This window comes from Delftia sp. S65 (genome assembly GCF_016516495.1).
Taxonomy (GTDB): Bacteria; Pseudomonadota; Gammaproteobacteria; order Burkholderiales; family Burkholderiaceae_C; genus Comamonas; species Comamonas acidovorans.
In genome coordinates, this window is the sequence record NZ_JACVUR010000017.1 from 1 (window position 1) to 103,402 (window position 103,402).

The 103,402-nt window shown below is 65.8% G+C and carries 92 protein-coding genes and 1 pseudogene; 50 read left to right on the forward strand and 43 right to left on the reverse strand.

Annotation, left to right across the window (positions count from 1 at the left end):
• Positions 1–210 precede the first annotated feature (210 nt).
• The 4 genes from IAE24_RS15425 (at position 211) to IAE24_RS15440 (ending at position 2,627) form a co-directional block, all read left to right on the forward strand.
• Positions 211–1,311 carry an NAD(P)/FAD-dependent oxidoreductase gene (locus tag IAE24_RS15425; protein ID WP_199960912.1) on the forward strand — a complete coding sequence of 367 codons (1,101 nt, stop codon included), beginning with the start codon at positions 211–213 and terminating at the stop codon, positions 1,309–1,311.
• 202 nt (positions 1,312–1,513) lie between these two features.
• Positions 1,514–1,825, forward strand: coding sequence for a DUF883 domain-containing protein (locus IAE24_RS15430; protein WP_012205816.1), 312 nt, complete (start codon positions 1,514–1,516; stop codon positions 1,823–1,825).
• Between the two features lie 8 nt (positions 1,826–1,833).
• Positions 1,834–2,253, forward strand: coding sequence for a phage holin family protein (locus tag IAE24_RS15435; protein WP_012205815.1), 420 nt, complete (start codon positions 1,834–1,836; stop codon positions 2,251–2,253).
• A 2-nt stretch (positions 2,254–2,255) separates the two neighbouring features.
• Complete coding sequence (locus IAE24_RS15440) at positions 2,256–2,627, forward strand: hypothetical protein (RefSeq protein WP_013802215.1); 372 nt, start codon at positions 2,256–2,258, stop codon at positions 2,625–2,627.
• Between the two features lie 147 nt (positions 2,628–2,774).
• On the opposite strand, the gene IAE24_RS15445 is transcribed toward IAE24_RS15440, so the two are convergent.
• Complete coding sequence (locus IAE24_RS15445) at positions 2,775–3,821, reverse strand: quinone-dependent dihydroorotate dehydrogenase (RefSeq protein ID WP_013802216.1); 1,047 nt, start codon at positions 3,819–3,821, stop codon at positions 2,775–2,777.
• Positions 3,822–3,855: 34 nt separating this feature from the next.
• Between IAE24_RS15445 and rpiA the strand changes: the two genes are divergently transcribed.
• Positions 3,856–4,548 carry a ribose-5-phosphate isomerase RpiA gene (rpiA, locus tag IAE24_RS15450; protein WP_034394207.1) on the forward strand — a complete coding sequence of 231 codons (693 nt, stop codon included), beginning with the start codon at positions 3,856–3,858 and terminating at the stop codon, positions 4,546–4,548.
• A gap of 21 nt (positions 4,549–4,569) precedes the next feature.
• Here rpiA and IAE24_RS15455 read toward each other — a convergent pair whose 3' ends face one another.
• The 6 genes from IAE24_RS15455 to IAE24_RS15480 form a co-directional block, all read right to left on the reverse strand.
• Entirely contained in the window at positions 4,570–4,944 is a 375-nt protein-coding gene (locus tag IAE24_RS15455; RefSeq protein WP_232240371.1) for a hypothetical protein, read from the reverse strand.
• Between the two features lie 40 nt (positions 4,945–4,984).
• Complete coding sequence (locus tag IAE24_RS15460) at positions 4,985–5,689, reverse strand: glutaredoxin family protein (protein WP_199960911.1); 705 nt, start codon at positions 5,687–5,689, stop codon at positions 4,985–4,987.
• Between the two features lie 207 nt (positions 5,690–5,896).
• Complete coding sequence (locus IAE24_RS15465) at positions 5,897–7,945, reverse strand: M3 family metallopeptidase (protein ID WP_199960910.1); 2,049 nt, start codon at positions 7,943–7,945, stop codon at positions 5,897–5,899.
• Between the two features lie 75 nt (positions 7,946–8,020).
• On the reverse strand, positions 8,021–8,875 hold the full coding sequence (folD, locus tag IAE24_RS15470) for a bifunctional methylenetetrahydrofolate dehydrogenase/methenyltetrahydrofolate cyclohydrolase FolD (RefSeq protein WP_012205808.1): 855 nt from the start codon (positions 8,873–8,875) through the stop codon (positions 8,021–8,023).
• 84 nt (positions 8,876–8,959) lie between these two features.
• A complete protein-coding gene (locus IAE24_RS15475) occupies positions 8,960–9,610 on the reverse strand; it encodes a response regulator transcription factor (RefSeq protein WP_012205807.1) in 651 nt (216 codons plus the stop codon).
• Entirely contained in the window at positions 9,607–12,180 is a 2,574-nt protein-coding gene (locus tag IAE24_RS15480; protein WP_012205806.1) for a PAS domain-containing sensor histidine kinase, read from the reverse strand. The genes IAE24_RS15475 and IAE24_RS15480 overlap by 4 nt, the downstream gene beginning before the upstream one ends.
• 320 nt (positions 12,181–12,500) lie before the next feature.
• Here IAE24_RS15480 and aceE point away from each other — a divergent pair, with 320 nt between their 5' ends.
• Genes aceE through lpdA form a run of 3 tightly spaced genes read left to right on the forward strand, consistent with a single transcriptional unit; the run spans position 12,501 to position 18,786 of the window.
• Positions 12,501–15,218: a pyruvate dehydrogenase (acetyl-transferring), homodimeric type gene (gene aceE, locus IAE24_RS15485; protein WP_013802222.1), complete on the forward strand. Its 2,718-nt coding sequence runs from the start codon at positions 12,501–12,503 to the stop codon at positions 15,216–15,218.
• 19 nt (positions 15,219–15,237) lie between these two features.
• Complete coding sequence (gene aceF / locus IAE24_RS15490; RefSeq protein ID WP_199960909.1) at positions 15,238–16,926, forward strand: dihydrolipoyllysine-residue acetyltransferase; 1,689 nt, start codon at positions 15,238–15,240, stop codon at positions 16,924–16,926.
• Between the two features lie 15 nt (positions 16,927–16,941).
• Complete coding sequence (gene lpdA / locus IAE24_RS15495) at positions 16,942–18,786, forward strand: dihydrolipoyl dehydrogenase (protein ID WP_034394189.1); 1,845 nt, start codon at positions 16,942–16,944, stop codon at positions 18,784–18,786.
• Between the two features lie 129 nt (positions 18,787–18,915).
• Here the strand turns inward: lpdA and IAE24_RS15500 are convergent, their stop codons facing one another.
• Positions 18,916–19,845: a LysR family transcriptional regulator gene (locus IAE24_RS15500; protein WP_063325415.1), complete on the reverse strand. Its 930-nt coding sequence runs from the start codon at positions 19,843–19,845 to the stop codon at positions 18,916–18,918.
• 65 nt (positions 19,846–19,910) lie between these two features.
• Between IAE24_RS15500 and IAE24_RS15505 the strand changes: the two genes are divergently transcribed.
• The gene (locus IAE24_RS15505; protein ID WP_199960908.1) at positions 19,911–20,528 is read left to right on the forward strand and encodes a LysE family translocator; all 618 of its coding nucleotides are present in this window, start codon (positions 19,911–19,913) and stop codon (positions 20,526–20,528) included.
• A 188-nt stretch (positions 20,529–20,716) separates the two neighbouring features.
• Here IAE24_RS15505 and IAE24_RS15510 read toward each other — a convergent pair whose 3' ends face one another.
• On the reverse strand, positions 20,717–21,433 hold the full coding sequence (locus IAE24_RS15510) for a hypothetical protein (RefSeq protein WP_199960907.1): 717 nt from the start codon (positions 21,431–21,433) through the stop codon (positions 20,717–20,719).
• Between the two features lie 133 nt (positions 21,434–21,566).
• Here IAE24_RS15510 and IAE24_RS15515 point away from each other — a divergent pair, with 133 nt between their 5' ends.
• The gene (locus IAE24_RS15515) at positions 21,567–22,832 is read left to right on the forward strand and encodes an MFS transporter (protein ID WP_199960906.1); all 1,266 of its coding nucleotides are present in this window, start codon (positions 21,567–21,569) and stop codon (positions 22,830–22,832) included.
• A 1-nt stretch (position 22,833) separates the two neighbouring features.
• On the opposite strand, the gene IAE24_RS15520 is transcribed toward IAE24_RS15515, so the two are convergent.
• Positions 22,834–23,859, reverse strand: coding sequence for an FUSC family protein (locus IAE24_RS15520; RefSeq protein ID WP_013802229.1), 1,026 nt, complete (start codon positions 23,857–23,859; stop codon positions 22,834–22,836).
• Positions 23,860–24,046: 187 nt separating this feature from the next.
• Entirely contained in the window at positions 24,047–24,535 is a 489-nt protein-coding gene (locus IAE24_RS15525) for an EVE domain-containing protein (RefSeq protein ID WP_034394174.1), read from the reverse strand.
• Between the two features lie 129 nt (positions 24,536–24,664).
• Here IAE24_RS15525 and yghU point away from each other — a divergent pair, with 129 nt between their 5' ends.
• Complete coding sequence (yghU, locus tag IAE24_RS15530) at positions 24,665–25,504, forward strand: glutathione-dependent disulfide-bond oxidoreductase (protein ID WP_199960905.1); 840 nt, start codon at positions 24,665–24,667, stop codon at positions 25,502–25,504.
• Between the two features lie 7 nt (positions 25,505–25,511).
• On the opposite strand, the gene IAE24_RS15535 is transcribed toward yghU, so the two are convergent.
• The 3 genes from IAE24_RS15535 to IAE24_RS15545 all read right to left on the reverse strand — a co-directional run bounded on the left by IAE24_RS15535 (position 25,512) and on the right by IAE24_RS15545 (position 27,330).
• Entirely contained in the window at positions 25,512–26,198 is a 687-nt protein-coding gene (locus IAE24_RS15535) for a hypothetical protein (protein ID WP_199960904.1), read from the reverse strand.
• A 76-nt stretch (positions 26,199–26,274) separates the two neighbouring features.
• Entirely contained in the window at positions 26,275–26,532 is a 258-nt protein-coding gene (locus IAE24_RS15540; RefSeq protein WP_012205794.1) for a GlsB/YeaQ/YmgE family stress response membrane protein, read from the reverse strand.
• 162 nt (positions 26,533–26,694) lie between these two features.
• A complete protein-coding gene (locus IAE24_RS15545) occupies positions 26,695–27,330 on the reverse strand; it encodes a C40 family peptidase (protein WP_012205793.1) in 636 nt (211 codons plus the stop codon).
• A gap of 195 nt (positions 27,331–27,525) precedes the next feature.
• Between IAE24_RS15545 and IAE24_RS15550 the strand changes: the two genes are divergently transcribed.
• The 5 genes from IAE24_RS15550 (at position 27,526) to IAE24_RS15570 (ending at position 33,887) form a co-directional block, all read left to right on the forward strand.
• The gene (locus IAE24_RS15550; RefSeq protein WP_063325974.1) at positions 27,526–28,128 is read left to right on the forward strand and encodes an isochorismatase family protein; all 603 of its coding nucleotides are present in this window, start codon (positions 27,526–27,528) and stop codon (positions 28,126–28,128) included.
• A 189-nt stretch (positions 28,129–28,317) separates the two neighbouring features.
• Positions 28,318–28,989 carry an outer membrane protein gene (locus tag IAE24_RS15555; RefSeq protein ID WP_099733507.1) on the forward strand — a complete coding sequence of 224 codons (672 nt, stop codon included), beginning with the start codon at positions 28,318–28,320 and terminating at the stop codon, positions 28,987–28,989.
• Between the two features lie 115 nt (positions 28,990–29,104).
• Positions 29,105–30,991, forward strand: coding sequence for a propionate--CoA ligase (locus IAE24_RS15560; RefSeq protein WP_199960903.1), 1,887 nt, complete (start codon positions 29,105–29,107; stop codon positions 30,989–30,991).
• 166 nt (positions 30,992–31,157) lie between these two features.
• The gene (locus IAE24_RS15565; protein ID WP_065346582.1) at positions 31,158–32,546 is read left to right on the forward strand and encodes a phosphomannomutase/phosphoglucomutase; all 1,389 of its coding nucleotides are present in this window, start codon (positions 31,158–31,160) and stop codon (positions 32,544–32,546) included.
• A gap of 15 nt (positions 32,547–32,561) precedes the next feature.
• On the forward strand, positions 32,562–33,887 hold the full coding sequence (locus IAE24_RS15570) for a 3-deoxy-D-manno-octulosonic acid transferase (RefSeq protein WP_199960902.1): 1,326 nt from the start codon (positions 32,562–32,564) through the stop codon (positions 33,885–33,887).
• A gap of 37 nt (positions 33,888–33,924) precedes the next feature.
• On the opposite strand, the gene IAE24_RS15575 is transcribed toward IAE24_RS15570, so the two are convergent.
• The 8 genes from IAE24_RS15575 to IAE24_RS15610 all read right to left on the reverse strand — a co-directional run bounded on the left by IAE24_RS15575 (position 33,925) and on the right by IAE24_RS15610 (position 44,311).
• The gene (locus tag IAE24_RS15575) at positions 33,925–35,349 is read right to left on the reverse strand and encodes a sensor histidine kinase (RefSeq protein WP_199960901.1); all 1,425 of its coding nucleotides are present in this window, start codon (positions 35,347–35,349) and stop codon (positions 33,925–33,927) included.
• 2 nt (positions 35,350–35,351) lie between these two features.
• Positions 35,352–36,029: a response regulator gene (locus tag IAE24_RS15580; protein ID WP_199960899.1), complete on the reverse strand. Its 678-nt coding sequence runs from the start codon at positions 36,027–36,029 to the stop codon at positions 35,352–35,354.
• A 370-nt stretch (positions 36,030–36,399) separates the two neighbouring features.
• Complete coding sequence (locus IAE24_RS15585) at positions 36,400–37,875, reverse strand: TolC family outer membrane protein (protein ID WP_071956050.1); 1,476 nt, start codon at positions 37,873–37,875, stop codon at positions 36,400–36,402.
• A gap of 90 nt (positions 37,876–37,965) precedes the next feature.
• Positions 37,966–38,313, reverse strand: coding sequence for a rhodanese-like domain-containing protein (locus tag IAE24_RS15590; protein ID WP_012205782.1), 348 nt, complete (start codon positions 38,311–38,313; stop codon positions 37,966–37,968).
• Between the two features lie 77 nt (positions 38,314–38,390).
• Positions 38,391–39,101 (reverse strand): protein-L-isoaspartate O-methyltransferase family protein, encoded by a 711-nt coding sequence (locus IAE24_RS15595; protein ID WP_012205781.1) that lies wholly within the window; start codon positions 39,099–39,101, stop codon positions 38,391–38,393.
• A gap of 43 nt (positions 39,102–39,144) precedes the next feature.
• Positions 39,145–42,372: an efflux RND transporter permease subunit gene (locus tag IAE24_RS15600; protein ID WP_199960898.1), complete on the reverse strand. Its 3,228-nt coding sequence runs from the start codon at positions 42,370–42,372 to the stop codon at positions 39,145–39,147.
• Between the two features lie 2 nt (positions 42,373–42,374).
• Positions 42,375–43,616 carry an efflux RND transporter periplasmic adaptor subunit gene (locus tag IAE24_RS15605; protein ID WP_199960895.1) on the reverse strand — a complete coding sequence of 414 codons (1,242 nt, stop codon included), beginning with the start codon at positions 43,614–43,616 and terminating at the stop codon, positions 42,375–42,377.
• The gene (locus tag IAE24_RS15610) at positions 43,613–44,311 is read right to left on the reverse strand and encodes a TetR/AcrR family transcriptional regulator (protein WP_013802244.1); all 699 of its coding nucleotides are present in this window, start codon (positions 44,309–44,311) and stop codon (positions 43,613–43,615) included. Before IAE24_RS15610 ends, IAE24_RS15605 begins: the two co-directional genes overlap by 4 nt.
• A gap of 146 nt (positions 44,312–44,457) precedes the next feature.
• On the opposite strand from IAE24_RS15610, the gene msrA reads away from it, so the two are divergent.
• From msrA to IAE24_RS15635, 5 genes are all read left to right on the forward strand, one after another.
• Positions 44,458–44,994, forward strand: coding sequence for a peptide-methionine (S)-S-oxide reductase MsrA (gene msrA / locus IAE24_RS15615; RefSeq protein WP_034394147.1), 537 nt, complete (start codon positions 44,458–44,460; stop codon positions 44,992–44,994).
• Positions 44,995–45,149: 155 nt separating this feature from the next.
• Positions 45,150–45,605: a Fur family transcriptional regulator gene (locus IAE24_RS15620; RefSeq protein WP_199960919.1), complete on the forward strand. Its 456-nt coding sequence runs from the start codon at positions 45,150–45,152 to the stop codon at positions 45,603–45,605.
• Between the two features lie 51 nt (positions 45,606–45,656).
• The gene (locus IAE24_RS15625; protein WP_199960893.1) at positions 45,657–45,971 is read left to right on the forward strand and encodes a hypothetical protein; all 315 of its coding nucleotides are present in this window, start codon (positions 45,657–45,659) and stop codon (positions 45,969–45,971) included.
• A 122-nt stretch (positions 45,972–46,093) separates the two neighbouring features.
• Complete coding sequence (locus tag IAE24_RS15630) at positions 46,094–46,549, forward strand: hypothetical protein (protein WP_063325987.1); 456 nt, start codon at positions 46,094–46,096, stop codon at positions 46,547–46,549.
• A gap of 241 nt (positions 46,550–46,790) precedes the next feature.
• Positions 46,791–48,989 (forward strand): TonB-dependent receptor domain-containing protein, encoded by a 2,199-nt coding sequence (locus tag IAE24_RS15635; RefSeq protein ID WP_099751070.1) that lies wholly within the window; start codon positions 46,791–46,793, stop codon positions 48,987–48,989.
• Between the two features lie 46 nt (positions 48,990–49,035).
• On the opposite strand, the gene IAE24_RS15640 is transcribed toward IAE24_RS15635, so the two are convergent.
• Entirely contained in the window at positions 49,036–50,097 is a 1,062-nt protein-coding gene (locus tag IAE24_RS15640) for a tyrosine-type recombinase/integrase (protein WP_199960891.1), read from the reverse strand.
• Positions 50,098–50,379: 282 nt separating this feature from the next.
• Positions 50,380–51,249, reverse strand: coding sequence for a pirin family protein (locus tag IAE24_RS15645; RefSeq protein WP_199960889.1), 870 nt, complete (start codon positions 51,247–51,249; stop codon positions 50,380–50,382).
• Positions 51,250–51,427: 178 nt separating this feature from the next.
• On the opposite strand from IAE24_RS15645, the pseudogene IAE24_RS15650 reads away from it, so the two are divergent.
• Positions 51,428–51,559, forward strand: a pseudogene (locus IAE24_RS15650) (LysR family transcriptional regulator); the annotation flags it as partial.
• Between the two features lie 80 nt (positions 51,560–51,639).
• The gene (locus IAE24_RS15655; protein ID WP_063325991.1) at positions 51,640–52,593 is read left to right on the forward strand and encodes an AEC family transporter; all 954 of its coding nucleotides are present in this window, start codon (positions 51,640–51,642) and stop codon (positions 52,591–52,593) included.
• Positions 52,594–52,630: 37 nt separating this feature from the next.
• Here the strand turns inward: IAE24_RS15655 and pdxH are convergent, their stop codons facing one another.
• Entirely contained in the window at positions 52,631–53,278 is a 648-nt protein-coding gene (pdxH, locus tag IAE24_RS15660; protein WP_043796748.1) for a pyridoxamine 5'-phosphate oxidase, read from the reverse strand.
• Between the two features lie 52 nt (positions 53,279–53,330).
• Here pdxH and IAE24_RS15665 point away from each other — a divergent pair, with 52 nt between their 5' ends.
• A complete protein-coding gene (locus IAE24_RS15665; protein WP_063325992.1) occupies positions 53,331–53,903 on the forward strand; it encodes a nucleotidyltransferase family protein in 573 nt (190 codons plus the stop codon).
• Between the two features lie 2 nt (positions 53,904–53,905).
• On the opposite strand, the gene IAE24_RS15670 is transcribed toward IAE24_RS15665, so the two are convergent.
• Positions 53,906–54,472: a MarR family winged helix-turn-helix transcriptional regulator gene (locus tag IAE24_RS15670; RefSeq protein WP_013802266.1), complete on the reverse strand. Its 567-nt coding sequence runs from the start codon at positions 54,470–54,472 to the stop codon at positions 53,906–53,908.
• Between the two features lie 243 nt (positions 54,473–54,715).
• Between IAE24_RS15670 and IAE24_RS15675 the strand changes: the two genes are divergently transcribed.
• Genes IAE24_RS15675 through IAE24_RS15695 form a run of 5 tightly spaced genes read left to right on the forward strand, consistent with a single transcriptional unit; the run spans position 54,716 to position 60,153 of the window.
• Complete coding sequence (locus IAE24_RS15675; protein WP_016451723.1) at positions 54,716–55,699, forward strand: Bug family tripartite tricarboxylate transporter substrate binding protein; 984 nt, start codon at positions 54,716–54,718, stop codon at positions 55,697–55,699.
• A 1-nt stretch (position 55,700) separates the two neighbouring features.
• The gene (locus IAE24_RS15680) at positions 55,701–57,995 is read left to right on the forward strand and encodes a xanthine dehydrogenase family protein molybdopterin-binding subunit (RefSeq protein WP_199960888.1); all 2,295 of its coding nucleotides are present in this window, start codon (positions 55,701–55,703) and stop codon (positions 57,993–57,995) included.
• A complete protein-coding gene (locus IAE24_RS15685) occupies positions 57,988–58,884 on the forward strand; it encodes an FAD binding domain-containing protein (RefSeq protein ID WP_016447072.1) in 897 nt (298 codons plus the stop codon). The genes IAE24_RS15680 and IAE24_RS15685 overlap by 8 nt, the downstream gene beginning before the upstream one ends.
• Positions 58,881–59,387, forward strand: a complete 507-nt coding sequence (locus IAE24_RS15690) for a (2Fe-2S)-binding protein (protein WP_016447071.1) — start codon at positions 58,881–58,883, stop codon at positions 59,385–59,387. Before IAE24_RS15685 ends, IAE24_RS15690 begins: the two co-directional genes overlap by 4 nt.
• On the forward strand, positions 59,377–60,153 hold the full coding sequence (locus tag IAE24_RS15695) for a CoxG family protein (RefSeq protein ID WP_199960886.1): 777 nt from the start codon (positions 59,377–59,379) through the stop codon (positions 60,151–60,153). The genes IAE24_RS15690 and IAE24_RS15695 overlap by 11 nt, the downstream gene beginning before the upstream one ends.
• 21 nt (positions 60,154–60,174) lie before the next feature.
• Here IAE24_RS15695 and IAE24_RS15700 read toward each other — a convergent pair whose 3' ends face one another.
• Positions 60,175–60,813, reverse strand: a complete 639-nt coding sequence (locus tag IAE24_RS15700; protein ID WP_199960884.1) for a superoxide dismutase family protein — start codon at positions 60,811–60,813, stop codon at positions 60,175–60,177.
• Positions 60,814–60,948: 135 nt separating this feature from the next.
• Entirely contained in the window at positions 60,949–61,575 is a 627-nt protein-coding gene (locus tag IAE24_RS15705; RefSeq protein ID WP_013802273.1) for a gamma-glutamylcyclotransferase, read from the reverse strand.
• Positions 61,576–61,814: 239 nt separating this feature from the next.
• On the opposite strand from IAE24_RS15705, the gene IAE24_RS15710 reads away from it, so the two are divergent.
• A complete protein-coding gene (locus tag IAE24_RS15710) occupies positions 61,815–62,339 on the forward strand; it encodes an OmpA family protein (protein ID WP_013802274.1) in 525 nt (174 codons plus the stop codon).
• A gap of 87 nt (positions 62,340–62,426) precedes the next feature.
• Here the strand turns inward: IAE24_RS15710 and gloA are convergent, their stop codons facing one another.
• Positions 62,427–62,876 (reverse strand): lactoylglutathione lyase, encoded by a 450-nt coding sequence (gene gloA / locus IAE24_RS15715; RefSeq protein WP_043796127.1) that lies wholly within the window; start codon positions 62,874–62,876, stop codon positions 62,427–62,429.
• A gap of 333 nt (positions 62,877–63,209) precedes the next feature.
• Here gloA and IAE24_RS15720 point away from each other — a divergent pair, with 333 nt between their 5' ends.
• The 3 genes from IAE24_RS15720 to IAE24_RS15730 all read left to right on the forward strand — a co-directional run bounded on the left by IAE24_RS15720 (position 63,210) and on the right by IAE24_RS15730 (position 67,689).
• A complete protein-coding gene (locus IAE24_RS15720) occupies positions 63,210–63,866 on the forward strand; it encodes a response regulator transcription factor (protein ID WP_013802276.1) in 657 nt (218 codons plus the stop codon).
• Between the two features lie 114 nt (positions 63,867–63,980).
• Positions 63,981–66,929 (forward strand): response regulator, encoded by a 2,949-nt coding sequence (locus IAE24_RS15725; RefSeq protein ID WP_233626222.1) that lies wholly within the window; start codon positions 63,981–63,983, stop codon positions 66,927–66,929.
• Between the two features lie 64 nt (positions 66,930–66,993).
• Positions 66,994–67,689 (forward strand): response regulator, encoded by a 696-nt coding sequence (locus tag IAE24_RS15730; protein ID WP_081816131.1) that lies wholly within the window; start codon positions 66,994–66,996, stop codon positions 67,687–67,689.
• Between the two features lie 11 nt (positions 67,690–67,700).
• Here the strand turns inward: IAE24_RS15730 and IAE24_RS15735 are convergent, their stop codons facing one another.
• Positions 67,701–68,489: an Hpt domain-containing protein gene (locus IAE24_RS15735; RefSeq protein ID WP_233626221.1), complete on the reverse strand. Its 789-nt coding sequence runs from the start codon at positions 68,487–68,489 to the stop codon at positions 67,701–67,703.
• Between the two features lie 259 nt (positions 68,490–68,748).
• Positions 68,749–69,024: an H-NS histone family protein gene (locus tag IAE24_RS15740; protein WP_013802280.1), complete on the reverse strand. Its 276-nt coding sequence runs from the start codon at positions 69,022–69,024 to the stop codon at positions 68,749–68,751.
• A 504-nt stretch (positions 69,025–69,528) separates the two neighbouring features.
• Here IAE24_RS15740 and IAE24_RS15745 point away from each other — a divergent pair.
• The 5 genes from IAE24_RS15745 to IAE24_RS15765 all read left to right on the forward strand — a co-directional run bounded on the left by IAE24_RS15745 (position 69,529) and on the right by IAE24_RS15765 (position 75,876).
• Positions 69,529–69,816: a hypothetical protein gene (locus IAE24_RS15745; RefSeq protein WP_199960882.1), complete on the forward strand. Its 288-nt coding sequence runs from the start codon at positions 69,529–69,531 to the stop codon at positions 69,814–69,816.
• Between the two features lie 628 nt (positions 69,817–70,444).
• Positions 70,445–71,032: a (2Fe-2S)-binding protein gene (locus IAE24_RS15750; RefSeq protein ID WP_016447058.1), complete on the forward strand. Its 588-nt coding sequence runs from the start codon at positions 70,445–70,447 to the stop codon at positions 71,030–71,032.
• A complete protein-coding gene (locus IAE24_RS15755; protein ID WP_199960880.1) occupies positions 71,029–73,329 on the forward strand; it encodes a xanthine dehydrogenase family protein molybdopterin-binding subunit in 2,301 nt (766 codons plus the stop codon). The genes IAE24_RS15750 and IAE24_RS15755 overlap by 4 nt, the downstream gene beginning before the upstream one ends.
• A 17-nt stretch (positions 73,330–73,346) precedes the next feature.
• A complete protein-coding gene (locus IAE24_RS15760; RefSeq protein ID WP_199960879.1) occupies positions 73,347–74,678 on the forward strand; it encodes a c-type cytochrome in 1,332 nt (443 codons plus the stop codon).
• An 82-nt stretch (positions 74,679–74,760) separates the two neighbouring features.
• Positions 74,761–75,876 (forward strand): acyl-CoA dehydrogenase family protein, encoded by a 1,116-nt coding sequence (locus IAE24_RS15765; protein WP_199960878.1) that lies wholly within the window; start codon positions 74,761–74,763, stop codon positions 75,874–75,876.
• A gap of 4 nt (positions 75,877–75,880) precedes the next feature.
• Here IAE24_RS15765 and IAE24_RS15770 read toward each other — a convergent pair whose 3' ends face one another.
• A complete protein-coding gene (locus tag IAE24_RS15770; protein WP_199960876.1) occupies positions 75,881–76,495 on the reverse strand; it encodes a TetR/AcrR family transcriptional regulator in 615 nt (204 codons plus the stop codon).
• 142 nt (positions 76,496–76,637) lie between these two features.
• On the opposite strand from IAE24_RS15770, the gene IAE24_RS15775 reads away from it, so the two are divergent.
• The 3 genes from IAE24_RS15775 to IAE24_RS15785 are packed head-to-tail and all read left to right on the forward strand — an operon-like array spanning position 76,638 to position 79,612.
• The gene (locus IAE24_RS15775; RefSeq protein ID WP_199960874.1) at positions 76,638–77,693 is read left to right on the forward strand and encodes a sugar phosphate isomerase/epimerase family protein; all 1,056 of its coding nucleotides are present in this window, start codon (positions 76,638–76,640) and stop codon (positions 77,691–77,693) included.
• Between the two features lie 39 nt (positions 77,694–77,732).
• On the forward strand, positions 77,733–78,629 hold the full coding sequence (locus IAE24_RS15780; protein ID WP_012205750.1) for an alpha/beta fold hydrolase: 897 nt from the start codon (positions 77,733–77,735) through the stop codon (positions 78,627–78,629).
• Positions 78,630–78,631: 2 nt separating this feature from the next.
• Positions 78,632–79,612, forward strand: a complete 981-nt coding sequence (locus tag IAE24_RS15785; RefSeq protein WP_199960872.1) for an alpha/beta hydrolase — start codon at positions 78,632–78,634, stop codon at positions 79,610–79,612.
• A gap of 17 nt (positions 79,613–79,629) precedes the next feature.
• Here IAE24_RS15785 and IAE24_RS15790 read toward each other — a convergent pair whose 3' ends face one another.
• From IAE24_RS15790 to IAE24_RS15800, 3 genes are all read right to left on the reverse strand, one after another.
• Positions 79,630–79,839: a DUF4287 domain-containing protein gene (locus IAE24_RS15790; RefSeq protein ID WP_013802290.1), complete on the reverse strand. Its 210-nt coding sequence runs from the start codon at positions 79,837–79,839 to the stop codon at positions 79,630–79,632.
• Positions 79,840–79,910: 71 nt separating this feature from the next.
• On the reverse strand, positions 79,911–80,822 hold the full coding sequence (locus IAE24_RS15795) for a bestrophin family protein (protein ID WP_097202269.1): 912 nt from the start codon (positions 80,820–80,822) through the stop codon (positions 79,911–79,913).
• 151 nt (positions 80,823–80,973) lie between these two features.
• On the reverse strand, positions 80,974–81,876 hold the full coding sequence (locus IAE24_RS15800) for a nitroreductase (RefSeq protein ID WP_199960870.1): 903 nt from the start codon (positions 81,874–81,876) through the stop codon (positions 80,974–80,976).
• Positions 81,877–82,163: 287 nt separating this feature from the next.
• Between IAE24_RS15800 and IAE24_RS15805 the strand changes: the two genes are divergently transcribed.
• The 5 genes from IAE24_RS15805 to IAE24_RS15825 all read left to right on the forward strand — a co-directional run bounded on the left by IAE24_RS15805 (position 82,164) and on the right by IAE24_RS15825 (position 88,863).
• On the forward strand, positions 82,164–82,499 hold the full coding sequence (locus IAE24_RS15805; RefSeq protein ID WP_199960868.1) for a hypothetical protein: 336 nt from the start codon (positions 82,164–82,166) through the stop codon (positions 82,497–82,499).
• Between the two features lie 156 nt (positions 82,500–82,655).
• Positions 82,656–83,777: an efflux RND transporter periplasmic adaptor subunit gene (locus IAE24_RS15810; RefSeq protein ID WP_199960866.1), complete on the forward strand. Its 1,122-nt coding sequence runs from the start codon at positions 82,656–82,658 to the stop codon at positions 83,775–83,777.
• Positions 83,777–86,899, forward strand: a complete 3,123-nt coding sequence (locus tag IAE24_RS15815; RefSeq protein ID WP_199960864.1) for an efflux RND transporter permease subunit — start codon at positions 83,777–83,779, stop codon at positions 86,897–86,899. The genes IAE24_RS15810 and IAE24_RS15815 overlap by 1 nt, the downstream gene beginning before the upstream one ends.
• Positions 86,900–86,976: 77 nt before the next feature.
• The gene (locus IAE24_RS15820; RefSeq protein ID WP_199960862.1) at positions 86,977–88,236 is read left to right on the forward strand and encodes a TolC family protein; all 1,260 of its coding nucleotides are present in this window, start codon (positions 86,977–86,979) and stop codon (positions 88,234–88,236) included.
• A gap of 54 nt (positions 88,237–88,290) precedes the next feature.
• Positions 88,291–88,863 (forward strand): hypothetical protein, encoded by a 573-nt coding sequence (locus IAE24_RS15825; RefSeq protein WP_099751950.1) that lies wholly within the window; start codon positions 88,291–88,293, stop codon positions 88,861–88,863.
• Here the strand turns inward: IAE24_RS15825 and IAE24_RS15830 are convergent.
• Complete coding sequence (locus tag IAE24_RS15830; RefSeq protein WP_192366795.1) at positions 88,860–89,747, reverse strand: LysR family transcriptional regulator; 888 nt, start codon at positions 89,745–89,747, stop codon at positions 88,860–88,862. The genes IAE24_RS15825 and IAE24_RS15830 overlap by 4 nt on opposite strands.
• Before the next feature lie 75 nt (positions 89,748–89,822).
• Here IAE24_RS15830 and IAE24_RS15835 point away from each other — a divergent pair, with 75 nt between their 5' ends.
• A complete protein-coding gene (locus IAE24_RS15835) occupies positions 89,823–90,773 on the forward strand; it encodes a DMT family transporter (protein WP_199960860.1) in 951 nt (316 codons plus the stop codon).
• Between the two features lie 25 nt (positions 90,774–90,798).
• Here the strand turns inward: IAE24_RS15835 and IAE24_RS15840 are convergent, their stop codons facing one another.
• The 5 genes from IAE24_RS15840 to IAE24_RS15860 form a co-directional block, all read right to left on the reverse strand.
• Positions 90,799–92,394: a bifunctional aspartate transaminase/aspartate 4-decarboxylase gene (locus IAE24_RS15840; protein WP_012205739.1), complete on the reverse strand. Its 1,596-nt coding sequence runs from the start codon at positions 92,392–92,394 to the stop codon at positions 90,799–90,801.
• A gap of 54 nt (positions 92,395–92,448) precedes the next feature.
• On the reverse strand, positions 92,449–94,140 hold the full coding sequence (aspT, locus tag IAE24_RS15845) for an aspartate-alanine antiporter (RefSeq protein WP_199960858.1): 1,692 nt from the start codon (positions 94,138–94,140) through the stop codon (positions 92,449–92,451).
• A gap of 374 nt (positions 94,141–94,514) precedes the next feature.
• A complete protein-coding gene (araD, locus tag IAE24_RS15850) occupies positions 94,515–96,242 on the reverse strand; it encodes an L-arabinonate dehydratase (RefSeq protein WP_199960856.1) in 1,728 nt (575 codons plus the stop codon).
• Between the two features lie 14 nt (positions 96,243–96,256).
• Positions 96,257–97,096, reverse strand: coding sequence for an HpcH/HpaI aldolase family protein (locus tag IAE24_RS15855; protein WP_199960854.1), 840 nt, complete (start codon positions 97,094–97,096; stop codon positions 96,257–96,259).
• A gap of 20 nt (positions 97,097–97,116) precedes the next feature.
• Positions 97,117–98,139 carry a Bug family tripartite tricarboxylate transporter substrate binding protein gene (locus tag IAE24_RS15860; RefSeq protein ID WP_199960852.1) on the reverse strand — a complete coding sequence of 341 codons (1,023 nt, stop codon included), beginning with the start codon at positions 98,137–98,139 and terminating at the stop codon, positions 97,117–97,119.
• Positions 98,140–98,308: 169 nt separating this feature from the next.
• Between IAE24_RS15860 and IAE24_RS15865 the strand changes: the two genes are divergently transcribed.
• The gene (locus tag IAE24_RS15865) at positions 98,309–99,343 is read left to right on the forward strand and encodes a LacI family DNA-binding transcriptional regulator (protein WP_199960850.1); all 1,035 of its coding nucleotides are present in this window, start codon (positions 98,309–98,311) and stop codon (positions 99,341–99,343) included.
• A 317-nt stretch (positions 99,344–99,660) separates the two neighbouring features.
• Positions 99,661–101,103 carry an iron-containing redox enzyme family protein gene (locus tag IAE24_RS15870; protein ID WP_199960849.1) on the forward strand — a complete coding sequence of 481 codons (1,443 nt, stop codon included), beginning with the start codon at positions 99,661–99,663 and terminating at the stop codon, positions 101,101–101,103.
• 41 nt (positions 101,104–101,144) lie between these two features.
• On the opposite strand, the gene IAE24_RS15875 is transcribed toward IAE24_RS15870, so the two are convergent.
• On the reverse strand, positions 101,145–101,636 hold the full coding sequence (locus tag IAE24_RS15875; protein ID WP_199960847.1) for a hypothetical protein: 492 nt from the start codon (positions 101,634–101,636) through the stop codon (positions 101,145–101,147).
• Positions 101,637–101,647: 11 nt separating this feature from the next.
• Positions 101,648–102,589: a hypothetical protein gene (locus IAE24_RS15880; protein WP_199960916.1), complete on the reverse strand. Its 942-nt coding sequence runs from the start codon at positions 102,587–102,589 to the stop codon at positions 101,648–101,650.
• A gap of 449 nt (positions 102,590–103,038) precedes the next feature.
• Between IAE24_RS15880 and IAE24_RS15885 the strand changes: the two genes are divergently transcribed.
• Positions 103,039–103,179 (forward strand): hypothetical protein, encoded by a 141-nt coding sequence (locus IAE24_RS15885; RefSeq protein WP_016447034.1) that lies wholly within the window; start codon positions 103,039–103,041, stop codon positions 103,177–103,179.
• Positions 103,180–103,402: the final 223 nt, after the last annotated feature.

The window sequence follows — 103,402 nt, forward strand, 5'->3', positions numbered from 1 at the left end:
ACTGCCTTCACACGGCAGGGGTCACATGTTCGATCCATGTATCACCCACCAATCAAGCCCTCCTGAAATCTGTTCAGGAGGGCTTTTTCATTTCCGCTCGGTGCATGGTTTTCAGGCCCTGGAAAATCCAATGCGTCCAGATGATCTGTGGCGCATTCGTGTCTGACGCCGTCTGATAATCGGCTGCTGGACGGTGAAAGGGCAGACAAGATGAGCGAACAGGTCGATTGCGTGGTGGTGGGTGCGGGCGTGGTGGGGCTGGCGGTGGCCAGGGCGCTGGCGTTGCAGGGCAGGGAGGTCATGGTGCTGGAGGCGGCTGAAGCCATTGGCACGGGCACCAGCTCGCGCAACAGCGAGGTCATCCACGCCGGCATCTACTATCCCGAAGGTTCCTTGAAAGCCCGTTTGTGCGTAGAAGGCCGGCAGCGTCTCTACGCCTACTGCGGTGAACGCGGCATTGCCCATCAGCGCTGTGGCAAGCTCATCGTGGCAACGGATGAGGCGCAGCGCGGCCAGCTCCAGACCATTGCACGCAAGGCCGAAGCCAATGGCGTCCACGACCTGCGCTGGCTTGAAGGCGCCGAGGCACGTGCCATGGAGCCCGCGCTGCACTGTGCGGCGGCACTGCACTCCCCCAGCACCGGCATCATCGACAGCCACGCACTGATGCTGGCCTTGCAGGGCGATCTCGAGAACGCAGGCGGCATGGTGGTCTGCCATGCCGAGGTGCAGGGGGCAGCCATCCGTCCAGGCGGCGTGTGGCTGCGCACGGCCGATGGGACGGAACTGACGGCCCGCACCCTGGTCAATGCGGCAGGTCTTCATGCGCCATTGCTGGCGGCCCGTTTGCAGGGGTTTCCGCAGCAGTTTGTTCCGCAGGCCTTCTATGCCAAAGGCAACTATTTCACGCTGTCCGGGCGGGCACCGTTCTCGCGCCTGATCTATCCCGTGCCCGAGGCAGCGGGCCTGGGCGTGCATCTCACGCTGGACATGGGTGGCCAGGCCAAGTTCGGCCCCGATGTGCAGTGGGTCGAGAGCCCAGGCGATCTGCAGGTCGATCCCGTGCGCGCTGACGCCTTCTACGCAGAGATCCGCCGGTATTGGCCGGGTCTGGCCGATGGCGCGCTGGTGCCCGGCTACGCCGGCATCCGCCCCAAGATCAGCGGCCCCGGCGAGGCCGCCGCAGACTTCGTGATTCAGGGGCCTCAGACCCACGGCGTTGCGGGCGTGGTGCAACTGCTGGGCATCGAGTCACCGGGATTGACCAGCTGCCTGGCCATTGGCGCGCACGTGGCGCAATTGCTGGCCTGAGGATCTGCCGGTTCACGACACACGGCCACGGCAGGCCTTGTCTGACAAGGCTCAGGCCCCCTCGCTTCCCAGAAGCCCGGGAACAATTGGATAAGATGCTTGCATGTAACAAGGGCCTTGCCCATGTTGCGTGACAGGTATCGGGCGACATGATTGCCTGCTCCCCGCTGTATTTGTTTTCACCTCAATAGAAAGGCTCATCATGACGAAATCGATCACTGACACCGTCTCCACCGCACAAGCCGATCTTGAAAAACTGGTCGGCGACCTGCGTGGTCTGCTGTCCGCCAAGGAGCTGGATGCCGTGCCGGAAATCCATATGCTGCGCCAGCGTATCGATGATGGCATGTCCAATGTGCGTGAGTCCGCAGTGCGTGCGGCGCAGGAAGCGGCCCGCCAGGCCAAGGATGCCGCCTATGCTGCCGATCGCTACGCCCACGATGAGCCGTGGCGCGTCGCAGGCGCTGCCCTTGCCATGGGCGCCTTGCTGGGCTTCCTGCTGGGTCGTCGCTGATCAGCGGCATGCCTGACCAGAAAAGGATGCCTGTGAATTGGATTTCCCTTCTGGGTTTGGATGCCTGGGTGGCGCGCTGGCGCGCTTCCGTGATCGAGCTGGCCATTGCCGCAGAAGACCGCACGGACCTCGCGCGGCTTGAATGGGCCGAGCACAAGCGCAGCATGCAGACGGTGGTCGTGCTGCTGATTGCGCTTGCTGGACTCAGCGTCGTGGTCATGCTCACGCTGTCGGTGGCCTTGCTCGTGCAGTTCTGGGACACCGAGCACCGCGTGCTGGTGGGCTGGCTGGTGGGCGGTGGCTGGCTGGCGGTCTGGGCCATTGCCCTGTGGCAATTGCTTGCTGCCGTGCGCCGCCTGGCCCGCCCCTTCATCCTTACCCGCAACGAGCTGAGCCAGGACTGGCAGGCGCTGAAGAAGAGGCTGTAGCCATGGTCGATGCTTCCAACGCTTCCCCGTCCCGCAACGCTGTCACGCCACCCGCGCCCACGGGGCTCAACGCGGAGCTCTGGGTCACATCGACCGTTGAGCAGCAGCAGGTGATGCAACGCATTGCCCAGCAACGCGAGCGCCTCAAGGCGCGCTCTGCGGCCGTGGCCCAGGCCCGGGCATTGAGCCGCTCTGCCACCCATGTGCAGCCCGATGCACCGCTGGTGGAGCGTGCCATCACCTTTGCGCGCCTGCATCCCGTGGCCGTGGCCGTGGCGGCCGGTGCCGCACTGATGGTGGGCCCGCGCAAGCTGCTGCGATTCGGCACCACCGTCATGCCCTTGATCCTGCGCTGGCAGCAGCGCAGGGGTTGAGGGCCGAGAAGCCTGCTTCTCTCCCAAAGAAAACGCCCGGCATGCCGGGCGTTTTCGCGTTCTGCGTTCAGTGCGCTAGCACTGGCTATGTCTTGACTCAACTGCCTTGGGTCGAAACGCCAGGCAGCCACCTGTCTGGCGCGAGCCTCAACGCAGCTGGGCTATGGCGCGTGCGGTCTCGGGCACCAGGGCAGGGCCTCGGTAGATCAGGCCGCTGTAGATCTGGACCACGTCGGCGCCTGCGCGGATTTTGCTGACGGCATCTTCGCCGCTGAGAATGCCGCCCACGCCGATGATGGGGTAGCGGCTGCCCAGGGCGGAACGCAACTGGCGAATGACTTGGTTGCTGGCCTCCAACACCGGCGCACCGGACAGGCCGCCCGTTTCCTGCGCGTGGGGCAGGCCCTTGACGGCTTCCCGGCTGATCGTGGTGTTGGTGGCGATCACACCATCCATGCCATGGCGCTGCAGCGTGGCGGCGATGACGCCGACCTGCTCTTCATCCAGGTCGGGTGCAATCTTCACGAACACCGGCACCCGCTTGCCATGCTGCGTGGCCAGCTGCTCGCGGCGCTCGGCAATCGCACCCAGCAGGGCGTCCAGCGCTTCGTCGCTTTGCAGGGCGCGCAGGTTCTTGGTGTTGGGCGAGCTGATGTTCACCGTCACGTAGTCGGCATGCGGGTACACGCCGTCCAGCGCCTTGAGATAGTCGCTGGTGGCGTCTTCGATGGGAGTGGTGGCGTTCTTGCCGATGTTCAGCCCCAGCAGCATGGGTTTGCCCTGGGCGCGGGCCTGCGAGCGCTTGACGTTGCTCAGGAAGGCATCCAGGCCTTCGTTGTTGAAGCCCAGGCGGTTGATCAACGCATTGCGTTCGGGAATGCGGAACATGCGCGGCTTGGGGTTGCCCGGCTGCGGGCGGGGTGTCACGGTGCCCACCTCGACGAAGCCGAAGCCCATGGCGGCCAGCGCGTCGATGCAGCGTGCATTCTTGTCCAGACCCGCTGCCATGCCCACGCGGTTGGGGAACTTGAGGCCGGCAAGCTCGACGGGGTCACTCACCATGGGCTGTGCCCACGCCTGCTGCAGGAGCGTGTTCTGCCCCTTTGCCATCAGGTTCATCGTGAGATCGTGGGCGGATTCGGGGTCCATGCCGAAGAGAAAGGGACGGGTCAGGGCGTAGGGGATCAGAGACATGGGGATAATCAAAGGATTACCTGGATTTTCCCTCATGACGACATCTGCTGCCTCTTTTTCCCAAGATGAACTCAAAGCCCTGGTCGGGCAAGCCGCTCTGGCCTATGTGGTGCCCGGCGAAATCGTCGGCGTTGGCACCGGCTCCACGGTCAACAAGTTCATCGATGCACTGGCCACCATCAAGGACCAGATCCCGGGCGCCGTGTCCAGTTCCGTGGCCAGCACCGAGCGCCTGAAGGCGCTGGGCATCAAGGTGCTGGATGCCAACGAAGTCGCCAGCTTGTCGGTCTACATCGACGGAGCCGACGAGATCGACGGCCGCGGCTACATGGTCAAGGGCGGCGGCGCCGCACTGACGCGCGAGAAGATCGTCGCTGCGCTGGCCGAGCGCTTTGTCTGCATTGCCGATGCCTCCAAGCGCGTCGAGGTGCTCGGAGACTTTCCGCTGCCTGTGGAGGTGATTCCCATGGCGGCTGCCCAGATTGCGAACCGCTTCAAGGCCATGGGTGGCCGTGCCGAGATCCGCATGAAGGACGGCGCGCCCCTGGTGACGGACAACGGCCAGCACATTCTTGATGTGCGTGGCCTGAAGATCGCCGAGCCGCTGGCCTTCGAGTCCGAGGTCAACCAGTGGCCCGGCGTGGTGACCGTGGGAGTGTTTGCGCACCAGAAGGCATCGGTCTGCCTGCTGGGCACGCCCGAGGGCGTGCAGACGCTCAACTATTGAGCGAAGGCCCTCCGGCCTCGGCTAGCCGAGGCTCTCGAACGCCACGGCGCCTGTGATCCACGCGAGCAGGGCCAATGCACCCAGGCACAGCGCGCGCAACGAAGCTTGCGCGCGCTGTTTTTTGTGGCGCTGCATGAGCAGGGCGATGGCCGCCAGCCCGGTGTAGACGGCAAGGAACGCAGCCGTCGCCATGTAGTAGGCCAGACGGTTGAGGCCATTGCCCAAGCCTCCGTCATGCATGAACCACAGCGTGATCAGGCAAGGCACCAGCGCCAGGCTGGCCAGCCTGAAAGGCTCGCGCCATGAAGGCCTTGCAACCAGGGTCCACGCGATGAGCGCGGGCAGGCCGACAAGCGTGGCAAGCCTTGCCATGGTCCAGACCACATCGGACAGCATGGAATCCACTGTCGGGCTCCTGATTGCGGCAGGCGCTTGCCTAGAAGCTCAGGCCTGCGGGGTTGTCGTTGGTGCGTGCACCAGGCGTTGGGGCGGGCATGGGGGGGCGCCGGCTGCCCGGGTCCTCGGCAGCGGTGGGTGCTGCTGCGGGCGCCGATGCCGTCGCCGATGCAGAGGGCGTAGGCGTGGTCAATGGCTGTGCCGATGGCCGCTTGTACTGGGCCGGCAGTTGCGAGGTCGCAGGATAGCCTGCGGCATCCAGGTATTGGGTCCATTCGCTGGACGAGAAGCCGCTCAGGAACTGCTTGCCAACGGTGGCGAACGGCAGGCTGTTCTGGCCGCTGAGCTTTTGCAGGGCAGCGGCGTCCGCCTCGGTCTGCACCAGGCGTTCGGCATAGGGAATGCCTCTGGATTGGAGCAACTGGCGCGCGCTGTCGCAGGGCGCGCAGTCGGACGAGGTGTACAGCGTCACCGGAAAGCGGCCTGCGATCTGGCGCAGCGCATAGGGCAGGGAGGCATTGCTGTCAGCGGCACCCGCGACTGACGGGGCGGCAGCGGCGGCAGGCGCTGCCTGCTGCTGGGCGCTTTGGGCCGGGCGGTCCGAGAAGGTGACTTTTCCATCGGGCCCGACGATACGGTAGACCTGTTGTGCGCTGGCCGGCAGCGCGGCAGCGAGGCAGACGAGGGCGAGGCATGGCATCAGGTGGCGCAGGGCGCCGCGGCCAAGGCTGGGAGAAGACTGCATGGACGATCTCGGTTTCGGAAGAAGGGTTTCGTGCCGGGGGCCACCACTCGTCGGATGGATGCCCGCACAGGAGTGCCTGCAAGCATAGCGTGCCATTCATCCTGGGCCATCTTCTGGAGCCACAGGATGTGGCTGCGCGCATCCGATGGGGTGGCCGGGCCAGGAAAAAGCGCCCCGTCGGGGCGCTGCAGACCTGGGGTCGGGCTCTCAGGCCTGGGCCATGCCCTGGTGGCGCAACAGCGCATCCAGCTGGGGTTCGCGGCCACGGAAGGCCTTGAACGACTCCATGGCCGGGCGTGCCCCTCCGGCCTCCAGAATCGCCTCACGGTAGCGGCGGCCTGTTTCGGGATTGGGGGTTCCATCGGCCAGCATGGTTTCCTCGAAGGCCGCATAGGCATCTGCCGAGAGGACTTCAGCCCACTTGTAGCTGTAGTAGCCGGCTGCATAGCCGCCTGCAAAGATGTGGCTGAAGGTGTGGGCCGAGCGGCTGTAAGGGGTCGACGGCAGCACGGCCACCTCGGCCCGCACGCGGGCCAGCAGCGGCATGATGTCTGCCTTCGGATCGTGCTCGGTATGCAGCAGCATGTCGAACAGCGAGAACTCGATCTGGCGCAGCGTCTGCATGCCCGACTGGAAGTTCTTGGCCGCGATCATCTTGTCGTACAGGGCGCGCGGCAGCGGCTCGCCGCTGTCCACGTGGGCGGTCATGTGCTTGAGCACTTCCCATTCCCAGCAGAAGTTCTCCATGAACTGGCTTGGCAGCTCCACGGCATCCCATTCCACGCCCGCGATGCCCGAGACGTCGCGCTCGTTGACCTGGGTCAGCATGTGGTGCAGGCCGTGGCCGGTTTCATGGAACAGCGTGATCACGTCATCGTGCGTGAGCAGGGCCGGTTTTCCATCGACGCCGGTGGCAAAGTTGCAGACCAGATGAGCGACCGGCGTCTGCAGCCTGTGGTTGTCAGGGCGCAGCCAGCGGGTACGAACATCGTCCATCCAGGCGCCGCCACGCTTGCCCGATCGCGCCGGCTGGTCCAGGTAGAACTGGCCGACCAGCTCAGGGCCTTGCGGCGTGCTGCGCTCGATGCGGTAGAACTCGACGGCGGGATTCCAGACCGGCGCCGCGTCGCGGCGGATGGCCACGTCGAACAGCGTCTCGACGATCTTGAACAGGCCGGCCAGCACCTTGGGCGCAGGGAAGTACTGCTTGACCTCCTGCTCGCTGAAGGCATAGCGCGCCTCCTTGAGCTTTTCGGAGACATAGGCCCAGTCCCAGGGCTGGGGATCGGCCAGGCCCAGTTCATCGAGTGCGAAGGCGCGCAGGTCGGCGACATCCTTCTCGGCATAGGGGCGGGCCCGGTGCGCGAGATCGCGCAGAAAGTCGATCACCTGCTGTGGCGAATGCGCCATCTTGGGAACCAGCGAAATCTCGCCGAAATTGCGGTAACCCAGCAACTGCGCCTCTTCCTTGCGCAGGGCCAGGATCTCCGAGATGTTGGCCGTGTTGTCGAAGCGGATGGCATCGCCCTCGGCCTGGTCGGAGGCGCGTGTCACATAGGCGCGGTAGAGCTTCTCGCGCAGCGCACTGCTGGCCGCGAACTGCATCACGGGCAGATAGCAGGGCATCTTCAGCGTGAGCTTGAAGCCTTGCTTGCCTTCGGCCTCGGCGGCGGAGCGGGCTGCCTGGCGCACATCCTGCGGCACGCCGTCAAGCTCTTCGGCCGTGGCGTAGTAGGCGAATGCATCGGTGGCGTCGAGCGCGTTCTCGCTGAACTTCTGCGTCAGTTCGGCCGAGCGTTCCTGGATCTTGGCAAAGCGCAGCTTTTCCTCGCCCCGCAGCTCTGCGCCGGAGAGCACGAAGTTGCGCATGGCATGGTCCCAGGCCGCACGCTGCTCGACATTGAGCGTGGCGGGGTCAATGGCCTTGTACTTGGCATACAGGCGCTCGTCTGCACCCAGGCGCGTCCAGAATTCGGTGACCTTGGGCAGGGACTCGTTGTAGGCGGCGCGCAGCTCGGGTGTATCGGCCACGCTGTTGAGGTGGCTGACGGCGCCCCAGGCCGTTCCCAGCTTCTCGGTGGCGACATCGAGCACGGCCGAGATCGAATCCCAGCGCGCCGGAAAGTCGGGTGCCGTGACGGTCTCCAGGGCCTCTGCGGCCCCGGTCAGCAGGATATCGATGGCCGGGCCGACATCGGCAGGGCGTATGCGATCGAACAGGGGCAGGTCGGAGGATTCGAGGAGGGGATTGCTCATGCGTGTCAGATGCCGTCGGGTGCATTGAAATCAAGCGGCTCCCCAGGGAGCCGCCCGATGCTTGTCAGCTCCTGGTCAGCCGGCGGCGCGCTCGGCCGCCTCCATGGTGTTGACCAGCAGCATGGTAATCGTCATGGGGCCGACACCGCCGGGTACGGGCGTGATGAAGCCGGCCACTTCCTTGACGCCGTCAAAGTCCACGTCGCCGCAGAGCTTGCCTTCGTCGTTGCGATTCATGCCCACGTCGATGACCACGGCGCCGGGCTTGCACATGTCGGCCGTCAGCACGTTGCGCTTGCCGACGGCGGCGACCACGATGTCGGCCTGGCGCGTCATGGCGGCGAGATCGGCCGTGCCGCTGTGGCAGATGGTGACGGTGGCATTGGCGGCCAGCAGCATCATGGCCATGGGCTTGCCGACGATGTTGGAGCGGCCGATGACCACGGCGTGCTTGCCGCGCAGGTCCTTCATGCCGATGGATTCCAGCATCTTCATGCAGCCGTAGGGGGTGCAGGCCTTGAAGCCGACTTCGCCCACCATCAGCGCGCCTGCACTGGCCACGTGAAAGCCATCCACGTCCTTGAGCGGCGAAATGGTCTCGATGACCTTGTGGTCGTCGATGTGTGCGGGCAGCGGCAGTTGGACCAGGATGCCGTGGATGCTGGGGTCGTTGTTCAGCGCCTCGACGCGGGCCAGCAGTTCGGCCTCGGTCATCGAGGCATCGTACTTCTCCAGCACCGAATGAAAGCCCGCGTCCTCGCAGGCCTTGACCTTGTTGCGCACATAGACCTGGGAGGCAGGGTTGTCGCCGACCAGGACCACGGCCAGGCCGGGCGTGGTTCCGCGGGCCTTCAGGGCGGTGGCGCGCTGGGCGACTTCGGCACGCAGTTGGCGGGAGAGGGCGTTGCCGTCGATGAGTTGGGCTGTCATTGCAGTGAATACCAATAAAAATGCTGCTAGGGCTTGTTGATCAAGCGCTAGCAGCTCTTTGAAAAAAAGCGGTGGTGTCTTGGCTTATCCGGCGACGGCTGCCTTGGCCGCTGCAGCGGTCTGGCCCTGGCCCAGGGCGATCTTGAGCAGATCGGCCACGGTGTTGGCGTTGAGCTTTTCCATGATGTTGGCGCGGTGCGCCTCCACCGTCTTGATGCTGATGCCAAGATCGTCGGCGATCTGCTTGTTCAGCCGGCCGGCTACGATGCGCTCCAGCACCTGGGCTTCACGGCTGGTCAGCTTGGCCAGCAGCGCGTCGCGGCTGGCGGCCTGCTGGTGGCCGGCAAAGGCTTCGCGGGCATGGTCCAGCATGCGCTCGACCAGGTTCAGCAGTTCCTCTTCGTTGAACGGCTTCTGGATGAAGTCCAGTGCGCCCTTCTTCATGGTGTTCACCGCCATGGGCACGTCGCCGTGGCCGGTGATGAAGACGATGGGCAGGGGGGACTTGCGTTCGATCAGGCGGTCCTGCAGTTCCAGGCCCGTCATGCCGCCCATGCGGATGTCGACGATGAGGCAGGCGATCTCGCGTGGGTCGTAGCGCGAGAGGAAGGTCTCGGCCGAGTCGAAGCAGCGCACACGATAGTCCTTGCCCTCCAACAACCATTGCAACGAATCACGAACCGCTTCGTCGTCATCAACTACGTACACAGTGCCTTTTTTCGGGATCAAGCTCATGCAATCGTCCTTGTTGTGGGTTCAATGGTCGCTGCCGGCGTTGTCGCGTCGCCCGGCGGGGCCAGCGGCAGCCAGAATGAAAACCGGCAGCCGACAACCTCGGAACCATTGTAGAGGTTCTCGGCACGCATCCGGCCCTGGTGGGACTCGACAATGCTGCGGCATAGATTCAGCCCCATGCCCATGCCTTCGCTCTTGGTGGTGAAGAAGGCCTCGAAGAGGCGTTCCAGCACCTCGGGCGGCAGGCCCTTGCCGGTGTCCTGCACGTTGAATTCGATGACGCGCTGGTCCTCGATGGTGCGCGGCACCACGCGCAGTTCCACGTTGCGCTGGTGGCTGGGGCGGCCCGACTGCTCGATGGATTCGGCGCCGTTCTTCATGAGGTTGACCAGCACCTGCTCGATGAGGATGGTGTCGGCCATGATGGCCGGCATGCGCTCGGCCACGTGGTAGGTCAGCTGCACATTGCGGCGGCGCAGCTCGATCCCGGCCAGCTCCACGGCCTCGCTGACCATGTCGGTGACCTGGGCCAGGGTGCGGTTGGGCTCGCTGCGCTTGACGAAGGAGCGTATGCGCAAAATGATCTGCCCCGCGCGCTGCGCCTGGTGGGCGGTTTTCTCCAGCGCGAACTTCATCTGCTCTTCGGTCAGCGTGCCCTTTTCGAGCCGGGTGAGCATGCCGCTGCAGTAGTTGCTGATGGCGGTCAGCGGCTGGTTGAGCTCATGGGCGACGCTGGAGGCCATCTCGCCCATGGTGATCAGGCGGCTGACGGACTGGGCGTGCTCGGCCTGGCGATCGGCCTGCTCCTCAGCCAGGCGGCGCGGCGTGATGTCGGTGGCGATCACCATCTGGGCCAGGCGGCCGTCCACCCAACTCAGGTAACGCGATCGCACTTCCAGCCACTTGCCCAGTTCTGGCAGGTAGATCTCGGCGTTTTCGCTGCGTGCGCTGGTCAGCGAGTCGGTGGGCAGGCCCATGAGGCCGTCCTCGTCGTCCATGCCTTGCGGCTGCGAGCGCACGGGCAGCACGCCGGCCTGGGCGACGAGCTGCAGGTGGCCATCGGTCTGCGAGCCAAACCATTGCCGGTACAGCTTGTTGGCGAACAGCAGTTCGGCGCTGCCCAGCGGGGCGACGGACACCGAGGCGTCCAGCGCCTCCAGCACGATGGTGAAGCGCTCATAGGAGGCGGACAGTTGCTCGCGGATGCGGTTGGGCTCGGTGATGTCGGTCATGGACGACATCCAGCCCGTGTGCTGGCCATGGGCGTCGATCAGCGGCGAGACATACAGGCGCGCATCGAACTGCGTGCCGTTCTTGCGCTGCACGCGCACCTGGAAGCCGCCGACGATGGTCTTTCCCGAAAGCTCTTCGCGCAGCTTGGAGTGCAGGTTGTCGTAGTCGTTGTCGGGCCAGTAGGAGTAGGGCGGCATCTGGCCGACCAGCTCTGATTCGCTCCAGCCCGTCATCTGGCAGAAGGCGGCATTCACATAGGTGATGCGGCCTTGCAGGTCCAGCGCGCGCATGCCGGTGAGCACGGAGTTTTCCATGGCGCGGCGGAAGTTGGTCTCTGCGACCAGGGCCTCCTGGGCGCGCTGGCGGCGGCGCGTGTGGCGCCAGGTGGCCAGCAGCAGCCATGCCGTCATCGCACTGAGCGTGCCCACCAGCCAGAACAGGCCGCTGCCGACCACGCCCAGCGAGGTGCGATAGGCCTGAGCACGCAGCACCAGGCTGTTGCCGACGGGGGCGACGGGTGCCTCGTCCTCGTTGGCAACGGTGCGCCAGCGCAGCAGTTCGGTGGCGGTCTGCTTGCGCGGTGTCAGCGGCGTGCCAGCCAGCACCTGGCCCCGGCTGTCGAGCATGGTCATGGCGTAGCGGGCCATGATTTCGGTGGGCGTTCCATAGCGCAGCAGGCTGTCGATGGAGTACTCGCCCAGCAGCTCGCCGATGTAGCGGCCGTCCTGTGCCAGCGGCACATGCAGTTGCAGCAGCGGCGCGGCTTCCCCCTTGTGGGCCAGTCCCTGCACGTAGATGGGTTGCTGCATCTCGCGCGCGAGCTGGTAGGCCTCCAGCGCGTCTCCGGCGCGCAGCACTTCACGCGGAATGCGCAGCTGCTCGCTGCTCACGGTGGGGGCGGACTGGCTGGCCAGGATGCGCCGCTGTGCATCGATCCAGGTGATGGACTGCAGTTCCGGGTACTGGCTGATGAGTGCTTCGGCGCGGCTGGCGAAGTCGGACTCGCCCAGGTCGTGGTTGCCGATGTCGCGCGCCATGCGCATCAGTTGCTCCTGGCGCTCCAGCAGGCGCAGGCGCACGCGTTGCTGGGCATATTCCACGTCGCGGTGCAGCGCTTCCTTCTCGCGGTCTATCTCCTCCATGCGCAGGTACCAGAAGGAGGCCACGATGGCCGCCATGAACATCAGTACGGCCGCGAGGGGGGCGAGCGCCGCGAAGCGGTCCTGACGCGTGGGGGAAAGACTGCGCCACCAGCTGCGCCACCAGCGCACTGGCGCGGCCACGCCTGCCATGGGGGCAGGGCTGTGCGTGCCGTGCTCGGAAGGGGAGGATTGCATGCGCCCAGTGTAGGGGAGAGTCTGACTGTTTTTAAGGAGTATTGGAGTCGCCGCCGAGGCGCTTCGGCGACGTTCTTTGGGGTCTTCACTGTATGTGCGTTTGCAGCAAAATTTCAAATTATGAAATCAAAAAGCACCATTTGAAATTCGAAAAAAGTATGCGACACTCGCCGAGCATTGAGGCAGTGAATCGGTATTTTCAAGTTCGCCAGACAGGGTCTGTGCCGCGCAAGGCGTGGTGAACTACCCGCCTGCGTTGGCGCGCTGCGCCGCTCACTGGTTCGACCCCAAGACGCTACCTTCTGCAAGGAGACATTCCCATGACAGCTCAGACTGACCCGCAAGGCAATGCAGGCGTTCCCGCCGGCCTGGACCAACAAGAATCGCGCGAATGGATGGACGCCCTGTCGGCCGTCATCGACCGTGAAGGCGCCGAATACGCGCACAAGCTGATCGAGGACCTGCTCGAACACGCACGCCAGAACAGCGTGGACATGCCTTTCTCGGCCAACACCGGCTATGTGAACACCATCGAGACCTCGCAGGAAGCCCGCTGTCCCGGCAACCTGGAAATCGAAGGTCGTCTGCGCGCCTACATGCGCTGGAATGCCATGGCCATGGTGGTCAAGGCCAACCGCCTGCACCCGCCCGAAGGCGGTGACCTGGGCGGCCACATCGGCTCCTTCGCTTCGCTGGCCAACATGTTCGCGGCCGGCTTCAACCATTTCTGGCACGCCGAAAACGAGAACCACGGCGGCGACTGCCTGTACATCCAGGGCCACGTATCTCCCGGCATCTATGCCCGCGCCTACCTGGAAGGCCGCATCTCCGAAGAGCAGCTGCTGAACTTCCGCCAGGAAGTGGACGGCAAGGGCCTGTCCAGCTACCCGCACCCCAAGCTGATGCCCGAGTTCTGGCAGTTCCCCACGGTGTCCATGGGCCTGGGCCCGCTGATGGCCATCTACCAGGCACGCTTCCTCAAGTACCTGCATGCCCGTGGCATTGCCGACACCGAAAGCCGCAAGGTCTGGGTGTTCTGCGGCGACGGCGAAATGGACGAGGTCGAGTCGCTGGGCGCAATCTCGCTGGCCGCCCGCGAAAAGCTGGACAACCTGATCTTCGTGATCAACTGCAACCTGCAGCGCCTGGACGGCCCGGTGCGCGGCAACGGCAAGATCATCCAGGAACTCGAGGGCGAGTTCCGCGGCTCCGGCTGGAACGTCATCAAGCTGCTGTGGGGCAAGGGCTGGGACGAGCTGCTGGCCAAGGACAAGGACGGCGTGCTCAAGAAGATCATGGCCGAGTGCAACGACGGCGACTACCAGTCGTTCAAGGCCAATGACGGCGCCTACGTGCGCAAGAACTTCTTCGGCCGCGATCCGCGCGCGCTGAAGATGGTCGAGCACATGAGCGACGACGAGATCTGGAACCTGCGCCGCGGCGGCCACGATTCGCAGAAGGTCTACGCTGCCTTCCACGCTGCCAATTCGCACAAGGGCCAGCCCACCGTGCTGCTGGTCAAGACCGTCAAGGGCTTCGGCATGGGCAAGATCGGTGAAGGCAAGAACACCGTTCACCAGACCAAGAAGCTGGGCGACGAGGACATCAAGGCCTTCCGCGACCGTTTCAACATTCCCATTCCCGACAGCCAGATCGCCGACCTGCCTTTCTACAAGCCGGCCGACGACACCCCGGAAATGCGCTACCTGCACGAGCGCCGCAAGGCCCTGGGCGGCTACCTGCCGCACCGCCGCGTGAAGGCCAGCGAGCAATTCACGGCGCCTGCGCTGGATACCTTCAAGGCCATCCTTGAAGCCACGCCCGAAGGCCGTGAGATCTCGACCACCCAGGCCTATGTGCGCTTCCTCACGCAGCTGCTGCGCGACAAGGAAATCGGCCCGCGCGTCGTGCCCATCCTGGTGGACGAGGCACGTACCTTCGGCATGGAAGGCCTGTTCCGCCAGATCGGCATCTACAACCCCGCTGGACAGCAGTACACCCCGGTCGACAAGGACCAGGTGATGTACTACCGCGAGGACAAGGCCGGCCAGATCCTGCAGGAAGGCATCAACGAAGCCGGCGGCATGAGCAGCTGGATCGCGGCAGCCACGAGCTACAGCACGAGCAACCGGATCATGATCCCGTTCTACGTGTACTACTCGATGTTCGGCTTCCAGCGCATCGGTGACCTGGCCTGGGCGGCCGGCGACATGCAGGCGCGCGGTTTCCTGCTGGGCGGCACTTCGGGCCGCACCACGCTGAACGGCGAAGGCCTGCAGCACGAAGACGGCCACAGCCACATCCTGGCCAACACCATTCCCAACTGCGTGAGCTACGACCCGACCTTCGCCCACGAAGTCGCCGTGATCATGCAGGACGGCCTGCGCCGCATGGTGCAGAACCAGGAAAACGTCTTCTACTACATCACGCTGCTCAACGAGAACTACGCCATGCCCGGCCTCACGCCCGGCACCGAGCAGCAGATCATCAAGGGCATGTACCTGTGCAAGCCCGGCCAGAAGGTGCCGGAAAGCGGCCTGCGCGTGCAACTGCTGGGTTCGGGCACCATCCTGCGTGAATCCTTCTTCGCCCAGGAACTGCTGCTGGCCGACTGGGGCATTGCCGCCGACGTGTGGAGCTGCCCGAGCTTCAACGAGCTCACCCGCGACGGCCAGGACGCCGACCGCTGGAACCTGCTGCATCCGCTGGACACCCAGAAGGTGCCCTTCGTCACGCAGCAGCTGCAGTCGCACAATGGCCCGGTGATCGCATCCACCGACTACATGAAGGCCTACGCCGAGCAGATCCGCCCCTACATGCCCAAGGGCCGCACCTACAAGGTGCTGGGCACCGACGGCTTCGGCCGCTCGGACTTCCGCCGCAAGCTGCGCGAGCACTTCGAAGTGGATCGCCACTACATCGTGGTTGCCGCACTGCGCGCGCTGGCCGAAGAAGGCAAGATCAACGCCACCACCGTGGCCGAAGCGATCGCCAAGTACGGCATCAAGGCCGACAAGATCAACCCGCTGCACGCTTGAGTAAGAACGGGAGACACATATGGCATTGGTAGAAATTCAAGTCCCCGATATCGGTGATTTCGACGAAGTTGCTGTGATCGAAGTGCTGGTCAAGGCCGGCGATCAGATCAAGGCCGAGCAATCGCTGATCACCGTGGAGTCCGACAAGGCCTCCATGGAGATCCCCTCCAGCCACGCTGGCGTGCTCAAGGAGCTGCGCGTCAACATGGGCGACAAGGTCAAGCAGGGCAGCATCATTGCCGTGGTCGAGTCGGCGGAAGCCGCTGCCCCGGCACCTGCAGCCGCCGCACCGGCCCCCGCCGCTGCAGCCCCGGCCCCGGTGGCTGCGCCTGTACCGGCCGCTGCTCCCGCTGCCGCGCCTGCGGCCTCGGGCGCCGCCACGCAGATCGACATCAAGATTCCCGACATTGGCGACTTCAAGGACGTGGCCGTGATCGAGATGCTGGTCAAGGTCGGCGACACCGTGACGGCCGAGCAATCGCTGTTCACCGTCGAGTCCGACAAGGCCTCGATGGAAATCCCGTCGCCAGCGGCCGGCACCATCACGGCGCTGGCGCTCAAGATCGGTGACACGGTCAACGTGGGCGACGTGGTCGGCCAGATGAGCGTGCAGGGCGCTGCCGCGCCTGCAGCCCAGGCTGCGGCCCCGGCACCTGCTGCAGCAGCCCCTGCCCCGGCCGCTGCTGCCCCGGCCGCTGCAGCTCCGGTGGCTGCCGCTGCAGCATCGGCTCCCGCCGCTGCACCTGCGCATAATCCCACCGTGGCGCCCACGGGCAAGCTGCCCCATGCATCGCCCTCGGTACGCAAGTTCGCCCGCGAGCTGGGTGTGCCGCTGGACGAGGTCAAGGGCTCGGGCAACAAGGGCCGCATCACGGCCGACGACATCCAGGCTTTCACCAAGTCCGTCATGGCGGGTGCCGTGCAGACCAAGGCCCAGGCCGCGACCGCTCCCAAGGGTGGCTCCGGCGGCGCAGGTCTGGACCTGCTGCCCTGGCCCAAGGTGGACTTCGCCAAGTTCGGCCCGGTCGAGCGCAAGGACCTGTCGCGCATCAAGAAGATCAGCGGCGCCAACCTGTCGCGCAACTGGGTCATGATCCCGCACGTCACCAACAATGACGAGGCCGACATCACCGACCTGGAAGCCTTCCGTGTCTCCACCAACAAGGAGAACGAGAAGAGCGGCGTCAAGGTGACCATGCTGGCCTTCGTGATCAAGGCGGTGGTCGCGGCCCTCAAGAAGTTCCCCGAGTTCAATGCCTCGCTGGACGGCGACACCCTGGTCTACAAGCAGTACTTCCACGTCGGCTTTGCGGCCGACACGCCCAACGGCCTGGTGGTCCCCGTGCTGCGCGATGCCGACAAGAAGGGCATCCTGCAGATCAGCCAGGAAATGGGCGAGCTGGCCAAGAAGGCCCGCGACGGCAAGCTCGGCGCCGCCGACATGCAGGGCGGCTGCTTCTCGATTTCGTCGCTGGGCGGCATCGGTGGCACGAACTTCACGCCCATCATCAACGCCCCTGAAGTGGCCATCCTCGGCCTGTCCAAGGGCCAGATGAAGCCGGTGTGGGATGGCAAGCAATTCGTGCCGCGCCTGACGCTGCCGCTGTCGCTGTCCTATGACCACCGTGTCATCGACGGTGCCTCGGCCGCGCGCTTCAATGCCTTCCTGGGCCAAGTGCTGGCGGACTACCGCCGCATCCTGCTGTAAACGGAGGCCCGACACATGGCAATCATCGACATCAAGGTGCCCGACATCGGCGACTTCGCCGAAGTGGGCGTGATCGAACTGCTGGTCCAGCCCGGTGACACCGTGGCCAAGGACCAGTCCCTGATCACCGTGGAGTCCGACAAGGCCTCCATGGAGATCCCCTCCAGCCATGCCGGCGTGGTCAAGGAACTCAAGGTCAAGATCGGCGACAAGATCGCCGAAGGCGGCCTGATCCTGACGCTGGAGGCCGCTGGCGAAGCGGCCGCCGCACCCCAGGCGGCAGCACCGGCCCCTGCAGCGGCGGCTCCGGCGCCCGCCGCTGCAGCGCCCGCAGCATCGGCTCCCGCTCCGGCCGCAGCCAGCTACGCTGGTGGCGCGGCCGATTACGACTGCGACGTGGTCGTGCTCGGCGGCGGTCCTGGCGGCTACTCGGCAGCCTTCCGTGCGGCCGATCTGGGCCTGAATGTGGTCATCGTCGAGCGCTACAAGAGCCTGGGCGGCGTCTGCCTGAACGTGGGCTGCATCCCGTCCAAGGCGCTGCTGCACGTGGCCGCCGTGGTGGACGAGGTCAAGCACCTGGAGGTGGCCGGCGTCAAGTTCGGCGCGCCCGAGGTCAACATCGACCAGCTGCGCGGACACAAGGACAAGGTCATCGGCAAGCTGACCGGCGGCCTGGGCCAGATGGCCAAGATGCGCAAGGTCACCGTGGTGCGCGGCTACGGCAACTTCGTCGGCGCCAACCACCTTGAGGTGGAAGAGACCACGGGCGACGGCCAGGAAAAGACCGGCAGCAAGAAGATCGTGCAGTTCAAGCGCGCCATCATTGCTGCCGGCAGCCAGGCCGTGCACCTGCCCTTCATGCCCAAGGACCCGCGCGTGGTGGACTCCACCGGCGCGCTGGACCTGGCCAGCGTGCCCAAACGCATGCTGATCCTGGGCGGCGGCATCATCGGCCTGGAAATGGGCACCGTCTACTCCACGCTGGGCGCACGCCTGGACGTGGTGGAGATGATGGACGGCCTCATGCAGGGCGCCGACCGTGACCTGGTCAAGGTCTGGCAGAAGATGAACGCGCCGCGCTTCGACAACATCATGGTCAACACCAAGACCGTGGGTGCCGAAGCCACGCCCGAAGGCATCAAGGTCAGCTTTGCGCCTGCCAAGGACGGCATCACCGTGCCCGAGCCCCAGGTCTACGACCTGGTGCTGCAGGCCGTGGGCCGCACGCCCAACGGCAAGAAGATCGCTGCCGAGAAGGCCGGCGTGGCCGTCACGGACCGCGGCTTCATCGAAGTCGATATCCAGATGCGCACCAATGTGCCCCACATCTTCGCCATCGGCGACGTGGTGGGCCAGCCCATGCTGGCGCACAAGGCTGTGCACGAGGCCCATGTGGCCGCCGAAGTCATCGCCGGTGAACTGCAGGGCAACAAGGAGCTGGCTGCCAGCGCCTTCAACGCCCGCGTGATCCCCAGCGTGGCCTACACCGACCCGGAAGTGGCGTGGGTGGGTCTGACCGAGGACCAAGCCAAGGCCCAGGGCATCAAGGTCAAGAAGGGTGTGTTCCCCTGGACGGCTTCGGGCCGCGCCATTGCCAATGGCCGCGACGAAGGCGTCACCAAGCTGCTGTTCGATGACAGCCCCGAGGCGCACGGCCATGGCCGCATCCTGGGTGGCGGCATCGTCGGCACGCATGCGGGCGACATGATCGGCGAGATTGCGCTGGCCATCGAAATGGGTGCCGACGCCGTGGACATCGGCAAGACCATCCATCCCCACCCCACGCTGGGCGAAAGCCTGGGCATGGCGGCCGAGGTGGCGCACGGCTCCTGCACGGACCTGCCGCCGCAGCGCAAGTAAGCGCAAGGCCTGGCGTTCAGGCCTGGCAAGAACAGAAAGGCAGCTTCGGCTGCCTTTCTGCTTTGGGAGACGCAGATACGGACACAGGCATCAGCCCAGACACAGGCAAGGAAAAGTGGGCAGACCTGTTCAGGCCTGGGCGCGCAGCCACTGCAGCAATTGGTCGTGCACGCCATCTGGCGTGGGCGGAGCGGGGGACAGCAGGCAGTAGCGCGAACCGTCCTCGACAAAGCCCATGGGCGCTGCCAGCACGCCGTTGGCGATGTCGTCGCGCACCAGTTGCCAGGGTCCGATGGCCAGTCCCATGCCTGCCACGGCGGCCTGCAGGCTGAAATAGAAATGGTCGAACTGCAGCTGGGATCCCGACGGCGGCGGCTGGCCGCTGTGCTCTGCCCAGGTGGACCAGGCCCCCGGGCGGGTGCGGCTTTGCAGCAAGGGCGCCTCCGGACGCAGCCCGGTGGCATGCCCCTCGTCGGAGCGCGTGCACCACTGCGCCAGCCGCTCGGGCCGGCAGACCGGGCCTATGCGCTCGGCAAACAGGGTCTCCGCATGACAGCCCGCTGGCGGAGAGAAGTCATCGCGCCGTATGGCCAGATCGATGCCGTCCGCGAAAGAGAAAGGCCCGCCGCCCGCCATCAGGTGCAGCTGCAACTCCGGGTGTTGTTCCTGGAACTGGGGCCAGCGAGGGATCAGCCAGCGCATGAGCAAGGTGGGCTCGCAGGACAGCACCCAGCGGCGCGCCTGCTGCGCGCGCGAGCGCAACTCCTGCGTGGCCTGGCGCATGCGCTCCAGGCCTTCGTGCACGGCCTGGGCCAGGTGGCGGCCCGCCTCGGTCAGGAAGACGCGGCGACTGCGGCGGTCAAACAGGGTCACGCCCAGATCGTCCTCCAGCAGGCGCACGGCCCGGCTGATGGCGCCATGGGTCAGGTGCAACTCTTCTGCCGCCTTGCTGAAGTTCTCCCGCCGGGCGGCCGCTTCGAAGCAGCGCAAGGCCTGCAGCGACGGCAGTCGCTTGCTCGGGGTATGTGAGTTGAGTTCACCAACTGTGTCAGAAAACATCGTTATGTATTTTCATGGAAGGCCAATACTATCCGGCGCGTTGCATTGAATCGAATGGATAACCGATGACCGAATGGATAGCTGTAGTCACCATTACCCTGCTGGCCGTCATCAGCCCAGGGGCGGATTTCGCCATGGTCACACGCAACAGCCTGCTGCGCTCGCGCCGCGCGGGCCTGCTCACGGCGCTGGGCATTGGCATGGGAGTGCTGGTCCATGTCGGCTATACCTTGCTCGGGGTCGGACTGCTCATGCAGCAGTCCACCTGGTTGTTCGACGTGGTCAAGCTGCTGGGTGCAGCCTATCTGATCTATCTGGGCGTGACCATGCTGCGCAGCCGCCCGGAGGGCGATTTGCCCAGCCAGCCCGTGGCCGCGCTCTCCGACATGGCGGCACTGCGCACGGGCTTTCTGACGAATGCGCTCAATCCCAAGACCACGGTGTTCGTGGTCAGCCTGTTCCTGCAGATCGTGGGACAGGACACGCCGCTGGCCACGCAGCTGGCATATGGCGGATTCATCTCGCTGGCCCATGTGGCGTGGTTCTGCATCGTGGCGCTGTGCTTTTCCGCCCAGCGGGTGCGTGCGCGGTTGCTGGCCGTGCGGCATTGGATAGACAGGGCCTTTGGCGGCATGTTGGTGGGGTTTGGTTTGCTGCTGGCAACGGCCAAGCTGCGGCTGTGATGTGGTGATGGTCTGACAGAAATTGGTGGGGGAGGACGGGCAAGCAGGCGGCTGCTGCCCGGCATGCGAGGCCTGCGGGGTGCCATCTGGTACCTCGCAGGCTTGGCTGTTTCTGGCGAGTGTCAGGTTCGCCCGGCAAGCGGGCCGGCGTCCCAGTGGCTTGCGGTTCGACCCGGCACGGCAGGTGTTCATGGTGGGGGCGTGCCATCGTCTCCATGGTGAACGCCGACGCCAAGGCCTGCTCCCATGCCCAGGCCGCCCATGCCTGCGGCGCCCATTCCTGCGCCGGCACCGCCGCCACCACTGCCACCACCGCCCTTGCTCGAAGCGCCGGATTCCGCGCCACCTTTGCGCGCCCCGCCCGCCGTGCCGCCGGGACGCGTGGGGCCCTGGTTGGGAACGCGCAGGCTGTCAGGGATCGGCTCCAGATCCAGCGCTTCGCGGATGAAGGCGCGCAGCGAAGTGACGAGTGCCGCAGTCTCGACAGGCTGGCCTGCCACCATGTCCTGGGCCGCCTGGGCGGCCATGCGCACCTGGTCTTGCGTCCCGAGCAAGATGACATCGGACAGCGCGGCTTCCACCGCATCGCGAATGCGCCGTTGGCGCTCGCTGCCAAAAGCCGGTGGTGCATCGGCATCGGCATCGTCGGCGGCGGGCCTGCGCAGATCGCGCAGGTGCAGGGGATTCACATGCAGCGTGCCCGTGAAGGAGCCGCCCAGCGTCTTGTAGGCGGCGATAAGCGACTTCAGGCGTTCATTGATCTGGCGGTTCTCACGCTCGCGCCGCTTTTGCACGGTCTGCATGAACAGCAGGCGAATGCCCATCATCAGGCAGGTGACCAGCAGCAGGCCCAACACCGTGGACAGCAGCGAAGACCAGGAGCTGAAATCTAGTGATGAGCGCATGCGCAAGGCCTCGGGAGTTGATTCAGGCCTTCAGTGTGCCTCCATACAGACAGGTCGGCGGGTAAGAAGAGTGCTGTTTGCAGGCGCCGCTTGGCCTATGCTTTCGATACTTCACACATCAGCTACAGGGCGCATGGCATGCGCCCCCGGGAGACAGCATCCAGTGAAAACAACGAAGCAGGGGGTACATCCCTCATGGATCGTCGTGGCGGCCGGCGTCAGCGCGGCTCTGCATGTAGGCAAGCTGCCGCCGGCTGTGCCGGTGCTGCAGCAGCAATTGGGCCTGTCCCTGCTGCAGGCCGGCTTTCTGCTTTCCACCGTGCAGGTGGCCGGCATGGTGCTGGGCCTGGTGGTGGGTCTGGGTGCAGACCGCTGGGGGCTGCGGCGCAGCATGCTGGCAGGCCTGCTGCTGATGGCGGGTGCCAGCGCCCTGGGCGCCACCGCTACGGGGTTTGCAGCGCTGCTGGCCTTGCGTGCCGTGGAGGGACTGGGCTTTTTGCTGGTGGCCATGCCGGGGCCGGGTCTGATCCGGCGCTGCGTGGCGCCACGCGATCTGAGCGCGCGCATGGGCTGGTGGGGCACCTATATGCCGTTGGGCAGTGCCATCGGCTTGCTGCTGGGGCCGTGGGTGATGGCCTGGGCATCTTGGCCCGCATGGTGGTTGCTGTTGGGGCTGATCTCGGCATTCGCATGGGTCGCCGTCTGGTGTGGCGTGCCGGCAGACAGGCCGGTGCCCCTTGGCGCGTCGGTGGCGGGCGGTGGCTGGCGTCCGCGCCTGGCGTTGACCCTGCGCAGCCCCGGACCCTGGTGCGTGGCTGTGGCCTTTGCCGTGTATTCAGGGCAGTGGATGGCCGTCATCGGCTTTCTCCCCACGGTCTATGCCGAGGCTGGCCTGGGCGCCGCATTGTCGGGGACGCTGACGGCCGTGGTGGCGCTGGCCAACATGGTGGGCAATGTGGCCTCTGGCCGTTTGCTCCAAAGCGGCTGGAGCGCCACGCGCGCCTTGCGCCTGGGCTTTGGCTGCATGGCGGCGTGTGCGCTGCTGGCCTATCTGCAATGGCAGGGGCAACCGCTGGCGCCGTTGTGGCTGCGCTTTGTGGCGGTGGTGTTGTTTTCGGCGGCGGGCGGGCTGATCCCGGGCACGCTGTTTTCCATGGCGGTGCGGCTGGCCCCCGATGAGTCCACGGTATCGACCACGGTGGGTTTCATGCAGCAATGGTCCAGCGTGGGGCAGTTTGCAGGCCCGCCTCTGGTGGCGGCCGTGGCCGTGCAGGCGGGCGGATGGCAGTGGACCTGGGTGGTGACGGCGGCCATGTGCGCTATCGGCTGGTGGCTGGCCGGCGCGATCGGGCGCATCAGCGGTGCAGGTGCAGCGCCGCGCGGGCGCGCTGCAGTCTGAATCACGCGTCGCGCGAGCCTATCAACGCCTTCAGGGCCTCTTCCATCTGCTGCGCATGGTCCAGCGCGGGCAGCCAGGCCTGGGGCACCGGCTGGGCGGGTGCCTGGGGAGCGGAGGCGGCCAGTTCGGCCAGGGCGTCATCGGGCTGCAGGGCCACCACGTTGCCGTTGGCGGACAGCTGGCGGCAGGCATCGACCAGCCATTCGCAGTGCAGCACGATGGCGCGCGGCATGAGGCCACTGTCATGCGACATGCCGCGCACCAGGCTTTCGCCCAGCAGCAGTGCGCTGGCATACAGGCGCACGGCGTGGCGGTCATAGCGCCCGGTGATGGTCTGCAGCCCCGCGCCACCCAGGCGGCCGCGCAGGGACCAGCGGCTTGCGCTTTGCGCCTCCACCATGGCTGCGCGCAGTGCGCTCAGCGCATCGCTGCTGCGCGTGAGCTGGCCCAGCGCGACGGTGGCATCGGGCGTGTCGTGGGTGGCGGTGGCGCGCAGGGTGGCTTCCAGCCCCTCGGCCAGCTGGCCCAGCAAGGCGCTTGCCGAGCGCGACACGGCGCGCAGCGGATTGGCCGTGAAGATCACCTGGCTGAACATCAGGCCGACACCGGCGCCCACCAGTACGTCAACCAGCCGCGTCTCGCCCGCGGCGCTCGGCCCCATGCTCAGCACCAGCACGACGGAGACGCCCGCCTGTATCGGGACGACCGGCGGCTGCCCGAGCATGGCGGCCAGAGACAGGGCGACCAGCGAGGCCAGACTAAGCCGCAGCAGCGGAATGGTGTCGGGCAGCAGCCAGGCCAGTTCGCCGACGATGATGCCGATGGCGCAGCCCAGCACCAGACCCCAGGTCTGCTTGAGGTGGCTGGGCAGGCCGGGCGCCAGGCAGACCAGGGCGGTGACGGCGGCAAAGACGGGTTTGGGGTGGCCGAGCAGGTAGTGGGACAGCTCCCAGGCCAGCATCGCACCCAGGGAGGCGGCGATGGCGTCGCGAAGCGCCAGACGCAGGCGACCGGGCGCAGCGGCCATGCCGCTCTTGGGAGTTCCAGGGGGTGTTTTTGCTTTTGCTTTTCGCCAACGCACGAAGATTCTCCCTCCAGCATGCGAAATCCAGGTTCGCAAATGCCCAAAAGCATAGCGGCCGGTGCAGGTCCGGCGTGCAGGAGAGAAGCTTCTTGCTTGTAAGAAAGCAGCCCGCAGCGGGCGGTTCGGCAGCTCAGGCGGGTTGGAGCAGGCCTTCGATGAAGGCCCATTCCTCGGGCGTGACCGGCGTGATCGAAAGGCGGTTGCCCTTTTGCAGTACACGCATGCCGGCAAGCTCGGGATGCTCGCGCAGCTCGGCGATCTGCAGCGTGCGTGTCTTGCGCAGCGCCTGCACGTCCAGCGTGAGCCAGCGTGGCTTGTCGGGCGAGGACTTGGGGTCGTAGTAGGGACTGCGCGGGTCGAACTGCGAGGCATCGACGCGCAGGTTGCCTGCAATGCGGGCGATGCCGTAGATGCCGGGCTCGGCGCAACTGGAGTGCCAATACAGCACCCCATCGCCCACCTGCATGGCATCGCGCATGAAGTTGCGCGCCTGGTAGTTGCGCACACCGTCCCAGGCGATGGTGGCCTGCGGTGCGGCCAGCGCGTGGTCTATGGAGAATTCGTCTGGCTCGTTCTTCATGAGCCAGAACTGGCGGGCGGAGGTGGGGGCGGCAGTCATGCCGCGATTGTGGCAAATCCCCGGGCGCCGTGGCGGCGTTCCGCGCACGCCGGCAAGAGCGCGCCGGTGACGGGACAATCACTTTCAGCCGGGCACCTCTCCCCAGCCCGCGAACCACAGGAATCCTGCATGACCGACAGCTCCACCTATGTCCCGCCCGCCGTATGGCAGCCAGCGCCTTCGGGCGGCACCTTTGCCAACATCAACCGCCCGGTCGCCGGTCCCACCCATGACAAGGCATTGCCGGTGGGGCAGCAGCCTCTGCAGCTGTATTCGCTGGCTACGCCCAACGGCGTGAAGGTCACCATCATGCTGGAGGAGCTGCTGGCGCTGGGCCATGCCGGCGCGGAGTACGACGCGTGGCTGATCCGCATCAGCGAAGGCGACCAGTTCTCCAGCGGCTTTGTCGAAGTCAATCCCAACTCCAAGATCCCGGCGCTGTTGGACCGCAGCGTCGAGCCGCCGGTGCGCGTGTTCGAGTCAGGCTCCATCCTGCTGTACCTGGCCGAGAAGTTTGGTGCGCTGCTGCCTGCCGAGCCCGCTGCGCGCACCGAGACGCTGAACTGGCTGTTCTGGCAGATGGGGTCGGCACCTTACCTTGGCGGCGGTTTCGGGCATTTCTATGCCTATGCGCCCGAGAAGTTCGAGTACCCCATCAACCGCTTCACCATGGAGACCAAGCGCCAGCTCGATGTGCTCGATCGCCAGCTGGCCCTGCACCCGTTCATTGCAGGGGCGAACTACAGCATTGCCGATATCGCCATCTGGCCCTGGTATGGGGCCCTGGTGCTCAACGAGGTGTATGGCGCGGCCGAGTTCCTCTCAGCCCATGAATACACGCATGTCATGCGCTGGGCCAGGGAGATTGCCCAAAGGCCGGCCGTGCTGCGGGGCCGCCGCGTGAATCGTACCTGGGGAGATGAAGCCACCCAGGTGCCCGAGCGCCACCAGGCGTCGGACCTGGGCTGATAGCCGTCTACTGGGAGCGGCCCCAGGGGCCGCGATCGGGCTGGCGCCAGAAGCGCGGGCGCTTGCCGGAAGGCTCGGGGGCGGGCTCGGCCTCGCGCCCGTCCTTGTCGGTCCTGTCGGCCTTGTCGGTCTTTTTTGCCTTTTCCAATTGCTGATCTGTCTGCTCGACCTTGCGCGCCGTGCGATCCAGCCGCGAGGGAATGTCGAGTTCTGCATGCTCGACCACACGAATGCAGTCCTGGATATGCCGCTCGCCCAGGTAGCGCAGCGTGGCATAGCCCAGCGCTGCTGCTGCGGCCTGGCCTGCCAGCGGCACATACTTGGCGGCCTGCGTGGCCGTCATGCGCATGCCGGCCGCGCGCGCCAGGCGCACCACCATGTCGCGCGTGATCAGCTTGCCGATCAGCACCGAGCCCACCATGGCCACGGCCTTTTGCACCTGCTCGCGCTTGCCGGGTTCCAGCTTGTCCAACTGTTCAGGTGTGAGGCCGAATTCGCGGTTGATGCGTGGCAGCAGCCGCGCCAGCAGTGCCGCATCCACCAGCCAGTCCAGGCCCGGAATGGGCAGGCTGCTGGCTGCTGCGCCGACCAGTGCACGCCGGTGCAGCAACTTGCGCGCGCTCTCGGCCGCTTGCGCCACATCGTGGCGCGGTGGTGGAGGGGGAGGGGTTTTGTCCGATGTGCGAAAGATCATGCGTGCCAGTGAAGACGGGGCAGATGTCGATCAAGAGAATGCGCCAGCCGGCGGATGCGGCTGGCGCGCAGGGTGGTCAGCGTGCGCTCTTGCTGCGCACCAGACTGTAGATGAAGAGGATGACGATGGCACCCACGATGGAGGCGATCCAGCCGGCGGGTTGCCCGGCCTCGTACCAGCCCATGGCGACACCGACGTAGCTGGCAAGAAACGATCCTGCCACGCCGAGCAGGATGGTCATGATCCAGCCAAGGCTGTCATCGCCGGGTTTGAGTGCCCGCGCCAGCAAGCCAACGACCAGGCCAACGATGAGGGTACCAATCAAGGACATCATGCTTTTCTCCGAACTGAAGCTTCCATGCCGCGACTCTAGGGCCCGGCACCGGGTGGCCCTGTCGGACAGCATCTCAACCTGGGACGAAGCCAGAGCAGGGCCCTGAAAAACAAAACGCCTGCATGTGCAGGCGTTTGTGGATTGGCGCAAAAGACGCTGCGATCACTGCAGCTGGCTTGCCTGCATTTGCAGGGCCAGAGCGGCCTTGCTGGCGTCAAGGCCCAGGCCGTCGGCGTCCTGCACGCGGCGGGCGCCATCGAAGCGGCGGGCCCAGTACGCGCTTTGCATGCTTTCCACGCGAACCTGCGCACCGGTGCGCGGTGCATGGATGAAGTTGCCGTCGCCGACATAGATGCCGACATGGCTGAAGGTGCGGCGCATGGTGTTGAAGAACACCAGATCACCGGGCTTGAGTTCGTTCTTGTCGATTTTTTCCGTGGCCTGCGCCTGCTGGTCAGCGCGGCGCGGCAGGACCTTGCCCAGGGTTTCGGAGTAGATGGCGCGGACGAAACCGCTGCAGTCGAAGCCGGTCTCGGCACTGTTGCCGCCGCGGCGGTAGGGAACGCCGATGAAGCCCATGGCGGTCACGACCAGATCGGAGGTCTTTTCGGCGACGCTTTGTCGTGCTTCCTTGACGAAGTCGGAAGTGCGTTCCGCCATGTGGTGGCGGGCTTCGCGCAGCTGCGAGATGAGGCTGCGGTTGACCAGCAGCTGGTTCATATCGTCGTCACGCATTTCGGGCGGAGCCGCGTGTGCCGTGACGCTGACAAACAGGAGTGCAATAAGCCATCGGGACATGGGGCGCGAGATTACCACGCAAAAACGTAGGACAAATTCGATAAGACCCCCGAAAGCCTGGGTTTTTGAGTTACCTCAGGAATCCGGGCTGCGCGGCAGGGAGCGCACGCAAGCTGCGACAATGGAAAGCTTTCCCTTTTGTCCTCTATAAGAAGGGCGGCCCGCGCCGCCCCATATTCCCAAGAAAGATCCGCCATGCTGCTTGAAGCCACCGACTCCCAGCTCGTACTCGTCGATTACCAGGAGCGCCTGATGCCGGCCATCTTCGAGGGACCGGCAGTTCTGGCCAATGCCGTGAAGCTGGCGCGCCTGGCGCAGCTGGTGGACGTGCCGGTCTTCGGTACCGAGCAGAACCCCTCGCGCCTGGGCGCCAACGACGCCGAACTGCGCGCGCTGTGCGACCGGACCCTGTCCAAGATGCATTTCAGCGCCGTGGCCGAGGGCCTGGGCGAGTGGCTGCGTCCTCCTGCACGGCCCCAGGGCGGCAATGCACGCAGCCTGCCCAAGCACCTGCAAAAGCCCCAGCAGCAGGCGCCCGAGCGCAGCATGGTGGTGATTGCCGGCTGTGAAGCCCATGTCTGCCTGCTGCAGACGGCGCTGGAGCTGCTGGAAGATGAGTTCGATGTCTGGGTCGTCACCGACGCCTGCAGCTCGCGCACCGAGCGCAACCGCGATGCCGCCTTCGACCGCCTGGCCGGAGCAGGTGCCGAGCTGGTTACCACGGAGATGGTGGCCTTCGAGTGGCTGCGCAGCTGCGAGCATCCGGCCTTCAAGGAGCTGCTTGCCCTGGTCAAGTAAGGCACGGGTTCCTGGGTCCGCCGTCTTGGGGCGCTCTTTGGAGCGCCTTTTTTCATGGTGACCTGTCTGTTCTCGGGAGGCGGGCCGTCGCTGCACCGCGTAGTTCTACGGAGCTGCGTGCGTAGCCGGCCGAATAGGCGCGGGCAGGGCGTTTTTCTACAGTGGCGGCATTCCCCCAAGAGAGACTGTATGAAGCACGTTCTGACCTTCACCGCCCTGATCCTGACCGCCTCGGGCAGCGCTTTGGCTGCCGACCATTTCTATGGCGCCGTCCGCATCAACTCCGCCAACTACAAGGCCCACGATATGGACTCCAGCGCCCGCCCCGGCTTGGGGCAGTTCGTGCCTGGCGACGACAGTCGCCGCGCTACAGGCGGCTCTCTGGCCCTGGGTTATCAGCTCCCGTCGGACTGGCGCCTGGAAGCCGAGTACACCCTGCCCAGGAGCAACGAATTCACCAGCGGCTCCACGCGCTTTCCCACGAGTTTCAATCACCACAGCATCCGTTCTCAGCGCCTGATGATCAATGCGTACAAGGATTTCCCCCTGAACGCGCAGTTCTCCGTGTACGGCACGGCGGGCCTGGGCCTGGCCCACCTGCAGTCCAGCGGCTGGCAAGGCAATCCGAATCGCCAGTACTTCAGCGATTCCCAGAACAATCTGGCCTATGCGCTGGGCTTTGGCGTCAGCTACTCGCCGATTCAAAAGGTCAGCATCGACCTGGGCTATCGCTATGTGGGCATGGGCAAGACCCACAGCGGCGCCAACAACTTCACCAATGTCCGTGGCCTGCAGGATGAGCAGATGCGCGCTAAGCTGAGTTCCAGCGAGATCTCGGTCGGCCTGCGCTACAGCTTCTGAGTTTGAAGGGGCCTGTCTGCCCGCGCAGCGCGGAGTTGTCAGCTTTTGGCAAGCGCATTATGAATAATTATGAATTCAGAAGCCGCCAATCCATGACAACGACAGGAGACAGACAATGGCCCCGCGTTTCGACGATTTCCACCGCCGCTCCATCGAGGAGCGCGATGCCTTTTGGGCCGAGCAGGCCCGCCGCATCGACTGGCATGTGCCGCCCCAGCGCATCTGCGACTACGACAATCCGCCGTTTGCACGGTGGTTTGTCGGGGGGCAGACCAATCTCTGCCACAACGCCGTGGACCGGCACCTGGCCGAGCGCGCCGACCAGAACGCGCTGATCGCCATCTCCACCGAGACCGGCACGGAAAAGGTCTACACCTACCGCGAACTGCATGCCGAGGTGCAGCGCATGGCCGCCGTGCTGCAGTCGCTGGGTGTGCAAAAGGGCGACCGCGTCCAGATCTACATGCCCATGATTGCCGAGGCGGCCTTTGCCATGCTGGCCTGCGCGCGGCTGGGTGCCATCCATTCGGTGGTGTTCGGCGGCTTTGCCTCGGCGGCGCTGGCCTCGCGCATCGACGATGCCGAGCCCAAGGTCATCATCAGTGCCGACGCGGGCTCGCGCGGCGGGCGCGTCGTGGCCTACAAGCCCTTGCTGGACGAGGCCCTGCAACTGGCCAGCCACAAGCCAGCGGCCGTGCTCATCGTGGACCGTGGCCTGGCGCCTGCGCCCATGCGCGCCGGCCGTGACCACGACTGGGCCAGCCTGCGTGCGCTGCACGCCGACGCCCAGGTCGCCTGCACCTGGGTGGAGTCCACCGACCCCAGCTACACGCTCTACACCAGCGGCACCACGGGGCGCCCCAAGGGCGTGCAGCGCGATACGGGCGGCTACACGGTGGCGTTGGCCGCCAGCATGCCGCTGATCTTCGGGGCCGAGGCAGGGCAGACTTTTTTCTGCACCAGCGACATCGGCTGGGTCGTGGGCCACAGCTACATCATCTATGCGCCGCTGATCGCAGGCATGGCCACCGTGCTCTACGAGGGCCTGCCCATACGCCCCGACGCGGGCATCTGGTGGAGCATCGTGGAGAAGTACCGGGTCACCCACATGTTCTCGGCGCCCACGGCCATCCGTGTGCTCAAGAAGCACGATGCCGAGTACCTGCACCGCCACGATATCTCCAGCCTCAAGGCGCTGTGGCTGGCCGGCGAACCGCTGGACGAGCCCACGGCGCAGTGGATCAGCCAGGCCCTGGGCAAGCCCATCATCGACAACTACTGGCAGACCGAGACCGGCTGGCCCATCCTCACGCTGTGCAACGGCGTGGAGCAGCAGACCACGCGCTTCGGCAGTCCCGGCAAGGCCGTCTATGGCTATGACGTGAAACTGATCGACGAGGCCACGGGCGAGGAACTGCTCGGTGCCGGGCAAAAGGGCGTGCTGGCCATCGAGGGACCGCTGCCGCCGGGCTGCATGCAGACCGTCTGGCGTGACGATCAGCGCTTCGTCAACACCTACTGGAAGAGCATTCCGGGCCGCATGGTCTACAGCACCTTCGATTGGGGCATTCGCGACGAGGATGGCTACTTCTTCATCCTGGGCCGCACGGACGACGTGATCAACGTGGCCGGCCACCGCCTTGGCACGCGCGAGATCGAGGAATGCATTTCCGCCCACCCCCAGGTGGCCGAAGTCGCCGTGGTCGGCGTGGCCGATACGCTCAAGGGCCAGGTGGCGCTGGCCTTTGCCGTGCCCCGGACGGCGCTGGAGGGCGAGGCCGAGCGCGCGGCGCTGCAGGCCGATGTGATGAAGCTGGTCGATGCGCGGCTGGGCGCCGTGGCCCGGCCCTCGCGCGTGGTCTTCGTCAGTGCGCTGCCCAAGACGCGCAGCGGCAAGCTGCTGCGCCGTGCCATGCAGGCCGTGGCTGAGGGGCGCGACCCGGGCGACCTCAGCACCATGGAAGACCCGGCGGCGCTGGCCCAGGTGCAGCAGCAGCTGTGAGGCAGGGCGCGCGCCGCAACCGCTTGCGGCCGGGGTGATGTGCGCCGGCGCCCCTGCCTGCCGCGCCTACAAGCCTGCCGCGCCTACAATTGCGGCTTGGGCCGCAGCCGGGCCAGGTTCCGGGCTGCGGCGCCCTGTTTTCAACCGACGAGAAAGCGTTTTCGACGTGCAGGTCGCATCTTCCATCTTCAAAGCCTATGACATCCGCGGCATCGTGCCGTCCACGCTCAACGAGGAGGTCGCGCTTGGCGTGGGCCGCGCCTTCGGCATGGCAGCCCTGGCGGCCGGCGAGACCGTGGTGGCCGTGGGACGCGATGGCCGCCTGTCGGGACCTTCGCTGTCCGCGGCGCTGATAGCCGGCCTGACCGAGGTCGGCATCGAGGTGATCGACATCGGCCTGGCCACCACGCCCATGCTGTACTACGCGGCCAGCACACTGGCGCGCTCGGGCATCCAGGTCACGGGCAGCCACAACCCCAAGGACTACAACGGTTTCAAGATGGTGCTGGCCGGCCGCGCCATCTACGGCGAGGAAATCCAGGCCCTGCGCCGCCGTGTCGAGAGCGACGACTGGACCCTGACGGGCACCGGCAGCGTGCGCCGCGCCGATGTGCAGGCCGACTACCAGGCGCGCATCGTGGGTGACGTGAAGCTGGCGCGCCCCATCAAGATCGTGGTGGACTGCGGCAACGGCGTGGCCGGTGCCTCGGCGCCCGGCATCTTCCGCGCCCTGGGCTGCGAGGTGATCGAGCTGTTCTCCGAAGTGGACGGTGAATTCCCCAACCACCATCCCGACCCCAGCAAGCCCGAGAACCTGCGCGACGTGATCGAGGCGCTGCGCACCTCGGACGCCGAACTGGGCCTGGCCTTCGACGGTGACGGCGACCGCCTGGGCATCGTCACCAAGGACGGCCAGAACATCTTCCCCGACCGCCAGATGATGCTGTTCGCCAAGGACGTGCTCTCGCGCGTGCCGGGCGGCAGCATCGTCTACGACGTGAAATGCACGCAGCGCCTGGCGCCCGCCATCCGCGAGGCCGGGGGCGAGCCCGTGATGTTCAAGACCGGGCACTCCCTGGTCAAGGCCCGCATGAAGGAACTGGACGCGCCGCTGGGCGGCGAGATGAGCGGCCACATCTTCTTCAAGGAGCGCTGGTATGGCTTCGATGACGGCACCTACGCGGGCTGCCGCCTGCTGGAGATCGTCAGCCGCGAGGCCGACCCCAGCGCCTTGCTCAACGCGCTGCCCACCAGCTTTTCCACCCCTGAACTGAATGTGGCCTGCGCCGAGGGCGAGCCCCATCGCCTGGCCGCCGAATTGCAGGCCCTGGCCGCCGAGACCTTTGCCGCACCGGCCCAGGTCAGCACCATCGACGGCCTGCGCGTGGACTGGGCCGACGGCTTCGGCCTGATCCGCGCCAGCAACACCACGCCCGTGCTGGTGCTGCGCTTCGAGGGCCAGACCCAGGAGGCGCTGTCGCGTATCGAGGCGCAGATGCTGGCGCTGCTGGAGCGCGTCAAGCCCGGCGCGCAGGTTGGCGGCGCCGCGCACTGATTTGCGCGCCAGGCGATGACTTCACGCTCTCCCACGTCCTGGGCGCGCGCGCTGTACAGCGCCGTGACCTGGGCGGCGCAGCCGCTGCTGCGCCGCAAGCTGCTGCGCCGCGCCGAGGCGGAGCCCGTCTATGCCGAGCACATTCCCGAGCGCTTTGGCCGCTACCAGCCAGCCACGCTGGGGCAGGACGGACGCGGCCGGTGGATCTGGATTCACGCCGTATCGCTGGGTGAGACGCGCGCTGCCGCCATCTTGCTGACCGCGCTGCGCGAGCGCCTGCCCGGTATGCGCCTGCTGCTGACCCATGGCACGGCCACAGGCCGCACCGAAGGCCGCCGGCTGCTGCAGCCCGGGGACCTGCAGGTCTGGCAGCCCTGGGATACCCCAGCGGCCGTGCGCCGCTTCGTGCAGCAATTCCGGCCCGCGGTCGGCGTGCTCATGGAGACCGAAGTGTGGCCCAACCTGGTCACCATCTGCCGCGAAGAAGGCGTGCCGCTGGCGCTGGCCAATGCGCGGCTCAGCGACAAATCACTGGGCCAGGCGCTGCGCGTGGCGCCGCTGGCACGGCCCACCTATGCTGCTCTGGCCGCCGCCTGGGCGCAGACCGAGGACGATGCGCAGCGCCTGCGCCTGCTGGGTGCGCCCGTGCGCGGCGTGCTCGGCAACCTGAAATTCGATGCGCGTCCGGACGCTGCGCTGCTGGAGCGCGCCGGGCAATGGAAGTCCGGCCTGTCCCGCCCTGTGGTGCTGCTGGCCAGCAGCCGCGAGGGCGAGGAGGCCATGCTGCTGTCCGCCCTGCGCACGCTGGGGCCGGCAGGCCGGGCCGTGCAATGGCTGGTCGTGCCGCGCCATCCGCAGCGCTTTGACGAAGTGGCGGCGCTGCTGGCTGGCGGCGGCCTGCATGTCTCGCGCCGCAGCCAGTGGGTGGGTGGCCCGCCCTGCGGGGCTGCGGCGGATGACATCGACATCTGGCTGGGTGATTCGCTGGGCGAGATGGCCCTGTACTACGGCCTGGCCGACGCCACGCTCATGGGCGGCAGCTTTGCGCCGTTGGGCGGCCAGAACCTCATCGAGGCCCTGGCCTGCGACTGCCCCGTGGTGCTGGGGCCGCATACCTTCAACTTCAGCGAAGCCTCGGACCTGGCCTGCGAAGCCGGCGCCGCGCTGCGGGCGCCCGACATGGAGCACGGGCTGCGCCTGGCCGTGGACCTGGCCGGGGACCGCCAGTCCCACGCCCATGCCGTGGCCCAGGCGCGCGGCTTCCTGGACCAGCACCGCGGGGCCGCACAGGCCATGGCGCAGGCGGTGGCCGGGCTGTTGCAGTCCCAACCGTTGCGCTGAGCCCTAGGTTTTCAGCTGGCGGTATCCGCAGGCCGGATCAGCCGGTGTCCTGCAGCACCGGCAGGCTCACACTCGCCAGCAGCCCTCCATCCTCCGCATTGAGCAGCTCGATGCTGCCGCCGTGCCGCTCGGTCACGGTCCTGGCGATGGCCAGGCCCAGGCCGCTGCCGCTCTGGCTCTGGTCGGGTACGCGGAAGAAGCGGTCGAAGACACGCTGGCGCCAGGCCTCGGCGATGCCCGGGCCACGGTCGCGCACCTGGAGCACGGCCTGGTCGCCCTGGCGCTGCAGGCGCACGCTGATGGTGGCGTGCGCGGGGCTGTATTTGATGGCGTTGTCCACGAGGTTGTCGATCAGCGAGACCAGGCCTTCGCGTTCGCCCATCACGCTCAGTGGCTCGCTGGCTTCCAGGGCCAGTTCCACCGGGCGGCGGCAGGCCAGGGCGTCGAGTGCGGCGAGCCGGTCTTCCAGCAGCAGGTCCAGGCGCAGCGGCTGCATGGCCATGCCGGGCGCTTCGGTCTCGCTGCGCATGAGTTGCAGCAGCTGGGCCACCATGCGGCTGGCGCGCTGGTTGCTGCGCAGCAGGCTGTCCATGAGTTCCTGCTGGCGCGGTTCGCTGCCAAGGCGCAGCAGGGCCTCGACGTTGACGTGCATGGCTGCCAGCGGCGTGCGCAGTTCGTGGGCTGCATCGGCGATGAGGTTGCGCTCGCGCTCGCTGCTGGAGCGCACGCGGGCCAGCAGGGCGTTGATGTCCTGCACCAGCGGCCGCAGCTCGGCGTGTGGCGGCGCATAGGTGAGCGCGCTGAGGTCGTCGGGGCCGCGCGTGGCCAGCTCGTCGCCCACGCGGCGCAGCGGGCGCAGCGCCGCGCGTACCGACCACCAAGCAGGAAAGGCCAGGAAGGGCAGGCTGATCAGCAGCGGCAGCAGGTAATAGCTGCGGGTGTTGAGGGTGATCAGCAGTTCCTTGAAGGACGGCAGCATCAGCGTGACTTCGGTCTGGCCCGAGGCCGAGCGCAGCGTGCTCATGCGCCAGGTCTGCCCTTCGAAATCTATGTCCTCGACCGTGTCCAGCACGCGGTTGCGCAGCGTGGGCGCCGGCGTGGGCGAGCGGTACAGGAGCTGGCCGCGCTGCCAGACCAGCAGCGTGGGCGTGAAGCGGATGTCGTCGTCTCCGTCGCCGTACTCATGGCGCAGGGCCGTGTCCAGCGCGGCCAGGCTGTGCTGCTGGCGGTCCGGAAGGTCGGCCAGGTCCTCGGCCACTGCCATGACAAGTTCGTAGACAGGCTTGCTGACCAGCAATTCATTGTGGAAGTGGGCCATGTAGATGGCTGCCACCAGCAACGCGGTCCAGATCGCGGTGAGCACGCCCATCTGGGCCAGCAGCATCCGCCGGCCAAGGGTGGGCCGCAGCCAGCGGCGCCATCTCGGGCTGGCCTGTTGCCCCTGCAGGGTGTGCGATGTCATGGTCAGGACAGGGATGCCATCGGCTGCGAGTCGATGACATAGCCAATGCCGCGCACCGTGCGTATGAAGCCCGGCCCGATCTTGCGGCGCAGGTTGGAGACATGGACCTCCAGCGCATTGCTGCCGTTGGCGCTGCCGCCCGGGATGACTTCCTCCTCGATGCCGCTGCGCGTGACCACGCGGTCCATGCGCCGCAGCAGCAGGGCCAGCAGGTCGAATTCGCAGCGGGACAGCTCGACGTTCTGGCCTGCAACGCTGACACGGCGCGTGGGCTCGTGCAGCGACAGGCCGCGCAGATGCAGCGTTCCGTCGCCCTGCCCATAGCTGCGGCGTGCCAGGGCGCGCACGCGTGACACCAGTTCGGCCAGGGCAAAGGGCTTGACCAGATAGTCATCGGCGCCGCTGTCCAGGCCGTGCAGCCGGTCGTGCAGGCTGTCGCGTGCGCTCAGGATCAGCACGGGCAGGCGGCGCCATTCGCGGCGCAGGCGCGTGAGCAGGCTGATGCCGTCGCCATCGGGCAGGCCCAGGTCCAGCAACACCATCTCGAAGCTTTGCTGCTCCAGCGTGCGCAGCGCATCGGACAGGCGGCGCACCCAGACCACGTCCATGGCGTGATCGCCCAATGCGATGCGCACGCCATTGCCCAGATCCAGATCGTCCTCCACCAGCAGCAGTCTCATCGTGTGTTTCCTGTGCCGCTCCCACGCCGCGGACCGGCGCCTGCGGGAGGGCTGCCGCGAGTATCGGTCAAGGCGGGGACGATGCGCTTCAGCATCCCTTCAGGAAAGCCGGGGCAGGTCTTCAGGCTGGTTTGCCACAGTGGCCCGCTCGACAACTCCCACGAAGGCAAGGCACGCATGCCAAGACTCTCCCGCTGTTCCTTGCTGAGCCGTCTGGCGGTGCTGTGCGCGCTGGCTGCCTGGATGCTGGTCGTGGCGGGTTTGCGTGCCTCGGCTTTGCCAGAGCACAGGGCTGCGGCGCCGGGCGCGCGGCCTGCGGCGGCCGGGCATCAGCCCGGGGCACTGCCGGCCGTGCGGGCACTTCAGGGATTCAAGGGGCTGGCGCGCGGAGCGACAGCGCATCGATGGCGCGCAGGTCGTCGTCGCTGAGCGTGCCGGCCGCCTGGCGCAGCTTGAGCTGGCCCAGCAGCACCTGGTAGCGCGCCAGGGCCAGGTCGCGCTGGGTCTGGTAGAGCTGGCTTTGCGCGTTGAGCACGTCGATGTTGATGCGCACGCCGACCTCGTAGCCGAGCTTGTTGGCGTCCAGCGCGCTCTGGCTGGACGCCAGCGCGGCCTCCAGCGCCTTGACCTGGGCCTGGCCCGACTGCACGCCGAAGAAGGCCGTGCGCGTGCTCTGCTCCACGTTGCGCTGAGCGTCGTCCAGCTGTGCCCGCGCCTTGTCTTCCAGCGCCAGGGTCTCCTTGATGCGGTTTTGCACGGCAAAGCCGGCGAACAGGGGCAGGTTCATGACCACGCCCACGCTGGCGGCATTGGTGCGGTAGCTGGTGCCGATCTGCGGTGTGACCGAGCCATTGGGATAGCGGTTGACCACGTAGCCGGCCTGCAGGTCCACGGTGGGCTTGTGGCCGGCCTCGGCTTTCTTCGTTTCCAGCTGGGCGATGTCCAGCGCCAGGCGGGCCTGGCGCAGCTGGGGCTGGCCTTGCAGTGCGGTGTCCACCCAGGCCTGGGCGTCGGAGGGCATCAGGGCCGGCAACTGCAGCGGCTGGGCCAGGGGGCGGGGCACGGTGCCCACGGCGCCAACGATCTGGTCCAGCACCAGGCGCTTGACGCGCAGATCGTTCTCGGCGGCGATTTCCTGCGCGCCGGCCAGGTCGAACCGGGCCTGGGCTTCGCGCGAATCGGTGATGGTGGCCGTGCCGACCTCGAAGTTGCGCTTGGCGAATTCCAGCTGCTGTGCAATGGCGGCCTTCTGTGCCTTGACCACGGCCAGGCTGTCCTGGGCGCCGAGGACATCGAAGTAGGCCTGGGCCACGCGCACCAGCAGGTTCTGCTCGCCGCTGTCCAACTGGGCGCGCGCCACGTCCACGCCGCGCTGGCCCTGGTCGTAGGCGATCTTGTTGGCCGGGCGGTACAGCGGCTGCTGGGCGCTGAGCTGCAGGTTCTGCTGGGGCGAGCGAAAGCTCCCCGGCAGCACGCTGACTTCCACATGCGAGGTGTTGGCACCGGCCTGCAGACCCACGCTGGGCAACAGGCCCGAGCGTGCCTGCTCGGCGCGGCTGGCGGCGGCCTGGGCGTCGGCCTGCTGGGCCTGCCACTGGGCGTCGTAGCCGCGGGCCTTGGCCACCAGTTCGGACAGGTTCTGGCCCGTGGCCGCAGACGCTGTCAGAGAGGGCAGGGCAGACTGCGGGGCCGCAGGGGCGGGCGCAAGGACGGCTGGGGCAGGAGCCTGTGCCAGGGCCGAGCCCATGCCGGCCGCGCACAGCAGCAAGGCCATGTGGCGCAGGGGCCAGGCGTATGGGCGGGTCAGGGCGGAAGCGACAGGGGCAAGGGGCCGAAGCAGGGGCATAGAGGTCCTCGAATCAAAACACAGTCGTCACGAAGCACCGGGGACGGCGGGTGTGCCGCCGTGTCCCGGGTTTCTTTTGCGTGTTGCCGCTCAGTAGCGCGGCACGCCTGGGTCGCGCTCGCGCGACCAGGCATCGATGCCTCCGCTGATATTGGCCACGGTCTCGAAGCCGTTGTTCATCAGGAAGGCAGCGACATGCATGCTGCGTGCGCCGTGATGGCACAGGCAGGCTGTGGGGTGATCCGGATCGAGTTCCTGCAGGCGCGAGGGAATCTCGCCCATGGGGATGCAGCGCAGCTCGAAGCCCTCGGGGCGTACGCTGGCCTGGGCCACTTCCCAGGGCTCGCGCACGTCCAGCACCAGGGGCAGGGCATCGGAGCCGCTGGAGTGCTGGTTCAGCCAATCGTTGAGTTGCGCGGGAGGCACTTGGGGAAGCATCGGAAAGATCCTTGCGGAATGGAGTGGAGTTGCCGCAGCGGCCGAAATCCTCTGGACCCCGGCCGCCGTGGCGGATTTCAGAACGTGAAGCGCGAAGGCTCTTCGAAGTTGGCCAGGCGTGCGGTCACCACGTCCCAGGGCTGGCTGGTTTCGAACTGGTGGCCGTTCTTTTGCACCAGCGTGAAACGCATCATGGGCAGTTGGCCGACGATGGCTGCCAGGCGGCCGCCGTCGTTGAGCTGGGCCAGCAGGGCCTGCGGCACCTGGGCGACCGAGCCGCTGAGCACGATGGCGTCGAATTGGCCCAGAGCGGCCGCAGCCGTGGCGCCATCGGCCAGCTTGACCTCGGCATTGGTGATGCCGGCGCCCAGCAGGTTCTCGCGGGCCATCTCGGCCAGCTCGGGGACGATTTCCAGTGTCACGACTTCCTTGGCCTGGGCGGCCAGCAGGGCGGCCATGTAGCCCGAGCCGGCGCCGATTTCCAGCACGCGGTCGGTGGGCTTGATCTTCAGGTCCTGCAGCATGCGGGACTCGATGCGCGGGGCCAGCATGCACCAGCCCTTGGCGGCGGCTTCCTCGGCCGGGGCGACCAGGGGGATTTCCAGGTCCATGAAGGCCAGGCCGGCATGCTCGGGCGGCACGAAATTCTCGCGGTGCACCTTGCCCAGCAGCGCCAGCACTTCTTCATCAAGCACGTTCCAGGGGCGGATCTGTTGCTCGATCATGTTGTAGCGCGCGTGCGCTTGGGCGCTGTGGTGTTCGGGCAGGCTGTTCAGGGGCAGGCTCATGGGGTATCTCCGGAGAAAGACTTGTCAGGACAAACCTTTGATTCTACGAGTCTCGCGGCGGGGTGGGGGCGCTGGCGGCGCCTTGGCCGGGTGCCGCGTCGTGCCGGTTGCCGTTCCACAGGCGCCGCAGCCACTGGGAGAAGTCGTCAAGGTAGCAATAGACCACGGGCACGACCACCAGGGTCAGCAGCGACGAGGTGACCACGCCGCCGATCACCGACTGGCCCATGGGCGCGCGCTGCTCGGAGCCTTCGCTGAGTGCGAAGGCCAGCGGCACCATGCCGAAGATCATGGCCAGCGTGGTCATCAGAATGGGGCGCAGCCGCACGCGTGCTGCCAGCAGCAGGGCCTGCTCGCGCGGCAAGCCGTCGCGGATCTGGCCGGTGTCCGGGTCGCTGTGCGGCCCGCGCGCGCGGATGGCGAAGTCCACCAGCAAGATGGCGTTCTTGGTGACCAGTCCCATGAGCATGACCACGCCGATGATGGAGAACATGGACAGGGCCGAGCCGAACATCATCAGCGCCAGCACCACGCCGATCAGCGTCAGCGGCAGCGAGGTCATCAGCGCCAGCGGCTGCAGGAAGCTCTTGAACTGGCTGGCCAGGATCATGTAGATGAAGATGATGGCCAGCGCCAGGGCGGACACCGCATAGCCGAACGATTCGTTCATGCTCTTGGTGGCGCCGCTGAACTGCGTGCGGTAGCCGGGCGGCAGGGCGATGTCGGCCAGGGCATCGCGGATGTCGGCCGAGACCTCGCCGCTGGAGCGCAGGTAGACGTTGCCGCTGAAGGCGACCTCGCGCGTCATGTCGCGGCGGTTGATCTGGCTGGGGCCGGTGGCGGGCGTGACGGTGGCCACCTGGTTCAGCCGCACGATGCGCATGCCGCCGTCGCCCGAGGTGGACGGCAGGGCGAAGGGCAGGCGCTCCAGGTCCTGGGGCGTGCTGCGCGACTCGGGCGCCAGGCGCACCTTGACGTCATAGGTCTGGTCGTCGCTGGCGCGCCAGTTGCCCACGGTCTGGCCGGCCACCCAGGTGCGCAGAGCCGTTGCCATGGAGCCTACCGACAGGCCCAGGTCGGCGGCCGCATCGCGCCGCACGGTGATGTCGATCACGGGCTTGTCGGGCTTGAGGCTGCTGTCCAGGTCCACCAGTCCGGGAATGCCGCGCAGGCGTTCCATCACCACGCGGTTCAGGCGCTCCAGCTCGCCCAGGTCCGGGCCCTGCAGCGAGAATTCGACCTGTTTTTGCCCGCCCACGGGCTCGCGCTGGCCCACATGGGTGACGGTGATGCCGGGCACGCTTTGCAACTGCTCGCGCAGCACGCCCGAGAGTTCATCGCCGCTGCGCTGGCGCAGGTGGCGGTCCAGCAGGCGGATGTAGATGCTGGCGTATATCTTGCCCTGGGCCGTGCCGGTGTTGATGGTGGCCAGCGTGTAGCGGACCTCGGGCAGGGCGCGGATGATGGCATCGACCTGGCGGGCCTTGGCCTCCGTGGCCTCGATGGACGAGCCCACGGGCGTGTTGAAGCTCACCGTGGTTTCCGAGAAATCGGCCTTGGACACGAATTCCGTGCCCAGCAGCGGCACCAGGAAGATGCTGGCCACGAAGATGGCCAGCGCCGCCGCCAGCGTGGTGATCTTGTGGCGCAGCGCCCAGCCCAGCACGTCCTGGTAGAAGTGGGACAGCGAGTCGGTAGCGCGTTCGAACCAGGCCGTGACCCGGCCCAGCGTGCGGTCGTAGAGGCTGCGGCCGCGCTTGTCGCCATGGGCGTGGATGGTCGGGTCATGCCAGACGCTGGAGAGCATGGGGTCCAGCGTGAAGCTCACGAACATGGAGATCATCACGGCCGCCACGATGGTGATGCCGAATTCGTGGAAGAACTTGCCGATGATGCCGCCCATGAAGCCGATGGGCAGGAACACCGCCACGATGGACAGCGTGGTGGCCAGCACGGCCAGGCCGATCTCCTGCGTGCCGTCGAGCGCGGCCGCATGCGCGTCCTTGCCCATCTGCACGTGGCGCACGATGTTCTCGCGCACCACGATGGCGTCGTCGATCAGCAGGCCCACGCACAGCGACAGCGCCATCAGCGTGATCATGTTGATCGAGAAGCCGAACCAGTACATGAACAAAAAGGTGCCGATCAGCGCAATGGGCAGCGTCAGCCCCGTGATCACCGTGGAGCGCCAGGAGTTCAGGAACAGGAAGACGATGAGCACCGTCAGTGCCGCGCCCTCGATCAGCGTCTGGCGCACGTTGTTGACGGCCACGCGGATGGGGCGGGCGCTGTCGGCGATCGGCTCCAGCCGCACGCCGGCCGGCACTTCGGCGGCGATCTCGCGCAGCGTGGCGTTCAGGCCGTCCACGACTTCGATGGTGTTCTCGTCCTGGGCCTTCTGCACGGACAGCAGCAGGGTACGGCTGCTGTTGTACAGGGCCACGGTCTCCAGTTCGCCCGCGCCGTCCTGCACGCGCGCCAGCTGGCCCAGCCGCACGGGCGCGCCGCCGCGCTGGGCGACGATGATGCGCTCGAAGTCCTGGGGGCGCTTCATGCGTGCGTCGATCTGCACCACGCGCTCCTGCTCGCGCGAGCGGATGGCGCCCAGCGGCAGGTCCTGGTTCTCGCTGCGCACGGCGTTCACGATCTGGTCGGGCGTGATGGCATAGGCTTCCAGCGCCTCGGGCTGCAGGTAGATGTTGATCTCTCGCGGGGTGGCGCCCACCAGGTTGACGGCGCCCACGCCGCGCACGTTCTCCAGCCGTTTCTTGAGGACCTGGTCGGCCCAACTGGTCAGCGCGACGGCATCGGGCGCCTTGGCGCCGCCATCGGCCTGGGGCAGCACGGCCACGGACCAGATGGGCGAGCTGGCCGGATCGAAGCGCAGCACGCGCGGCTCCTTGACCTCGTCGCGCAGGGTGGGACGCACCGAGGCCACCTTCTCGCGCACGTCTTCGGCAGCGCGGCGGCCATCGACATGCAGCTGGAATTCGATGATGACGACGCTGGTGCTCTCATAGCTGCGCGAGGTCAGCGCGTTGATGCCGGCAATGGAGTTGACGCCTTCCTCGATCTTCTTGGTGACCTCGGACTCCACGATCTCGGGCGAGGCGCCCGGATAGTCCACGGTGACCACGACCACGGGGAAGTCCACATTCGGGAACTGGTCCACCTTGAGCCGCTGATAGGAAAACACACCCAGCACCATGAGGGCCAGCATGAGCATGGTGGCGAACACAGGGTTGGCCAGGCTGACGCGCGTGAACCACATGGTCAGCGGGCTCCGGGGGCTGGCGCAGCCTGGGGTTGCTGCAACGGTTGCAACGGTTGCAGCTGCACGGCCGTGCCTGCGCGCAGGCCGCCCACACTGCCGGCCAGCACCCGGTCACCGGCCTGCAGGCCGGTGGATACGGCGATCCAGGTGGCGCCATCCTGCGCGCTCTGGCTGCCCAGCGTGACAGGGCGGTGCTGCACGCGCAGCAGGGTCTTGTCCGCTTCGGACTCGCCCGCAGGCTGCAGCAACTGGACATAGGGCTGGGGCTGGTCGGTGCGAACGGCGGTCAAGGGCACGGCCAGCTGTTCGGTCTGCCCCGTGACGATGCTGCCCTGCAGGTACAGGCCCGGGCGCACGATGGGGATGGATCTGCCGGCGGCGCCTGCGTTGACCGGTGCAGCCTGCACACGCAGATAGACGGCCACGCTGCGCGAACCTGCCTGGGCGCTGGGGTTGATGCGCACCACGCGCGCGGGCACGGCGGCCACATCGTCGCCCGCACCCTGGACCTGCAACTGGGCCTGCTGGCCGACCTGCACGCGCACCGAGTCGGCGGGCGCCAGCTGGGCCACGACTTCGAGGTCGGACGGATCGACGATCTCCAGCACCCGCGTTTCCACGCCTACGCGTTCGCCGTCCTGCACCAGGCGCTGCGCGACCTGCCCGTCCATGGGACTGCGCAGCACGCTGTCGGTCACGCTCTTGCGGGCCACATCGGCGGCGGCCTGGGCAGCGGCTAGGTTGGCGCGTGCGGCGTCGAGGTTGGATTGGGAGGTGGCCAGCGCCGTGGTCGAAATGAAGCCTTGCGTGACCAGGGCCTGGTTGTTGTCGTGCTGGCGCTGAGATAGCTGCAGCTGCGCCTGGGCCGCATCGGCCTGCTGGCGGGTCTGGCGCCAGCGGGCCTCGACCTCGGTGGCGTCCACGCGGGCCAGTTCCTGGCCCTTGCGCACGCTGTCGCCCTCGCGCACCTGCAGGCCGCGCAGCTCGCCGGCCACATAGGCCTTGACCACGGCGCTGCGCACGGCCTGCACCACGCCGCTGACGGGCACGGTCAATTGCAGCTGGCGCGGCTGCAGCTGCACCACTTCCTGCGGACCCACGCGCACCGGCATCTCGCGCGGCTGGGTGGCTGCGGCGATGGCGCTTTGCTTGCTGTGCCGGGTGGATGCGGCGCGCCATACGCTGGCGCCGATGGCGATCAATAAGGCCAGGCCGATCAGCCAGCCGGTGCGACGCTTCATGGTGTGGGCGGGGAGGAGGGTGGTGTGGTGGCTGCAAGGGGCTGGCACATGCCATGCAGCAGGTAGTCGATCTGGGATTCCAGAAACTGCTCGGGATCGAAGTCGCCATGGGGCAGGCAGCCGCCCAGCGAATGCTTCCAGATCATCAGAAACATCATCGGGGCGACCACGCAGTGCACGGACAGGTCCAGATCCATGGGCCGGAACTCGCCGCGCTCGACGCCGCGCTGCAGGATGCGCCGGATCAGCTCATGGCCTGGAAGAACCACTTCCTGGTGGTAGAACTGAGACAGCTCGGGAAAATTGCCCGCCTCGCTGAGCATGAGCTTGGTGATGCCCGACGCCTTGGTGCTGCCGATGCGTTCCCACCAGGACTTGAAGCAGTAGCGCAGCAGATCGGTTGAAGGCGCGCAGTAGTTGTCGAGCTCTTCGCTCCACTCGCCGAAGCGGCCCGCGATGCTGTGGCGCACCACGGCCTTGAAAAGCTCCTGCTTGCTCGCGAAATAGAGGAACAGCGTGCCCTTGGAGACCCCGGCGCGGGCGGCGACTTCTTCGACGCGGGTGGCGGCGTAGCCCTTTTCCACGAAGAGGTCGAGTGCCGCTTCCAGCAACTCGCCGGGACGCTCCTGCTTGCGGCGGCTGCGCTTTCCGGAAGGCTCGGCGGGGGCGGGTGAAGAGGCGGGGGAGTCGGTCACGGAAAATTAATGACTGATGGGTTAGTTATCGTAACCGCAGAACCGTTCGTCGTCACCTGGCTTGTGCATGGGCTAACCTGTAGGAGCGACGGCCCGCATGCATTGCGTGTGGTCATTTTTTCGATTTCTTCACAGAAAAGGCGCATATGGCGACTGAAACCATTTATCTGGGCGGCGGCTGTTTCTGGTGCACCGAAGCCGTTTTCGACCGCGTGCGCGGCGTGAGCGACGTGCAAAGCGGCTACGCCAATGGCGATCTGGACGATCCCAGCTACGAAGACATCTGCACCGGCGAGACCGGCCATTCCGAGGTCATCCGCGTGCAGTTCGATCCTGCCGTGATCCCGCTGCGTGACCTGCTCACCGTGTTCTTCGGCACGCACGATCCGACCACGCTCAACCGCCAGGGCAATGATGTGGGCACGCAGTACCGCAGCGGCATCTACACCACGAATGAGCAACAGGCCGAAGTGGCGCGCACGCTGATCTCCGAACTCACCCAGGCCGGCGCCTACGACGCGCCCATCGTCACCGAGGTGCAGCCCCTGGCCAGCTACTGGCCGGCAGAGGACTATCACCAGGACTACTTCCTCAACCATCCCAACCAGGGCTACTGCGCCTTTGTCGTGGGGCCCAAGGTGCAGAAGTTCCGGGGCGCCTTTGCGCGCTGGGTCAAGCCGTGAGCTAGTGGGGGCGCGTGATGTAAGCGGTTGTGATTCGCAGGCATAATGCAACCCGGTTGCGATAATGCCGCCTGGCTGCCTGCCGTGTTCAGCGGCCTGACCTTTGATCACCGATGTCCTTGCCGATCCCCACTTCCCTGCCCATACCTGCCGGCATGCGTTCGACGCGTGCCACGCGGGCCGTGCTGGCGATGTGGGAGTCGCGGGCCGACGCACTCCTGAGCGAAGCCGATGTGGAAGCGGCCCTGCACGCCCAGGGCGTGCAGGTCAACCGCGTCACTGTCTACCGGCTGCTGGACCGTCTGGCGGCAGCCGGTGTGTTGCGCCGCAGCGTGGATGCTGCCCGCGTGGCCCGCTACGGCCGGTCCGTGCCGGGCGCGGGCAGGCAGGCCGATGCCGCTGCGCATTTCGAATGCGCGGACTGCCACAGCGCTTTTCGGCTGGGCGGCGAGGGCGGTGGGGGCGGCGAGCCGCTGCAGGCCGCTTTGCTGCAACTGCGCCAGGCGCTGGCCGCCAGCGGCCTGCAGGGCCGGGCCATCGATGTGGCGGTGACAGGGCTGTGCCAGGACTGCAGCAGTGCAGGGCCATCCCGAAATGCCCCGTCCGCCTGAGGCGATCGCCCTAGCCCCTTTCTTCTCTTGCATAGCTCTTCAGGATTTCGCATGACCCTTGCACCATTGCGCTCCGTTTCCTTGATCCTGGCCGCCGTCTTCCTGGCCGCAGCAGCCCAGGCACATGACCACGACCACGACCACGCGAAAGCCCAGTCGGACGCCAAGACACAGGGCGCCTCGGCGCCGCTCGATGCCCATGCCCGGGCCGACATGGAACGCCATCGCGCCATGGCCAAGGCCCACGAAGCCGCCGCGCAGTGCCTGGCCGCCGGCCGCGACCATGAACAATGCCAAAAGCAACTGCAGGCCGATTGCAAGGGCCTGGCGCTGGGCAAGTTCTGCGGCATGCGTCATGCGCATTGAGTGCGGTCCTGCCCGCCGTGTGGCGCCGTGAGCAATCGCCAGTCTTTGTGACGGGATGGTGAAACCTGCCCCGCAAATTGGCGCATACACTCTGCGCTGCCCATCCAGCCCCTGATCCCTCCATGCCCTTGCAACCCCCGGAACGTCACTTGCCAGCGCAGGCCTCAAGGCTTGCGTTGCGCGGCGCCGTGCCGGGTCGGGCCTGGCTGGTGGCCTGGCTGCTGGTCTGGTCCATTGCCCTGGCGCCGCTGCTGGGCCAGATGCACCGCGTGGTACACGCGGGTGGTCTGGCCGCAGCCACGCTCCATGGCCCGGTGGAGGTGGTTGCCACTTCCTGCAATGCACCTGTCGATTGGGTCCATGCGCTGTTCTCGGGCCACGGCCCGGCGGATTGCCAACTGCTGGACCAGTTGCACGAAGGCATGGCGGGGCCGCCATCCGCCGTGGTGCTGCCGCCTTTCTGGGGCGAGCAGGCCGAACCCGTCCAGCCGGTCGTCGTGCGCGATGGCCGCATGCTGGCGGCCTTCTTCGATGCGCGGGGTCCCCCGCATCCCATCACTGTCTACCTGGCGGCTTGAATCTCCGGGACTGGCGCTGCATGCGCCTGCCCTGCACAGCCGTTTGGCCGCGCCTTGCTGCATTGATCGCAACAAGGCGCCGCGCCCAGGTCCGGCAGTTCCTTGAATGCATATCCGATCGGATGGCCGCATGCGCCTGCAGGGCGCGCCGTGGCCGTCCGCTTCCGACGCCATTTTTTTGCAGCGCCCGGATTTCCACGCCCCGCAGGGCCGTGGCCGGCCGCTGCCGGGAAGACCAGTGATGAGAGTGACAACAAAGCAATACCACCAGGACGCCAAGGCGCAGGGGGAGAGGACGAAACTGCGCCCGCTGCTGCAGCAACTGCTGCTGGCAGGCGTGCTGGGCCCGGCGACGGGCGGCCTGGCCATGGCGGCAGAGCCTGCCGACCCCGTGCCCGCATCAGGACCTGCAGCCGCAGCTGCTGCCGATGCGGGCGCGCCGCGCAGTGATGCCCCCGTGCTCAATGAGGTGACGGTCAAGGCCAGCGGCCTGGGCCTGACCTCGGCCGACATGTCCACGCCGGCCACGGTGCTGGAAGGCGACGTGCTCACGCTGCGCCAGGCGGCCACGCTGGGCGAGACGCTGGACGGCGAGCCCGGCATCCATGCCAGCCATTTCGGCGCAGGCGCAAGTCGGCCCATCATCCGCGGCATGGACGGCCCGCGCGTGCAAATCCTCAGCGATGGCTCCGAGCTGCACGATGCGTCCACCATCAGCCCTGACCATGCCGTGGCCAGCGAGCCCATGCTCGCCACGCAGATCGAAGTGCTGCGCGGCCCCTCGGCGCTGATCTACGGCGGCGGTGGCGCCATGGGCGGTGTGGTCAACATCCTGGACGACAAGATTCCCACGTCCATTCCCAAGAACGGCATCACGGGCTCGGCCCAGCTGCGCGGCAGCACCGGCGCGGGCGAGACGGCGGGCGCTTTCTCGCTGACGGGCGGCGCCGGCCAGCTGGCCATCCACGCCGAGGGCATGGCGCGCGATGCCGGCGACTACCGCGTGGGCAGCGGCTGGGCGCCCAACGGCCAGTCCCAGGGGCGCGTGGGCGGCAGCTTCAACCGCACGGACACGGGCAGCCTGGGCCTGTCCTGGATCGGCACGCAAGGCTACCTGGGCCTGGCCTACACGCGCCAGACTGCGCGCTATGGCCTGCCAGGCCACAACCACAGCTTCGAGGGCTGCCACACCCATGGCGACCATCTGCACTGCGGCGGCCATGACCACGGCGACGAGGACGGACATGACCATGGCGGCGACGAACACGATCACGACCATGGCAGCGTGCCGGTGGTCGATCTCAACAGCGAGCGCTGGGATCTGCGCGGCGAATGGCGCAATCCGACGGCTGGCATCGCGGCGCTGCGCGTGCGCGGTGGCTGGACCGACTATCGCCATGACGAGATCGAAGGTGGCCAGGTCTCGACCACGTTCAAGAACCGCGCCCATGACCTGCGCGTGGAGGCAGAGCTGGAGCCCATCGCCGGCTGGCGCGGCGTCATCGGCCTGCAGACCGTGCAGCGCAAATTCAGCGCCGAGGGGGAGGAGGCCTATGTGCAGCCCACCGAAACCCGCCGCAACAGCATCTACCTGCTGGAGGAATACCGCTGGCAGGACTGGCGCTGGCAGGCTGCGCTGCGCCACGAGCGCCAGACCGTGGACGCCCAGCAAAGCGGCATCTCGCGTAGCCACAGCGGCACATCGTTCTCGCTGGGCTCGGTGTGGAAGTTCACCCCGGGCTATAGCCTCTCGGCTTCGCTGACGCAGGGCAACCGCCTGCCCACGGCCGAGGAGCTGTACGCCAACGGCCTGCACATGGCGACTTCCACCTATGAGCGCGGCAATGCCGACCTCAAGCGCGAACGCTCGCAGGCGCTGGACATCGGTCTGCGCAAGACGGCAGGCGACACCACGTTCAGCGTCAATGCCTTCCACCATCGCGTCAAGGGCTATATCTACGGCGCCACGCTGGATGAGCACGACGGCCTGCAACTGCTGCAGTACACCCAGGCCGATGCACGCTTCACCGGCGTGGAGGGCCAGGTGCGCCAGAAGCTGTCGCGCCAGTGGGGCGTGACCCTGTTCGGTGACGCCGTGCGTGCGCGGCTGGAAGACGGCTCCGCCTTGCCGCGCATCCCCGCTGCGCGCGTGGGCCTGCGCGTGGACACCTTCTACAAGGGCTGGGATGCCCAGGCCGAATGGGTGCAGGTGCTGCGCCAGAACCGCGTCACCGCCTATGAGACCGAGACGGACGGCTACGGCATGCTCAACGTCTCTGCCAGCTACACGCTGCGCACCTCGGGTGGCATGCCCTGGCAGTTCTTCATCAAGGGCAACAACCTGACCAACCGCCTGGCCTTCGCCCACACCTCGTTCATCAAGAACGCTGCGCCGCTGATGGGGCGCAACATCACGGTGGGCGTGAAGGTGTCGTTCTAAGAACGCACTCCAGGGCGAACTGCCCGCTGCGCACCAGCGCCGTCTGCTACAGGTAATGCTGCAGATGGCGCAGGGCGCGCGCGCTGTCAACGCCTATCCACTGCACGACTTCGGTCTCGGCACGGCCCGCGCGCAGCCACTGCACGATGGCCGTGTTGCGCAGCACCTGCGGGCCGACGCGGTGCAGCGGCGCCTGCTGCGCCGAGGCAGGCTGCGCGGCATGGGCGCGCTGTATCAGTTGCGACGCCACATGGAACAGCACGCGCACCGACAGCGGCTGCCCCTCACGCGAATAAAAGACCGTGGCATCGGGTTGAACGGCCTCCGGCCCGCGCTGGCCGGCGCTGAAGCCTTTCCAGTCCTGCAGCGCCTTCACCACCGTTTCCGATAGATCCAGCGTGCGCTGCTGCGCGGCGCGTGCGCCATCGATATGCAATTGACAGGGGAGGCCATCGCCTGGTCCGGCGCATTGCACATCGCGCCAGCACAGGCCGCGCACCTCCTCGGGCGCCAGCGCCAGTTCGTACAGCAGCAGCAAGATGGCGCGGTCGCGCGCCGACTGAAAGCCGTCGGCCATCGGTATGTGGCGGGGCAGGGCATTCCACAGTGGCGCGGGAAGGCAATGGCCCTGGCCGTCTTCGGCAGGTGGGCGTTCCTGCGGCGCCAGCCCTGTGGCGGGATTGGCGCTGACCCAGCCGTGGTCCAGCGCATGGTCGTAAATGCGTTCCAGCAATCGCCAGTAGCGCCTGCGCGTGACCTCGCTGATGCGGCGGCCGGGCTGGTGGCCCGACAACTGGCCTTCGCGCGGGCGCAGGAAATTCTGGACATCAACGGCGGTGGCCTGTTGCCAGGCGCGGGCCTTCGCCTTGACTTTGCCTTTCGGCGGGGCCGAGGAGGGGGGACCTTCTTTGGCTGACATGCCGGCATCGCCCAGGCTGCGCAGCCAGGCACGCCATACCTTTTCGTAGCCGCTGTCGGGTGCCGTGTCCAGGGCATCCCAGCCCTTGGCACCCTCGGTTTCCAGCCAATGCCGGAACAGGGCCAGCCCGTCGGGGACAGTGGACGGCGGCTTGCCGGCAGCGGGTGCCTGAGAGGGTGATGAAGTCATGGGCGTTGAGAACAAAACGAGTCAACCAATGGAGTTGTTCAATGTAACTTACATGAAATCAAGTGGCAACCTTGTTATCGACTGATGAACACCAGTGGCGACAAGTCGCCAGAAAAAGGGCCTTTCGGCCTGGATTCGAGTCCTTGGCATGTCTCTAGAGTGTGTTGTGCACTTTCAAGCACCCGCGCCGGCTTTGCGCGCTGGTGATCGCAAGCGCTGGTCCAGGGGAAGCAAGGGGAGGGCAGAAGGCGGCCCCTGTCTTCAGGACAGGGACCGCAGCGGTCAAGCCGCCATGCGCCCGAATCGGCCGGCATTGAAGTCGGCAATGGCCTCGCGGATCTCGGCCTCGCTGTTCATCACGAACGGGCCGTGGCCCACCACGGGCTCTGCAATGGGCTCGCCCTCCAGCCACAGCACGGTGGCGTCGTTGTTGACCTCCAGGCGCACCAGATTAGCCTCGCGATCGAAGTGCACCAACTGCCCTTCGCGAACAACCTCGCCGTCGTTGACCAGCACCGTACCATGCAGCACGACCAGGGCCAGCGTATGTCCTGGCTTGGCGCGCAGCTCGGTGGTGCTGCCGGCTTTCAGGCGCAGATCCCAGACATTGATGGGCGTGAAGGTGCGCGCCGGCCCCTGGCTGTTGCCAAAGGCTCCGGCAATCACCCGCACCCGGCCCGAGCCGCCTGGCAGTTCCACAGACGGGATCTGTCCATCCACCAGGGTCTGGTAGCCAGGCGCAGCCGACTTGTCCCTGGCGGGCAGGTTCACCCACAGCTGCACCATCTCCAGCCGCCCGCCGCGTTCGGTGAACGCATGGGAATGGAATTCCTCATGCAGGATGCCCGCGCCAGCCGTCATCCACTGCACGTCGCCAGGGCCGATCAGCCCGCCAGCGCCGGTCGAGTCCCGGTGCTCGACTTCGCCCTCATAGACGATGGTCACGGTCTCGAAGCCGCGGTGCGGATGCACGCCCACGCCGCGAGGCTGGGATGCCGGCTCGAAGCTGGCGGGGCCTGCGTGGTCCAGCAGCAGAAAGGGACTCAGAGCCGCACCATGGTTGCCATAGCTGAACAGCGAGCGCACGGGAAAGCCGTCGCCCACCCAATGGGCACGGGGAGCGCTGTAGACGCCGAGCATCTTCTTGAGCATTTGCTTCTCCTTGGGAATCGTGGCTGCCGCAGCGTTAGCGCCAGCCACTTTTTGCACATGGGAGAATCTTAGGATTTGAACGATGAATGCGGTAGATAGCAAAATTTGCCTTCATCGTCCTGAATAAAGAACAATGACCATGCTGCGTGTGCTGGCCGAAAGGGCGCAGTGCCTGGTCGTCCTGCCCGACTGGGAGCCGCGCCGCGAGCTGATCCATGCGGTGTACGCATCCTGGCGCGGGCAATTGCCCGCCGTGCGGTTGCTCATCGACCATCTGACCCAGGCCTTCGAGGCCCTGGAAGAAGCCTGAATGAGGCAGGGCCTGGCCTGCGGCGCATAATCTGCGCGCGCCGCCAACCTGCGCAGGCGCAGCTTCCCGATCCCGCTTCAGTGAACTCTCCCGTCTTTGCTTCCCTCATCCCCGTCATTCTTTGCATTGGCGCAGGTTTTCTCGCCGCCCGTCTGGGCTGGGTGCGGGCCGCCGCCATCAAGGATTTGTCCAACCTCGTTTTCCTGGTGCTCACGCCGGCGCTGCTGTTCCGCACCATGGGCGCGGTGCGCGTGCAGGAGCTGGACTTTCAGCCCGTGGCGCTGTATTTCCTGGCGACTGCGCTGATCTTCGGGGTGTCCATGGTCCTGGGCGGTTTTTCCACGCGTTCGGCCGCGCGGGGGCTGGCCAACATGTTCAGCAACACCGTCATGATCGGCGTGCCGTTGGTGGGGCTGGTCTACGGGGAGGACGGATTGGTCACGCTGTTCACCCTCGTTTCGCTGCACGCGCTGATTCTGCTCACGGCGGCCACCATCGTGTTCGAGCTGGCCGAGGCTCGCGAGCACCAGCGGTCGGGCCAGAGCGCGCCGCGCCCCATGTGGCGCACGGTGCTGCAGGCGGTGCGCAACGGCATCGTTCATCCTGTGCCGCTGCCCATACTCGCCGGCCTGCTGTTCGCACAGACCGGTCTGGCTCTTCCTGGCGTGGTGGATCGCTCACTGCAGGTCTTGGGCCAGGCACTGGGCCCCATGGCGCTGCTGCTGGTGGGTGTGACCCTGGCCTATACCAAGGTGGGCCAGAACCTGCGCGAGGCCGTGGGCATCGCGCTGGTCAAGAACCTGGTGCATCCGCTGCTGCTGCTTGCGCTGGCCTGGGCCTTCGGTCTGGGCGGCCTGCCAGTGGCCGTGATGTTCACGGCGGCTGCACTGCCCGTGGGGGCCAACGTGTTCCTGTTCACGCAGCGCTATGGCGTGATGCAGGAGGAGGTATCCGCCAGCATTGCGGTGTCCACGGCGCTGGCCTTGCTTACCGTGCCGCTGATGCTGTGGCTGGCCCAGCGTCTGCTGGGCTGACGGGTTTCAGCAGGAGCAGCGCCGGCAATCCGGGGGATCAGGGCGCCAGGCGCTGGCGCAGCCAGGTTCCAGATTCCAGCTGGTAGCACAGGCGGTCATGCAGGCGGCTCTTGCGGCCTTGCCAGAATTCCCAGCGCTCGGGCACCAGCCTGAATCCGCCCCAGTGCGGCGGGCGCGGCGGGTTCAGCAGGAATTGCGCGCCGTACTTGGCCGCATTGGCCACCAGCACGCTGCGGCCGCTGATGACCTGGCTTTGCGGACTGGCCCAGGCACCGATGCGCGAGTCCAGCGGGCGGCTGTTGAAGTAGGCATCGCTTTCGGCATCGCTGACCTTTTCCACGCGGCCCTCGATGCGCACCACGCGCTCAAGCTCCACCCAGTGGAACTGCAGCGCTGCAAACGGATTGCCCGCCAGTTGCTGGCCCTTGCGGCTGTCGTAGTTCGTGTACCAGACCAGGCCGCGCTCGTCGTAGCCCTTGATGAGCACGATGCGCGTGCTGGGCCGCAGGTCGCCGCCCACGGTGGCCAGCGTCATGGCATTGGGCTCGGGCACCTGGGCGCTCAGGGCTTCCTGCAGCCATTGGTCAAACTGTTGCAGCGGATCGGCCAGGGAGGCCGATTCGCTCAGTTCCGCGCGCTCGTAGCTTTTGCGCAGATCGGCGATCGAGGTGGAAATGCTGCTCATGGCCTGCATTGTGCCTGCGCCCGACCTGCCATTTGCTGCGCTAGAGTTGCGCATGCTCAGAGACTTCAAAGGCCGCCCCTGCGTGATCATCCTCGCCTCGGGCCGTGGCGAGCGTTTCCGCGCGTCGGGCGGCACCATGCACAAGCTCGCCGCGCCGCTGGGCGGCAGCACCGTGCTGGAACACACACTGGCCGCCGTCCGCGCCAGCGGCCTGCCCTGGCATCTGGAAGATGCGGGCCACCCCGGAATGGGCGATTCGCTGTCTGCTGCCGTGCGTGCCACAGCCGATGCGCCAGGCTGGCTGGTCTTGCCGGCCGACCTGCCGCTGGTGAGTCCACAGACCTTGCTGAAAGTGGCCGATGCATTGCATGCGGGGGCCCGAGCCGCCCAGCCTGTCCATCAAGGCGAGCGTGGACATCCCGTGGGTTTCGGCGCCGCATGCGGCGCGGCGCTCATGGCGTTGAGCGGAGAGAAGGGCGGGGCGCCTGTGCTGAAGGCGCTGCGCGAAGCCGGACATGTGGTTCAGGTCGATGTGGACGATGCTGGTGTGCTCACCGACATCGATACGCTGGACGATCTGGCGCGCGCTGAGGTGTTGCTGCAGAACCGGCCTGAAGTGGGCTGAATTCAGGCTTCGCCGTCTGCCGTAGCGGGGCCGCCTTCGGTCGCTGGGTCGGCTTGGCTGCCTTGGCAATAACCGCGCAGTTTGAGCAAGGCCCGATACATCACCTCCCGTTCCTCCTGCGTCAGCGCCAGCAGAGCAGCGGCCTGGTGTTGTCGGGCCACGGGCATTACCTCGTCATGCAACTGCCGGCCCGCAGGCGTGATGGAGCACAGGATCTTCTTGCGTGGAGTGGAGCCTTGCGCCAGCAGGGCCACCAGGCCGCGTTCCTCGAGCAGCCGCAGCGCCCGGCTCACCAGGGCCTTGTCCGAAGTGGATTGCACCACCAGCGCGCTGAACGGCAACTCGCCTGCATGCGCGACAAGGGCCAACAGCCGCCACTCCGAAACCGTCAAGCCCGCCGTATCGGCATAGGGCACGGTGATGGTGCGCCGCAGCGCATTGCCCACCTGGCTCATCAGCGTGGTCAGAAAGGCATCGACGGTCAGGCTGCTGCCTGCCTCGTCAAGGTGGGTCCAGGGATTGCCTGCGGGCGTGCTGGGCACAGGGAGAGGAGAAGGTGGGATGGACATGTTCCCATTAATTGTTTCACAGGCTGCCTGATGTTTGTCTTGTGGAATTTCTTTAGAGAACTCAATAGAGGTCAATCGGTGTTTTCAGTAAGTTGATTCATCAACTTACTGGAGAAAATCGTCATTGATTCTTTTGAGGATCAATGTTTCATGGATGAATCGTATAAATTCATCCCATAGCCAGCCCCAGCTGCCATGCCCGTATCTGACCGATGCATGTCCGCGCTTTCAAAGGAGCCAGTGATGACCCCCCATCGTCGGCAAGGCCTGACCATTGCAGCATTGGCTTTTGCCACCGCTGTCTGTGGTCCGGCATTTGCACAGGACTACCCCGCCAGGCCGATCACCGTGGTGGTCGCCTATCCCGCAGGTGGTGACACGGACGCCATGGCGCGCCTGTTCGCCGAAAAGCTCACGGTGCGTCTGCGCCAGCCCGTGGTGGTGGACAACCGGCCCGGGGCGGGCGGCACCGTGGGCAACAACCTGGTTGCGCGGGCCGTGCCCGATGGCTACACGCTGCTGTTCACGCCCAACCCCTTCACCATCGCCCCCATGGTGATGAGGCTCCCTCCTGCCGCGACCTATGACCCCTTGAAAGGTTTCACCCCCGTGGTGCAGACCGCCAGCCAGGCCGTGCTGCTCGTGGCCCATCCCTCCACGGGATTCAAAAGCGTGGCCGACATGGTGGCTGCGGCCAAGGCCGGCAAGACGCTCAGCTACGCCAGTCCCGGCGCAGGCTCGCCCATGCACATAGGTGCCGAGTGGCTGAACCGCGCTGCCGGAGTGAGCATTCAGCATGTGCCCTATCGCGGCGTGGCACCGGCCGTCAACGATGTGGCAGCGGGCCATGTAGGACTGGCCTACGTCACGCTGGGGCCGGTGGCCCAGTACATCCAGGCGGGCAAGCTGCGCGCGCTGGCCGTGACCGACCCGAAGCGTTCGCCCCTGCTGCCCGATGTGCCTTCGCTGGCGGAACTGGGCTACAGGGACATCGCCGCGGGTGCCTGGAATGGCTTCTTCGCGCCCAAGGGCACGCCGGCCGCCGTGGTGCAGACCTTGAACACCCATCTCAACGAGATCCTCAGGATGCCGGAGGTGGCGGCAAAGATGGCCACCTTCGGTGCCGTGCCCGTGGGCGGGTCGCCGCAGGTGCTGGCCGATGTCAACGCTGCCGACTACGAGCGCCTGGGCAAGGTGATCCGCGAACTCGGCATCACCGCTGAATGACATGAATACCTCGAATTCCACGCTGGGCCGCGAGACGGCCCAGGTCACGGCGCTGTCCAAGGTACTAGGTCGTGCCCAGTACGCGGGCGACCTCAAGCTGCCGGGCATGCTGCATGCCAAGCTGTTGCGCAGCCCCTATCCGCATGCGCGCATCGTGCGCATCGACATTGCTGCAGCGCGTGCGCTGCCCGGTGTGAAAGCCGTGCTGACCGGGGCAGATGCACCGCGCACGCCCTGGGGCGTGAGCCACAAGGAGCGGCGCATCCTGGCCGACGGCCTGGTGCGCTTTGCGGGGGAAGAGGTGGCAGCCGTGGCTGCCGCCACAGAAGAGATCGCCCGCGATGCGCTGGACCTGATCGAGGTCGAGTACGAAGAACTGCCCGCCATCCTGTCGCCCGAGGAAGCCCTGGATGAAGAAGCGCCCGGCGTTCATCCGGGCCGGGGCAACATCGCCCACGAGATCCGCTTCGAGCGCGGCGATACCGATGCCGGATTCGCCGCAGCTGATCTGGTTCACGAAGCCATGTACACCACGCATGCGCAGTACCCGGGCTACCTGGAACCCATGGCAACCCTGGCCTCCATCGACGCCGATGGCCGCCTGTTGGTACAGACCTCCACGCAGTCGGTTTTCCTGGCGCGTGCCCGGCTGGCGGCGGCGCTGGAGCTGCCGGTGTCCGCCATCCGCGTGGTGCAGGCCACCACGGGCGGCGGCTTTGGCGGCAAGATCGTCGAGGACGACAACCAGCTCGTGGCGGGCCTGCTGGCCCTGCACACCGGGCGGCCCGTGCGCCTGGTCAACAACCGGCTGGAGGACTTCCTGGCCTGCTGCTCCAGTGTCCCCGAGCGCATCACGCTCAAGCTGGGCATGGCGCGTGATGGCCGCATCCTCGCCAAGCAGGTGCACATCGTCGCCGAGTGCGGTGCCTATGCGGGTCTGTCGGCCGAGGTCATGCACGTCAGTGCCATGCGCAGCGACAACATGCACAGGCAGGGCAACGTCCGATCGCACGCCACCCTGGTCTATACCAACAACCCGCCGCACGGCGCGTTCCGCGGCTTTGGCGGTACGCAGATGCTGTTCGCGCTCAACAGCCACATCCACATCATGGCCGAGCAGCTGGGGCTGGATCCGGCCGAAGTCCACAAGCTCAATGCAGTGCAAGCCGGCGACGTGACAGTGCATGGCTGGAAGATCGGCAGCGCCGGCCTCAAGGAGTGCATAGACCAGGCCACCGATGCCATCGACTGGCGCGGCAAGCGCGCCCGCCCCCGCCAGGCCCTTGGCGCCCGCCGCAGGGGCGTGGGCATGGCCGCGGCCATGCATGTCAGCGGCAACCGCACCATGGGCAACTGGGACGGCTCCACCGTGGTGGTGCGCATCCATGAGGATGGCCAGGTGCTTGTGCTCAGCGGCGAGTGCGACATGGGCCAGGGCGCGGCCACCATGCTCAGCCAGATCGTCGCCCATGAACTCACGCTGCCGTTGTCGCAGGTCCGCGTGGCCGCACCCGACACGGACAGCACGCCCTTCGCCATAGGCTCGCTGGCCTCGCGCGTGACCATGGCTGCAGGCAATGCCGCCATAGGTGCCGCGCAGGCGGCCCGCAGCAAGCTGCTGGCCCTGGCCGCCGTCGTGCTGGAGGCGCAGGTCGACGACCTGGAGCTGGCCGATGGTCAGGTGCGCGTGCGCGGCACCGACCGTGCGGCAGGCATGGCCGAGCTCGCACGCCAGCACATCTGGCGCCATGGCGGCGAGGGCATACAGGTCAGCCACACCTGGGATGCCCAGACGCAGATGCACGACGCCCAGCTGCACGGCAACATCGCGCCGGCCTATTCCTTCGCGGCCCAGGCAGTGGAGGTCGAGGTCGATACGGAAACCGGCCAGGTCCGGGTGCTTGACAGCTATGTGGCCGACGACTGCGGCAAGGCGCTGAACCCCGTCGCCATCCATGGGCAGACCAACGGGGCCACCGTCCAGGCCATGGGCTGGGCCCTTTACGAGCAACTGCACCTGGAAGGCGGGCGCCTGGCCAACGGCAACTTCGCCGACTACACCATGCCAACGGCCGACGCCGTGCCCTTGCTGCGCGGCGGCTTTGTCGAGTCCAACGACCCCAACGGCCCCTATGGCGCCAAAGGGGCCAGCGAAACCGCCATCCTGCCGGGAGCGCCTGCCATCGCCAACGCCGTGTACGACGCCATCGGCGTGCGCATATGCGATCTGCCGATCACGCCCGAAAAAATCCTGGCGGCGCTGCGCGCACGCGCCGAGGAGGGCCGTCATGCATGACTTCGACTTCCTGGAGCCCACCTCGGTGGCGGAGGCCAGCCGGTTGCTGGCCGAACTGGGCGAGGACTGCCGCGTGATCGCCGGCGGCACGGCCTTGATGCTGGGCATGCGCCAGCGCATGCTCGCGCCCACGCACCTGGTCTCGCTGGCTGGCATCGATGCGTTGCGCGGCCTGGACTTCGACCCGGTGCGTGGCCTGCGTATTGGCGCCCTGGTGCGCCATGCCGAACTGGCGGCCTCGCCGCTGGTGTCGCATCACTATCCTGTCCTGGCCGGCATGGCGCAGCGCATGGCCAACCCGCAGGTGCGCAATCAGGGCACGGTGGGCGGCAATCTCTGCTATGCCGACCCCTCCACCGACCCGCCCGGCTGCCTGATGGCATTGGGCGCCCAGATCGTGCTGGCCAGCGCAAGAGGCGAGCGCCTGTTGGACATCGAGGACTTCCTGGTCGACTACTACGCCACGGCGCTGGAAGGCGACGAGATCGTCAGCGAGATCCGCGTGCCGCCCATGGGGCAAGGAGACGACCGGCGCAGCGGTGTGTACACGCGCTTTCTGCGCACAGCGGCCGAACACCGGCCGCTGGCCAGCGTGGCCCTGGTGGCGCACACCGCCGGGGGCATCTGCCGCGACGCGCGTCTCGTCGTGGGCGCCTCTACGCCCATACCCGTGCGCCAGCGGCGCGCCGAGGGCTTTCTTGAAGGCCGTGCCCTCACCTGGGCCTTGGCGGCCGAGGCGGGTGACATCGTCGCGGCCGACATCACACCGGTTTCGGACCTGCGCGGCTCGGCGGATTTCCGCCGAGAAATGGTGCGCGTCAACGTGCGGCGCACCGTGGCCGAACTGTTTGGCCTGGACCTGGCACTGGAACAAGGAGAGCTGGCATGAGCCGACATCGCATCGAATGCACCGTCAACGGCGAGCCCTGCAGCGTGGACGTGCCTGCGCGCCGGCTGCTGTCGGATTTTCTGCGTGATGACCTGCACCTGACGGGCACCAAGCGCGGCTGCGAGACGGGCGTGTGCGGCGCCTGCTCGGTGCTGCTGGATGGCGAAGTGGTGAAGTCCTGCCTGCTGCTGGCCGTGCAGGTCCAGGGCCGCGCGCTCACCACCATCGAAGGCCTGGCCGACCGTATTGCTGGGGGTGCGGGCGCAGACCCGTCACAACGGCTGCACCCGCTGCAGCAAAGCTTCATGCAATGCGGCGGCCTGCAGTGCGGCTACTGCACACCGGGCTTCATCATGGCCGCCTGCGATCTGCTGGGGCGTAACCCCCTTCCCGGCGCGGACGAAGTTCGCCATGGCCTCAACGGCAACCTGTGCCGTTGCACGGGCTACACCCAGATCGTGGAATCGGTCCTTGTGGCCGCGGAGAAAATGCATGGAAATTGAGAAAACCCTGACTGTTTCGGCCTCGCGAGAGCGGGTATGGGCCTTGTTGCTCGATCCCCAGGTCATGGGAGGTGCCGTGCCGGGCATGCAGTCCATCGAAGTGGTCAGTCCCACCGAATACGTGGCGGTGATGCACCAGAAGATCTCCTTCATCAGCGCCAGATTCAAGCTGCGCACACGTATCGTCGAGCAACGCGCTCCCGAGTATCTGCGCGTGGAAGGAACGGGAGAAGACACCTCGGTGGCCAGCTCGCTCAAGCAGCGCAGTGAAATCTTCCTGAGCGCCACGCCGGATGGAGGCACCGAACTGCGCATCAAGATCGACGTGGACCTGCTGGGCCGTCTGGGCGCCTTCGGCCTGAGCGTAATGAAGACCAAGGCCGACCGAATATGGGAGGAGTTCGGTAACAATCTGGCCGCGCGGCTCGAAGGCGGGGGAGGGGAGCCCGCTGCGGGCGAGGCGACCATGCAGGCGCCTGCACCTGTCGCGCCCGCGCCGGCCTCCGAGCCAGCCAGGGAAACGGTGGTGCAAGCCCGGAATTCGCCAGCACCAGCGCCAGCTTCGGAGCTCTCCTCCACGGCCCAAGACCTGCGGGGCCGTGGCTGGTGGGGGCGGCTAATCGGCAGCTTGAGCGGTGAGGGCAGCGCGGGCGCTGCCGACACCATTCATGTCGAGCTGCGCCGTGGCGACACCACGGTCAGCATCCAATGGCCGGGCGCGCGCGCCGAGCAGTGCGCGGCGTGGCTGCGCGACTGCCTGCGCTGAACGCAGACCCGGCCGAGCACATCATCCGCGCGTGATCACCGCACAGGCCAGGCGCGCCCCCGAATTGCCGGTGGGCTGCGTGGTGTAGTCGTCCGGGTCCTTGTGCACGATCAGGCCACGACCCACCACGCTGTTGGGGCCCTGGTCCAATGCCAGGCCGCGCGATACGAAGTCGATGCTTGCCATGCCTTGCGCATCGGATCGCAGGCTGGGCAGGTCGCCCGTGTGATGGGCCGCGGAATCGAAGCGGCCATGGGCCTGGCCGGTTGGGTTGAAGTGGCCGCCCGCGCTCAGGCCGTCAGGGCTGGAGCAATCGCCTTTTTCATGGACGTGAAAGCCGTGCTCGCTGTTCGGTGCCAGCCCCTGGACGGAGCCTTGCACGCGCACGCTGCCATCGGCCTGTGCGGTGAACTGCAGGCTGCCGCTGACCTTGCTGCCTTGCGTGGGCTGCAGCTGGGCCATGGCCACATTGCGGGAGGCGGGCGCTGTCGTGACGGCTGCCGGGGTCGAGGCGGAGGCTGCGGCAGGAGGCTTGGGCTGGCTGCCACAGGCGCCCAGGGCCAGCACCATGCCGGCAGCCATCAACAGCTTCACGGCGGTGGACGGGGTGGAGGGCTGCGAAGTGGCGGCGTGGCTGGATTGGGAAGCGTTCAAAGGCATGGCGGCAATCTCCTGTTTGGAATGGGAACTGAAAAAGTCACGGGGGCGCATGGCGCGCAGCCGCCATCATGCAGCGTGCGATACGGCGGCCCTGTCGGAGAGCACAGCGTTCTGTGGCCGTGCGCGGCGATGGCGTCAAACGGAGCCTTGCCGCGCGCCTGCGTCGGGCTGGCCCGCGTAGCTGAGCAGGCGCTGGAGCGCGCGGTCCCGGATGCCCAGGCGCTTGAGCTCATCGAAGGTTGCGCGCGCATAGTCATGCGTGCTGCCGTAGATGCCCTTGGCCTCGCTGAAGATGCGGCGATAGTCTTCGGGCGCCAGCTCGCCCGTGTGATTGGGGCTTTGCCGGGACAGCGTGAACGCCAGCGCCTGCACCGTGCCCTGGCCGGTGCGGCAGGGCAGCCAGCGGGGGTCATAGACGGCATTGGCCATCTCGCGCTGCCACAGCTTTCTCATGACGTCATGGCCGTGGTGCCGGGGAATGCGGAACACCATGCCCTGGCAGCTGCCGCCGGACAGCATGCCAAAGACCAAGCCAGGGTTCTGGGGGGTGCCGCGGTTGATGGTGCTCCACATCTTCAGCGCCCGGTGCCAGCCAAAGACACGCGCCGTGCGGCGTTCGCAGAAATCGAAATCCGGCCGCCAGATCAGCGAGCCGTAGCCAAAGATCCAGAGGTCATCGCTCCCGCCCCATCGGTGCAGCGCTTCGTCCAGCATGGGCTGTGACTCTCGGCGGGCGAATGAAAATTCTGGCAGGGCGGACATGGGCGCGACAGCATGAAAGAACAATGACGTTTTAACGCCTGGACGCCCAAACGGTGCACAAGCGCGTGCTTTGCCCTTGCAGGGCTGGTCTTCTGTCTCCGCCGCACCACAGTTTTTGCCGGCCGTCACTGCGGGGTTTGGGCGTGGCACGGGGCCCTCGACGGTGGCCCTCTACAATCCACCGGTTTTTCGCAGTCTTTCTGGTTTTCATCCAACAGCTCATTCACGGAGAGTGCTTCATGTCCTTCAGTCATTCCGACGACGACAGCCAACAACGTTTTGCCCTGGGTTTCCTGTTCGCGCTGATTGCGCTCGTCGTCTCCACGGTCGTTGGCGTCGTCGTCTACCAGCGCGGCATTGCGCATGGCCCGGCGAAGATGGCAGGCGGCGCTTCCCCTGTGGCAGCAATGGTGCCCGTGGTCTTGGAGGAAGATGTGGCCCGCGTCGTTGTCGAAAACGGCGTGGTCAAGTTCTACTTCGCATCGGCCAAGGCCGAGCTGGCCGTGGGCGCCAATGAAGCGCTGGCCGACGTGGTCGCCGGTGTGAAGGGCGGCAAGCGCGCCGTGATCTCGGGCTACCACGACGCCACGGGCAGCGCAGAACTCAACGCCGAACTGGCCAAGAAGCGCGCCCTGGCAGTCCAGGCTGCCCTGTCCGCTCTGGGCGTGGCTGAGGAAAAGGTCGAACTCAAGAAGCCCGAGCAGCTGCAGGCTGACGGCAGCAACGCCGAAGCCCGCCGCGTGGAAGTGATCCTGGTGGACTGAGCCTCAGTCTTGCCGCTGTAAACGGCCAAAAAGAAAAGGCCCGGAGCGTCAATCGCTCCGGGCCTTTTCTTTTGACGGCTGCGTGGATCAGGAATTGCGCAGCGGGTCGAACTTCGCGTCACCGTCAGGCTGGGTCCCGGCATGGGCTCGCGAATTCTCTTGTATGAGTTCGATCTTGTAGCCGTCCGGATCCGTCACAAAGGCAATCACCGTGGTGCCGCCCTTGACGGGGCCTGCCTCGCGCGTCACGTTGCCGCCGGACGCCTTAATCTTCTCGCAGGCGGCATACGCGTCCGGCACGCCAATGGCGATGTGGCCATAGGCCGAGCCCATGTCATAGGCCTCGGTGCCCCAGTTGTAGGTCAGCTCGATCTCGGCTTGGGCCGGGTTGCCGCCCTCGAAGCCCAGGAAGGCCAGGGAGTATTTGTACTCCGGGTTCTCGGAGGTTCGCAGCAGCTGCATGCCAAGAACCTGTGTGTAGAAATCGATGGAGCGCTGGAAGTTGCCAACGCGCAGCATGGTGTGGAGGATTCGCATCCCTCGATTGTGCCGGGATTCCGCCATCTCTTCAGCCGCCCGCCAAGCGCCGCAGTGATCTCATCGCGCACAGGTCTGGCGCCTTCCCGCAGATCGGGCGCTTCAGCTCCCGGCGGCATCTGGCCCGAATCCATTCAACCATTGGTTCAACTGTCTGTTGAATTCTAGGAGTGGGACCTAGGACTGGTACCCGATTTTTCGGCAATAAATCTTGCAAATCAGACAAATCTTAGATTTTTGGATTGAAAAATCAGACAAATCCAATTAAATCCTAGTAGCCGGCTGCCTAGAATAGGAATGTTCTTCGTGCGAATTATTTTAATTTTTTGAGTCATGAAAAATTTCGTCTTGCGGATATTAATTGCCGATGACCATCCGGCAGTTCTGGCAGGCATAGAAAGTGTTTTGGAGGATAAGCATGAAATAGAGATTGTAGGTCGAGCGAAAAACTCCACGGAAATCATAAGTTTTCTGAAGAAAAACGAATGTGATGTTCTGGTAACTGATTACTCCATGCCCGGTGGAACCTACGGTGATGGTCTGGTGATGCTGAATGTCATTCGTAAAAGATTTCCAAGTGTCAAGATCGTCATGCTGACAATGATCGAGAATATTGGAATCATCAAATCTCTTACCAACCAAGGAATCTACAGAATTGTCCATAAAACGGATTCTTTGGGAAGTCTGCTGCCCGCCATCTACGCTGCATACACGGATGGTCAATTCATATCTCCCAGTGCAAGCAAGCTGCTGGGAGGAGAGTGGCTGGGCGCGGTGCGGACATCGATAGAACTCTCAAAACGGGAAGAAGAGGTTCTGCTTCTTTTCATCTCTGGCATGACGGTGTCCGAGATAGCAAAAAAGCTCTATCGCAGTATCAAGACGGTCAGCACGCACAAGGTGGCTGTCATGAACAAGCTGGGTATACGCAAGGACATTGATCTCATTCGCTATGGAATTGAGATGGGTTGGATTGACGTAAGAAAATAGATGCAGAAATGCAGCGTCATTGCCGCAGACGATCCGACCAAGCTCCATGCCATCCGCAGCTTTCTTGCAAAGATTTCTTTTATTACATGAGGAGATCCACAGCCTGATCGATGGTTGTATCTTGATGCCCAGATGGAAATATATAAAAAAGAGGCTGGAGAAAAGGAAGAGCTCCACCTTCTGACCAAATACAACAAGACACTGCTTTTTGGCGGTGGCCTGGTTTTCTCTCTTCTTATCATTGTTTTGGCAATGCTTGCGGCCCTGTTCGAGCTCAATGACTTCATGGAGGAAAGAAGAGCAGTATTCCAGAGCAAGAGAACCCGGGTTCTGGTGGAAATAGAAACAAAGCAAGTCATTATGATGCGAGGAATCATTGCATCAGAGTTGCTTTGGGGGCAGACGCACACATCTCATCCCGGCGTCTTTGCCGGGGCAGATGCTGTGATGGCAGGGGTGAGCCCTGTAGTATTGCTTGAGAATAAGATCAACAAGAATGTACACAAGCACTACAGAGATATGTTGGGAGAGCTGGCATATTTGGCAAATTCCAGCTTTCTTCAAAATGGAAGAGCAATATCTGCCTATGTCTTCAGTCCGGACAGATCGTTCATAGGCGTCCTTGTGCCGCAGGTGCCAAACGAGCATGAGCGAAAAGACATGCTCTTGAAACTCAGGGAACAGATTTCGACTTTGCCTGAGGATAACGGCACCATCATTCCGTCCGTCCAGCTGCGTCATCCCATATGGCTGCCTCCGAGTAAAAGCATTCTGACCGGGGAGATGTCATTTCAGATTGTTGTCTCGGCTTTCCAAGATGGAAAGCCATTTCTCACGGTGGTGAGCGACATGCCGACTCAATATATTGAGAGCCTTATGCAGCAAGGTGAAGGCAGGAACTCCTTGTTTATTATTGATTCTCAAGGCAACGTTGCGCTGGGTGGGGGGGAGATCGGCGATGCAATAGGGGATTTTTTTGATATCGAGGCGTCGAAATTTCACGGAGGTCTGATAAGTAGATATATTTTGAGCAAGTATGGTGCAGTCTATAGAAATGGACATTTTTATTACTATTCGAGGATATCAAATACGAACATGATACTTCTCCAGGTGTTTTCCTGGAAAGATGCTGTGTATTTGAATGGGAAGTCTCTTGTATATTTGCTGTTTTCATTGATATTCATCATTTTTTTCTGGTGTTTTCTGATATATTTTTATGATAGGGTTTTTATTCCAATATATGGGAAAGCCAAGAATGTGTTCGACACGGAACATCTGAGTCGCACCATCATTGCCATGGCGCCTTATGGACTTGGTCTTCTTGATTTCAAGGAAAAGAAGATGCTGTTGGAAAACAGCATGATGTACAAGTACAAAGAAAGCATGGTGTTGGATGGTAAGTCTGCTGGTGAGCGGTTGATTGAATATTTTCTCAGATTCTACGGTGAGAAATATCTGAGTGGAAAAAAGACTGAATATTTGCCGGTAGTCAGCGAAGTCGTGATCTCTTACAACGGAACGGTTGCAGAGCTTTCAGTGATCATGGTGAAGGCCAAATATCAGGGGCGGCATGTCCTGCTGTGTGGATTTGCCGATATCACTGCGCACAAGCAGGTGCAAAGAAATCTGGAAGATGCCAAAAAGGCGGCAGAAGAGGCAAACCAGGAAAAATCTTCTTTTCTTGCTGCCATGAGCCACGAGATACGCACGCCACTGAATGCAATATTGGGCAACCTGGAAATACTGGGAAGAAGCTCCATGTCAGAAGAGCAGCAAACCAGGCTCACCACCATATCATCTTCATCCCATTCTCTTTTGACGCTGCTGAATGATGTTCTCGACTTCTCGAAGATCGAGTCTGGTCAGATGAGTGTGGAATTGGCCAGCTTTGATCTCAAGTCTGTGATCCGGCAGGTGGCTGCCATTTACAAACCGCTGGCTGCGGAACTAGGTATAGGATTTTCCCTGATCATTGACCATTCGCTGAGGGATGGATATATAGGAGATGGCGAGAGAATAAAGCAAATCCTCAACAATCTTCTCAGCAACTCCTTGAAATTCACCAAGGCTGGCAAGATTGACGTATTTGCATCAGACAGGGCCGGTGAGCTCAAGATCAAAGTGTCAGATACCGGGATAGGCATTCATCCCTCACAGCACCCCTTCATCTTTGACGCATTCAAGCAGGCAGGCTCGGATATAGCGGCGGAATTTGGTGGTACAGGGCTGGGCCTGACGCTGTGTCAGCGTATGGCACATCTCATGGGCGGGGAAATCCGGTTCTTCAGCGTGCCGGGAAAGGGCAGCATTTTCGAATTGACCTTGCCCGCATGCCACGTCCAGCCTGTTCCTGCTTCCTTGGGTTGGGACGATGGCGATGTCATGCTTGCAGACGATGAAAGCGCAGGTTATTGCGCAAGGATTCTCATCGTCGATGATCACCCGGTCAACAGGCTGCTGCTTCTGGATCAGCTGAAAATCCTCGGCTTCGAGGCGGAATCTGCAGAAGGCGGGGAATCCGCATTGCGAATGATGTCTCAGAATATGTATGACCTGGTTCTTACGGACCTGCAAATGCCTGGAATGAGCGGTTATGCGCTTGCTCAGCGCATCAAGCAGAATTATCCGGGAGTTCCTGTGGGAGCAATAACGGCACATGCAGGCAAGCAGGAAAAATTCAAATGTGCAAAATTTGGCATCGCAGATATTCTTGTCAAGCCGGCCTCCTTGAAAAACCTCAAGGAATTCATTGGAAAAAATATAGGAAAGTCTGGCAAGGGTGTCGCTGAAGCTGCGGAAGTTCCGGGCAGCAGATTGCCTTATCGTGATGTATTGATTTCAGCCACAGAAAGCTCACTGGCTGCGTTGAGAAAGCATTTGCTGCAAGGTGATCTGATGGCTGTGCACCGTGAAATTCATGCCATGAAAGGGTCATTTGCGGTGGCTGGGCTGAAGGATAGAGTGGAAGATATGGACCGATTGTCATCTCTTGTCAATATGCGGCACCTCCATGCAGTGGATGATGCCCTGAATGACCTGCTGGAGAACCTGAAAGATATCTGATGAGCCATGGTGCAATGATGCTGCACTGAAACGATTGTGTTTATTCCGTTGATGGTGCCAAATCATGTTTTCCAATATGAATCATAGAAAAGATTTGAATATATCCGTACTGCTGGCTGATGATCATCCTGGAATCATCTCAGGCATCCGGCATGAACTGTCTTCCGAGCTGGAAATTCTGTTGAAAGCCAGCGTTTCAAATTCAACCGATCTGGTGAAAAAGTTGGATGAGGGTGGCTTTGACGTGCTTGTGTCGGATTACTCCATGCCTACGGGTCAATACGGAGATGGCTTGAATCTTTTTGGCTATATATCCAGAAGATTTCCGAACCTGGGTTTGGTGGTTCTGACCATGCTGGACAATTCGGCCATTCTCCAGGCGCTGGGCAAGGTGTCGAACATCAGCATCGTGAGCAAGGCGGACCCGGTGCTGCATCTGGTTCCAGCCATCCATGCGGCCTATACAGGAGGGACCTACTTCTCTCCCGCCATTTCCGAGCGACTGGAAAAAATGAATGCGGGTGTCATGGGAGGTGAAGGAAAATCGCCGGGGGTGCTCAGTCCCAAGGAATCGGAGGTGGTAAGGCTTTATGCGGCCGGTTTGCGTATCGACGAGATCGCTGCCAAGCTGAACAGAAGCAAGAAAACCATCAGTACCCAGAAAGTCAAGGCCATGCACAAGCTTGGAATTGAACGAGACATTGATCTGATGAAGTATGCCCTTGAATGCGGATGGGTGACCTCATCGAGATCTCAATAACGGCCGGTTCTTTATCTGCCGTTCAAGGTCTGGATTTCTTCCAGGAGCTGGTCAAGCTGCAGTTCCAGCGCCAGCAGCGAATGCGCATGGTGCATCAGCCCATCATGGTTGATGCCGTTTTCCAGGCCGGCGCAGCGTATTGACAGCTCAGTCAGGTCAAAAAATCGCAGTGAACCGGAAAGATTGTGCAGCTCTCTTTGCACATCCTTGCGATTTTTGCTGGATTTGATGATCGCCAGCGACGAACGTGCAGACTCCAGAAAGGCCGTTCTGATGGGGGCCGGGATCTGTTGAAAATGGGCGACGTCATCGGTCGACGAAATGCGGCCGCTGTTGGCAGGCCGGGGCTGAACGGCCAGTTGCAGTGCATCAAAGAGGCCCTGCAGCGAACGCCAGGAGACTTCGATGATGCGGGCGTTGATCACCTTGGGTTGCAGGGGGTAATCAGCCTCGCATTCGATGATGCTTGCAGCTCCTGCCACCAGGCGGTTTTCATCCTTGGGATTCCAGGACGTTTTCGGTCCGCAAAGCACAACAACCTGGAACTTCTGAAGGCGATCCTGGCGAATGGCCATGGGATGGTGGCAGGCCGTGGTCGCCAGGCCCCAACTTTTGAGGTGTGGGAGCAGATGGGCGTGCAGTTCATCGGATGACGAGATGAACAAAACCTGCTCGCCTGAAAATGACAAAGCGGAGGAGAGGGGCTCTTCTGTGGTGGTTATCGATTCGGCGGCAGTCGAGAACTTTTCAGAACGGTATGGTGTGGGTGCACTGTCCAAGGTGGATGTCTGTTTTTTCATGGGTGGCCGAGCATCTGGAGCCGGCATCTGCAGTCAGTCACTCGCTGGAGGCTTCAGATCCGGCTGGAAGATTGGACCACGGCATCCATGCATGGTGCATGTTTAAGGACATGTCCATAGAGCATTCTTGTTTCACCTGCGCGGCGTCTGGCCTTGGAAGCCCAAGCCCGGGAATTCAGGTGTGGCAGCAAGTGCCGCCAGAATGAAAAAAGCCTGCAGAGAACTGCAGGCTGTTTTCATGGAGGCGTTTATCCAGGCTTCAGATGGCGAACTGGGCGCGATCCTTGTCCTTGATCCAGGCAGGGGGCTTGCCACGGCCGGTCCAGGTGTCACCGGTTTCGGGATTGCGGAACTTGGGGGCCACGGTGGAGGGGGCGCGGCGTGCCGTGAAGATGTCGTCGGCAGTCAGGCCGTAATCCTGAACCAGACCGCGAATCTTGGCGATCACATCACTGACTTCTTGCTTGCGTGCTGTCTGGATCTGGGCCTCGAGTGCCTCGCGCTGTGCCAGAAGTTCTTTGTATGTGGTGTTCACGGTAGTCTGCCTTTCATGGATTGAAGCGCGAATATTAACGGTTTTTTAAGAACAAGTTTGCATGCTTTCGATCATTTTCTCCTATGACTGCCATTGGCCGTCCTGACCGTGTTCAAAATGATCGGTCAACGCCAGGTAAAGGCCATGTAAAGAGCTGGTAGTTATGGGGCGCTGTATGTTCCAGAGCCCTTCAAAATCCTGTATGCCCTCGCTTTCAGGTTTGAAGCGCGGTGGTTCACAGGAGTGAGTGACCGGCTGCGAAGGAGTTTGGGCTTATTGAAGGGGATGTGAAAGGCGATGCCGTGATCAAACTGCACCGCACATTGGAAATTCTTGAAACCCAGTCTGTACGCTGCTTGCCAACGGCTTTTTGCGTGGAGTTGGGGGAGGGTGGCGAGCGGACTGCAAGCGAAAGATGAGGGCGCTGGTGGTCCCGTGACATCCTTCGCGAAAGACACGCGTTCTTGCCTACAAAACTGTTTATTCATACAGTATGATGCGGCCATGAGCATCGATCAGATCGCCTTCGCACTCCCCGCAGTCCTTTCCGTCTGGCTGTCGCAGTCCCGTTCCGTTGCCCTGCGGCGGTGGGCCTGCCTTCTCGGCCTGGGATGCATGCCTTACTGGATATATGTGGCCCTGTTGGCCGGGCAGTGGGGCATGTTGGCCTTGGCAGGTGCCTTTGCGCTGGGCTGGCTCAAGGGGCTTTGGGTGCACTGGCTGGCGCCTCGTCGGCGTGAGGCCGTGGGCTCGGGCCTGGGCACCATCCAGATCACGCCGGGCACCCGTTGACGGCTGGGCCGCTGGGCCGCGCCTTGTGTTCATCGATGCTGCAGGCGGGCGCGTGTTTTACGGGTGCTGTGCATGGCGTGCTCGGGAATTTCAAGCGTTCTCACTGGAATTTGATGCAGATAAAAGCCGAGTGTTTTGCTTGGTTGGTGTGATGGCCGTGCCGATGCGCCGGCTGCCAGGGTGGCCTGCTGTCTTTATGCCCAGCCGTGCATGGCTGCAAGACTGGGCCGGGGCTGTGATGCAAGGATTTCTGCCCTTTGTGCACTGTGGTGGTGCACATCTTTCGGGGCTTGGTGCAGGTTTCCGGATCGGCTGGTAGCGCTGTGTTTTTGCGGATATTTCCGATCTGCATAGTGAGTTATGTGAGCAAAAAGCCACGGAGTTTGCAGGTCTGTGCAGGTCCTTGGATGGACGCCGGCTGGCAGTGATGGGCAAGTCCGAGGCATAGAATCGTTTGCATACAACAGGCAGTCATCTATCAGAGTTGCCTCTAAAAACCACGTGAAAACAGCCCACCCCGTTGGCGGTGGGCTTTCTTTTTCGGGCTTGGCCGCGGCGAGCCCGTCGCCTGATTTTTCAGTGCGCACCTATGGTTTGCACCTGTTGTCAACCACAAGGTTTGCACACGATGAAATTCACTCTCAACCAACAAGAGGTCGAGATCCAGGGCGTGAGCCCTGAGACGCCGCTGCTTTATGTGCTGCGCAACGACATGCAGCTCAACGGTCCCAAGTTCGGCTGCGGCCTGGGCGAATGCGGCGCATGCGCCGTGCTGATCGACGGCAAGGTGGCCCGCTCCTGCTCCGTTCCCGTGAGCGTGGTCCAGGGCATGAAGGTCACGACGCTGGAAGGCCTGTCCCAGGACGCGACCCAGGCCGAGCACGCGCGGGTGGCGCGTGACTGGGAAGCCGCCCATCCGGCAGCCGTGCCGGGAATGCCTGCCGGCAAGCCGTCGGCTGACACGCATGGCAAGACCGTCCACACACTGCACCCCGTGCAGCAGGCGTTTATCGACGAGCAGGCTGCCCAGTGCGGCTACTGCACCAACGGCATGGTCATGGCCCTGGTGGCCTTGTTCGACCACAAGCCCACGGCCACCGACGAGGAAGTCACCCAGGCCCTGTCCGGCCACCTATGCCGCTGCGGCACGCACGTGGAAATCATGCGTGCGGCTGCTCGCGCCCGCGTGCTGATCGCCCAGGGAGGTGCAGCATGAGTGCATCCAACCCCCTTCAACTGACGCGCCGCAACCTGCTCAAGCTGGGCGGCATGGTCATGGTCAGCTCGGTGGCGGCCGCTGGCCTGGTGGCTGAAAGCACGGGTACGGCGCCCGCCGTGGCCGGCGCCTTCCCCATTCCCCCCATCGACCGGGTGAGCAGCTTCATCGCCATTGGCGCGGACGGCAGCGTCACGGCCTACCACGGCCACGTGGACCTGGGCACGGGCATCCGTACCTCGCTGGCGCAGCTGGTGGCCGATGAGCTCGATGTGGAGTTCGAGCGCATCACCATGGTGCTGGGCCACACGGGCCGCACGCCCAACCAGGGCCCGACCATTGCCAGCAACACCATCCAGGTGGATGCCATCCCCATGCGCAAGGCCGCCGCGCAGGTGCGCCAGCTGCTGCTGGGCCTGGCTGCCGAGAAGCTGCAGCAGCCCGTGTCCGCACTGACCACGTCCAAGGGCGCGGTGGTGGCCAAGGGCGGGCGACGCATTGGCTACGGCGAACTGGCCCAGGGTCAGGACCTGAACATTGCGCTGGACAAGGAAGTGCCGCTGCGCACCGGCGGTTTCAACTACATCGGCAAGTCCGTGCAGCGCGTGGACATTCCGGCCAAGGTGCTGGGCGCGCTGGCCTATGTGCACGATGTGCGCGTGCCCGGCATGCTGCACGGCCGCGTGGTGCGCCCGCCCTATGGCGGTGCCGATGCGTCGGCTCCGCTGGGCAGCAGCCTGATCTCTGTGAACGAGCAGTCGGTCGCTCATCTGCCGGGCATCGTCAAGGTGGTGGTGCAGGGCGATTTCGTGGGCATCGTGGCCGAGCGCGAAGAGCAGGCCATTGCAGCCATGCGCCAGCTGGAGGTGAAGTGGAAGGACTGGGCCGGCGTGCCCGACCTGTCGCTGAACGCCATGCACGACACCCTGGTCAAGCACGAGAAGACCGACCGCATGCTGCGCGAGGACGCGGGCATTGACGATGCCTTCTCGGGAGCCAAGAAGGTGATCGAGGCCGACTACGTCTGGCCCTACCACCTGCATGCCTCCATCGGCCCGTCCTGCGCCGTGGCCGAGGTGTCCGCCAGCCAGATCCAGGTCTGGACCGGATCGCAGAACCCGCACGACGTGCGCAAGGACATCGCCACGCTGACCGGCATGGCGGCCGACCAGATCAATGTGACGCGCCTGGAAGCCTCAGGCTGCTATGGCCGCAATTGCGCGGACGATGTGGCATCCGACGCCGTGCTGCTGTCGCAGGCCGTGGGCCGCCCGGTGCGCGTGCAGCTGATGCGCGAGCAGGAGGCCGCCTGGGAGCCCAAGGGCACGGGCCAATTGATCCGCGTGCGCGGCGGCCTGGACGAGAACCATGCCGTGCTGGGCTACGAGCTCAAGACCTGCTACCCGTCCAACGACGCGGCGGCCCTGGCCCTGATCCTGACGGGCAAGGTGCCCAACAAGCCCAAGGTGCTGCAGATGGGCGACCGTACGGCCATCCCGCAGTACGAGTACCCCAAGATGCGCGTGGTCTCGCAGGATGCTGCGCCCATCGTGCGCGCGTCGTGGATGCGCGGCGTCTCGGCCCTGCCCAACGTCTTTGCCCATGAGTGCTGGATCGACGAATGTGCCTACCTGGCCGGTGAAGACCCGCTGGCCTACCGCCTGCGCTACCTGAAGGACCCGCGCGCCGTGGCGCTGACGCACGCTGCGCACAAGCAGGCCGGCTGGCAGGATGGCCCGGCCCACCGCAACCCCGCGCCGGCCGACCAGCGTCTGGTCAAGGGCCGCGGCTTTGCCTATGCCCGCTACTACCACAGCAAGTTCCCTGGCTACGGCGCGGCCTGGGCCACCTGGATCTGCGACGTGACCGTGGACCGCGAGACCGGCGTGATCAAGGTGGACAAGGTCTTCGTGGCCCATGACTGCGGCGAGATGGTCAACCCGGCCGGCGTGCGCCACCAGGTGCACGGCAACATCATCCAGTCCACCAGCCGCGTGCTCAAGGAGTACGTGACCTTCGACAGCAAGGGCGTGACCTCGCTGGACTGGGGCGGCTACCCCATCCTGCGCTTTGACGAGCTGCCCGAGATCGACGTGCAACTGGTCGAGCGCCCGGGCGAAGACCCCATGGGCGCGGGCGAATCCGCCTCCGTGCCCAGCGCCGCCGCTGTCTCCAACGCCGTGTTCGACGCCACCGGCGTGCGCCTGCGCGAAGTGCCGTTCACCCCGGCACGCGTGCTGGCCGCACTCAAGGCAAAGGCTGCCGATGCAGCCCCGGCCGACAAGGCACAGAACTGAGAGCGGAGGACCGGAACATGCACACACTCAAGAAAATCACCCTCGGCGTGGTCGGCCTGGCCGCCGTGGCCGGCGCCGCCTTCTGGCTGGCCACGGGCCGCAGCGAAATCGCGCCCCTGCAGCAGATCCCGGTGCAGGAATTCAGCCAGCAGCAGATCGACCAGGGGCGCCGCCTGGCGCACATGGGCGACTGCGCTGTCTGCCACACGGCACCGGGCGGCCAGCGCAACGCAGGCGGCCTGGCCATGCCCAGCCCTTTCGGCACCATCTACTCGACCAACATCACGCCCGATGCCGAAACCGGCATCGGCCGCTGGTCGTACGAGGCCTTCGAGCGCGCCATGCGCCATGGCGTGGACCGCGAGGGCAACTACCTGTACCCCGCCTTCCCGTACACCGCGTTCACCCGCGTGACCGATGAGGACATGAAGGCGCTGTACGCCTTCCTGATGACCGAGCCGGCTGTCTCCAACGAGGCACCCAAGACCGCGCTGAACTTCCCGTTCAACGTGCGCCGCGGCCTGGCCCTGTGGAATGCGCTGTACCTGGAGCCGGGCGAGCAGCCCGCGCCCGCCAACCAGTCGGGCGAGTGGATTCGCGGCGCCTACCTGGTCGAAGGCCTGGGCCACTGCGCGGCCTGTCACTCGCCGCGCAACCAGTTCGGCGCCGAGAAAAAGGGTGCCGACCATCTGGCCGGCGCCTTCATCGACGGCTGGGATGCGCCCGCGCTCAACGACAAGGCCGTGGCCCCGCTGCCCTGGACGCGCGAGGACCTGGTCCGCTACATGCAGACCGGCTTCTCGGAGCGCCACGGCGTGGCCGCCGGCCCCATGGCGCCCGTGATCGAAGGCCTGTCCCACCAGTCGGCCGAGGACATCAACGCCATGGCCACCTACCTGATGTCGTACCGCAAGCCCGTGGCAGACGCCGCTGGCGCAGGGGACGCCCAGTCCCTGGTGAAGGAAAAGACCGAGGTTGCCAAGCTGCCGGTCGACGCCCAGGGCTACCGCCTGTACCAGGGCGCCTGCATGGCCTGCCACCGCGCCGACCCCAGCGGCGTGCTGGCCGGCAGCAGCTTCGGGGTGCGTCCCCAGCTGTCGCTGAACACCAATCTGTACAGCGACTCGCCGACCAACGCCATCCATGTGGTGCTCAACGGCATCACGCAACCGGCGCGCCCGCAGCTGGGCACCATGCCCGCCTTCCGCCATAACCTCAGCGACGATCAGATCGCCACGCTGCTCAACACCATGCGCAGCCAGTACGGCCTGCAGCCCTGGGCCGGCCTGAGCGACAAGGTCAAGGCCCTGCGCGAGGAAACACGCCCCGGCAAGGTGGCGGCGCACTGAGCCTGCGCTGCGTCATCTGCGCAGCCTGTGCGCTGCGCTAGGATGGCAAGGGACCGCTGTGCCCACAGCGGTCCCTTTTTTTATGGTGACCCGCAAGATGACAAGCCACATACCCGATTTCCCCCTGCTGACCGGCGCCAACCGCCAATGGCTGGATGCACGTGCCCAGGCGCTGGATGCCGGCAACGGCGAGGCCACGGCCGCCGTCGTGCCCTATCTGGCCGAAGCCGGGCTGCTGGGCCACGGCTTGGCTGACGCCTTGGGCGGGCAGGGCGGCAGCGCCGGCGATGCCATCGAGGCGATTGCCCAGGTGGCCACGCACTCCATGTCCGCCGCCTTTGCCTTCTGGGGCCAGCGCGTGCTGATCGAGATGCTGGCGAACACCGGCAATGCGGCCCTGCGCGAGCGCTGGCTGCCCGCGCTGCTGGCGGGCGAGGCGGCCGGTGCCTCGGGGCTGTCCAACATCATGAAATTCCTCAGCGGGCTGGAGGCTCTCAACATCCGCGCCACGGCCCGGGAGGGCGGCGGCTGGCTGCTCAACGGCAGCGTGCCCTGGTGCACCAACCTGCGCGGGCCGCGCTTTCTGGCCGCCATTGCCGTGGCGCGTGACGACGGCGCGCCGCCCATGATCGTGGCCCTGCCGTCCGACCGCCCCGGGCTGGAGCGCTCGCCGGATCTGGAGTTGATTGCCCTGCGCGGCACCAACACCGCCGCCTTGCAACTCAAGGACGTGGCCATCACCGACGACGATCTGCTGGCCGAGCGCGCCGGCGGATTCCTGCCGCGTGTGCGGCCGGCCTTCCTGGGCATGCAATGCGGCCTGTCCATCGGCCTGGCGCGCGCGGCCTGTGCGCAGGCCGCCTCGCGCATGGGGCAGGGCGGGCATGTGCTGCAGCAGCCGCTGGACGATACCCGCAGCCATCTGGAACAGGCGGTGGCGGCACTCAAGGCCGGTGTAGAGGCCGGCGATTTCGTGGAGGCGCCCGAGCGGCTTTTCGCGCTGCGCCTGGCCCTGCACGACTGCGTGCAGCAGGCCATGCAGCTGGAGCTGCAGACGGCCGGCGGCCGCGCCTACAGCCTGGATGCGGACGATGGCTTTGCCCGCCGCTGGCGTGAATCGGCCTTCATCCCCATCGTCACGCCCAGCGTGATCCAGTTGCGCGCCGAGCTGCAAAAACTGCAAAAGCTCGGCGCCTGACGGCTCAGCCCGCCTTGGCTGCGGGCTGCAGCGCCGTGTCCAGCAGCAGCAAGGCGGTCTCCACCGCCGCCAGCAGCCGCTGGCGCGGCACGCCATCGCGGGCCTGCACCGATATGCCGTGCAGTTGCGTGGCATAGAAATCCCCCAGCGCCTGCACATCGGTGCCGGCGCGCAACTCGCCCTCATCCAGCGCGCGCTGAAGGCGGTCGATCAGGGACTGCGTGCGCTGGCGTCGGTGTTCGGCCAGCCAGGCGGCGACTGCCTCGTTTTCCTCGGCGCAATTGGTGGCGGCGGTGACCACCATGCAGCCCAGCGGATGGGCATCGTCCGTATAGGTGGCCACGGCATCGCGCAGCACGCGGGCCAGGGCGTCGCGCACGCGCGGCTCCTGGGCCATGGCGCGGTCGGCAAAGCCGCCATCACCGGCCTCGTAGCGCTGCACGGCCTCGCGGAACAGATCCTGCTTGCTGCCGAAGGCCGCATAGATGCGCGCTGACGCAATGCCCAGCGCCTGCACCAGGTCGGCCATGGACGTGCCCTCGTAGCCGCGCCGCCAGAACGCCAGCATGGCGCGCTCCAGCGCCTGGTCTCGGTCAAATTCCCTGGGTCTTCCGGCCATCTTCCTCATCCTTCTCAACAGTCAGGGCGGCATCTTAGCGGCGCCGTGATGCTGTCTTGCATCGGCTTCGCAAAAGCAGCCGCATTGGCGTGATACTATTCTTTGTCGATCAACAAACAATAGCTCAACGCAAGGAAATCACATGCAGACCATCAAGGGCCCAAGCCTTCATCTGGCGCAATTTGCCGACAACAAGGCACCGTTCAATTCCCTGGAAGACATCGCACGCTGGGCAGCCGGCGTAGGCTTCAAGGGCCTGCAGATTCCCGCCTGGGACCAGCGCCTGTTCGACGTGGCCACGGCCGCCAGCAGCCAGACCTATTGCGACGATGTCAACGGCATGCTGGCCTCGCAGGGCCTGGTGGCCAGCGAGCTGACCACGCACATCTTTGGCCAGCTCGTGGCCGTGCACCCGGCCTACGACGCCATGTGCGACAGCTTTGCGCCCGAGGCGCTGCGCGGCAATCCGGCCGCACGCACGGCCTGGGCGCTGGAGCAGCTCAAGCTGTCGGCCAGTGCATCGCGCCGCATGGGACTGAGCGACATGGGCACGTTCTCGGGCTCGTTCGTCTGGCCCTATCTGTTCCCGTTCCCGCAGCGCCCGGCCGGCCTGATCGAAACCGCCTTCGAGGAGCTGGCGCGCCGCTGGCGCCCCATCCTCGACGCCTGCGACGAGCAGGGCGTGAACCTGTGCTACGAAATCCACCCCAGCGAAGACCTGCACGACGGCACCAGCTTCGAGCGCTTCCATGAACTGGTGGGCCAGCACACGCGCTGCAAGATCCTGTTCGATCCCAGCCACTTCGTGTTGCAGCAGCTCAACTACCTCGACTACATCGACATCTACCGCGAGCACATCCGCATGTTCCATGTGAAGGATGCGGAGTTCCTGCCCAGCGGGCGCCAGGGCATCTACGGCGGCTATTCCTCGTGGCTGGAGCGGGCAGGGCGTTTCCGTTCGCTGGGCGACGGTCAGGTGGACTTCAAGGCCATCTTCTCCAAGTTCGCGCAGTACGACTACCAGGGCTGGGCCTCGCTGGAATGGGAGTGCTGCCTCAAGGACCAGGAAGACGGTGCGCGCGAGGGCGTGGACTTCATCAACCGCCACATCATCCGCGTGACCGACAAGATCTTTGACGACTTCGCCGGCGCCCCCGTGGACCAGCGCCAGATCAACGCCATGCTCGGCATCGCCTGAGCACGCCCGCAGCCAAAGAACCTCAAAAAGAATCCAACAATGAACGCTTTCACATCGAACGCCCTGCGCAAGCAGGAAGACCAGGCCTGCGAGTTCTCGCACGACTACGTGCGCATCGACGGCCGCCGCATCCACTGCATCACGGCCGGGCAGGGCGCGCCCGTGCTGCTGATCCCGGGCTGGCCCCAGACCTGGTATGCCTGGCGCCACGTCATGCAGGCGCTGGCTGCGCAGGGTTTCCAGGCCATTGCCGTCGATCCGCCGGGCACGGGCTTTTCCGACCGGCCCGACACCGGCTACGACACGGGCTCCATCGCGCTGACCCTGCACCGCACCATGCTGGCGCTGGGCCATGAGCGTTACCAGGTCGCCGGCCACGACGTGGGCATGTGGGTGGCCTATGCGCTGGCCAGCGACCAGCCGCAGGCCGTGCAGTCCCTGGCGCTGACCGAGGCCGTGATCCCCGGCCTGGCGCCCGAGCCCAGCATCTTTGCGCCGCCAGAGCAGAACATCTTCCTGTGGCACTTCATGTTCAACCAGTTGGCCGACCTGCCCGAGACCCTGATCGCGGGGCGCGAGCGTGCCTACCTGGAATTCATGTTCAACCGCTGGTCGCTGCGGCGCGACCGCGTGGCCGTCGACGTCTATGTCGATGCCTATGCGGCGCCCGGTGGCCTGCGCGGCGGCTTTGCCTACTACCGTGCCATTCCCGAAACCATCCGCCAGAACCGCGAGCGTGCGCTGCGCCCGCTGGCCATGCCCGTGCTGGCCATTGGCGCCGAGCACGCCACGGCCGATGCGCCGCTGGCCACGCTGCGCGGCCATGCCGATGACCTGTCGGGCGTGATCGTGCCGGGCTGCGGCCACTTCATCATGGAGGAAGCCGCCGAGCCCTTCATCGCCGAGCTGCTGCCCTTCCTGCAAAGGACGCTGTGACCATGGGCCTGGACGCTGACATTGCGCGCTATCTCGCCGAGCTGGCGCAGGCGACCCAGGCCGTGGCCCCGCCCACGCCGCCCACGCTGGCAGCGCTGCGCGAGGCCACCGACGCCGGGCTGCGCGCCCTGCATGGCCCGGCCGAGGCCGTGGCCCGTACCGAAGACTTCACGCTGCCCGCGCGCGACGGTGCGCCGCTGCGCGTGCGCATCTACCGGCCGCTGGCCTCGGACACACCCACGCCCCAGCCCGCCCTGGTCTTCGCCCACGGCGGCGGCTGGTGCCTGGGTTCGCTGGAGGTCTACGACAACCCCTGCCGCGCATTGGCCGCGGCAACGGGCGCCGTCGTGGTCTCGGTGGACTATCGGCTGGCGCCCGAGCACCGCTTTCCCGTGCCGCTGCATGACTTCTGCGATGCCATTGCCTGGACCTTTGAGCAGGCCGATGCGCTGGGCCTGGACCGCAGGCGCATCGGCGTGGCCGGAGACAGCGCGGGCGGCAACCTCGCGGCCGCTGCCTGCCTGCTGGCACGGCAACAAGAGGGCTGGGGGGCGGCGGGCGCACCGGCCATCGCCCACCAGCTGCTGCTGTACCCGGCACTGGACGCGGCCATGGACTCGCCGTCGTTCCAGCAGTTCGGAGAGGGCCATTACCTCACGCGTGCGGCCATGGAGTACTGCTATGGCGCGTACCTGGGCGATGCGGCACCGGGGCGGCACGAACTTGTCTCTCCGCTGCGCGCGGAACACCTGGCAGGCCTGCCCCAAGCCACGGTGATCAGCTGCGAATACGACCCGCTGCGCGACGAGGCCGAAGCCTATGCGCAGCGGCTGGCCCAGGCCGGTGTGGCGGTGCAGGCCGTGCGCCTGCCCGGCATGGTGCACGCCTGCATGCACATGCTGGGGCTGGCGCCGGCATCACGCCGCCTGTTTGACGAAGCGGGTGCCGCCGTGCGCCAGGCTTTCGGCACGGCCATCGGCTGAGGGTTGCTGGGTGCAGGTCAGGCCTGTGCCAGGAACACGGCCACCAGCGCATTCGCATGGCCGTGCCCCATCTGGTGCTGGGCCTTGAGCCAGCCCACCAGTTCCATGTGCTTGCGGGTGTCCTGCTGTTGCAGCAGATCCATCCAGTGCGCAATCGGCTGGCCGTAGGTCTTCTCGATGGAAGGGAAATACGAGGCCGGTCCCTTGACCTTGCTTGTCTCCGTCATGGCGCTTGTCCTTTTTCTGTGATGCGGGTGGCAGATTGTGCCGCTGGCGCTGTCCGGGCCGGCAGGCAGGGTCAGGTCAGGAACAGCACATCCTTGTGCTGCGGCGCAGGCGGCAGCACCTCGCCGGTCAGCTCGCGCAGCGTGGCCTCGATCATCTGCGACATGGCGTCCAGCGCCAGATCGTTGGGCGCCGTGCCGAAGGGCTCCTCCAGCTCGGCGCCCAGTGCCTCCAGCGCGAAGAAGGTGTAGGCGATGAAGGCCACGATCACCGGAGTCATGAAGCCGATGGAATCCACCAGGCCGAAGGGCAGCAGCAGGCAGTACAGGTAGATGGTGCGATGGATGATCACCGCGTAGGTGAAGGGAATCGGCGTGCCCGCAATGCGCTCGCAGCCGCCCAGTGCCTCGCCCAGCTTGCACAGCGGCGCCTCCATGGCGGGCACCAGCACGGGCTGCAGGCTGCCGTCGTGGCGGCGCGCCTGCAGCCATTCGCCGGCCATGAGCAGCAGCACGGCAGGCTTGAAGCGCGCCGTGGCCAGGCGTTCGCAGTCGGCGGCAGGCAGCAGGCGACGCATGTCGGCCGCGGCATCGGTGCCGCGCAACTGGTGGCGCAGCGCGTGCACAAAGGCCGCCAGCACCATGGCCAGGGCCGGGGCGTGCTGCGGCGCGTCCGTCAAGGTCCGGGCCTGGCGTACCAGGGTGCGTGTCTCGTTGAGCAGGGTGCCCCACAGCGTGCGCGCCTCCCAATAGCGCGCATAGCTGGTGCTGTTGCGAAAGCCCAGGAAGATGGCCAGCGTCAGCCCGATCAGCGAAAACGGCACGAAGTTCAGCGGCACCTTCCACGCGAAAAGCTGGCCGTGCAGCGCCGTGACCAGCACGGCGAACAAGGTGGCGGCCATCAGCTGGGGCAGGATGTCGGGCAGCACGGAGCCTCGCAGCACGAAGAGCATGCGCAGCCAGTGGGGGCGGGGCCGGATGATCATGAAAGCTTGTTCCGTGATGGAAAAGAGGGCGCAAGAGGGTGCAAGAGGGCGCAGCAGCCCCGCAACTCTAACCGCCCCGCGCAGTCAGTGCGCCACCTGCGCGCCACCTGTGCGCCACTTATGCGCCACCTGGCACGCGCCGGCTGCGGCTTCAAAGATCGCTGCCGTGGCTGTCGTGGTTGCCGTCTGGCTGGAGAAGGGCCTGTGCCGTGACCGCTGCTGTCTGCTCCGCCTGCCATGCCGTGCGCATGGAAGAGGGCGCCACCGTTGCGCGCGGGGATGGCTGGCTGGTGATGGTGCCCAGGCTGATGAAGCCGGCCAGGTGCTCGCCCTCGCGCAAACCCAGCGCTGATTGCAGGGCCGGGTCAAAACAGCGCTCGCCACTGAGCACGATGGCACCAAAGCCCAAATGGTGGGCGGCATTGAGGAAGTTGCCCAGGGCCCCGCCCGCGGCCAGCCATTGCTCACGCACCGGCACGCGCGAGCGCGGCCGGGGCGAGATGATGAAGGCGATCAGCGCCGGCGCGCGCGTTGCATGCTCGCGCGCACGGGGGATATCGTCGGCCGGGGCCAGCGGGTCGCGGCGCCGTTTTTCCTGCTCGAACAGGCTGGCCAAGGCCTCGCGCTGGTGGGCGGGAAACTCCAGAACCCGCCAGGGGTGCAAGGCACCGTGGTCCGGAGCGCATAGCGCCGCCTCGATCATCAGGTCCATGTCGCCGCTGTCCGGGCCCGGCATGGCCAGCCGCCTGGGCGAGACGGAGCGCCGCGCCAGCAGGGGCGCCAGGCCCGCCCGCTTGCGCGTGTCGGCAAAGCAGTGCTTGAGTGCATCCACCGCCTGGGCGAACTGCCGGGCCCAGGCCAGCACCTGTTCACCCTCCAGCGTGAACCCCTGGAAGGGCCGGCCCGCACGCACCAGCGCGTGGCCGAACTCCGCCTCGGCCGAGCGTATGGCCTGGGCCAGCGCGTTGTCGGAGATGCCACAGGCCTGCGCTGCGCGCGCCCAGTCACGCTCGCGGTCCAGGGCCAGCAGATGGGGGATGTATTTTTGCGTCAAGTCGGTTCTCCAGCGCGGGCCTGCAGGTTCCCGGGGGGGAAGTGCTCCATGAATGGCTTCGTTATATCCGAAAAAATACAATGAAATCCGTCACTCCAGCTTGAACCGAGGCCTGGTGCGGCTTGCGGGCCTGCCGCGATGGCGGGGGCTTGCTTTGGTATGTGACAGGTGAATGTGCCCTTGCCGAACTGCGGGATTGAACCGATTGCGCAGGCACCGGCACTACAATCCCCGGCCATGTTGCATGCCATCCGGAGCCTATCCATGCGGAGCGCCTTGCTGCTGCCATGGTGGCGCAGCTGCTGATACCGCTGCTGCACAGCCATTTCGGCACTCCGAACCAGGCCGGCCTGCACATCCACGCGGCGTCGTCGCGGGTGGCCGACTCGCATTTCCACCTGTTCGTGGCCCACGGCTCCTTCACCGATGTGGATGAAGACCATGTCGAGCCTTTCGAGGTCGATGTGCAGGACGCCATACAGCCGCTGGACCTGTTGCCCATGCCCTTGCTGGCCGTGGTCGGCCTGGTCTTGCTCACCCTGGGCCTGCGTGCCGCGCGCATGCGCTGCATTGCGCCCCGGCCCGCCCTGCCGCTGCAGCCCACGCGCCTGAGTCCGCGCTGACGCGGGCGCGTGATACGGCCTTCTCCCGCCCAGGCACCGCCCCTGGCTTCCTGACCTCCCCGGCCTGGTCCACAGGCCCGCCTCAGTCCTTCTTCGCCCGCGCGCAGCGAACCGCCTGCGCGTGGACGGCGTTCGTCTTTTTTCCCGGAGTCAGGAATGATGTTTTCCCCATGGCTGCTGGCCGGCGCACTTGCGCTGCCAGCCGTCGGCATGGCCGCCCAGGCCCAGGCCGCACCCGCAAGCCCGTCCAATCCCCCGTCCGCATCCGTTGCCTTGTCCGCCGAACAGGCACAGGCGCTGGGCGTGCGTTTCGAACCCATTCAGGCGGCACAGCGCATCGAGGTCTCGGCCCACGCCCGCGTCGTGCTGCGGCCCGATGCCCAGGCCGTGGTGGCCGCCCCTTATGCAGGCGCGGTGCCGCGCGTGCTCGTGGCCCTGGGCCAGACGGTGCGCACCGGCCAGCCGGTGGCGGTGTTCACCAGCCCGCAGCTGTATGAGGCGCGGCGCGCGCTGCTGGAGGCCGAGTCCCAGTCGCGCCTGGCACGCCAGGCCCTGGCGCGCGACCAGGCGCTGCATGAGGACGGCATCATCGCCGCCAGCCGCTGGCAGGCTACGCAGGCCCGCGCCGCCGAGGCCGCGGCCATGGCCCAGGCGCGGCGCGCCGAACTGGCCGCCAGCGGCCTGCAGTTTGCGGGCAACGAGGTGCACCTGGTGGCGCCCCGCGCAGGCCTGGTGACCGAGGTGCTGGCGGTGCCGGGTGCGCGCGTGGAGGCCTCGGCGCCGCTGCTGCGCGTGGCCGACCCCACGGCGCTGGAACTGGACCTGCTGCTGGGCCGCGAGGTGCCGCTGCCCGGCGTGGGCGACCGCGTTCAGGTGGCGGCGCGCGGTGCGCAGGGCAAGGTGGCCGGCATGGCCCCGGTCGGTGACGGATCGGCCGGCATGCGGGTGCGCGTTGCGCTGGAACGCGCTGGCGACCTGCGCGTGGGCGAAAGCGTGACCGCGTCGCTGGCCCTGGCTGGTGCGGACGCCGGGCCTTCCGGCGGATCTGCTGGTGGCTCTGGCGGTGCACGCCTGCGCGTGCCCGCTGCGGCGCTGGCGCATTGGAACAACCGCACCGGCGTCTTTGTCGCCACCGGGCAGGGGGCGCGCTTCATGCCGCTGTCCGTGGAGGCCAGCGACGAGGCCACGGCCGTGGTGCGCGGCACGCTGCCGCCCAAGGCGCGCATTGCCGTGACGGGCATTGCCGCGCTCAAGGGCCTGCTGGGCGGGGGTGAGTGATGCTGGCGCGCCTCATCGATTTTTCGCTGCGCCAGCGCGCGCTGGTGCTGATGGCCGCCTGCGCGCTGGCCCTGGCCCTGGCCGGTGCCTGGGCCTATGTGCACCTGCCCATCGATGCCTTCCCCGACATCTCGCCCACCCAGGTCAAAGTGATCCTGAAGGTGCCCGGCATGACGCCCGAGGAGGTGGAGCAGCGCGTCTCCACGCCTGTCGAGCAGGAATTGCTGGGCCTGCCGCACAAGACCATGGTTCGCTCGGTGTCCAAGTACGGCATCAGCGACGTGACCGTGGATTTCAGCGAAGGCACGGACGTGTACTGGGCGCGCCAGCAGGTGTCCGAGCGGCTGGCCGGCCTGCAGCGCGAGCTGCCCGCCACGGCCGAAGGCGGGCTTGCCCCCATCACCACGCCGCTGGGCGAGATGTTCATGTTCACCATCGACGGTGAGCAATGGTCTCTGGCCGAGCGCCGCCATGTGCTGGACTGGGTGATTCGCCCTGCGCTGCGCACCGTGGCCGGCGTGGCAGACGTGAATGCCCTGGGTGGCATGGTGCGCGGCTACGAGGTGATCCCCGACCCCGCCCGGCTGCGGGCGCGCGGCGTGACGCTGGACCAGCTGCGCCAGGCGCTGGAGGCCAACAACCGCAACGACGGCGCAGGCCGGCTGGACCGCGGGGAAGAGCACTGGGTGGTGCGCGTGGAAGGCGGCGTGCACGGGCTGGACGACCTGCGCGCCATTGTCGTGGCGCCCGCCCATAAGGGGCGCGTTGCCGCCACCGTGGGCGATGTGGCCACCGTGCGCCTGGGCGAAGCCACGCGCAACGGCGCCGTCAGCCGCGACGGACGTGGCGAAGCCGTGCAGGGCCTGGTGCTGGGACTGCGCGGGGTGGATGCGCGCAGCCTGGTGGACGCCGTGCAGGCGCGGCTGGATGAACTGGCTCCCCGGCTGCCCAAGGGCATGAGCACCCAGGTCTTCTACAACCGGGGCGACCTGGTCTCGCGCGCTGCGGGCACCGTGGTGCGCGCCCTGGTCGAAGCCAGCGTGCTGGTGCTGGTCACGCTCTACCTGTTCCTGGGCGGGCTGCGGGCGGCCCTGGTGGTGGCGGCCACGCTGCCGCTGTCCATGCTGGCCACCTTCCTGTTGATGCGCCATGCGGGCCTGACGGCCAACCTGATGAGCCTGGGCGGCCTGGCCATCGCCCTGGGCATGCTGGTGGATGCTGCGGTGGTGGTGGTGGAGAACATAGAGACCGCGCTGGCGAATGAGTCTGCGGGCGCAACGGCCATCGAAACGGCAGGCAGCTCCCCGCCGCAGGACCGGGCCGTGCTGATCCGCCAGGCGGTCTCGGCGGTCTCCGTGCCCATGCTGGCCGGCGTGTCCATCATCGCCATCGTGTTCCTGCCGCTGCTCACGCTGCAGGGGCTGGAGGGCAAGCTGTTCGCGCCGGTGGCGCTGACCATCGTGCTGGCGCTGGGGGCCTCGGTGCTCATCGCCTTCACCGTGGTGCCTGCGCTGGCCTCGCTGCTGCTGCGCTCGCATGGCGGCGATGAACCCTGGCTGATGCGGCGCGTGGCCCGGGGCTTCGAGCGCATGCAGCGCTGGAGCCTGGCCCATCGGCCTGCGGTCTTCGGCATTGCCGGGGCATCGCTGGCCGGAGCGGCCGTGCTCTACCTGTCCGTGGGGAAGACCTTCATGCCCACCATGGATGAGGGCGACATGATCGTGCAGCTGCAAAAGACGCCCTCCATCTCGCTGGCCGCTTCGCTGGACATGGACGGGCGCGTGCAGCGCGCGCTGCTGGAGCAGGTGCCCGAGATCCGCTCCATCGTCGCGCGCACGGGCTCGGACGATCTGGGCCTGGACCCCATGGGCCTGAACGAGACCGATACCTTCCTGGTGCTGCGCCCGCGCGACGAGTGGCGCGGCAGCAAGGAAGACATCGCCGAGGCCATACGCCACGTCATGCAAGGCTTTCCGGGGCTCATCTACGGCTTCACCCAGCCCATAGAAATGCGCGTCTCCGAAATGCTGACCGGCACACGCGGCGACGTGGCCATCAAGATCTTCGATCCCGATCTGGCGCGGCTGGACACTGCCGCCCAGGCCGTGGCCGCGCGCATGCGCGCGGTGGCCGAGGCCTCCGAAGTCATCGCGCCCAGCAACAGCGGCGTGCAATACCTGCAGGTGGCGCTCAACCGCGCGGCGCTGGGCCAGTCCGGGCTCAGTGGCGAAGGTCTGCAGGCGCAACTGCGCGCCCTGGTGGAAGGCGAGCGCATTGGCATCGTGCCCGAAGGCGTGGCGCGCACGCCGCTCATCCTGCGCGGCGGGGCGGCGCTGCGCCAGTCGCCCGAAGGCCTGGCCGGCCTGCTGGTGACGGCGGCGGACGGCAGCAACTGGCCATTGACCTCCCTGGCCAAGCTGGCGGTCCGCGACGGCCCCGTGCGCGTGGACCACGAAAACGGCGCACGCTTCGCCGTGGTGCAGGTCAACGTCGAAGGGCGCGACCTGGCCAGCTTTGTGCGCGATGCCCAGGCAGCCATCGCCGGTGATGCCGGCCTCAAGGACATGCGCATCGTCTGGGGCGGCCAGTTCGAGAACCAGCAGCGCGCCGCCGCACGGCTGGCGCTGGTGGTGCCGCTGGCCCTGGGCGCCATCTTCGTGCTGCTGGTGCTGACCTTCCGCTCGCCCAGGCAGGCGCTGCTGGTCATTACCAACATCCCTTTCGCGCTGGTGGGCGGCATGGCGGCGCTGAGTGCGGCGGGCGAGTACCTGTCGGTGCCTGCCTCGGTGGGTTTCATCGCGCTGCTGGGCATTGCGGTGCTCAACGGCGTGGTCCTGGTCTCTCACTTCAACAACCTGCTGGCTGCGGGCCAGCCCCTGTCCCGAGTGGTGCGGCACGGCGTGCGCGACCGGCTGCGGCCCGTGCTGATGACGGCCTGCATCACCGCGCTGGGCATGGTGCCGCTGCTGCTGGCCAGCGGGCGGGGCTCGGAGATCCAGCGGCCGCTGGCCATCGTGGTGGCGGGCGGGCTGGTCAGCTCCACGGCGCTGACCCTGCTTCTGCTGCCTTTGCTGTTCGAACGCTTCGGCCTGCCGCGGCGTGAGCGGGAGGCCCGGTCATGAGCACCACCCACACCACCACCACCTCTCCCCACTGCAGGGCGCAAGGCCTTGCCGGACTCTCTTTCAGGAACATGCCCATGAAACCCCTGCTGCATGCCTGGGCCGCTGCCTTGCTGTGTGCCTGCGCTGTCCAGGCCCAGGCCCAAAGCCATCTGCCGCCCGAGGCCGCCGTGCGCGAGGCCGTGGCCTGCTCTCCTGCCGTGCAGGCGGCCGACGCCGCGCAACGCGGCGCTGCGGCGCGCGCCCAGGCCCTGCGCGCCGGCCCGCATGAAACCGTGGTGCGCGCCAGCGGCCAGCGCCGTTGGGTGCACGACGGCTCGGGCCAGCGCTTTGCCGAAGGGCAGATCGCCATCGAGCGCCCCCTGCGCCTGGGTGGCAAGGCCGAGTCCGATGCGCAGCTGGCCGAAGCGACCCAGGCCGCATCGCGCGTGGCGGCCCAGGATGTGCGGCACGAAGCCGCACGCCAGTTGCTGGCGCTGCGGTTTGCCGCACAGCGCGCAGGCCAGGCGCAGCAGACCGCCCGGGACAATGCCGACGCTGCCGCCGAACTGGCCCGCGTCACCGAACGCCGGCTGCGCGCAGGCGATGCGGCCAGGCTGGACGCCGAACTGGCCGCAGCCGAGCACGCGCGCATGCAGGCCGCGCTGGCAACGGCCCAGGCCGCGCACCACGCGGCCCAGGCGGACCTGCAGGCGCGCTTTCCGGGCCTGGAGGCTGCCCGGGCGAAGGAGGGGGAGGCTGCGCCACCGCTGCTGGATCTGCCACCGCTGCCGCAGCAGCCACCGGCCCAGCTGCGCCTGCGCTACATAGAGCACAGCCACGAATACCTGCTGGCCCAGGCCGAGGAAACCCTGGCACTGCGCCAAGCTCGCCGTGCCGATCTGGAGCGCCGGCCCGACCCTACCGTGGGCGTGTTCGCCACCAGCGAGCGGGGCGGCAGCGAGCGCATTGCGGGCGTCAGCCTGTCCGTGCCCCTGGGCTCGGTGCACCGCCAGGCCCAGGCCGACCAGGCCCTGGCCGATGCCGACGCCGCGCTGTCCCGCCGCCTGGCGGCCGAGCGCCGCCTGGGCGCGGAGTTCGACGTGCTCTGGAGCCTGCTGGCCGGCAAGCGTGCCGCCGCCCAGGCCCAGGCCCGCGCCGCCACGCTGCAGCAGGGCGCCGCCGACCGCGCACTGCGCGCCTACCGCGCCGGTGAATCGGGCCTGACCGAACTGCTGGCCGTGCGCCGCACCCTGGCCGAAGCGCTGCTGGCCGAACGCCTGGCCCGCAGCGAGGCGCTGGAGGGCGACAGCCGCCTGCGGCTGGATCTGCATGAGCTGTGGGATTTTGATGACTGAGTGCGGCTGCAGCCCTCGACAATCCGTGTACAGCGACCCAACCCCAGCCAATCCATGAGACCCAGGATCCCTCCCCTCAAACGTCTGCTTGTTCTCGTCACGGTGGTGGTGCCAGCCCTGGCCTGGTGTCTGGTCAAACCAGTGCGCGTGATGGCTCCCGGGCTGGCCGGCGTGTCCTGTACGGCGGATCGGATCTGCGTGGACGATGTCTCGCGGCTGGAGCAGGCCAGCGCCATGGTGGAGGAGGCCCATGGATTCCTGGCGGCGCGCCTGGGCACTGCGCCGCACCGGCCCCGGGTGGTGTTCTGCGCCACCCAGGCCTGTGCGGACAGCTTCGGGCTGGGCGCGCGCTCTGCCATGAACCTGGCGGGCCTGGGCACGGTCATAGGCCCCAGGGCCTGGACCGCCTACTACCTCCGCCATGAACTCATCCACCAGGTGCAGAGCGAGCAACTCGGCATCGTCCGCATGCTGCTGCGGCCCGCATGGTGGACCGAAGGCATGGCCTATGACCTCAGCGAGGACCCGCGCCCCGTGCTTGCCGAGCCCTGGCAAGGCTACAGAGCCAGATTCCAGGCATGGCATGCCCGGGCTGGCGACGCGGGGTTGTGGACTGCGCCGCTCTAGGGTCGACCACCGCCCAGCGTCGCAATCAACTGCCCGTACATGGCATCCACGGCCGCCGAGCCCTGCGAGGCCTTGCTGCGCAGGGCCGAAACTTCCATGGACACCAGCGGCGGCAGCTCGAAACCGGCCGGCAGGTTCTGCAGCACCTGCAGGTGCGGCGGCACGCTGCAGCGCGTGAACACGGCCACGGCCAGGCCGCTTTCCACGGCGGCCAGCTGGCCGGCAAGGCTGGAGCTGTGATAGACCACGCGGTGCGCGCGCCGCTGAGCCGCCAGGCTGGACAGCGCCGCCGTGCGGGCCAGGCTGGCGGCCTCGTAGACGGCAATCGGCAGGGGGTTCTTCCTCCACACCTCGTGCTGCGGCGCGCCCACCCAGACCAGGGGCTCGTGGAACAGCAGGCGCCCGCGCTGGGGCCTGTCGCGCGAGACCAGGGCCAGGTCCAGCGTGCCGCGCACCACTTGCGGGATCAGCGCGGTGGACTGCTCGCAGGTCAGCTCGATCTCCACGCCCTGGTAGCGGCCCGCGAAGCTGCGCAGCACGGGCGTCAGATAGGTGGATGCGTAGTCGTCCGGCACGCCCAGCCGCACGCGCCCGGACAGGTCGGGGCCGAACAGGGCCGCCTGCGCCTGGGCTTGCAGCTCCAGCATGCGCCGCGCATAGCCCAGCAGCTCCGCGCCTGCGGGCGTGAGCTGCAGATGGCGCGGGCCGCGCAGCAGCACGGGCTGGCCCAGCGCTGTCTCCAGCTTCTTGATCTGCATGCTCACGGCGGCCTGTGATCGGTGCAGCAGCGGCGCGGCAGCCGAGAGCGAGCCCGCATCCACCACGGCCACCAGGGCACGCAGCCAGTCGATCTGCAGGTCGGGGTGGTTCACGGCACGCTCCATGGATTCGAATATCGAATACTAAACCTGCAAACTATTTGCTTTACGGGAATTTCCTGCCACGAGACGATCGCGGCCATGCAAGACAGAACCCATTTCTTACAGGCCGCATCCGTAGCCTCCACCGCGCCCGCTCCCGCGCCCGCACAAGCCGCTCCCACAGCGCAGGAGACGCGCGGCCAGTGGCTGATGATTGCGGGCGGCGTGCTGCTGGGCACCGTCGGCGTATTTGTGGAAGAGGCCCGCCAGCACCCGTTGGTCACCGTGCTGTTTCGCTGCGCCTTCGGCGCGCTGGCGCTGCTGGCCTGGGGCCTGGCCACGGGCCGCGTGCGGGAGTTGCGCGTGCGCGGCAGGAGCTGGGCGGTGGTGGTGGCCACGGGCCTCCTCATGGTGCTGAACTGGGCGCTGTTCTTTGCCGCCATACCGCGCACCTCCATTGGCGTGGCCACCATCGTGTTCCACATCCAGCCGGTGTGGATCATGCTGTTCGGCACCCTGGTGCTGCGCGAGGCCGTGGCACCACGGCAGGTGGTGGCCATGCTGGCGGCGTTGCTGGGACTGGTGTTGACCACGGGGCTGCTGGGTGGCGATGCGGCGGCCTGGGGGCCGGACCATGTGTCCGGCCTGCTGATGTGCCTGGCCGGCTCGCTGTGCTATGCGGCCGTGACCATCCTGGCCAAGACCGAGAAAGTGGTCACGCCGTTTGCGCTGGCCTGGTGGCAATGCGCGGTTGGCACCGTGCTGCTGCTGTGGGTGCCGCTGGTTCATGGCTGGCCGCAGGCGCCGTCGTCCTGGGCTTGGCTGGCAGGGCTGGGCGTGCTGCACACGGGCCTGGCCTACGCCATTCTCTTTGCGGGCATGGCCCGCCTCACGCTGGGCCGCATTGCCGTGCTGCAGTACGTCTATCCGTTGACGGCCATCGTGCTGGACTGGGTGGTCTACGGGCGTGCGCTGGGCGCCGTGCAACTGGCCGGCGTGGGCCTGATGGCCGGGGCGCTGCTGGTGGTCAAGGCCCGACAGCTGCGATGAGCCGTGCGGGCCTTGTGCGCAGGGCCTACTCCTTGCCCAGCGCCTTGTACTGTTCGTACAGCTCGTCGGCCAGCCGGCGCAGAGCGCGGCCTATGGCTGCGTACTCGTACTCGTTGAGGTTGGCCAGCGAGGCGCGGCCGGAAGGCCGGTCGGACCCGAAGCCCCGGCCCGGCAGCAGCACGATGCCGGTCTCATCCGCCACGCGGAACAGCATGTCGCCCGTGGACGACTGCTGCACGGCCCATTGCGAGAAGGCCTCGCCATAGAGCCGGCAGGTCACGTTCTGCAGGTCGATCAGCGTGTAGTAGTTGACCGAGTTGGGGTTCTCCAGCGGGGGCATGCCCAGCTCGCGGTACAGCGTGGCCTCGCGGCGGCGGATCAGTTGCTTGAGCGCCTGCTTGTAGGCGTCCGCTTCATCCATGAGCGCAAACAGCGAGAACAGCACCATCTGCACCTGCTGCGGCGTGGACAGGCCGGCCGTGTGGTTCAGCGCGACCACGCGGCTGTCGGCCACCAGGCGGTCGATGAACTTGAGCGAGCGCACATCGGGCAGCAGCGAGCGGTAGCGGTGGTCCAGCGCCTTCTTGGCGGACTCGGGCAACTGCGCCAGCGCATGGTCGAACACGTTGTCCTTGTGTGCCGCGATCACGCCCAGGCGCCAGCCCGTGGCCCCGAAATACTTGGAGAACGAATACACCAGCAGCGTGTTCTGGGGGCAGACCGAGAACAGGGACTGGAATTCATCGGCAAAGGTGCCGTAGACATCGTCGGTGAGGATCAGCAAGTCGGGCCGCTGCTCGGCCACGATGGCGCGCACGCGGTCCAGGCTGCGCTGGTCCATCTTCACGGATGGCGGGTTGCTGGGGTTCACGCAGAAGAAGATCTTGACGTCCGGGTCCTTGAGCTTGTCCAGCTCGGCGTCGGAGTACTGCCAGCCGTTGTCGGGGTCCGCGTGTATGGGCACTTCCTTGAGGTCGTACTGGGCCAGTTCGGGGATCTCGATATATGGCGTGAACACCGGCATGCCGATGGCCACCTTGTCGCCGGCCTTGAGCAGGCCGCTGATGCGAAGGCTCTCGAAGATATAGGCCATGGCTGCCGTGCCGCCCTCCACCGCGAACAGGTCCACCGACTCGGGCGGCACGGCGCCGCCTGCCATCTCGCGGACGATGTACTGGCGCACGACCTGCTCGCTCACGGTGAGCATGCGCGGCGGCACGGGGTAGTTGCAGCCCAGGATGCCGTCCACCATCTCGTGCAGGAAGGCGGCGGGGTCCAGCCCCAGCTGGTCGCGCACATAGCTCAGCGACTTGCCCAGGAACTTCACGCCCTCCTGGTCGCGGTGCTCGGCGATGAAGCGCTCGAAGCGCCCCTCGATGCCGTCGAGCTTGGCCAGCCCGCCCACGCCCACCGTCATGTAGGAGTACGACAGCTCCGACTCCGCCGCCGCGAACAGCCCCAGCCGGAAGAACGCCCGGCGCGGCGTGGTCGCCAGGAAGTTGGGATTGCCGCGCCCCGCATTGAGCATGAGGCGGTTGGCCTTGCCCGAGGCCACCTTGATCAGCTCGTCCTTGAGTTCGAACGGGCTCAAATTCGCCAGACTCCGATAATCCTTGCTCATTGCGCAGCTCCTTGTGATGGTCCTTGGTGGTCCTTGGGAATAGATCCGAGGTGTTCAGGCAAAGGCGATGACCAGCGGGCCCAGCAGTGTCAGGAACACATTGGCCAGCGCATAGGTGATCGCAAACGGTGCCGTGGGAATCGAGTTGCCGGCCTTGTCCAGAATCTCGCCAAACGCCGGGTTGGCGCTGCGCGCCCCCGACAGCGAGCCCGCGAACACGGCCACGTTGTCATAGCGCAGCACGTACTTGCCGAAAAGCATGGCGATCAGCAGCGGCACGATGGTCACTACCACGCCCAGCAGGAACAGCGTCAGGCCCTGCTGCATCACCGTGGTCACGGCCTGCTGGCCCGACTGCAGGCCCACCATGGCCACGAAGCCGGCCAGGCCCAGGTCGCGCAGCAGCGTGGAAGCGGCCGTGGGCATGTTGCCGAAGGTGTGCTTGCGGCTGCGCCACCAGCCGAACAGCAGGCCCGCCAGCAGGGCGCCGCCGCCGCTGCCCAGCGTGATGGGAATGGAGCCCAGGCGCAGCACCAGCAGCCCGATCAGCAGGCCCACCGTGATGCCCAGGCCGTGGAAGACAAAGTCCGTCTTGTCGCTGGGCACGATGATGGGGCCCACCGACTGCGCGGCCTTCTGCACATCCTGTGGCGTGCCGAACAGCGTCACCACATCGCCCGGCATGACCATGGTGGCCGGCGCAATCGGCACCGGCGTGCCCGCGCGCATCAGCGCCACTGCGTACACGCCGTGCTTGAACTCCTGCGACAGGCTGTCCAGGATGTCCTTCACGCTGCGGTTCAGGTACTGGTTGTTGGAGATGGCCACATCGCGCCGCACCATCACCACGTCCATGCCCTCGGCGCCCTGCAGCTCCTCGCCCACCGAGGCGCCCAGCGCCACCACGGCCGTGCGCCGGCCCACCAGCAAGATGATGTCGCCGGCCTCCAGCGCCAAGCTGCCGTCCACGCCCACCAGCGCGTTTTTGCGCTGTATGCGCTCCACCGTCACCGTGCCGCCGTTGGCGGTGGCGCTGGCCTCCAGTTCGGCCACGGTGCGGCCTGCCTGTCCCACGCGGAAAATGCGCCCCACCAGATCCGGCACGGCCGGTGACTCGCCGGTTCCGTACACGCGCACGCCCTTGAGCAGCTCCTGCTCGGCCTGGATCGCGTCCTCGCGGATCTTGCGGCCCGTCAGCCACTGCAGCACGTTCACGCACATGATGATGGCGCCGAAGGAGCCGAAGATATAGGTCACCGCATAGCCGATGGCCACATTGGCCTGCATGCGCTGCACCTCGTCGGGCGCCAGCCCCAGCTTCTCGATGGCAGAGCCCGCTGTGCCGATGATGGCCGACTGCGTCAGCCCGCCAGCTGCCAGCCCCGCCGCCAGCCCCTTGTCCAGATGGAACACCCGGGCGATCACCACCACCGTGACCAGCCCCGACACGGCCACCACCAGGGCCATCAGGATCTCCTTGACCGACTGCCGACCCAGCGAGCGGAAGAACTGCGGCCCGCTCTCGAAACCCACGGCATAGATGAACAGCGCAAACAGCACCGCCTTGATGCCCGAATCAATGGTCACCCCCACCTGGCTGATCAGCACCGCCGCCAGCAGCGACCCCGCCACGCCCCCCAGCTGGAACGACCCGAACCTGAACTTGCCCACCCAGTAACCGAGCGCCAAGGCCGCAAACAGCGCGATTTCCGGAGCCTGATGAAAGATGCTTCTGAGAAAGTCCACAGCCACCTCTGCTTCTGGGTTGAGGTCCACGGCGGTGCAAGGCAGCGGGGAAACGGGAACGGCTGCCCGCGAAGGGCAGGGGGCTTGCGTGCGCGTGGACCTGGGGGAAACGGTGTGTCGCTATTAGAAAATGCCTATCGATATCTGATGAATGCGGCGGTTTTCGTATTCATCAATATTCAATTGGATATGGCGTTTCCATTGGCTTGCTTGAATCAGTATCTTGTCGAAAACAGAGCCACTATTCATGACAAAAAGGAGTGGCGATGTAGGACTTGGCCGTCAGCCTGGAGGCGGCTTATGTCGTAGGACCTGGACAGGCAGGGCTGCACTGGCCGCCCTGCGCCTGGGCAGACCCTGTGCCATTCACGCTCTCAAAAAATATCCGGCTCCGGCACAGCCCTCCCAAAGCCCGTCTCCAGAAAATCAAAATCGCATCCCTCATTGGCCTGCAGGATATGATGGCCGAACAGCCAGCCGTAGCCGCGCTCATAGCGCGCGGGCGGGGGCGTCCACGCGGTGCGGCGGGTGGCGAGTTCTGAGTCGCTGACTTCCAGGTGGATGCGGCGGGCGGGCACGTCCACCGTGATGCGGTCGCCCGTGCGCACCAGGGCCAGCGGCCCGCCCACGGCGGATTCGGGCGAGCAATGCAGCAGGCAGCCGCCGTAGCTGGTGCCGCTCATGCGGGCGTCGGACAGGCGCAGCATGTCCTTCACCCCTTTTTTCAGCAGCTTGGTGGGAATGGGCAGCATGCCCCATTCGGGCATGCCCGCGCCCTTGGGGCCGGCGTTGCGCAGCACCAGGATGTCTTCGCCGTTCACATCGAGATGGGGGTCATCCACGGCCTGCTTGAGGCTGGGGTAGTCGTCGAATACCAGCGCGCGGCCCGTGTGGCGCAGCAGGTGCGGGGCGCAGGCGCTGGGCTTGATGACCACGCCGTCCGGCGCCAGGTTGCCGCGCAGCACGGCCAGCGCCCCTTCGGCGTAGATGGGGCTGGACAGGGGGCGGATCACGTCGTCCTGGTGGACCTGGCTGCCCGCAATGTTCTCGCCCAGGGTCTTGCCGTTGACCGTCATGGCCCCGGTGTCCAGATGCGGGCGGATACGTTCCAGCAGGGCGCGCAGGCCGCCTGCATAGAAGAAATCCTCCATCAGATAGCGGTCGCCGCTGGGCCGGATGTTGGCGATCACGGGCACGCGGCGGCTGAAGGCGTCGAAGTCATCGAGGCTGACCGGATGGCCCGCGCGCCGCGACATGGCGATCAGGTGAATGATGGCGTTGGTGGAGCAGCCCATGGCCATGGCGCAGGCAATGCCGTTCTCGAAATGCGCACGCGTGAGCATGCGGGCGGGAGTGAGGTCTTCCCACACCATCTGCACGATGCGGCGGCCGCACTCGGCGCTCATGCGGATGTGGTTGGCGTCGGCGGCCGGAATGGACGAAGCGCCCGGCAGCGCCAGGCCCACGGCCTCGGCAATGCCCATCATGGTGGCCGCCGTGCCCATGGTCATGCAGGTGCCGTGGCTGCGGGCAATGCCGGCTTCCATCTCGCGCCAGGCCTGCTCGTCCAGGCGGCCGGCGCGGCGTTCATCCCAGAACTTGAAGGCGTCCGAGCCCGAGCCCAGCACCTGCCCCTTCCAGTTGCCGCGCAGCATGGGGCCGGCCGGCAGGTAGATGAAGGGAAGACCCATGGAGATCGCCCCCATGGTCAGCCCCGGTGTGGTCTTGTCGCAGCCGCCCATGAGCACGGCGCCGTCCACCGGGTGGCTGCGCAGCAGCTCTTCCGTCTCCATGGCCAGGAAGTTGCGATAGACCATGGTCGTGGGCTTGACCATGCTTTCCGACAGCGAGATGGCCGGCAGCTCCAGCGGAAAGCCGCCCGCCTGCAGCACGCCGCGCTTGACGTCTTCCACGCGCTGCCGAAAGTGGGCATGGCACTGGTTGGCATCGCTCCAGGTGTTGACGATGGCGATCACGGGCTTGCCCATCCAGTCCTCGTAGCCATAGCCCATCTGCAGCACGCGCGAGCGGTGGCCGAAGGAGCGGAAATCATCGGGAGCAAACCAGCGTGCGCTGCGCAGGGATTCGGGGGAACGTGTCATGGTTGTGGGGCTCCTCAGTAGCTGTCGGCAGTGGATGCGGGCCCTGGCGGGTTCGCTGCCAGCAGCCCTTGCCTGAAGCGCGCCGCCGCCGCATCCAGCCCGTCGCGCAGCAAGAGCGTGTCCAGCGCCACGGCCACGAACTGCGCGCCCAGCTCCAGGCATTCGCGCGCCCGTGCCTCGTCCACCATCAGGATCCCCGGCGCCTTGCCGCAGGCGCGGATGCGGGCAATGGCCTGGTCGATGGCCCGGTTCACCACAGGGTGGCGCGCCTGGCCCGGATAGCCCAGGCTGGCCGACAGGTCGGCGGGGCCGATGAAGATGCCGTCCACGCCATCGACGGCCGCAATCGCCTCGATCTGCTCCAGCGCCTCGGCCGTCTCCACCTGCACCAGCAGGCACAGCTCGTCGGCCGCACATGCCACATAGTCGGCAGTGCGCCCGAAGTTGGCCGCGCGAGTGGAACCGCCCATGCCGCGCATGCCCTGGGGTGCATAGCGCATGGCGCGCACGGCGTCCCGCGCTTGCTGCGCGTTCTGCACAAAGGGCAGCAGCAGGGACTGGGTGCCCAGGTCCAGGTAGCGCTTGATCAGCACCGCATCGTTGCAGGCGGGCCGCACCACGGCGTGCACGGGCGGGGCGCCCGGTGCGGGCAGGGCGGCGGCCACGGCCTGCAGCTGGCCCAGCATCAGCGGCACGTCGGTGGGCGTGTGCTCGGTATCGAGCAGCACCCAGTCGTAGCCCGCGCCGCCGATCATCTCGCAGACAAAGGGGGAGGGAATGGTGGACCACAGGCCGATCTGCGGGCGGCCTTCGCGCAGCGCGCGCTTGAACGTATTGGCGGGCAGCATGCTCATGGGGACTCTCCTGACACTGTTCATTGGACCTGGATGTTTCCCTTGCGCACCACCTCGCTCCAGCGCGCCACCTCGGCGGCGATGAAGCTGGCGGCCTGGGCGGGCGTGCCCGGCGTGGGCTCGTTGCTCATGGCGGCCAGGCGGGCCACCACCTCGGGCTCGGCCAGGAGGGACTGGCAGGCCTGGTTGAGCCGCTCCACCACATCGGCCGGCATGCCCGGCGGCCCCGCCAGGCTGGTCCATGAATAGTTGACGACCTGCGGCTGGCCGGCCTCGGCCATGGTGGGCACATCGGGCAGGGCCGCCAGGCGCCGGTCGCCTGCCACGGCCAGCGCACGCAGCTTGCCCGCCTGCGCAAAGCCCACGGCCGAGGTGGCGGGCACGAACAGCAGGTCGGCCTGGCCGCCCATCACATCGGTCATGGCGGGCACATCGCCCTTGTAGGGAACGTTGTTGAAGCTCACGCCGGCCGCCTGGCGCAGCAGCTCCGTCGTCACATGGCTGGACGAGCCAATGCCCGTCAGCGCCACATTCACCGTGCCGGGGCTGGCCCGGGCCAGGGCCACCACATCGGCCACCGAAGCGACCTTCAGCCTGGGCGAGGCCAGCAGCAGCATGGGCACGCGCCCCAGCATGGCAATGTGCGTGAAATCCCGCCGCGCGTCGTACTTCACGTTGGAATTGACCAGCTGGTTGATGGCGTGCGTGCCCGGCCCGCCAATCACCAGCGTGTAGCCATCGGCACGCGCTCGCGCCACGGCCTCGGAGGCCAGCGAGCCATTCACGCCGGGCCGGTTCTCCACCACCACGGGCTGGCCCAGGCGCTGCGACAGGCGCTCTCCCACCAGCCGGCCCACCACATCGGTCTGGCCCCCGGGAGGGAAGGGAATCACCAGCGTGATCGGCCTGATCGGCCAGGCAGCCTGGGCCTGGGCCTGGGCCTGGGACTGGGCCGGGGCCGGGGTCAGCATCGAGGCCGGAGCCAGGGCCGCAGCCAGCAGGCGCGCCATGGCGCTGCGGCGGTTGGGGAGCGAAGGGCGCATGGTGGTCTCCTCTTGAATGATTGCGCAATCATTTCAAGCAAAGGCAGCGCTCTCCATTCGGACGTACGAGGGGAAACAATCAGACCGTGCTGATGGACATCATCGTTAACATGACCACGCAATCATCCTCAAGCCGCCTCTCCATCGCCATTCCAGGCAAAGGCCTCGCATGACCCTCCGCACCCTGCGCAACGCCAATGCGCCCACGCTCAAGGACCTGGCCCGCATTGCCGGCGTGTCGCCCATCACCGCCTCGCGCGCGCTACACCGGCCTGAACTGGTGGCCGAGGCCACGCGGCTGCGCGTGGCGCAGGCCGTGGAGCAATCGGGCTACGTGCCCAACTCCCTGGCGGGCGGGCTGACCTCGCGCCAGACGCGGCTGGTGGCGGCCATCGTGCCCTCGGTGGGGCACTCGCTGTTTTCCGACATGCTCGATGCGCTCATCCACATCCTGGCCGCGCAGCGCTATGAAACCACGCTGGGCATCTCCAGCTATGACCCGGAGCATGAGGAAACCTGGCTGGCCGCCATGCTCAGCCGCCGCCCGGACGGCATCGTGCTCACCGGCACCGAGCACACGGCCCGCACGCGGCGCCTGCTGGTCAATGCCGACGTGCCCGTGGTCGAACTCTGGGACTACCAGCCCCATCCGCTGGACATGGTGGTCGGCTTCTCGCAGGAGGACGCAGGCCGCGCCGCCTTCCGTCACCTCGCCGCCTGCGGCTACCGGCGCCCGGCCATCTTGCGCGCCGACGACAGCCGCGCCGCCCGCCGTGCCCTGGGCTTCACCCGCGCCGCCGCGGAAGCCGGTGCCCCGGTTCCCGCGCAAATCGTCTTCTCGGAAGCCATCCCCCAATCCGGCCGTGGCCGCGATGCCCTGAACGCCCTGCGCGCCCAGGCACCGGAGGTCGATGCCGTCTTCTGCAGCTCCGATGCGCTGGCGCAAGGCGTTCTCTCCCACGCCCACGCACTGGGCCTGCGCATGCCAGAGGAATTCGGCGTGCTGGGCTTTGGCGACCAGGCCCTGGCGCTGGACGCCTGGCCCGCCCTGTCCACCGTGCGCGTGGACGGCGCCGCCATCGGCCGCCTGGGCGCAGAGGCGCTGATTGCGCGCATGGCCGGTGGCGTGGCGGCGGCCGCGCAGGATGTGGGGTTTGAGGTGGTGGGGAGGGGGAGTACGCGGGGGCACCAAGATGCGCGCTGAACGCCAGCGTGAGGCGATGGCCGGGCAGCGACAGGAAGACCGGCTTTATCTCAGTATCAGCAAGGCGCCGCGCTAGTCCATAACCGGGCCCCAGCCCAGGCCCAGCAGGACGGCGCCCAGTACCAGCCAATGCTCGCCGGCAAGGCCGGGCCGGATCCTGTTCCCCTGCCATGAGCGCGGGCGCCAGGGCGACGGCGGTCCGGCCCGGGCGCCTGCGCCAAGGGTAGGCGTATTACGACGCACAGGAAGGCGTTGGCCCGATGGCTGTACCTAGGGCCACACCGCATCCTGAAGGCGTTACGGACCAAAGCCCCACCATGAACACAGAACTGCTGGACCCCCCACGTATCGAACCGGCCGCTGGCGCAGGCACGCTTGAGCCTTCTTTCCTGCATGTGCCGCTCTACGAGCGCCTGGCCAACCATCTGCCCACCGAACAGGAGCGCGAGGCTGCTGCTGACTTCCTGCACGGCGTGATCGCCGAGACCTCTGCCGATGCCGATGGCCTGCCGGACAACCCGGAGCACCTGACCGACTGGATGCGTGCCAATGTCGAAAAAGTGCACGCCCAGTACCAGGCCTACCTGGCAGAGCGCAAGGCGGGTGCGGCACGCCGCTACTTCGGCAACCGCGCCCATGCGCTGTACTTCCTGCGCAATGTGGCACCTACCAAGCTGGTGGACGGTTCCTGGCTCTACGGCCTGTGCGCGCATGCGGGCAACTCACGCATGTCGGACCTGGTCACCACCTACGTGGAAGAACTGGGCGACGGCATGGCCGACAAGAACCACGTCAAGCTCTATCGGGAACTGCTGGCCAGGTATGGCCTTGATCCCGTGGAGGATCTGCCCGACGAGCTGTACCGGCAGGGGCTGGTACAGCTGGCGCTGGGCTGGAATGCGCAGCGGTTCCTGCCCGAGATCGTGGGATTCAACCTGGGCTACGAGCAATTGCCGCTGCACCTGCTCATCACCGCCTACGAACTCAATGAACTGGGAATAGACCCCTACTACTTCACGCTGCATGTGACCGTGGACAACGCCGACACCGGCCATGCCCGGCGCGCCTGCATTGCCGCCTGGGAGAACGCGCCGCGCATTGAAGATGGCGGCGAATACTGGCGCCGCGTACGCGCAGGCGCCCGGCTGGCAGACACGGGCACCAGCACGCTGGACGTGATCAGGTCCTTCGACATCGAAGCTGAGGTGGTGCGCATCCTGGCGCGCAAATCGCCTTCCGGGCATGGCGCGCACTCGGACTTCTGCAAGGTGGCCGGCCGCAGCGTCAATGACTGGCTGTCCCGTCCGCAGGACATGCCTGCCTTCTTGGCCGCGCTGGAGCAGGCACGCTGGATACAACGCAACCGGCCTGCTGAGGAAAGCCGCTTCTGGCAGCTGCTGCAGGGCGAGCGGGCAGAGATGTTCGGTGTTTTCTCTCCCTATGAGCTGCAAGTCATTCATGACTGGCTGCGGGGGCCGGCCAGTGCGGATGGAGCCTCCTTCGAATCCGTGGCCGAGCCCGGCAAACCGGCGCGGCGCATGAGCTTTCGCGTGGCCGAGCGCCTGCGTACATCCCGTGGCGCGCGGCCGGACCCGGGCCGCAGCGCGCAGGAACTGGACACCGACCTGATGCTCTTCGAGCAGCGCTACCCCACGCTCGATCCAGCGGCCCAGCATGAGTTGCTGGTACAGGCCATGTCACCGGGCCTGCACTGGACGCCCCTGGGCCTGCGCGCCACCCGCCTGTTCCTGGGCCGGTAGGCCATTCGACCCTCTTTGCCTACCCGGGAAAAATCATCTGGTCATTGGGCAAGACGGGCTTGCTCCTTGACCCATTCCCGGCTTTTGCCACGCACGCACCAGTCAGGATTTTTCACCCAATCTGAATAATAAATATTTGGGTGGCCTTTTAATATATTGCAACGGGTATAGCCTAGTTTTGGCATGGCATAGTGCTGCAAAGGAGTAATAATAAAAAGACAAAAGAGCATAAGAAAAATACCGGCAAATATAGAAGTTGTTAAAATCCGCTCCGGAATTTTTGTTATGCCTACCTTGCATGGAATTGCTTTTTGTATCATGATGGTAATTCCTGAAACTGAAATTATTGGTGCGCATAGTGCAACCAAATCGGATGGCGTTATTCTTATTGTTGGAGATAGATTTCTTAAGTCATATATTGTTTCAAGAAGAGAATATTTTATACTCCAAATTGATATGATCAGCATCAATAAAAAAGACGGGATACTCCATATCAAAGATTTACGGATTAAATTTAAGCTTCTATATTCCATTTGAATATTCGTCAATTTTTTCGGTGAATAGGGTATAGCAGATTGACCGACTCTCCTGAGAGCGCAGTTTCTTTTGTTTCTGCTTCAATGTTGTGGCGTAACTCTTGCGCGGCAACGGTATTGAAATTTACGCGATATATACCATTGTTTGTGCTGTTTGTTGTGATTTTTAGTGCAGCAATTACTTTCTTTTTTATTTCCAAAGCTTCATCAATTTTATTTAAAGTAGCTCCGGTAAGAAGTACCATCACCGCCATGACGCTTAAAGGCCAAATGGCAATGGTTGTCACGCCCGTAGCTATCAGTCCCATACCGACACCCAAGCCAACCATCGTCGCCAACCCCGCCTTGACTGCCTCCACTCCAATCCCTCCCACCAGGTCATGCATGGTCTTCTCGTTGTTGAAGATGAAGTCCAATGTCTCCACGCCGATGCCAACGACCAAGCTCAAGATGAAGCCCCCTCTGGCCACGCCCTGAAGGCCGCGCATGCCCAGGCCCATCTGGACCATGCGGGGATTGGTGGTGAGAAAGCGCGTGCCCTGCAGCAGATTGCCGCGAAACCCGGCTCGGCCCGTGATGATGATATAGGTGCCTTTGGGCGTCGCCTTGACATAGGTGCGCGCACCGGCAAGGCGCAATGCAATCAGCGTTCTGGTGAACAGGTACGCGTCATTGGCCAGCATGGAGGCGGGGATTGTCCAGGGTTTGCCGGCATTGGGGCTGGCCGTCTGCGTCCAATACCGGCCCAGGGCGCTTTGGGCCAGGATGGCGCGCAGGCTGGCCTCCAGGCGTGGGTCATTGCGCGACCTGTCTTGCAGGACGCCTATGAACTCTTGCGGCGTGAGTACCACCACGTCCACCTGCTGGCTGTCCATGGCACGGGTGATCTGCCTGTTGAAGGCCTTTTCATAGCTGATATACGGGCGGGTGAGATCTGTGGATGTTGCCATGGCCTGCAAGCGAATGGTTAATGGAATGAATAAGGAAATGGTGATTTGCAAAATGCCAGAAAAATCACAAACGCAGGCCTACCCTCGGTCCTGTGAGAAATCAGGTCCGATCAAGTTGTGATAGTGGGAATTGCGCGTTCGCAATCATTCCCAAGGCCAATGTCAATCAATGGCCTGGGAATTCCGCTGTGGGAGTCCGGCTATTTGATTTCTTGGGTATCTGGAAGTCAAGCAGAAAGGCTGGTGGCTGATTATTTTCAGATTATTCCTAGATGCATATACGAGATGCATGCCTTGAGTGCAGTCGATATGGATTTGGAATGGGGAAGAGGGCGGTGACAAGGCTTTGCCAGTCAGTGCAGCCATTTGCCCTGGTGGGCCCAGGCCAGCCGACACCGCCGTGCTGCAGGCCTTTGCGGCCACAGGCACGGCACCGTGGTGATGCGGTCATGAAGACCCGGTACAAGTACACCGCGCGCAGCGGGCTGGCGTTCCATATCATCGAGTGCTGCGCGGGCCTGGCGGCGCAGCCCCAACGGCAACAGCCGGCCGCCATCATCCAGCCCGGTCACAACCTCGTATATCCATGACAGCCGGTGAAAGATTGAAGACCTGGGCACAACGCATCAAGCGCGATGGCGTCATCCTGTGGTTTGCCTGCAAGAGCCCCCAGACGCCCTGGTACGGTAGGGCCTGCTCACACTAATGTGGGGTCGCGAAGCTGCCTGCCAGCCCGCCAATCAAGGCGCGCGACGCCGTGCTTGTGCTCACACGCACAAGGAGCGCAACGCCGAGTGGCGGGCTGGCAGGCAG

Coding starts and splice junctions, on each gene's coding strand:
- IAE24_RS15425 (WP_199960912.1), top strand. CDS start 211: ATGAGCGAACAGGTCGATTGCGTGGTGGTGGGTGCGGGCGTGGTGGGG.
- IAE24_RS15430 (WP_012205816.1), top strand. CDS start 1,514: ATGACGAAATCGATCACTGACACCGTCTCCACCGCACAAGCCGATCTT.
- IAE24_RS15435 (WP_012205815.1), top strand. CDS start 1,834: ATGCCTGACCAGAAAAGGATGCCTGTGAATTGGATTTCCCTTCTGGGT.
- IAE24_RS15440 (WP_013802215.1), top strand. CDS start 2,256: ATGGTCGATGCTTCCAACGCTTCCCCGTCCCGCAACGCTGTCACGCCA.
- IAE24_RS15445 (WP_013802216.1), bottom strand. CDS start 3,821: ATGTCTCTGATCCCCTACGCCCTGACCCGTCCCTTTCTCTTCGGCATG.
- rpiA (WP_034394207.1), top strand. CDS start 3,856: ATGACGACATCTGCTGCCTCTTTTTCCCAAGATGAACTCAAAGCCCTG.
- IAE24_RS15455 (WP_232240371.1), bottom strand. CDS start 4,944: ATGCTGTCCGATGTGGTCTGGACCATGGCAAGGCTTGCCACGCTTGTC.
- IAE24_RS15460 (WP_199960911.1), bottom strand. CDS start 5,689: ATGCAGTCTTCTCCCAGCCTTGGCCGCGGCGCCCTGCGCCACCTGATG.
- IAE24_RS15465 (WP_199960910.1), bottom strand. CDS start 7,945: ATGAGCAATCCCCTCCTCGAATCCTCCGACCTGCCCCTGTTCGATCGC.
- folD (WP_012205808.1), bottom strand. CDS start 8,875: ATGACAGCCCAACTCATCGACGGCAACGCCCTCTCCCGCCAACTGCGT.
- IAE24_RS15475 (WP_012205807.1), bottom strand. CDS start 9,610: ATGAGCTTGATCCCGAAAAAAGGCACTGTGTACGTAGTTGATGACGAC.
- IAE24_RS15480 (WP_012205806.1), bottom strand. CDS start 12,180: ATGCAATCCTCCCCTTCCGAGCACGGCACGCACAGCCCTGCCCCCATG.
- aceE (WP_013802222.1), top strand. CDS start 12,501: ATGACAGCTCAGACTGACCCGCAAGGCAATGCAGGCGTTCCCGCCGGC.
- aceF (WP_199960909.1), top strand. CDS start 15,238: ATGGCATTGGTAGAAATTCAAGTCCCCGATATCGGTGATTTCGACGAA.
- lpdA (WP_034394189.1), top strand. CDS start 16,942: ATGGCAATCATCGACATCAAGGTGCCCGACATCGGCGACTTCGCCGAA.
- IAE24_RS15500 (WP_063325415.1), bottom strand. CDS start 19,845: ATGTTTTCTGACACAGTTGGTGAACTCAACTCACATACCCCGAGCAAG.
- IAE24_RS15505 (WP_199960908.1), top strand. CDS start 19,911: ATGACCGAATGGATAGCTGTAGTCACCATTACCCTGCTGGCCGTCATC.
- IAE24_RS15510 (WP_199960907.1), bottom strand. CDS start 21,433: ATGCGCTCATCACTAGATTTCAGCTCCTGGTCTTCGCTGCTGTCCACG.
- IAE24_RS15515 (WP_199960906.1), top strand. CDS start 21,567: ATGGCATGCGCCCCCGGGAGACAGCATCCAGTGAAAACAACGAAGCAG.
- IAE24_RS15520 (WP_013802229.1), bottom strand. CDS start 23,859: ATGGCCGCTGCGCCCGGTCGCCTGCGTCTGGCGCTTCGCGACGCCATC.
- IAE24_RS15525 (WP_034394174.1), bottom strand. CDS start 24,535: ATGACTGCCGCCCCCACCTCCGCCCGCCAGTTCTGGCTCATGAAGAAC.
- yghU (WP_199960905.1), top strand. CDS start 24,665: ATGACCGACAGCTCCACCTATGTCCCGCCCGCCGTATGGCAGCCAGCG.
- IAE24_RS15535 (WP_199960904.1), bottom strand. CDS start 26,198: ATGATCTTTCGCACATCGGACAAAACCCCTCCCCCTCCACCACCGCGC.
- IAE24_RS15540 (WP_012205794.1), bottom strand. CDS start 26,532: ATGATGTCCTTGATTGGTACCCTCATCGTTGGCCTGGTCGTTGGCTTG.
- IAE24_RS15545 (WP_012205793.1), bottom strand. CDS start 27,330: ATGTCCCGATGGCTTATTGCACTCCTGTTTGTCAGCGTCACGGCACAC.
- IAE24_RS15550 (WP_063325974.1), top strand. CDS start 27,526: ATGCTGCTTGAAGCCACCGACTCCCAGCTCGTACTCGTCGATTACCAG.
- IAE24_RS15555 (WP_099733507.1), top strand. CDS start 28,318: ATGAAGCACGTTCTGACCTTCACCGCCCTGATCCTGACCGCCTCGGGC.
- IAE24_RS15560 (WP_199960903.1), top strand. CDS start 29,105: ATGGCCCCGCGTTTCGACGATTTCCACCGCCGCTCCATCGAGGAGCGC.
- IAE24_RS15570 (WP_199960902.1), top strand. CDS start 32,562: ATGACTTCACGCTCTCCCACGTCCTGGGCGCGCGCGCTGTACAGCGCC.
- IAE24_RS15575 (WP_199960901.1), bottom strand. CDS start 35,349: ATGACATCGCACACCCTGCAGGGGCAACAGGCCAGCCCGAGATGGCGC.
- IAE24_RS15580 (WP_199960899.1), bottom strand. CDS start 36,029: ATGAGACTGCTGCTGGTGGAGGACGATCTGGATCTGGGCAATGGCGTG.
- IAE24_RS15585 (WP_071956050.1), bottom strand. CDS start 37,875: ATGCCCCTGCTTCGGCCCCTTGCCCCTGTCGCTTCCGCCCTGACCCGC.
- IAE24_RS15590 (WP_012205782.1), bottom strand. CDS start 38,313: ATGCTTCCCCAAGTGCCTCCCGCGCAACTCAACGATTGGCTGAACCAG.
- IAE24_RS15595 (WP_012205781.1), bottom strand. CDS start 39,101: ATGAGCCTGCCCCTGAACAGCCTGCCCGAACACCACAGCGCCCAAGCG.
- IAE24_RS15600 (WP_199960898.1), bottom strand. CDS start 42,372: ATGTGGTTCACGCGCGTCAGCCTGGCCAACCCTGTGTTCGCCACCATG.
- IAE24_RS15605 (WP_199960895.1), bottom strand. CDS start 43,616: ATGAAGCGTCGCACCGGCTGGCTGATCGGCCTGGCCTTATTGATCGCC.
- msrA (WP_034394147.1), top strand. CDS start 44,458: ATGGCGACTGAAACCATTTATCTGGGCGGCGGCTGTTTCTGGTGCACC.
- IAE24_RS15620 (WP_199960919.1), top strand. CDS start 45,150: ATGCGTTCGACGCGTGCCACGCGGGCCGTGCTGGCGATGTGGGAGTCG.
- IAE24_RS15625 (WP_199960893.1), top strand. CDS start 45,657: ATGACCCTTGCACCATTGCGCTCCGTTTCCTTGATCCTGGCCGCCGTC.
- IAE24_RS15630 (WP_063325987.1), top strand. CDS start 46,094: ATGCCCTTGCAACCCCCGGAACGTCACTTGCCAGCGCAGGCCTCAAGG.
- IAE24_RS15635 (WP_099751070.1), top strand. CDS start 46,791: ATGAGAGTGACAACAAAGCAATACCACCAGGACGCCAAGGCGCAGGGG.
- IAE24_RS15640 (WP_199960891.1), bottom strand. CDS start 50,097: ATGACTTCATCACCCTCTCAGGCACCCGCTGCCGGCAAGCCGCCGTCC.
- IAE24_RS15645 (WP_199960889.1), bottom strand. CDS start 51,249: ATGCTCAAGAAGATGCTCGGCGTCTACAGCGCTCCCCGTGCCCATTGG.
- pdxH (WP_043796748.1), bottom strand. CDS start 53,278: ATGAGCAGCATTTCCACCTCGATCGCCGATCTGCGCAAAAGCTACGAG.
- IAE24_RS15665 (WP_063325992.1), top strand. CDS start 53,331: ATGCTCAGAGACTTCAAAGGCCGCCCCTGCGTGATCATCCTCGCCTCG.
- IAE24_RS15670 (WP_013802266.1), bottom strand. CDS start 54,472: ATGTCCATCCCACCTTCTCCTCTCCCTGTGCCCAGCACGCCCGCAGGC.
- IAE24_RS15675 (WP_016451723.1), top strand. CDS start 54,716: ATGACCCCCCATCGTCGGCAAGGCCTGACCATTGCAGCATTGGCTTTT.
- IAE24_RS15680 (WP_199960888.1), top strand. CDS start 55,701: ATGAATACCTCGAATTCCACGCTGGGCCGCGAGACGGCCCAGGTCACG.
- IAE24_RS15685 (WP_016447072.1), top strand. CDS start 57,988: ATGCATGACTTCGACTTCCTGGAGCCCACCTCGGTGGCGGAGGCCAGC.
- IAE24_RS15690 (WP_016447071.1), top strand. CDS start 58,881: ATGAGCCGACATCGCATCGAATGCACCGTCAACGGCGAGCCCTGCAGC.
- IAE24_RS15695 (WP_199960886.1), top strand. CDS start 59,377: ATGGAAATTGAGAAAACCCTGACTGTTTCGGCCTCGCGAGAGCGGGTA.
- IAE24_RS15700 (WP_199960884.1), bottom strand. CDS start 60,813: ATGCCTTTGAACGCTTCCCAATCCAGCCACGCCGCCACTTCGCAGCCC.
- IAE24_RS15705 (WP_013802273.1), bottom strand. CDS start 61,575: ATGTCCGCCCTGCCAGAATTTTCATTCGCCCGCCGAGAGTCACAGCCC.
- IAE24_RS15710 (WP_013802274.1), top strand. CDS start 61,815: ATGTCCTTCAGTCATTCCGACGACGACAGCCAACAACGTTTTGCCCTG.
- gloA (WP_043796127.1), bottom strand. CDS start 62,876: ATGCGAATCCTCCACACCATGCTGCGCGTTGGCAACTTCCAGCGCTCC.
- IAE24_RS15720 (WP_013802276.1), top strand. CDS start 63,210: ATGAAAAATTTCGTCTTGCGGATATTAATTGCCGATGACCATCCGGCA.
- IAE24_RS15730 (WP_081816131.1), top strand. CDS start 66,994: ATGTTTTCCAATATGAATCATAGAAAAGATTTGAATATATCCGTACTG.
- IAE24_RS15735 (WP_233626221.1), bottom strand. CDS start 68,489: ATGAAAAAACAGACATCCACCTTGGACAGTGCACCCACACCATACCGT.
- IAE24_RS15745 (WP_199960882.1), top strand. CDS start 69,529: ATGAGCATCGATCAGATCGCCTTCGCACTCCCCGCAGTCCTTTCCGTC.
- IAE24_RS15750 (WP_016447058.1), top strand. CDS start 70,445: ATGAAATTCACTCTCAACCAACAAGAGGTCGAGATCCAGGGCGTGAGC.
- IAE24_RS15755 (WP_199960880.1), top strand. CDS start 71,029: ATGAGTGCATCCAACCCCCTTCAACTGACGCGCCGCAACCTGCTCAAG.
- IAE24_RS15760 (WP_199960879.1), top strand. CDS start 73,347: ATGCACACACTCAAGAAAATCACCCTCGGCGTGGTCGGCCTGGCCGCC.
- IAE24_RS15765 (WP_199960878.1), top strand. CDS start 74,761: ATGGTGACCCGCAAGATGACAAGCCACATACCCGATTTCCCCCTGCTG.
- IAE24_RS15770 (WP_199960876.1), bottom strand. CDS start 76,495: ATGGCCGGAAGACCCAGGGAATTTGACCGAGACCAGGCGCTGGAGCGC.
- IAE24_RS15775 (WP_199960874.1), top strand. CDS start 76,638: ATGCAGACCATCAAGGGCCCAAGCCTTCATCTGGCGCAATTTGCCGAC.
- IAE24_RS15780 (WP_012205750.1), top strand. CDS start 77,733: ATGAACGCTTTCACATCGAACGCCCTGCGCAAGCAGGAAGACCAGGCC.
- IAE24_RS15785 (WP_199960872.1), top strand. CDS start 78,632: ATGGGCCTGGACGCTGACATTGCGCGCTATCTCGCCGAGCTGGCGCAG.
- IAE24_RS15790 (WP_013802290.1), bottom strand. CDS start 79,839: ATGACGGAGACAAGCAAGGTCAAGGGACCGGCCTCGTATTTCCCTTCC.
- IAE24_RS15795 (WP_097202269.1), bottom strand. CDS start 80,822: ATGATCATCCGGCCCCGCCCCCACTGGCTGCGCATGCTCTTCGTGCTG.
- IAE24_RS15805 (WP_199960868.1), top strand. CDS start 82,164: ATGGTGGCGCAGCTGCTGATACCGCTGCTGCACAGCCATTTCGGCACT.
- IAE24_RS15810 (WP_199960866.1), top strand. CDS start 82,656: ATGATGTTTTCCCCATGGCTGCTGGCCGGCGCACTTGCGCTGCCAGCC.
- IAE24_RS15815 (WP_199960864.1), top strand. CDS start 83,777: ATGCTGGCGCGCCTCATCGATTTTTCGCTGCGCCAGCGCGCGCTGGTG.
- IAE24_RS15820 (WP_199960862.1), top strand. CDS start 86,977: ATGAAACCCCTGCTGCATGCCTGGGCCGCTGCCTTGCTGTGTGCCTGC.
- IAE24_RS15825 (WP_099751950.1), top strand. CDS start 88,291: ATGAGACCCAGGATCCCTCCCCTCAAACGTCTGCTTGTTCTCGTCACG.
- IAE24_RS15830 (WP_192366795.1), bottom strand. CDS start 89,747: ATGGAGCGTGCCGTGAACCACCCCGACCTGCAGATCGACTGGCTGCGT.
- IAE24_RS15835 (WP_199960860.1), top strand. CDS start 89,823: ATGCAAGACAGAACCCATTTCTTACAGGCCGCATCCGTAGCCTCCACC.
- IAE24_RS15840 (WP_012205739.1), bottom strand. CDS start 92,394: ATGAGCAAGGATTATCGGAGTCTGGCGAATTTGAGCCCGTTCGAACTC.
- araD (WP_199960856.1), bottom strand. CDS start 96,242: ATGACACGTTCCCCCGAATCCCTGCGCAGCGCACGCTGGTTTGCTCCC.
- IAE24_RS15855 (WP_199960854.1), bottom strand. CDS start 97,096: ATGAGCATGCTGCCCGCCAATACGTTCAAGCGCGCGCTGCGCGAAGGC.
- IAE24_RS15860 (WP_199960852.1), bottom strand. CDS start 98,139: ATGCGCCCTTCGCTCCCCAACCGCCGCAGCGCCATGGCGCGCCTGCTG.
- IAE24_RS15865 (WP_199960850.1), top strand. CDS start 98,309: ATGACCCTCCGCACCCTGCGCAACGCCAATGCGCCCACGCTCAAGGAC.
- IAE24_RS15870 (WP_199960849.1), top strand. CDS start 99,661: ATGAACACAGAACTGCTGGACCCCCCACGTATCGAACCGGCCGCTGGC.
- IAE24_RS15875 (WP_199960847.1), bottom strand. CDS start 101,636: ATGGAATATAGAAGCTTAAATTTAATCCGTAAATCTTTGATATGGAGT.
- IAE24_RS15880 (WP_199960916.1), bottom strand. CDS start 102,589: ATGGCAACATCCACAGATCTCACCCGCCCGTATATCAGCTATGAAAAG.
- IAE24_RS15885 (WP_016447034.1), top strand. CDS start 103,039: ATGAAGACCCGGTACAAGTACACCGCGCGCAGCGGGCTGGCGTTCCAT.